112 protein-coding genes and 2 tRNA genes (2 of these 114 running past the window's edge) are annotated in these 115,343 nt (G+C 45.8%); 54 read left to right on the plus strand and 60 right to left on the minus strand.

Annotated features, from left to right (window positions below):
- Positions 1–51: the 3' portion of a Tex family protein gene (locus MYF79_RS27350; RefSeq protein ID WP_199652596.1), read on the plus strand. Its footprint begins 2,208 nt before the window's first position; the window shows 51 of its 2,259 coding nt (coding positions 2,209–2,259); its start codon lies beyond the left edge, outside the window; its stop codon occupies positions 49–51.
- A 112-nt stretch (positions 52–163) separates the two neighbouring features.
- Here MYF79_RS27350 and MYF79_RS27355 read toward each other — a convergent pair whose 3' ends face one another.
- The 3 genes from MYF79_RS27355 to MYF79_RS27365 form a co-directional block, all read right to left on the minus strand.
- The gene (locus MYF79_RS27355) at positions 164–685 is read right to left on the minus strand and encodes a hypothetical protein (protein WP_247811053.1); all 522 of its coding nucleotides are present in this window, start codon (positions 683–685) and stop codon (positions 164–166) included.
- Between the two features lie 76 nt (positions 686–761).
- Positions 762–1,541, minus strand: a complete 780-nt coding sequence (locus MYF79_RS27360) for an enoyl-CoA hydratase-related protein (protein ID WP_247811054.1) — start codon at positions 1,539–1,541, stop codon at positions 762–764.
- An 8-nt stretch (positions 1,542–1,549) separates the two neighbouring features.
- Positions 1,550–2,539: a DUF3667 domain-containing protein gene (locus tag MYF79_RS27365; protein WP_247811055.1), complete on the minus strand. Its 990-nt coding sequence runs from the start codon at positions 2,537–2,539 to the stop codon at positions 1,550–1,552.
- Between the two features lie 91 nt (positions 2,540–2,630).
- On the opposite strand from MYF79_RS27365, the gene MYF79_RS27370 reads away from it, so the two are divergent.
- A complete protein-coding gene (locus MYF79_RS27370) occupies positions 2,631–3,494 on the plus strand; it encodes a hypothetical protein (protein WP_247811056.1) in 864 nt (287 codons plus the stop codon).
- 79 nt (positions 3,495–3,573) lie between these two features.
- Here MYF79_RS27370 and MYF79_RS27375 read toward each other — a convergent pair whose 3' ends face one another.
- The 5 genes from MYF79_RS27375 to MYF79_RS27395 all read right to left on the minus strand — a co-directional run bounded on the left by MYF79_RS27375 (position 3,574) and on the right by MYF79_RS27395 (position 7,778).
- A complete protein-coding gene (locus MYF79_RS27375) occupies positions 3,574–4,302 on the minus strand; it encodes a DNA-formamidopyrimidine glycosylase family protein (RefSeq protein ID WP_247811057.1) in 729 nt (242 codons plus the stop codon).
- A gap of 141 nt (positions 4,303–4,443) precedes the next feature.
- Positions 4,444–5,268: a hypothetical protein gene (locus MYF79_RS27380; RefSeq protein ID WP_247811058.1), complete on the minus strand. Its 825-nt coding sequence runs from the start codon at positions 5,266–5,268 to the stop codon at positions 4,444–4,446.
- Positions 5,269–5,362: 94 nt separating this feature from the next.
- Positions 5,363–5,746 (minus strand): DUF3037 domain-containing protein, encoded by a 384-nt coding sequence (locus MYF79_RS27385; protein WP_199652603.1) that lies wholly within the window; start codon positions 5,744–5,746, stop codon positions 5,363–5,365.
- Positions 5,724–6,521 carry a HipA family kinase gene (locus MYF79_RS27390; RefSeq protein WP_247811059.1) on the minus strand — a complete coding sequence of 266 codons (798 nt, stop codon included), beginning with the start codon at positions 6,519–6,521 and terminating at the stop codon, positions 5,724–5,726. The genes MYF79_RS27385 and MYF79_RS27390 overlap by 23 nt, the downstream gene beginning before the upstream one ends.
- 114 nt (positions 6,522–6,635) lie before the next feature.
- Entirely contained in the window at positions 6,636–7,778 is a 1,143-nt protein-coding gene (locus tag MYF79_RS27395; protein WP_247811060.1) for a tetratricopeptide repeat protein, read from the minus strand.
- Positions 7,779–8,044: 266 nt separating this feature from the next.
- On the opposite strand from MYF79_RS27395, the gene MYF79_RS27400 reads away from it, so the two are divergent.
- Together MYF79_RS27400 and MYF79_RS27405 are read left to right on the plus strand one after the other, a co-directional pair.
- Positions 8,045–8,467, plus strand: coding sequence for a lipocalin family protein (locus MYF79_RS27400; protein ID WP_247811061.1), 423 nt, complete (start codon positions 8,045–8,047; stop codon positions 8,465–8,467).
- Positions 8,468–8,585: 118 nt separating this feature from the next.
- A complete protein-coding gene (locus tag MYF79_RS27405) occupies positions 8,586–9,509 on the plus strand; it encodes an NAD(P)H-binding protein (RefSeq protein WP_247811062.1) in 924 nt (307 codons plus the stop codon).
- Between the two features lie 63 nt (positions 9,510–9,572).
- On the opposite strand, the gene MYF79_RS27410 is transcribed toward MYF79_RS27405, so the two are convergent.
- Together MYF79_RS27410 and MYF79_RS27415 are read right to left on the minus strand one after the other, a co-directional pair.
- On the minus strand, positions 9,573–10,385 hold the full coding sequence (locus MYF79_RS27410) for a hypothetical protein (protein ID WP_247811063.1): 813 nt from the start codon (positions 10,383–10,385) through the stop codon (positions 9,573–9,575).
- Between the two features lie 168 nt (positions 10,386–10,553).
- The gene (locus MYF79_RS27415; RefSeq protein WP_247811064.1) at positions 10,554–10,709 is read right to left on the minus strand and encodes a hypothetical protein; all 156 of its coding nucleotides are present in this window, start codon (positions 10,707–10,709) and stop codon (positions 10,554–10,556) included.
- A 170-nt stretch (positions 10,710–10,879) separates the two neighbouring features.
- On the opposite strand from MYF79_RS27415, the gene MYF79_RS27420 reads away from it, so the two are divergent.
- The 5 genes from MYF79_RS27420 to MYF79_RS27440 all read left to right on the plus strand — a co-directional run bounded on the left by MYF79_RS27420 (position 10,880) and on the right by MYF79_RS27440 (position 14,166).
- A complete protein-coding gene (locus tag MYF79_RS27420; protein WP_247811065.1) occupies positions 10,880–11,368 on the plus strand; it encodes a hypothetical protein in 489 nt (162 codons plus the stop codon).
- A gap of 171 nt (positions 11,369–11,539) precedes the next feature.
- Complete coding sequence (locus MYF79_RS27425; RefSeq protein WP_247811066.1) at positions 11,540–11,989, plus strand: Hsp20/alpha crystallin family protein; 450 nt, start codon at positions 11,540–11,542, stop codon at positions 11,987–11,989.
- A 356-nt stretch (positions 11,990–12,345) separates the two neighbouring features.
- Complete coding sequence (locus MYF79_RS27430) at positions 12,346–12,876, plus strand: DinB family protein (RefSeq protein WP_247811067.1); 531 nt, start codon at positions 12,346–12,348, stop codon at positions 12,874–12,876.
- Positions 12,877–13,035: 159 nt separating this feature from the next.
- Complete coding sequence (locus tag MYF79_RS27435) at positions 13,036–13,425, plus strand: winged helix-turn-helix transcriptional regulator (protein WP_199652612.1); 390 nt, start codon at positions 13,036–13,038, stop codon at positions 13,423–13,425.
- 66 nt (positions 13,426–13,491) lie between these two features.
- Positions 13,492–14,166, plus strand: coding sequence for a DUF2306 domain-containing protein (locus MYF79_RS27440; protein ID WP_247811068.1), 675 nt, complete (start codon positions 13,492–13,494; stop codon positions 14,164–14,166).
- A gap of 106 nt (positions 14,167–14,272) precedes the next feature.
- Here the strand turns inward: MYF79_RS27440 and MYF79_RS27445 are convergent, their stop codons facing one another.
- On the minus strand, positions 14,273–14,656 hold the full coding sequence (locus MYF79_RS27445) for a hypothetical protein (RefSeq protein ID WP_247811069.1): 384 nt from the start codon (positions 14,654–14,656) through the stop codon (positions 14,273–14,275).
- Between the two features lie 176 nt (positions 14,657–14,832).
- Complete coding sequence (locus MYF79_RS27450) at positions 14,833–15,225, minus strand: winged helix-turn-helix transcriptional regulator (RefSeq protein ID WP_247811070.1); 393 nt, start codon at positions 15,223–15,225, stop codon at positions 14,833–14,835.
- Between the two features lie 82 nt (positions 15,226–15,307).
- Between MYF79_RS27450 and MYF79_RS27455 the strand changes: the two genes are divergently transcribed.
- Positions 15,308–16,192, plus strand: a complete 885-nt coding sequence (locus MYF79_RS27455; protein WP_247811071.1) for an NAD(P)H-binding protein — start codon at positions 15,308–15,310, stop codon at positions 16,190–16,192.
- A gap of 88 nt (positions 16,193–16,280) precedes the next feature.
- Here the strand turns inward: MYF79_RS27455 and MYF79_RS27460 are convergent, their stop codons facing one another.
- From MYF79_RS27460 to MYF79_RS27475, 4 genes are read right to left on the minus strand one after another with little or no spacing between them, the layout of a single operon-like run.
- Positions 16,281–16,853, minus strand: a complete 573-nt coding sequence (locus MYF79_RS27460) for a DUF6620 family protein (protein WP_247811072.1) — start codon at positions 16,851–16,853, stop codon at positions 16,281–16,283.
- 22 nt (positions 16,854–16,875) lie between these two features.
- The gene (locus tag MYF79_RS27465) at positions 16,876–17,850 is read right to left on the minus strand and encodes a hypothetical protein (RefSeq protein WP_247811073.1); all 975 of its coding nucleotides are present in this window, start codon (positions 17,848–17,850) and stop codon (positions 16,876–16,878) included.
- Between the two features lie 2 nt (positions 17,851–17,852).
- Entirely contained in the window at positions 17,853–18,101 is a 249-nt protein-coding gene (locus tag MYF79_RS27470) for a hypothetical protein (protein WP_247811074.1), read from the minus strand.
- Between the two features lie 9 nt (positions 18,102–18,110).
- Positions 18,111–19,067, minus strand: coding sequence for an SPFH domain-containing protein (locus tag MYF79_RS27475; RefSeq protein WP_247811075.1), 957 nt, complete (start codon positions 19,065–19,067; stop codon positions 18,111–18,113).
- Positions 19,068–19,336: 269 nt separating this feature from the next.
- Here MYF79_RS27475 and MYF79_RS27480 point away from each other — a divergent pair, with 269 nt between their 5' ends.
- The 13 genes from MYF79_RS27480 (at position 19,337) to MYF79_RS27540 (ending at position 36,961) form a co-directional block, all read left to right on the plus strand.
- Positions 19,337–20,821 (plus strand): FAD-dependent oxidoreductase, encoded by a 1,485-nt coding sequence (locus MYF79_RS27480; RefSeq protein WP_247811076.1) that lies wholly within the window; start codon positions 19,337–19,339, stop codon positions 20,819–20,821.
- A 108-nt stretch (positions 20,822–20,929) separates the two neighbouring features.
- On the plus strand, positions 20,930–22,651 hold the full coding sequence (locus MYF79_RS27485) for a GH39 family glycosyl hydrolase (RefSeq protein WP_247811077.1): 1,722 nt from the start codon (positions 20,930–20,932) through the stop codon (positions 22,649–22,651).
- Positions 22,652–23,401: 750 nt separating this feature from the next.
- Positions 23,402–24,712, plus strand: coding sequence for a S8 family peptidase (locus tag MYF79_RS27490; protein WP_247811078.1), 1,311 nt, complete (start codon positions 23,402–23,404; stop codon positions 24,710–24,712).
- Between the two features lie 19 nt (positions 24,713–24,731).
- The gene (locus MYF79_RS27495) at positions 24,732–26,633 is read left to right on the plus strand and encodes a hypothetical protein (protein WP_247811079.1); all 1,902 of its coding nucleotides are present in this window, start codon (positions 24,732–24,734) and stop codon (positions 26,631–26,633) included.
- 34 nt (positions 26,634–26,667) lie between these two features.
- Positions 26,668–27,705, plus strand: coding sequence for a hypothetical protein (locus MYF79_RS27500; RefSeq protein ID WP_247811080.1), 1,038 nt, complete (start codon positions 26,668–26,670; stop codon positions 27,703–27,705).
- Positions 27,706–27,721: 16 nt separating this feature from the next.
- The gene (locus MYF79_RS27505; protein ID WP_247811081.1) at positions 27,722–29,803 is read left to right on the plus strand and encodes a hypothetical protein; all 2,082 of its coding nucleotides are present in this window, start codon (positions 27,722–27,724) and stop codon (positions 29,801–29,803) included.
- Positions 29,804–29,806: 3 nt separating this feature from the next.
- On the plus strand, positions 29,807–29,971 hold the full coding sequence (locus MYF79_RS27510) for a hypothetical protein (protein ID WP_247811082.1): 165 nt from the start codon (positions 29,807–29,809) through the stop codon (positions 29,969–29,971).
- A complete protein-coding gene (locus MYF79_RS27515; protein WP_247811083.1) occupies positions 29,968–30,243 on the plus strand; it encodes a hypothetical protein in 276 nt (91 codons plus the stop codon). Before MYF79_RS27510 ends, MYF79_RS27515 begins: the two co-directional genes overlap by 4 nt.
- On the plus strand, positions 30,233–30,970 hold the full coding sequence (locus MYF79_RS27520; protein WP_247811084.1) for a hypothetical protein: 738 nt from the start codon (positions 30,233–30,235) through the stop codon (positions 30,968–30,970). Before MYF79_RS27515 ends, MYF79_RS27520 begins: the two co-directional genes overlap by 11 nt.
- A gap of 12 nt (positions 30,971–30,982) precedes the next feature.
- Complete coding sequence (locus MYF79_RS27525) at positions 30,983–32,572, plus strand: M15 family metallopeptidase (protein ID WP_247811085.1); 1,590 nt, start codon at positions 30,983–30,985, stop codon at positions 32,570–32,572.
- A gap of 29 nt (positions 32,573–32,601) precedes the next feature.
- Complete coding sequence (locus tag MYF79_RS27530; RefSeq protein WP_247811086.1) at positions 32,602–35,097, plus strand: glycoside hydrolase family protein; 2,496 nt, start codon at positions 32,602–32,604, stop codon at positions 35,095–35,097.
- Positions 35,098–35,354: 257 nt separating this feature from the next.
- Positions 35,355–36,356 (plus strand): hypothetical protein, encoded by a 1,002-nt coding sequence (locus MYF79_RS27535; RefSeq protein WP_247811087.1) that lies wholly within the window; start codon positions 35,355–35,357, stop codon positions 36,354–36,356.
- Positions 36,357–36,493: 137 nt separating this feature from the next.
- Positions 36,494–36,961 (plus strand): hypothetical protein, encoded by a 468-nt coding sequence (locus MYF79_RS27540; RefSeq protein ID WP_247811088.1) that lies wholly within the window; start codon positions 36,494–36,496, stop codon positions 36,959–36,961.
- 60 nt (positions 36,962–37,021) lie between these two features.
- On the opposite strand, the gene MYF79_RS27545 is transcribed toward MYF79_RS27540, so the two are convergent.
- The 3 genes from MYF79_RS27545 to MYF79_RS27555 all read right to left on the minus strand — a co-directional run bounded on the left by MYF79_RS27545 (position 37,022) and on the right by MYF79_RS27555 (position 39,565).
- On the minus strand, positions 37,022–37,669 hold the full coding sequence (locus MYF79_RS27545; protein ID WP_247811089.1) for a hypothetical protein: 648 nt from the start codon (positions 37,667–37,669) through the stop codon (positions 37,022–37,024).
- Between the two features lie 179 nt (positions 37,670–37,848).
- Entirely contained in the window at positions 37,849–38,946 is a 1,098-nt protein-coding gene (locus MYF79_RS27550; RefSeq protein WP_247811090.1) for a hypothetical protein, read from the minus strand.
- Between the two features lie 88 nt (positions 38,947–39,034).
- Positions 39,035–39,565 (minus strand): NAD(P)H-dependent oxidoreductase, encoded by a 531-nt coding sequence (locus MYF79_RS27555; protein WP_247811091.1) that lies wholly within the window; start codon positions 39,563–39,565, stop codon positions 39,035–39,037.
- Positions 39,566–39,657: 92 nt separating this feature from the next.
- Here MYF79_RS27555 and MYF79_RS27560 point away from each other — a divergent pair, with 92 nt between their 5' ends.
- From MYF79_RS27560 to MYF79_RS27570, 3 genes are all read left to right on the plus strand, one after another.
- Positions 39,658–40,014, plus strand: coding sequence for a winged helix-turn-helix transcriptional regulator (locus MYF79_RS27560; protein WP_247811092.1), 357 nt, complete (start codon positions 39,658–39,660; stop codon positions 40,012–40,014).
- A gap of 68 nt (positions 40,015–40,082) precedes the next feature.
- Positions 40,083–40,439 (plus strand): DUF805 domain-containing protein, encoded by a 357-nt coding sequence (locus MYF79_RS27565; RefSeq protein WP_247811093.1) that lies wholly within the window; start codon positions 40,083–40,085, stop codon positions 40,437–40,439.
- 617 nt (positions 40,440–41,056) lie between these two features.
- On the plus strand, positions 41,057–41,311 hold the full coding sequence (locus tag MYF79_RS27570) for a hypothetical protein (RefSeq protein WP_247811094.1): 255 nt from the start codon (positions 41,057–41,059) through the stop codon (positions 41,309–41,311).
- A gap of 141 nt (positions 41,312–41,452) precedes the next feature.
- Here the strand turns inward: MYF79_RS27570 and MYF79_RS27575 are convergent, their stop codons facing one another.
- On the minus strand, positions 41,453–41,779 hold the full coding sequence (locus MYF79_RS27575; RefSeq protein ID WP_247811095.1) for a hypothetical protein: 327 nt from the start codon (positions 41,777–41,779) through the stop codon (positions 41,453–41,455).
- A 936-nt stretch (positions 41,780–42,715) separates the two neighbouring features.
- Between MYF79_RS27575 and MYF79_RS27580 the strand changes: the two genes are divergently transcribed.
- Complete coding sequence (locus tag MYF79_RS27580; RefSeq protein ID WP_247811096.1) at positions 42,716–43,660, plus strand: hypothetical protein; 945 nt, start codon at positions 42,716–42,718, stop codon at positions 43,658–43,660.
- On the opposite strand, the gene MYF79_RS27585 is transcribed toward MYF79_RS27580, so the two are convergent.
- Together MYF79_RS27585 and MYF79_RS27590 are read right to left on the minus strand one after the other, a co-directional pair.
- The gene (locus MYF79_RS27585; RefSeq protein ID WP_247811097.1) at positions 43,649–44,212 is read right to left on the minus strand and encodes a hypothetical protein; all 564 of its coding nucleotides are present in this window, start codon (positions 44,210–44,212) and stop codon (positions 43,649–43,651) included. The two genes, MYF79_RS27580 and MYF79_RS27585, sit on opposite strands and share 12 nt — an antisense overlap.
- A gap of 5 nt (positions 44,213–44,217) precedes the next feature.
- Positions 44,218–45,051, minus strand: coding sequence for a hypothetical protein (locus MYF79_RS27590; protein WP_247811098.1), 834 nt, complete (start codon positions 45,049–45,051; stop codon positions 44,218–44,220).
- 181 nt (positions 45,052–45,232) lie between these two features.
- Here MYF79_RS27590 and MYF79_RS32550 point away from each other — a divergent pair, with 181 nt between their 5' ends.
- Positions 45,233–45,424 carry a DUF1016 N-terminal domain-containing protein gene (locus MYF79_RS32550; protein WP_410688424.1) on the plus strand — a complete coding sequence of 64 codons (192 nt, stop codon included), beginning with the start codon at positions 45,233–45,235 and terminating at the stop codon, positions 45,422–45,424.
- Positions 45,425–45,506: 82 nt separating this feature from the next.
- Here the strand turns inward: MYF79_RS32550 and MYF79_RS27595 are convergent, their stop codons facing one another.
- From MYF79_RS27595 to MYF79_RS27645, 11 genes are all read right to left on the minus strand, one after another.
- Positions 45,507–46,127, minus strand: a complete 621-nt coding sequence (locus tag MYF79_RS27595) for a DUF4365 domain-containing protein (protein ID WP_247811099.1) — start codon at positions 46,125–46,127, stop codon at positions 45,507–45,509.
- A 384-nt stretch (positions 46,128–46,511) separates the two neighbouring features.
- Entirely contained in the window at positions 46,512–47,300 is a 789-nt protein-coding gene (locus tag MYF79_RS27600; protein ID WP_247811100.1) for a nucleotidyl transferase AbiEii/AbiGii toxin family protein, read from the minus strand.
- Between the two features lie 3 nt (positions 47,301–47,303).
- A complete protein-coding gene (locus tag MYF79_RS27605; protein WP_247811101.1) occupies positions 47,304–47,591 on the minus strand; it encodes a DUF6922 domain-containing protein in 288 nt (95 codons plus the stop codon).
- Between the two features lie 85 nt (positions 47,592–47,676).
- Positions 47,677–47,762 (minus strand) — tRNA-Leu (locus MYF79_RS27610).
- Between the two features lie 52 nt (positions 47,763–47,814).
- Positions 47,815–47,887, minus strand: a tRNA-Gly gene (locus MYF79_RS27615).
- A 204-nt stretch (positions 47,888–48,091) separates the two neighbouring features.
- Positions 48,092–49,003, minus strand: coding sequence for an alpha/beta fold hydrolase (locus MYF79_RS27620; protein WP_247811102.1), 912 nt, complete (start codon positions 49,001–49,003; stop codon positions 48,092–48,094).
- A gap of 63 nt (positions 49,004–49,066) precedes the next feature.
- Complete coding sequence (locus tag MYF79_RS27625) at positions 49,067–49,651, minus strand: TetR/AcrR family transcriptional regulator (protein ID WP_247811103.1); 585 nt, start codon at positions 49,649–49,651, stop codon at positions 49,067–49,069.
- Between the two features lie 91 nt (positions 49,652–49,742).
- Positions 49,743–50,810, minus strand: a complete 1,068-nt coding sequence (locus tag MYF79_RS27630; RefSeq protein ID WP_247811104.1) for an NAD(P)H-dependent flavin oxidoreductase — start codon at positions 50,808–50,810, stop codon at positions 49,743–49,745.
- A gap of 95 nt (positions 50,811–50,905) precedes the next feature.
- Positions 50,906–51,619, minus strand: a complete 714-nt coding sequence (locus MYF79_RS27635) for an Atu4866 domain-containing protein (RefSeq protein ID WP_247811105.1) — start codon at positions 51,617–51,619, stop codon at positions 50,906–50,908.
- A gap of 78 nt (positions 51,620–51,697) precedes the next feature.
- Complete coding sequence (locus MYF79_RS27640; protein ID WP_247811106.1) at positions 51,698–52,540, minus strand: oxidoreductase; 843 nt, start codon at positions 52,538–52,540, stop codon at positions 51,698–51,700.
- 80 nt (positions 52,541–52,620) lie between these two features.
- Entirely contained in the window at positions 52,621–53,532 is a 912-nt protein-coding gene (locus MYF79_RS27645; RefSeq protein WP_247811107.1) for a helix-turn-helix domain-containing protein, read from the minus strand.
- A 227-nt stretch (positions 53,533–53,759) separates the two neighbouring features.
- Between MYF79_RS27645 and MYF79_RS27650 the strand changes: the two genes are divergently transcribed.
- A complete protein-coding gene (locus tag MYF79_RS27650; RefSeq protein ID WP_247811108.1) occupies positions 53,760–54,473 on the plus strand; it encodes a 2OG-Fe(II) oxygenase in 714 nt (237 codons plus the stop codon).
- 642 nt (positions 54,474–55,115) lie between these two features.
- Here the strand turns inward: MYF79_RS27650 and MYF79_RS27655 are convergent.
- On the minus strand, positions 55,116–56,111 hold the full coding sequence (locus tag MYF79_RS27655; protein WP_247811109.1) for a zinc-dependent alcohol dehydrogenase family protein: 996 nt from the start codon (positions 56,109–56,111) through the stop codon (positions 55,116–55,118).
- 291 nt (positions 56,112–56,402) lie between these two features.
- Between MYF79_RS27655 and MYF79_RS27660 the strand changes: the two genes are divergently transcribed.
- Positions 56,403–57,632, plus strand: a complete 1,230-nt coding sequence (locus tag MYF79_RS27660; protein ID WP_247811110.1) for a serine hydrolase domain-containing protein — start codon at positions 56,403–56,405, stop codon at positions 57,630–57,632.
- A gap of 6 nt (positions 57,633–57,638) precedes the next feature.
- Here the strand turns inward: MYF79_RS27660 and MYF79_RS27665 are convergent, their stop codons facing one another.
- Positions 57,639–57,887: a hypothetical protein gene (locus MYF79_RS27665; RefSeq protein ID WP_247811111.1), complete on the minus strand. Its 249-nt coding sequence runs from the start codon at positions 57,885–57,887 to the stop codon at positions 57,639–57,641.
- 175 nt (positions 57,888–58,062) lie between these two features.
- Between MYF79_RS27665 and MYF79_RS27670 the strand changes: the two genes are divergently transcribed.
- Entirely contained in the window at positions 58,063–59,307 is a 1,245-nt protein-coding gene (locus MYF79_RS27670; protein ID WP_247811112.1) for a WG repeat-containing protein, read from the plus strand.
- A gap of 410 nt (positions 59,308–59,717) precedes the next feature.
- Here the strand turns inward: MYF79_RS27670 and MYF79_RS27675 are convergent, their stop codons facing one another.
- Positions 59,718–60,332 (minus strand): hypothetical protein, encoded by a 615-nt coding sequence (locus MYF79_RS27675; protein ID WP_247811113.1) that lies wholly within the window; start codon positions 60,330–60,332, stop codon positions 59,718–59,720.
- 57 nt (positions 60,333–60,389) lie between these two features.
- Between MYF79_RS27675 and MYF79_RS27680 the strand changes: the two genes are divergently transcribed.
- Complete coding sequence (locus MYF79_RS27680; protein WP_247811114.1) at positions 60,390–61,604, plus strand: acetate/propionate family kinase; 1,215 nt, start codon at positions 60,390–60,392, stop codon at positions 61,602–61,604.
- Positions 61,585–63,951, plus strand: a complete 2,367-nt coding sequence (locus MYF79_RS27685) for a phosphoketolase (protein WP_247811115.1) — start codon at positions 61,585–61,587, stop codon at positions 63,949–63,951. Before MYF79_RS27680 ends, MYF79_RS27685 begins: the two co-directional genes overlap by 20 nt.
- A 323-nt stretch (positions 63,952–64,274) precedes the next feature.
- Here the strand turns inward: MYF79_RS27685 and MYF79_RS27690 are convergent, their stop codons facing one another.
- The 4 genes from MYF79_RS27690 to MYF79_RS27705 form a co-directional block, all read right to left on the minus strand.
- Positions 64,275–64,724, minus strand: a complete 450-nt coding sequence (locus tag MYF79_RS27690) for a MarR family winged helix-turn-helix transcriptional regulator (RefSeq protein ID WP_247811116.1) — start codon at positions 64,722–64,724, stop codon at positions 64,275–64,277.
- Between the two features lie 35 nt (positions 64,725–64,759).
- Complete coding sequence (locus MYF79_RS27695; RefSeq protein ID WP_247811117.1) at positions 64,760–65,677, minus strand: NAD(P)/FAD-dependent oxidoreductase; 918 nt, start codon at positions 65,675–65,677, stop codon at positions 64,760–64,762.
- A gap of 122 nt (positions 65,678–65,799) precedes the next feature.
- On the minus strand, positions 65,800–66,792 hold the full coding sequence (locus MYF79_RS27700; RefSeq protein ID WP_247811118.1) for a type IX secretion system membrane protein PorP/SprF: 993 nt from the start codon (positions 66,790–66,792) through the stop codon (positions 65,800–65,802).
- A gap of 4 nt (positions 66,793–66,796) precedes the next feature.
- The gene (locus MYF79_RS27705; protein WP_247811119.1) at positions 66,797–71,269 is read right to left on the minus strand and encodes a gliding motility-associated C-terminal domain-containing protein; all 4,473 of its coding nucleotides are present in this window, start codon (positions 71,267–71,269) and stop codon (positions 66,797–66,799) included.
- A gap of 333 nt (positions 71,270–71,602) precedes the next feature.
- Here MYF79_RS27705 and MYF79_RS27710 point away from each other — a divergent pair, with 333 nt between their 5' ends.
- Positions 71,603–72,034 carry a DUF2147 domain-containing protein gene (locus MYF79_RS27710; RefSeq protein ID WP_199652665.1) on the plus strand — a complete coding sequence of 144 codons (432 nt, stop codon included), beginning with the start codon at positions 71,603–71,605 and terminating at the stop codon, positions 72,032–72,034.
- Positions 72,035–72,204: 170 nt separating this feature from the next.
- Here MYF79_RS27710 and MYF79_RS27715 read toward each other — a convergent pair whose 3' ends face one another.
- The 7 genes from MYF79_RS27715 to MYF79_RS27745 form a co-directional block, all read right to left on the minus strand.
- Positions 72,205–73,095, minus strand: a complete 891-nt coding sequence (locus MYF79_RS27715; RefSeq protein WP_247811120.1) for a DUF5777 family beta-barrel protein — start codon at positions 73,093–73,095, stop codon at positions 72,205–72,207.
- 8 nt (positions 73,096–73,103) lie between these two features.
- A complete protein-coding gene (locus tag MYF79_RS27720; protein ID WP_247811121.1) occupies positions 73,104–73,643 on the minus strand; it encodes a YceI family protein in 540 nt (179 codons plus the stop codon).
- Positions 73,644–73,654: 11 nt separating this feature from the next.
- Complete coding sequence (locus tag MYF79_RS27725; protein WP_247811122.1) at positions 73,655–74,059, minus strand: c-type cytochrome; 405 nt, start codon at positions 74,057–74,059, stop codon at positions 73,655–73,657.
- 11 nt (positions 74,060–74,070) lie between these two features.
- Positions 74,071–74,493, minus strand: coding sequence for an OB-fold putative lipoprotein (locus MYF79_RS27730; RefSeq protein ID WP_247811123.1), 423 nt, complete (start codon positions 74,491–74,493; stop codon positions 74,071–74,073).
- A gap of 25 nt (positions 74,494–74,518) precedes the next feature.
- Positions 74,519–75,955: an outer membrane beta-barrel protein gene (locus tag MYF79_RS27735; protein ID WP_247811124.1), complete on the minus strand. Its 1,437-nt coding sequence runs from the start codon at positions 75,953–75,955 to the stop codon at positions 74,519–74,521.
- Positions 75,943–76,518 carry an RNA polymerase sigma factor gene (locus MYF79_RS27740; RefSeq protein ID WP_199652671.1) on the minus strand — a complete coding sequence of 192 codons (576 nt, stop codon included), beginning with the start codon at positions 76,516–76,518 and terminating at the stop codon, positions 75,943–75,945. The genes MYF79_RS27735 and MYF79_RS27740 overlap by 13 nt, the downstream gene beginning before the upstream one ends.
- A gap of 705 nt (positions 76,519–77,223) precedes the next feature.
- Positions 77,224–78,462 (minus strand): FecR domain-containing protein, encoded by a 1,239-nt coding sequence (locus tag MYF79_RS27745; protein ID WP_247811125.1) that lies wholly within the window; start codon positions 78,460–78,462, stop codon positions 77,224–77,226.
- 122 nt (positions 78,463–78,584) lie between these two features.
- Here MYF79_RS27745 and MYF79_RS27750 point away from each other — a divergent pair, with 122 nt between their 5' ends.
- The 3 genes from MYF79_RS27750 (at position 78,585) to MYF79_RS27760 (ending at position 82,068) form a co-directional block, all read left to right on the plus strand.
- Positions 78,585–79,385, plus strand: a complete 801-nt coding sequence (locus tag MYF79_RS27750) for an SDR family oxidoreductase (RefSeq protein ID WP_247811126.1) — start codon at positions 78,585–78,587, stop codon at positions 79,383–79,385.
- A gap of 213 nt (positions 79,386–79,598) precedes the next feature.
- Positions 79,599–81,608, plus strand: a complete 2,010-nt coding sequence (ligD, locus tag MYF79_RS27755) for a DNA ligase D (protein WP_247811127.1) — start codon at positions 79,599–79,601, stop codon at positions 81,606–81,608.
- Positions 81,609–81,639: 31 nt separating this feature from the next.
- Entirely contained in the window at positions 81,640–82,068 is a 429-nt protein-coding gene (locus tag MYF79_RS27760) for a DUF6496 domain-containing protein (RefSeq protein WP_247811128.1), read from the plus strand.
- A 114-nt stretch (positions 82,069–82,182) separates the two neighbouring features.
- Here the strand turns inward: MYF79_RS27760 and MYF79_RS27765 are convergent, their stop codons facing one another.
- Complete coding sequence (locus tag MYF79_RS27765) at positions 82,183–82,941, minus strand: LytR/AlgR family response regulator transcription factor (protein WP_247811129.1); 759 nt, start codon at positions 82,939–82,941, stop codon at positions 82,183–82,185.
- A complete protein-coding gene (locus MYF79_RS27770) occupies positions 82,922–83,983 on the minus strand; it encodes a sensor histidine kinase (RefSeq protein ID WP_247811130.1) in 1,062 nt (353 codons plus the stop codon). The genes MYF79_RS27765 and MYF79_RS27770 overlap by 20 nt, the downstream gene beginning before the upstream one ends.
- Positions 83,984–84,128: 145 nt before the next feature.
- Here MYF79_RS27770 and MYF79_RS27775 point away from each other — a divergent pair, with 145 nt between their 5' ends.
- The 4 genes from MYF79_RS27775 to MYF79_RS27790 all read left to right on the plus strand — a co-directional run bounded on the left by MYF79_RS27775 (position 84,129) and on the right by MYF79_RS27790 (position 89,345).
- A complete protein-coding gene (locus tag MYF79_RS27775) occupies positions 84,129–86,447 on the plus strand; it encodes a TonB-dependent receptor (RefSeq protein ID WP_247811131.1) in 2,319 nt (772 codons plus the stop codon).
- A 5-nt stretch (positions 86,448–86,452) separates the two neighbouring features.
- Positions 86,453–87,262 (plus strand): DUF4249 domain-containing protein, encoded by an 810-nt coding sequence (locus tag MYF79_RS27780; protein ID WP_247811132.1) that lies wholly within the window; start codon positions 86,453–86,455, stop codon positions 87,260–87,262.
- Between the two features lie 338 nt (positions 87,263–87,600).
- Positions 87,601–88,449, plus strand: coding sequence for an AraC family transcriptional regulator (locus MYF79_RS27785; protein ID WP_247811133.1), 849 nt, complete (start codon positions 87,601–87,603; stop codon positions 88,447–88,449).
- Positions 88,450–88,520: 71 nt separating this feature from the next.
- Entirely contained in the window at positions 88,521–89,345 is an 825-nt protein-coding gene (locus MYF79_RS27790; protein ID WP_247811134.1) for an inositol monophosphatase family protein, read from the plus strand.
- Between the two features lie 16 nt (positions 89,346–89,361).
- Here the strand turns inward: MYF79_RS27790 and MYF79_RS27795 are convergent, their stop codons facing one another.
- Positions 89,362–90,201 carry a methylated-DNA--[protein]-cysteine S-methyltransferase gene (locus MYF79_RS27795; protein ID WP_247811135.1) on the minus strand — a complete coding sequence of 280 codons (840 nt, stop codon included), beginning with the start codon at positions 90,199–90,201 and terminating at the stop codon, positions 89,362–89,364.
- Positions 90,202–90,306: 105 nt separating this feature from the next.
- On the opposite strand from MYF79_RS27795, the gene MYF79_RS27800 reads away from it, so the two are divergent.
- Entirely contained in the window at positions 90,307–91,239 is a 933-nt protein-coding gene (locus MYF79_RS27800) for a helix-turn-helix domain-containing protein (RefSeq protein WP_247811136.1), read from the plus strand.
- A 124-nt stretch (positions 91,240–91,363) separates the two neighbouring features.
- Here MYF79_RS27800 and MYF79_RS27805 read toward each other — a convergent pair whose 3' ends face one another.
- The 10 genes from MYF79_RS27805 to MYF79_RS27850 all read right to left on the minus strand — a co-directional run bounded on the left by MYF79_RS27805 (position 91,364) and on the right by MYF79_RS27850 (position 101,206).
- Complete coding sequence (locus tag MYF79_RS27805) at positions 91,364–91,933, minus strand: hypothetical protein (RefSeq protein WP_247811137.1); 570 nt, start codon at positions 91,931–91,933, stop codon at positions 91,364–91,366.
- Between the two features lie 517 nt (positions 91,934–92,450).
- Complete coding sequence (locus MYF79_RS27810) at positions 92,451–94,568, minus strand: multicopper oxidase domain-containing protein (RefSeq protein WP_247811138.1); 2,118 nt, start codon at positions 94,566–94,568, stop codon at positions 92,451–92,453.
- A gap of 24 nt (positions 94,569–94,592) precedes the next feature.
- The gene (locus MYF79_RS27815; RefSeq protein ID WP_247811139.1) at positions 94,593–95,075 is read right to left on the minus strand and encodes a DUF3347 domain-containing protein; all 483 of its coding nucleotides are present in this window, start codon (positions 95,073–95,075) and stop codon (positions 94,593–94,595) included.
- Between the two features lie 89 nt (positions 95,076–95,164).
- Entirely contained in the window at positions 95,165–95,557 is a 393-nt protein-coding gene (locus MYF79_RS27820) for a hypothetical protein (protein ID WP_247811140.1), read from the minus strand.
- 81 nt (positions 95,558–95,638) lie between these two features.
- Positions 95,639–96,076 carry a carboxypeptidase-like regulatory domain-containing protein gene (locus MYF79_RS27825; protein ID WP_247811141.1) on the minus strand — a complete coding sequence of 146 codons (438 nt, stop codon included), beginning with the start codon at positions 96,074–96,076 and terminating at the stop codon, positions 95,639–95,641.
- 318 nt (positions 96,077–96,394) lie between these two features.
- Complete coding sequence (locus tag MYF79_RS27830) at positions 96,395–96,595, minus strand: hypothetical protein (RefSeq protein WP_247811142.1); 201 nt, start codon at positions 96,593–96,595, stop codon at positions 96,395–96,397.
- Between the two features lie 332 nt (positions 96,596–96,927).
- Positions 96,928–97,893 carry an MBL fold metallo-hydrolase gene (locus MYF79_RS27835; protein WP_247811143.1) on the minus strand — a complete coding sequence of 322 codons (966 nt, stop codon included), beginning with the start codon at positions 97,891–97,893 and terminating at the stop codon, positions 96,928–96,930.
- Positions 97,894–97,967: 74 nt separating this feature from the next.
- The gene (locus tag MYF79_RS27840; protein ID WP_317233099.1) at positions 97,968–99,386 is read right to left on the minus strand and encodes an RtcB family protein; all 1,419 of its coding nucleotides are present in this window, start codon (positions 99,384–99,386) and stop codon (positions 97,968–97,970) included.
- Positions 99,387–99,492: 106 nt separating this feature from the next.
- Positions 99,493–100,293, minus strand: coding sequence for an FkbM family methyltransferase (locus MYF79_RS27845; protein ID WP_247811145.1), 801 nt, complete (start codon positions 100,291–100,293; stop codon positions 99,493–99,495).
- Between the two features lie 28 nt (positions 100,294–100,321).
- Complete coding sequence (locus MYF79_RS27850) at positions 100,322–101,206, minus strand: hypothetical protein (protein ID WP_247815098.1); 885 nt, start codon at positions 101,204–101,206, stop codon at positions 100,322–100,324.
- A gap of 341 nt (positions 101,207–101,547) precedes the next feature.
- Here MYF79_RS27850 and MYF79_RS27855 point away from each other — a divergent pair, with 341 nt between their 5' ends.
- The 12 genes from MYF79_RS27855 to MYF79_RS27910 form a co-directional block, all read left to right on the plus strand.
- Entirely contained in the window at positions 101,548–102,783 is a 1,236-nt protein-coding gene (locus MYF79_RS27855) for an acyltransferase family protein (RefSeq protein WP_247811146.1), read from the plus strand.
- Positions 102,784–102,846: 63 nt separating this feature from the next.
- Positions 102,847–103,611, plus strand: a complete 765-nt coding sequence (locus MYF79_RS27860; RefSeq protein WP_247811147.1) for a polysaccharide biosynthesis/export family protein — start codon at positions 102,847–102,849, stop codon at positions 103,609–103,611.
- Positions 103,612–103,619: 8 nt separating this feature from the next.
- Entirely contained in the window at positions 103,620–105,983 is a 2,364-nt protein-coding gene (locus MYF79_RS27865) for a GumC family protein (RefSeq protein ID WP_247811148.1), read from the plus strand.
- The gene (locus MYF79_RS27870) at positions 105,976–107,322 is read left to right on the plus strand and encodes a flippase (protein ID WP_247811149.1); all 1,347 of its coding nucleotides are present in this window, start codon (positions 105,976–105,978) and stop codon (positions 107,320–107,322) included. The genes MYF79_RS27865 and MYF79_RS27870 overlap by 8 nt, the downstream gene beginning before the upstream one ends.
- On the plus strand, positions 107,319–108,014 hold the full coding sequence (locus MYF79_RS27875) for an FkbM family methyltransferase (protein ID WP_247811150.1): 696 nt from the start codon (positions 107,319–107,321) through the stop codon (positions 108,012–108,014). The genes MYF79_RS27870 and MYF79_RS27875 overlap by 4 nt, the downstream gene beginning before the upstream one ends.
- Positions 108,007–108,648 (plus strand): class I SAM-dependent methyltransferase, encoded by a 642-nt coding sequence (locus tag MYF79_RS27880; protein ID WP_247811151.1) that lies wholly within the window; start codon positions 108,007–108,009, stop codon positions 108,646–108,648. The genes MYF79_RS27875 and MYF79_RS27880 overlap by 8 nt, the downstream gene beginning before the upstream one ends.
- 6 nt (positions 108,649–108,654) lie before the next feature.
- Positions 108,655–109,557, plus strand: a complete 903-nt coding sequence (locus MYF79_RS27885) for a glycosyltransferase family A protein (RefSeq protein WP_247811152.1) — start codon at positions 108,655–108,657, stop codon at positions 109,555–109,557.
- Positions 109,558–111,003: a hypothetical protein gene (locus tag MYF79_RS27890; protein WP_247811153.1), complete on the plus strand. Its 1,446-nt coding sequence runs from the start codon at positions 109,558–109,560 to the stop codon at positions 111,001–111,003. It begins immediately after the preceding gene.
- Positions 111,004–111,007: 4 nt separating this feature from the next.
- Positions 111,008–112,111, plus strand: coding sequence for a glycosyltransferase family 4 protein (locus MYF79_RS27895; protein WP_247811154.1), 1,104 nt, complete (start codon positions 111,008–111,010; stop codon positions 112,109–112,111).
- Positions 112,108–112,845 carry an FkbM family methyltransferase gene (locus tag MYF79_RS27900; protein ID WP_247811155.1) on the plus strand — a complete coding sequence of 246 codons (738 nt, stop codon included), beginning with the start codon at positions 112,108–112,110 and terminating at the stop codon, positions 112,843–112,845. Before MYF79_RS27895 ends, MYF79_RS27900 begins: the two co-directional genes overlap by 4 nt.
- Positions 112,846–112,974: 129 nt before the next feature.
- Positions 112,975–114,381: an undecaprenyl-phosphate glucose phosphotransferase gene (locus MYF79_RS27905; protein WP_247811156.1), complete on the plus strand. Its 1,407-nt coding sequence runs from the start codon at positions 112,975–112,977 to the stop codon at positions 114,379–114,381.
- 9 nt (positions 114,382–114,390) lie between these two features.
- Positions 114,391–115,343: the 5' portion of a WcaI family glycosyltransferase gene (locus MYF79_RS27910; protein ID WP_247811157.1), read on the plus strand. It continues 286 nt past the right edge of the window; the window shows 953 of its 1,239 coding nt (coding positions 1–953); its start codon is at positions 114,391–114,393; the stop codon falls past the right edge of the window.

The following is a 115,343-nucleotide window of genomic DNA, read 5'->3' on the forward strand; positions in this document are numbered from 1 at the left end:
CTGAATGATTTCCAGGCTAAACTGATGGAGCTGAAGAAGAAGTTCAATTAAGCGATTGAAGCATAAATAAAGCGGCCGTACCACTGTTGGTACGGCCGCTTTTTATTTTAAACCGAAGGCTCTTTTTGTGAGATGAGTTCCGGAAGGGAGTCGTGATTAACCCTTAGTTCATTGAAGGGAACTTTCGTTTCCAGCGTAACAATTTTTCAGGGAAGGCAGAATCATTCCGCTCGCTGAACAGCTTTACAGCCCCGTTTACGGCGATGCCTATGTAAATAATATCCCTGCGCATATCAATAGCCAGTGCAGCTTCATCGCCCCCACAAAAGTGCCTGAGGCAGCCCTGGTTGTAGAGGATATCATTTTCAAATTCTACCGGGGGAGTGACGTCAAAGCGTTCTGTGAAAGCAGGACTATCGGTGTCCAGTAATTCCCTGATACGCGATTTCAGCGGCTCCTTGTCCAGCATACCGCATTCTGCTACATACTTACCTTCAAACTGCTCAAAAGCTCGCCAGGAAGCTACCTGGGTGGGTTCAACGGTGTCGGCTATAGCCATCATAGTGTCTGTTGTAGGCGGAGGTGTACTTCCTTTTTCTTCCCCGTTGGTGACAGCCGGTTCTTTGCATCCTAAAATACAGGCAGCTACTACATACAGTGCTGCCAGGTGTTTGTTCATGGTCATGGTCTCTATTACGAATTGCTAATTGTGTATTACGGGTATAATGTTGTGTGTGTGATCCTGTCCCTAATACGCAATGTTATTTTCCTTTAAATACAGGTGTCCTCTTATCAACAAAAGCCTGCATGCCTTCTTTCTGATCTTCAGAGGCAAACAGGAGATAGAAGTTTTTACGTTCAAAATGCAGGCCCTCTTCCAGGCTGCTTTCAAATGATTTTAATACGGATTCTTTGGCCATTTTCACCGCCAGCGGACTGAGAGCAGCTACTTCTGAGGCCAGTTGGATGGCTTCTTTCAGGAAAAGTTCCACCGGTACTACCCGGTTGATAAGACCTGCGCGCAATGCTTCATCAGCACTGATAAAACGTCCCGTCAATACCATCTCCATAGCGAGCGCCTTACCAACTGCACGGGTAAGGCGTTGTGTACCGCCGGCTCCCGGCATAACACCTATCTTTATTTCAGGTTGTCCGAAGCGCGCTGTTTCACTGGCTACGATCATATCGCAAAGCATTACCAGCTCACATCCCCCACCCAGCGCGAAACCACTTACTGCCGCTATCAACGGCTTCTTTGTTTTTTTTATTGTATCCCAGGTACTGAATTGGTCTATGTTATACATATCCATTGCAGTCTTACCTGCCATCTGTTTGATATCTGCCCCGGCGGCGAATGCTTTTTCATTACCGCTGATAATAATGACCCGTACGTTGTCGTCCGCGTCCAATGCTTTTAATGCGTCCCTGAGTTCTGCCATCAGTTCAAGGTTCAGTGCATTCAGTTCTTTGGGGCGGTTTAACTGGATATGGGCCACATAGGGGGCCACTTCCTGGTGTATGATAAGGTATTGTGCTTGCATTCCCCAAGTTACGCAATTAATAGCGTCATCGTAAGGACAAAAGATATAAATACAACTAACAGTGTAATCAGGTAAGCGAATGTTACCAGGGCTCCCTTTGCCAGTGATTTCCCCCATGATTGTCCATAAGTATTCTTCAGCGCTATCACCAGGTATGCAAATATAACGAGAAGGCCCCAGCTGGTAAACGCCTCTATATGAAAGAGTGCGTCCAGCGCTGTACATACCAGGAAAAACAGGAAGAAAAAGACATGAATATGTACAGAGAAGATAGCATGATCTGCGTAAAACCATTTTTTCTTATCGTACATCCATCTCAGGTATAAGGCAAAAAGCGGCAGCAGTACAAATACCATTTTAGGGTAATTGTGCTGAAACAGCTCTTCCTGGGCATGATTTTTTTCCTCCTTCGTCTGGCCATCGCCGGCCTTGTTCGCGGAAAAAAAATACCGGGCCATTTTGCGTTGCATACTATTGTCACGGTATTCTTCCGGCAATGTTTCCTGGAGGGAGTCGTACTGCTCTTTGGAATCGACAGCGCTCAGCCTTCTGAACCAGTCTCCTGTAGAGAGGTTACCACTCTTAATGGAATCCGGCAGGTTCGCGAAAACCTCCTTATTTTCCCGGCGGGCGTTTTCGACCTTCTGCTTGGTCTCTTTATCCAGAGGCGCATCATTATCGTGAGCGGTCAGCGTAAAGTAAAAGAAGAAAAAGACGAAGGATGAAAAAATATACAGTTTGACAGGATGTACGAATTTCACCCTTTTCCCGGCAGTATATTCTTTGGTAATAAAGCCCGGTTTGGTAAATAAATACTTGAATGTCAGCAGCGTTTTCGAATCATAGTGTACCAGATCGGCCGCAAATTCCTTTACCAGGTGGCCGAAACTTTCATGGGGAACAATATTTTCCTGTCCGCAGTTTGTACAATATCTGCCGGGAACATCCGTTCCACAATTGAGGCAGTTTATTTCTTTCCTTAGAGGTTGTGTTTTCAAGTAACTTATAGGTTATAGAAGGTAAATATAAAAATTATCTTTACAGAAATGAACTGCTGAATGTTCCTGAATCATTATTTTTGTATCTAATATGTACACGAGAAAAACCATTTTATTGCTTTTCACAGCATTGCTTGGGTTAAAGCTGTCTGTTTCCGCCCAATACTATTACCAGGACATCGTCAATACCGCCCGTACCGAGGCTAATATGGCCCTGTTAAAAGAAAATAAGATCACCGTACAACTGGTTCAGAGCTTCGACGCCAACCAGGAATCTGATAACGATTTCCGCTGCCAGCGCGAAATACTCGCGAATTACCGGCAGATCCGGTCCACTACCGTTTCCCGTGCTACCGGCTATTCCGTAATGACCTCCTATTTTTCTGCCAAGGGTAAGCTGACCAAGACCATCGACAGTACCCGCAGCGTCATCACGACGGTCATTTACATGCGTAATACCAGCGATACCAGTGCGAAGATCAGGGAAGTATACCTGACCTCTTTTGAGCCGAAGTCGAAGTATAAATTTACCGAAACACGGCGTTACGAATACGATAGCCTGGGCCGGCTGTCAAAAATGATTCATTTTCATGGAGATAAGATAGAAGATTCCACCACAGTGCAGTTTACCCTGGATTCACTGGGCCTGGTGGCTGAAGAGATTGAAAGCGGTAAGGGCGCCAACGGCAGGCGCATCTATTACAAGTACAATGACCAGAACCTGCTGACAGATATCGTTCGCTACTCTCCTACCCGGAAGAAAATGCTGCCGGACTATATTTTCGACTATGATGCCAAGAACAGGATCGGCGCTATGACGACGGTGAACGGTGAGACGGCCAGTTATACCATCTGGCGGTATACCTATGACGATAAGGGGCTGCCTATCCAGGAAGAGTGTTACGGAAAGAAAAAAGAGCTGTTGGGAACAGTACGGTACAAGTACCGGAAATGATATAAATAAAGTAATGCGGAAAGGCGTTCTGTATGGCACAGGACGCCTTTTCTTATTAAAGGGACGGCAGACGTCTCATTCAATACAGCACCTGGCAATTCGGGCAGTAAAAGGTGCGCCGGTTGGTGGTACCCAGATACTCTTTTACGAGCGGGATATGGCAACGTGGACAGATCTTCTTTGTATGCGCCAGCCAGTGTTGCTTTAGTTTATATTCCCTTTTCCATTCGAGGAAATCAAAACTATAATTTACAGCCTCCTTCACCAGTTCCCGTTTCTTTTTCAGGGGCAGGTTCCCTATTTTACTGGCAGGGTGTACCCTGATCCGGAACAACACTTCGTTCTTGATAATATTACCAAACCCAGCGAAGATGTCCTGGTCCAGCAGGGCGTCTGCTGCGATGGTGTCCGGTATCTTCTTCAGTTTAGCCATGGCTTTGGCCGGATCCCAATGCTCATTCATCACATCGCCGCTCCAGTCGTACACCTCATCCAACGGCGTTTCGATGATCCTTACGGAGCAGGTATAAAAATTCAGTTCACCATTGTCAAACTGTAAGTGCAGTGCGGGGTTGCTGTTCTTTTTTTCATTGATACGGTAGGTACCGAACATCAGCAGGTGAATCCTGATGGTAAAGCCGGGAAAACAGATGAGAAAGTGTTTACCCCAGCTTTTGAAAGCAGTGATCTTTTTATTGCGGATCCTCTCCAGGTCAATTTTAGCATATCCGGCCACATCAATGACCTTCTTCCCGGTGAAAGGCTTTACTTCCTCTTTCAATATCACAATGGATGGTCCTTCTGGCATAATACATTCCTGTTGATAATACAGGAGGAATACAATATCTGCGCCAGCAATCAGCCGATGAAAGATGTATCCGCCAGTGCAGCTGATCATACTGTGCGGAGGCCCTCAGGGCCTTGTATAGATTGTGGATAATGATAACCGTTATGAAGCGTTCTGTTGCAGTGTATAGAGATCAAAATAGTCGTACAGGGCCGCCAGTTTTTCGAGGTGAGCGGTGTTGTGCGCATCAAAGTTCTCTTTCTGTACAATGAGGATATAACCGCCGCCGGGCAGCTTTTCTATCACTTCAAAGGCCGCCTGTCTTATCTTTTCCTCGCCGACTGTTTTCACCTGGTCTTCGTTCCAGTAATTGAACCAGTAAATGGCCGGTGGTATTTCGAGCGGATCAAAGAGCCCGGGAGCCATCACTTTGCCGATGCGGGCAGTAAGATGTTCGGGGGTTTTTACAACGATATCCGGTGTAGATATTTCCTCATCCATTTCCACTTCGCCGTAAAAGGAGGCGAAAGAGATCAATGTTTCCAGTTCTGTATCGTATACGGCGGCATAGCTGGCTTTATAGGCACCGATGGCCGCAGTAAAGAAATGATGAAATTCTTCGTAGGAAAAATGCCCTTCCGGCTGCAGCAAAGGCTGGCCGCTACGAAAGCTGAAGGCTGCATTGTCTTCATTGGTATATTCGAAAGGATCTGTATGCACCAATGAAAACAAGGGCGTATCCTTATCTGTAGACAGGATCACGTCCCTGTCAAAGTCACCCTCGCTCCAATGCTTTTGCAGCTCAGCGAAAGCCTGTTCCAATGCATCTGCCGAGACATATTCATTGAACTGAGCGCCGTCGAACACATAACGCAGTTGTGTAGCATGACTGTGATCGTTACAGGCTTGTACCAGGTCCAGGAAACGATAAAGGGAATCGGCCTCTTTGGGGCGGAACAGTTGTAAGGTGCTTGTTTGCAATAACATGGAGTATTGGGGTTGTTTGCTGTAAATCTAAATAAAAACAAGCTACAAAAAAGAGGGTATAGAAAAGTTAACATATACCCTCTTTTTCAGGTATTTATAGTACCAGTTGTTCATGTAGTCTGACCAGGGCTTTCTCCGGATCTTCGCAGAGACCGGGATGTACCTTTCCCGCCTGTACGACAGTGCTTCGCGTGGCAGTCAGCCAACGGAAGCGGGAAGCAAGATCAAGCTGTCCGATCGGACCGGCCTGCTTACCACCTTTGGCTATACAATCAAAAGCCTCGAGGTATGTCTTTACTTCACTGATATCTGTTTCCGGAGCAAATGCACGCAAGCGGTCTTCATTCAGCGTAATCATTGCCTGTAAGAACCTGTGTTTTTTGCAATAGAGAATGACACCGGCATTGAGAAACTCTTCCCGTTCCACTCTCGGCATAACGCGGATGACAGCGTACTCAAATAAGTGTTTTTCTTGCATTTTGCGCTTCATTTACAAATATTCCGGAATTGGCTATCCGGGTGATCAAAAATTCCGCATATACGGCTCTTATTTCGTCTGGCGTACCATGATGGGATAATGTAAGCAACCATTCATCGGGCACCACGGAAATGATCGCACGAATCTGTTCAGGCGTCAGGATCTCACGGAAGGCGGCATCCACTTTCTCCAGTCCGTCAGCCTGGGGCAGCAATACATGGTCTTTCACCTGTATGAAGGGGCGTTTGGCCTGTTCCTGCCAGTTATCCCATGAATGGTGGAAATACAGGGAAGCGCCATGATCGATGAGCCATAGTTCTTTATGCCACATGAGCATATTGGTATTTCGGGCGGTGCGGTCAACATTGGTGAGCAGGCAATCCAGCCATACGATACGGGAGGCCGTCAGCGGATCGATCACAGCAACTGTAGGATCGTAGGTAATGGCGCCCGACAGGTAATGCAGGGCCAGGTTCAGGCCTTCGCTGGCCTTCAGCAGGTCCTGGATCTCTTCATCCGGCTCGGTGCGACCGAAAGCATTATCGAGGTTGGCAAAAACGATCTCCGGTACTTTCATACCTAATCTGCGGGCTATCTCTCCTCCGATCACTTCAGCGATCAAAGCCTTAATTCCCTGTCCTGCGCCACGGAACTTCAGTACGTACAGGAACCCATCATCTGCCTCTGCGATGGCAGGTAAGGAGCCTCCTTCACGCAATGGAGTCACATACCTGGTCACATTGACAGTTCTCAGTTCGGGTTGTTTACTCATCATTGAATTCATATTTATGCAAATAATAACCGGCAGTTGTGACGCTGCCGGTTATAAAGCCGCATAAAATTAAGCCTATTTAAGGTGCGGAGCAAGGCATAGGGAGAAAGCCCGCTGCTATTTCTGAATGCGTGTTTTCAGATAGTTGTAAATTTCCTTTTCTTCCGGTGTTTCTCCTTTATACAGCTGGATATAGCGCCTGTAATAACGTGTGGCCATAGCATCGTTCTTCAGATGCGCATCGTAAATGCGGCCGATACTATATTGTTTCAGTGGCTGATGGAACATGTAATAGGCTGTATCCAGGTTGGCAATAGCGGGTTTGTATTGGCCCAATGCTTCATAGTTGACAGACATGCCCGTATAGTAATTATCCAGGCCGGGCGACTTTGCCATATTGATACAGGTTTGCAGCAGCTTATTGCTTTCTTCATACTGCTTTAGCTGTGTATAAGCCATAGCAGCGTAATAAATGATATTTTCAGAACTGGCATTCCGCGCAGTGAGATACTCATTTACGGCAATGCAATCCTCATATTTCTTAAGGTAAAAAGCGGCTGCCGACACATAGATGAAGGTATTGGAGGAAGAGATGTTCAATTGCTTCAGTTTCTCTCCCAATATCAGCGTGCGCTGATAATCTTTCAGCAGGTAGGCGGTCCTGGCGCCTGTCATCAGGACGATTGCGGACGACGAATCTTTAGCGAGGAAAGTGTTTATCAGGGTATCTGCTGCACCAAAGCGTTTTCTCTCTATCCATTCTTCCGCGAGTCGTGACACGACCCTGGCATCGGATGGATTCAGTGTATATGCCTTACTCAGCCAGGCGAAACCGGAATCCTGCTGAAAGGAAGAGAAGGCAGCGAAGCCCAGTTGCTTCCAGGCAACAGCGCTTTGAGGACGAAGCTGGACCACTTTTTTATAATGCGACAGGGCCGTCAGCGGACGTTCCTGCTGGAGGTTGATCACAGCAAGGCACTGGTGGGCCGTCAGGTGATTACTGTCGAGCTGCAATACCTTTTCATAATAGTTTACCGCTTCCGGTACCTTTCCTGCCTGATAATACGTATAAGCCAGCAGGGCTACCTGGCGGGCATCATTACTGTCCACCGCCGGCCGGAGATAGGCAATCGCCTCGTCATACTGCTGGTCCTGCAGGTATTCCATTACACGGTTCCTGTTCACGGAAGACTGGGCAAGGACCCTGGTTGTGTTGCATAACAGCAAAAGCAGGCATAATGTCCTGTTCAGGTTGTTCATCTTGTTGGTATTTGACCTTAAAACTAAATATATAGTTTTAAAAAGAAAAATTTAGTTGATGAATCTATTTTAAAACATAACTAATTGATATCAAACATATAGCGGGAACTATCAGCGGCTAACACCTTCACCTGGCGTCCTTCAGGGCGGACAGAAACCGGCAAAGACCTATCCGGGGAAATTTTATTACAAATTGGTAAGGGCAGGCAACCAAACACATGATCTATCCGTATTAATACAATAGATCCCCACATTAAATTTCCGTTATGAGAAGAAGCAGCTTATTACCGGCAATACTATTCTCTGCGTGTATGCTGTCATGCAGCAAGGACAATAACGATCCTGCGCCAACCGTTGACCGGGACGCACCTACAACTGGTACATGGCGGGTAACGTTGTTCACTGAGCGCGGCACAAATGAGACCAGCGATTTCGATGGCTACACTTTTACGTTTGACAGTAACGGATCGGCCCTTGCATCGAAAAACAGTACGAACAGGAACGGCACATGGAGCATTAACAGCAGTGCTACGGAATTTAACCTTGACTTTGGTGCAAAAGGTGATGCCAATAAGCCATTGGGAGAACTGACAGATGATTGGAAAATCATATCGGTCACTGCCACAGAGATCAAACTAAAAGATGACAATGATGCCAGTGATGAATTTTTGACCTTTAACCAGGATTAACCCCTGCCCTATTCCTATCCGCGGCAGGCTATCTGTGCTAAACAGGTAGCCTGTATCTTTTTTTCCACAATAACGCTGGACTAATTTTTGGAGCCTTTGATATAAAATCACAGTCATTATGCATGTCATTCTTGGAGCTTCAGGACAAGTTGGTTCTGCTATTGTTACCCAGCTTATAGAAAAAGGGGAATCGGTCAAAGGCGTTGTCAGAGATGAAAAGAAAGCCGGTAAACTGGAAAAAACAGGCGCCGCTGTTGCGGTTGCCGACGTCAGTGATCTACCCGCACTGGTGGCTGCATTCCAGGATGGCAGCACGCTCTTTGCACTCACACCCGAAAGCGGTCACGAGCGAAATGTGATCGGCGAGACAAAAGATATTCTCGAAAACTACAGGAAAGCCTTAGCCAGTTCGCCTATTAAAAAAGTAGTAGGCCTTTCTTCCATTGGCGCACAGTACGAAACAGGAACGGGGAACCTGGTGATGTCTTATCTGCTGGAACATGCATTTACGGGTATGCCGCTGAAACAGCTCTTCGTACGTCCGGCCTATTATTTCAGCAACTGGATGATGTATCTGGGTACTGTGATAGACAATGGTACATTGCCTACTTTTTTTCCGCCGGAGCTGTCTATTCCAATGGTGTCGCCAGAGGAAGTAGCGACTTTTGTAGCAAATGTGATACAGAAAGAGGAAGAAGATGGAAAAATATTTGAGCTGACTGGTCCTGCTGCTTATAGTAGTAACGATGTGGCCAAAGCCTTTTCTGATGCGCTGGGCAAGGAAGTAAAAGCAGTGCAGATCCCTAAAGAGCAGTGGGAAAGCACATTACGTGAAATAGGATTTTCGCCGGACGCCATCAGGAACTTTATAGAAATGACGGATGCTGTGATATCAGGAAAGGCTATGCCTGAAAAGAAAAATACCGTGCAGGTAAAACTGAAAACTACCCTGAAGGATTACATTCAGCAGCATGTACCTGCGGAGGAATCTACTACCACCAAAAGCAAGGCTAAAAGCAAGAGAACGAAGAGCAAAGTTTAACCTGATAAGGACAGGCAAGGGAAAGCATGCATTTCCGCTCTCTCTTGCCTGTCCCTCCAAGGCTTATTTCAGCGTAAAACTGCGCTGTTTCGCAATAGCGCTGAAGAGATTTGCTTCATCTTCCTTTGCTTCTGCCAGTATTTCTTTCTCAGCAAACAGCGATTTCGTGACGGCAGGCCGTTTCAGGATAACCGTCTGCAGACCGTAGCGTACATCCAGTGAATAGTCTTCAGAACTGGTATACAGCTGGCCATTCAGATTAACGCCAAAGGCGCCACCCTTGGCTCCGGCTGTGAACTTCGTATATTTACGCCGGATGATATATTTCTGTACAAAGCCTATCACGGCATACACGTAACATACAGCAGGATCATCGAGGATGCTTGCTTTGTTGTTGGCCATCCAGGCCTGTACACCTTTATCCCAGGACCCGCTATCACGGTTCACCAGCCCTGCCGCCTGATCGAATACCATCAGGCTGAAGGAAGATTCTCCTTCAAATTCGGCGGTCAGGTAATTGAGGAAACTTAACTCCACAGCCAGCTTCTGATCTACCAGGATAGACTGCCGTTTAATTGGCTCCTTTATCTTGGACGTTTCATCGATCTCGATACCGGGGATCTTAAATGCCGAGAATTCTATAGATGCATTTTCCGTATTGGCAATGGTAGGGCAATCGGCCTGTGTCTTCCTGATCTCAAGCACTGTTCCCAGAAGAGCATATGGATTACCAATATAAGCGTCTGCGCCTACGTAAAGCATGTTATTCTGTAAAGCCAGCATTTTCTGTGCTTCCATCACAGATGGGATCTTCTTTGATTCAGCAACTTCATTATTCATTGCTTCATTGATGTGCTCTGTGGAATTATTTCCCATGATAATTGGTTTAAGTATGTGTCAAAAGGGGGCCCGCTCAAGGGTACATGTATCTATCGGGGTACAAACTAAAGTACGGCTTTCCCCGGAGAAAACAAGGGGTGCCCCCGGGGCCTGTAACCTGTGCAGAACAATTACCCGGCGCTTAAAAGGCCGGAGGGAAAAGCCTTAAAGCTTGTCTTTCCTTCGCTGTTGCTCTTCCATTTCATCCTCTACAGGGTCATCTTTCAACAAGGTCTTCTGGTCCCTGCGGTTCTTTAAAATAAGAAAACCGATGAGTGCAATTGCCAGCAACACGACAATAACAATTGTAGTAACATTCATGACGAACCATTAAATGAGAACAATAGATAGTTTTTACAATATAAGTGTTCCCCGCTATATGCCAAGGTTAAGGTTCTATGAAGGTGCTTATCGTTAAATTCCCTGTCTCCTAAGTAAAGTTATTATCTATTAAATTAACTTCATAAGATCCCTTCATAAATGCCATTATCATGTATCCATTTGTAGTGACCCTTTATTGTTTGTTGTCCACCTCCCTTTATGCACAGCATTCGGCAGACAGTACCCGCATCCATGCAGAGAAAATGAATAAGATCTTCCAGGAAGAGGTCATCCCCTACCTTGAATCCAGGGATAGTATGCCCGACTGGGCCGTTTTCGGCAGCCGCCTCGTATCACTTTACGGAGATACGGGCGAGGAAGTCCTGCTGATGAGCCAGACCATTTACAGTATGCAACGCGATGACTGGGCCAATTTTTCCAGTGCCATTATTCCCTATGCCAGGAAATACGGCAACAACATTCCCGTCAGGCAGCGTCATGCATTCAGTCAGTATATGAGCAGGAATGCCCAACTGTTATACCAATCGGGGCGCCAGGAAGAGGGTATCCGGTGGCAGATACTGGCATTGCCCCTGGCTGATGAAACAGAACATGCCACTATGCTCGATACTATAGAAAGGATGAAAAAGGGAGATTAACGATTATCCTGACATTTGTTCCCGGCGAAGAGAAAAAATTTCAGTTCCTCTGCAAAAAATTCAGTTCAGGGCCCGGTGGCACCTCATTTGAACAGGTTTCGGCGGTAAGGTTGGCCAACCTGATCACCAAGGTTTATAATAATTGTTCACTTAATTAAAAGGAGGTTTATTATGTCACTCATCAAAAGGAATGGAAACACATTTTCCTCACTCCCTTCGCTGTTCGACGACTTCTTTAGCCGTGAACTCTTCAACTGGGGAAACAACAATTTCTCAGCAACCAGTACTACAGTTCCATCTGTAAACATCAGGGAAACTGCCGACAACTATGAAGTAGAAGTAGCGGCCCCAGGTATGGAAAAGAAAGACTTTAAAGTTACACTTGACGATAACCTGCTGACTATTTCATCCAGCAAACAGCAGCAACAGGAAAAGAAAGATGATAATTATACCAGGAGGGAATTCAGCTACCAGTCATTCCAGCGTAGTTTTGAACTACCTAAAAATGTGGTAGATGAGGATAAGATCATTGCCCGTTACGAAAACGGTCTCTTACATCTCACTATTCCAAAACGGGAAGAAGCTAAACAAAAAGCACCCCGTACTATTGAGATAGCATAAGTGAGTCAACTATGTTGAGCCTGCTGCAGGTTCCTACAAAAATCTAATAGCAGCTTATGTAAAGCCTTCAGCAAATTATCTGAAGGCTTTTTTATTTATCCCTGCTGAGATTAGTCAGATTTGTTTACAATCATCGTCATATATACAGATATTCGCATTTCCGTACATTCAGCTGTATCAGTGCGCGGAAACAGCTACCGTTCCCCATGTCGCTAAACAAATCCCTTAACTGAATTGTTGAATTTATAATACAGCCGATCGCCCCTTCAACTATGTTAAATGTATTCTTAGGATAGTTCTCTTGTGTCACATCAGGTTTGCTAAAGCTTTTTACTGTTCAAAAAAACACACATTCAATGAAAGCACTTTTATTCATTCAGGTATTCACACTGTTTATTGGATTATCCGGCATTTGCATTGCCCAGTCAACAAATGAGGAAATGGTAAAAGAATGGGAAAGGGCAAAAGCTTATACGAAAGAATATCTCGATGCCATGCCGGAGAAAGATTATGCCCTGAAGCCCAAGCCAGAAATGCGCTCTTTTGCAGACCAGATGCTGCACATTACAGATGCCAACTATGGCCTGGTAGCGGCAGCTACCGGTGAAAAAAGCCCATATGGTATGGGGGAATTTGAAAAATCAGGCAACAAGTCAAAGGCTGAAGTGATCAAAGCTGTCATGGAAGGATATGACTTCGTGATCAATGATATTAAAAATCTGCCGGCAGATAAACTGAACGAAAAAATCACCTTATTCGGCAAATTCGATATGACGAGGAGAGTTGCATTAGAAAAAGCATTTGAGCATCAAACGCATCATCGTGGACAAACTACCGTGTATCTGCGTCTTGCGGGAGTGACACCTCCTGAAGAAAAATTGTTTTGAACCATTACTATGGCTTTTTTCAGTCCTGCCCACTACTGTAAGTAATCCACTCAACGATGAACTCAGTCAGGACCGGCAGGACTGAAAAATATTTATATTGCATAACAAAGACAACGGCAGTAACATGGACTGCAATGCTAATGACCCAAATTAAATGTTATGCAGACATACGAAAGAAAGACTCCCGAAGACCTGGACTGTGGTGTCACTGTATTCATGAAAGTACTTGGTGCAAAATGGAAGCCCTGTATTGTAGATCTTATCAGCAGAGGACACACAAGGCCCAGCGAAATACATAAACAACTTGTTGCTGCGACGCCACGGGTGGTTGACATGCAACTTAAAGAGCTTGAATATTACGGTATTGTCACAAAGAAAGTACGGAAAGGATTTCCTTTACACGTAGATTATTCCCTTACTGATATGGGCAAAAGCCTTCTTCCTGTTATTGTATCGATGGATCAATGGGGAGCGGCCTATTCCGGGAAGGTGAAGAAGGTAAGTTCAGGGCCGCAATCGTCTTCCTGCCTGATTTCTGCTACCGAATAATTTTTCGGTTATTGATTTCAACAGTTCCCTCATCGAATTTTGTGTTCAATTAATGACCTATTGAACATGAAAAATTTATCTGCTGCCGCTCCTTCACGGGGGATAAGCGATGTCCTTAAAGTAATGATCTGGGCTGCCATTGTAGCCACCACCTGGTATTTCATGCATGGTGCTGATCATTTCCTGCAACTTACCCCGGAAGCACTTGGTAAATACTTTAAACTGAAATGGGTATTGCTGCTCCATATTACTGCCGGAGGAGGCGCGCTCGTTCTCGGGCCTTTGCAATTCTGGGAGCGGCTGAGAACCAACAACTGGAAGCTGCACCGCATCATCGGCACCCTTTATCTCCTGGCTATCCTGGCAAGCAGTACCTGTGCAGTGATCCTGGCTTTCACCACCGCCTATGCCATCAACTGGGCATATGCATTTTCATTACAGGTATGGGTAAGCGTATGGATATCCTCATCGTTCATTGCATGGTGGACCGTGCGTAAAAGGCAGATCAAACTGCACAAAGAGTGGATGACCAGGAGTTATATTGTGACGCTGGCTTTTGTGATATCGGGGTTGGCAATAAAACTACCTGTTGTACAATCGCTTGGGAATTTTGCTGATATTTCCCCTTCCCTTTTCTGGATGGGATGGGCTGTTCCCCTGTATGTGTATGAAGTGATATTATCACTCCGGCAGAAAAAAGCCGGCCGGGCACAAGCTACAATGAATACACATCAAAAATAAATACAAGGGACTCTTACATTGCGGGAAGCCAACACGGTGTCTATAAATGCAAGAGGGCACATCGAATTTTCGATATGCCCCTTCTTGCATGAACCAAATTTTAACATTATGATTTGTAGTAGTTCCTTTTCGCTTCAAGGACTGCCTGATCGCGTTCTCTCCTGAATTCCCTTACCTGTGCACGTCTTTCTTTACCGCTCAGATCTTTATCCAGTTTTACCGATTCGATCTTATCCGCATATTCATTTCTGATATTTGCTATCTGCATATCCAGCTTTGTTGGCTGGTAAGGCACAGCAGCTGTATATGGATACGGGTAGCCGTAATAAAAAGGAGAAAAGTAAGGGTTGTAGAAGCCGCCGCCTACCACTACGGTTGTTCTCGGGTAGAAGCCACCACCATGAATACCTCTTACGGGGCCATTGGGAACCATTGCTGAAGCGCTTTGAACCGTTACTGCAAGTAGCAGTATTGCTATTATCTTTTTCATGACCTTTAATTTTTTCTGATTCTTTGACACGGGTTTAATCGAAAAATTTAAAGGGTCGGCTATGTTTAGCAAACTCTTAACAGTTCTCTTCCATAGTAAGTTCTATACAGCTTATTGGCCTTACCTCTTTCTGTGAGGTATACCATCATGATACGCCTGCGGGGCGCTTATTGTTTTTATTTAACGGAGGTGTCTGCAGTGGCAGTAAAGCCTGTATATTTTGCATTGTCCCTTATTGCCCATTCAGCCATTGCCATCAATACCGGCCCCAGCTCCTCACCGGATGGTGTAAGGCTGTAAACAACATGCGGCGGAACAATATCCTCTGCCTTTCTGTTTATTAAATTGTCCTCCTGCAATTGTTTCAAGTGCTGTATCAGCATTTTCTCTGTAATGGCAGGAATCAGGCGCTTCAGTTCACCGTAGCGTTTAGGACCGCTAATCAGGTAGTAGAGGATAATTGGTTTCCAGTGGCCGCCGATCTTGTTCAGAACATAAGTGATGGGACAGGTCATTTCAGCAATGCCTTTATTGTAATTCCTCGTTGAGCTTTCTTTCACTTTAGTCATAGCTACTTACTTTCGGGTAGGTACTTGTAAAAAAGTTTGTACAAAGATAGTTTTGCCTCGAACACAAACAAACATTTATCGTATGAAAATAATAGTAACAGGCTCACTGGGACATATCAGCAAGCCACTTACAGGGATATTAACAGCCGCAGGCCATGATGTAACCGTCATCAGTAGTGATGCTGGCAAAGTGGAGGCCATCGGGGCCTTAGGCGCAAAAGCCGCTATTGGTTCAATAGCCGACGTTGCATTCCTGACTAAGACATTCACAGGTGCAGATGCGATTTATACAATGGTGCCGCCAAATTTTGGCGCTTCCGATTACCGTCAATATATTGGCGATATGGGCAAAAACTATGCAGCGGCCATCAGGGCATCGGGCGTAGCACGTGTGGTGAACCTGAGCAGCATTGGCGCTCATCTTGATAAGGGTACAGGACCGATAGCGGGATTACATGATGTGGAAGAGACCTTAAACGCCCTGGATAATGTGGCTGTTAAACATCTTCGCGCGGGGTTCTTTTATGTCAACTTCTTTACTAATATTGACATGATAAAGAAAAATGGTATCCTTGGCAGTAACTACAGCCAGGATGCAAGACTGGTGCTGGTGCATCCCCGGGATATTGCAGCAGCAGCTGCAAGCGACTTACAGGGCTCTTTCAGCGGTAAAAGCTACTATTATGTGATCAGTGATGATCAAAAGATAGCAGCAATCGTTAAGGCATTGGGTACTGCAATAGGAAAGCCTGATCTGCCATGGGTCGAATTCAGTGATGAAGACAGCCTGGCGGGTATGACCGGAGCGGGTTTATCGCCCGCTGTTGCAAGCGTTTTTGTAGAAATGGGTACGGCAATAAGGAACGGTATTTTGTGGGAAGATTATGATAAAAATAAACCGGCAACTTATGGCAAGACTAAGCTGGGAGATTTTGCGGAGGAATTTGCTGCCGTATATAAGGGCTGACGTTATTTACTTCAATAGGAACGCCTTCCAATTTTCTCAACTGAAAGGCGTTTCCTTATGTTATATCCTGAAAGACGGATCTGAGTAATTAAAACTCCACATCGTCAGCTATATTGCCACCATTTTCATCAGCAAATCTCTTCGCATACTCTTGTCTTTTCGCCTCCATATGATCCACATATTCCGTTATTTCCTCGCTGCTCAGGTCTTTCTGCTGTTCCATCCATTGCATAGCTACCTGCTGGAAATCGCCAAGGGAGATGCCGTAGTTATCCTGTATCCATCTCGCGCCATCGAGGCCAGCTTCATATGCGGCAGTACGTGCACCACACAATTCCTCATAGAAGTAGCGATCAGTAGCCAGTCGCTCGAGCTGCAGCGTATTTCCTGCGCCGGCTGCCGGCTGGAGATGACCCAATTTGGGATGTTGGTCGGCTTGTCCGAATAAAGTACCCATTTCAGAGATAACAACGAAGTCAGCATCTTCCTGCATACGTTGTACCCATCCCTGGCTGGCATCTTCCCAAACGGGTACTTCTACGCCAAGCGCACCACAAATAATATCGACAGCAACGCCATTTGCAATCTTTGCATTGGCGGCGGAGTAATCGTACAAACTGATGCCGTGAATAGGTTCAAATAAGGGGTTGTTTTGTCCCATGGTCTGTTGTTTTTATAGTTAACTATAGATTCGTGCTACGTTTACTTTCATATCGCTGGTAATTGGCCTGCAAAGACCTGAAGAACTTCTCGTGATGCTCTTCCAGGTCAGGCAATAACTTCGTCAGCTCGTCAAAGATGTTCCTGTAATATTTGTCAAGCAATTCAGGCGCTTCGTTTTCGGCCTGTACTCTTTGCGCATCCAGCAAGCGGAGCTTTTCATAGCCGGGACCACTTTTCGTCATCCGCTCCTGTGCGCTCAATGACAGCTGCAATTCATGCATCTGTTGATAAAGACTTTGTTCTTCATTTTTTCTCTGCTGATGCGCATCGATAAAATGTTTACTACGTTGTTCTGCCAGCTTCCTGGCAATATGCTCAATGTCGCGGCCCATTGCACCGGGTTCGAAGATGTTTTGGGTCTGACAATAATTACATGACACATAGGCGCTATAATAGTATACCTGTTTTATATCCAGGTTAGCCCCGCACTGCTTGCAATTGACCAATTTAGATTGTTGCCAGTAGGTATTCATCATCTGCTCAAAGATGGGCTCATAATCCTTTCTCTCTACCTCTTCTGTTGCCTCTTCTACACGATGGTGCAGCTGATCTTCCCATTCATCAGCTTTTCTTGCACAACGATGCCGCCAGTCACGCAGCAGCCGGTAAGCTTCACTTTCCGCAGAGAATACATCGGCATATCGTTGATATACGGGCTCAATCTGCTTTTCGAGTACCTCGCGTAATTTTTCCCGCATGCTGGATGCCTGTCCTTTCATAGCAGATGAAAAGCGATGATATGCCTGTCCGAAGCGGTCGTCTTCTGCCATTACGGAAGGCGCTTCTTCCATGAAGCCGCTAAGCAATATATTCACGCGTTCATCCAGCTTTGCCAGGAAGGTGTCCAAACGGCCTTCCAGGGTATTCAATTCACTTTTAAACGCCTCGTATTGTTGTTTGTCTTCCTGTGATTGGCCCCAATTAAATAAACCCATATTCAGCTATTAGAGTTATCTGATTTTTTGATGTAGCTACCGTCGGTAAGCGTCGTTGTGATGAAAGCGTGCCCGCAGTAGGCACAATGTGTCAATCCATCCTGTTTGGCACGGCCGGCGCCGCAATTAGGACAAGCAGATTCTCCTGTGTTGGCCTGGGTATTTTCAGCCTGTCCCCCATAGGTTTGCTGTGAAACAGCACGTTGTTTCATTCGTTCAATGAACGACAATTTTTTATTTTCTTCCTGCATTACGCGATATTATAATTTGGCTAAGATCTCTGCCTTCTTCGCTTTGTATTCTTCTGCGTCTATCAGTCCGTTGTCATGAAGCGCTTTCAGCTGTTTCAGCCTGGCTTCAAGATCATCCTGTTTTTCCGCAGGTTTACTTTCAGGTTTTGGGGCGTTCATTGCACTCATCATATAGGCCATGGCAGCACCCTGTTGTGCAGCATCATTCAGGGCAGTGCCCTGCTGACCTATAGCGGCCGCCTGGTTGAATTTAAGATATGCATCCATATCTCCTACCATGTTCATATTGGTAACGGTATCAAAATGCTTCGCTACATCATCAGGCAGTGTAACGCTGCTTACAGTAAATTCCGTTACATCAATACCAAATGCATCGAAATATGGCTGGATGAGGGGTCTTATCTTCTCATTCAGGGCACTCAGGTTACCCGCGATGTCCAATACCTGTATCTGCGCCTGCGCCAATACTTCTCCAAATTTGGGTGCAATGTAATCACGGAGTTTGTTCTGTAGTTCGTGAACGAACAGGTATGGGAATGTACCTGCATATTCTCTGAAAAACTTTGAAGGGTCTGAGATGCGTAGACTGTAGCTGCCAAAGGCTCTCAGGCGCACCTGGCCGAATTTCTTATCCGGCAGGATAACAGGCGCAGGTGTTCCCCATTTCAGGTTCACAAACTGTTTAACAGAGAAATAATAAACATCCGCTTTAAAAGGGCCCTGGAAACCATATTTCCATCCTTTTAGCTTTGTCAGGAAGGGAATATTCTCGGTAGTCAGTGTATGTGTTCCGGCATCGAATACGTCAGCCAGTTTGCCTTCATTCAGCAATACCGCTTTTTCGGATTCACGAACAACCAGCTTGGCGCCATTCTTAATGTCGGCTTCAGGCTGAGGAAACTGCCACATTAACAGATTGGGGTCTTTCTCGAACCACTCAATGATCTCAATAAATGGTAAATTCATGGTTTTCAATTGTCACTAATGATCAGGGTTACCTTTATTCATTACATCAAATATAGGTATATGCGTAACTGATAGTAAAGGAAGCCGAAAGTTAGGTATTTTCTGTTAAACCATTTAGCAAATTTTTAAGCGCCTCCCCCTCCATTTTATGATCCTGTGGAAATGGGCTTAATAATCAGGGGAGTCATTTGTGTCGAATTGACAAATTATAATATTATCTTGTTTTAAAACAACAAAGCGATTGGGCGCCATTTTTTTATATTTAGAATATGGAAAAGATCATACCCAGCGACATACGCTATTCCGACCTTGCCGGAAAAAGGTTTAACAAACGCTTTACAGGAAAACCTGAATATGTTTGTCTTCCGGAGTCTACCCGGGACGTAGTCCAGGCTGTCCAGGAGGCAGTAAACAGTAAACGGCGGCCAGTAGTACGCAGTGGCGGGCATTGCCTCGAGGGCTTTGTATCAGACCCGGCTGTACAGGTGCTTATCGACATATCACTGATGACCGGCGTTTATTATGATGCAGAGAAAGCGGCCTTTGCGGTGGAAGCCGGTGCGACAGTCGGCGAAATGTACCGCAGATTATTCCTGGGCTGGGGAGTGGTGCTTCCTGCCGGCGAACATCCTGGTATAGGCATAGGCGGACATATATTGGGAGGAGCCTTTGGGTTTCTTTGCCGGGAATATGGACTAGCGGCAGATTATCTGTATGGCATAGAGCTGGTCACTGTCGACGCTTCAGGTAAAGCCTTCAGTGTGATTGCCACGCGTGAAGCAAATGATCCTAACCGCGAACTATGGTGGGCACATACAGGAGGAGGCGGTGGCAATTTTGGCATTGTAACGCGTTACTGGTTGCGGTCGCCTGATGTGGATGGAACCGATCCTTTTACAGCATTACCGAAAGCGCCGGCATCTGTCAGCATCTTCAGACTGGCATGGGACTGGAAAGACTTTGATGAGTCATCGTTCTCCCGCCTCGTACAAAACTTTGGCAGCTGGAGCCTGCAGCACAGTGGTCCCGATTCTCCTTACACACAGTTATTCAGTACCCTCTTTTTAGGTCACCGCAACCTGGGAAAGATAGAAATAAAAGGTCTTTCCACAGCAGCTGATGCTCACAGCCTGATAGACGGGCATCTGGCGGCCGTGGCAGCACCGTTGGATTTACACTATACGTTGCAGATAGAAGAAAGTCCCTGGTTACGCTTTGCACTCAATCCCTTTCCGGAATTATTTCAGCCGGGCTTTGATAATGTACAGGCAAAGGTAAAGGACGCCTTTTTCCGGCAACCTTTCACTGACAGCCAGATAACCACGGCTTACAAATACCTTACTGCAGCAGCACCTATAGGTGGCATGTTAGGCATGGCCACCTATGGAGGAAAAGTCAACACAATATCTCCTGCCGCTACTGCGTCCGCACAACGCGATTGCATCATGGATGTGGCCTGCAACACTGGCTGGGTCGATCCCGCAGGCGCCGCGCCAAGCCTGGACTGGGTCCGTAATTTCTACAAGGATCTCTTTTCCGGTTCTGGCGGCGTACCTGTGCCCAATCAACAGACCGACGGCAGTATGATCAACCATCCGGATACAGACCATGCAAGCCCGGAATGGAATCAGTCAGGCATTCCATGGTATACGCTTTATTATAAAGAGAATTATCCACGTTTACAGCGGGTAAAAGCTGCATGGGATCCGCTGAATATATTTCATCATGCGCTGTCTATACGAGCTGCTGACTGATGAAATATTGCCGGATGAATTTGCTAATATAGACAGGCCACACTGTGGTGGTCTGGAAACATTTTGCTCCTTGTATCCAACAACAGACGATAATCTAAAAACAGCCGTATGTTCAGAAAGTATCTAATGGTTTGTCAGTTCATTGCTATTGCGTTTTTTAACCTTCATCTGTCCAGCCTTAAAAGCTATGCACAAAAAACCGCAGCTGTTGATGATGCTGTTGCAACAATCAGGATTGATCTGAACAAGACCATTGGTCCTATGTATCCGGCCTGGGCCTGGTTTGGTTACGATGAGCCCAATTACACCTACATGAAGGATGGGAAAAAACTGCTTTCAGAAATAGCCGCTTTGTCGCCTGTGCCTGTATATGTACGTGCTCATAGCCTGCTGGTCAGCGGTGACGGCCAGGCTGCACTGAAGTGGGGATCAACAAACGCCTATACCGAAGATGCCAATGGCAATCCCGTTTATAACTGGAAGATCATTGACAGTATTTTCGATACCTATATCCAACGGGGCATGAAACCACTGGCGCAAATTGGCTTTATGCCGCAGGCATTGTCCACTAAACCGGAGCCTTATCGTCATTACTGGAAACCTGGCGACCCATATTCCGATATCATTACCGGCTGGGCGTACCCTCCGAAGGATTACAATAAATGGGCAGAATTGGTGTATCAATGGGTAAAACATTCCGTACAGCGCTATGGTCAGAAAGAAGTAGAAAGCTGGTATTGGGAACTGTGGAATGAACCTAACGGATTTTACTGGAAAGCCAGCATGGAAGAATTCTTTAAGCTTTATGACTATACTGCTGACGCCGTGAAACGTGCTTTACCCAGCGCTAAGATAGGAGGCATTAACGTCGCGGGGACCGGTGGACAAGGCGCTCAGAAATGGTTACATGCCTTTGTTAAACATTGCTTTTCAGATACCAATTATGTCACTAAAAAAATAGGTGCGCCGGTAGATGCTATATTGTTTCATGCTAAGGGAGCGCCCCAGCTGGTGAATGGCCATGTACGGATGAATATGGGAACCCAGTTAAGAGATATTGAAGCAGGCTTCAAACTGGTAGCATCTTATCCGCAACTGAAGAATATCCCTGTCATTATTGGTGAATCCGATCCTGAAGGTTGCGCAGCCTGTGGCATGCACACCAATCCGGAAAATGCCTATCGTAATGGTACTATGTATTCCAGTTACACCGCTGCCTCCCTTGCCCGCGAGTATGCCCTGGCGGATCAGTACAAGGTCAACTTCAAAGGCGCCGTATCCTGGTCCTTCGAATTTGAGAATCAACCCTGGTTCTTTGGCTTTCGGGACCTGGCTACTAACGGCGTAGATAAGCCCGTTCTGAATGTGTTCCGCATGTTTGGTATGATGAAGGGTAAGAGAGTATATATTCATTCTGATCGGGGCTATGATCTGCGTACAGCACTCGATTCAAGTTTCAGAAGATCTTATCCGGACATTAACGGACTGGCTTGTAAAGATGCACATGAAGCCACTGTCATGTTGTGGAACTATCACGACGATGACGTAAAACAAGGCGGCAAACAAGTAACTGTTCAACTGAACGGTCTGCCTCAGCAAGTGTATATGCATCATTACAGGATCGATGATGAGCATAGTAATTCATATGAGGTGTGGAAGAAAATGGGCTCACCGAAAAATCCGTCCGCAGAACAAATCGCACAGTTGGAAAAGGCAGGACAACTGCAATTGCTGGGTTCTCCGGAATGGATTAAAACAGATAAGGGCGAGGCAATTGTCAGGATGACTTTACCTTCACAGGGAGTGTCTTTGCTGAAGTTTGACTGGTAGGTTCGTATGGGTTTCATGCTTCGCTGACACGCCCGATTTTTTGCCCGATAGTTAAGGTGATTGGCTAATATCTACAGGTTAAAAGGATTAAGGTGACCAGATACTACTGTGGACAGTTATCGCATTTATATTTCCTGAGAATATCCGATTCCAGCAACTGAAAGCTGGCACCGCCCCTATCGCCGGGTTGAAAGAACTGGCAAAACCGGGCCCGGTTTAAATTTGCCGCGTTTAACACAGCATTGGCGAAATCATCTCCTTCGTAATCTTCGTTGTCAAAAAAACACAAATTGATGAAATAGAAAATAATGTTCTCCCCTGCATCCAGTTGATTAACACGGGGGCGTATAATGTCCAGGGCTAAATCCAGTCGTTCATACGCGGTAAAAAACTGGGCAAGCGAATAAAGTGCCTGATCATTTAATGTAGCGGTACTCGTAGCCGGAGATTTAACAATAGACCGCCGACATTTATTTTTTTGTGAATTCCTCAATATTTCCTAGCTTCATCATCCAAAACCCCATAATTATAAACGACGCATTAAAGTTTCCTTGACCGTAGTACGGGTTTTGTATACTTCTCATCTATTTTTAAATATCATTACCGGTTGAATCTGCTGCTGCCTCGGCAACAGGTTGCATGTGCTGTAACGTAGAATGAAAAACTTATCATATTAATTACCCCAAATGCTGACGAATGGCAGCAATTAACAGTTATTGCCCCTAATCAGACAATGTTGCATATGCATTTATGAAAGAGCATATCATCATAAAAGTTGTCAGAGAAGTGCTGGATCAACTACCTGCACCTATTCCATACTGGATGGACTTTATCAACGATAAAACAATTGTTGTTGAACGTTTCCATCCTGATGTGGACAGGCTATTTGATGAAGCGAACTACAAGTTCTGGGTCACCAGGGAATACAAATCCCAATCCAGGGATAGAGTATGGAGTGCCGACGAAATGAATGCTAACCTGCATTGCACCTTCCGTCTTATCCTACAACGCGACGGAGCATTACCTGAACAGACTATCAAACGTATACAACATCTCCCTTTCATTGCAGAAGTACGAACCTTATTGCTCGGCACTACAGAGTTTCCCGGCGAAAAAATTGCCGGTGCTATGACCGTTGTCTCAGCAGATCCGGGTGAAATGATCTATCTCCCCTATGCAAAAGAATGGACCAGGGGAGTGAATAACGTACGTGTGGCGGTGCTGGACACAGGCGCCAATTTCAGTCACCCGGAACTGGAAAACAAGATCGTACTGCGCAGGAACTTTGTAGATCTCCAGGGACTTGATACTTCTTCTTTCATAGGAGACGTACTAAATATTAATGCGCTTCCCGAAGACCAGGTCGGGCATGGCACGCACGTATCGGGCATCCTGGCAGCAAAAGGCCTTCGCATGAATGAAGGCGTCTGCCCTTCCTGTTCACTGATGGTGGTCAGGGTACTGGCAGCCATGAGAAGCGGCAACAAAGTGGTGGGCGCCGGCATCGTGGACAACATCAACAATGGAATAAAATGGGCGGTAGATAATGGTGCAGACGTGATCAACATGAGCCTCGGCATCAAACATTCGGGCGGTGGACTTCCTCATGAAGATATTGTCAAATATGCCATCAGTAAGAACGTTACCATTGTTGCCGCCAGTGGTAACGACGGCAGTCCTGAAAAATATTACCCCGGCGCTCTGGAAGATGTCATAGCTGTCGGCGCTGTAGACAATTCCGGGCAGATGACCGGGTTCTCTTCCTATGGCGCTGACATCACGGTAGTAGCACCAGGCACTAACATCTACAGCTCTTATCTTAACAATGGTTACGCACTCTCGTCCGGTACATCCCAGGCATCGCCCTTCGTGAGTGGCGCCGTGGCCTTGCTAAAGTCTTATGCGTACGAAAAAGGCAAAAAACTTACAAATACGGACATCACTTATATACTTCGGAACACATCAGACAGGCTTACCAGCAAAGTAAGGGATCAGAAAGCCGGATACGGTCTGCTTAACCTGGCAGATTCATTCAAATTGTTAAACGATATGTTATCATAAATTTTTTAAACATTATGTAATGGCAACGCTAAACTTTTTCCCTTCCACAAATGGCGTTAAAATACGCAGAACTAACATTACGACTAATGGTATCACTGCTGACATTGACAGTCATGTGAAGGAGCAGCTGACATACCTGAACGATTTGCTGGGTAGCCCCATCTATATCAAAGAAGGAGGCGACTTTCAGACCGTAGATGGCACGTCAATAAGCGAACTTGTACAGCTGCCATTGAAAGCAAGAATGTATGGCAACAGCCACAAAAGAGAACAACAATGGCAGGATGACAGTCTGCTCAACGTTATATACAAAACGATCAATAATTCCAAATATGATAAGATCTACAGCATTGAGGAATATATTGATGCGGAAGATAAACTGTCATTACTGAAATTCGATTTCAAAGACCGGCTTAACAACAACTGGAATAACCTGGATCTGAACACCCGCAGCATCCTCAGTTATCCCAACATTGTCAACTACCTGCTGGCCTTTGGCTACAATGCCGGATATACAGAAATTAACGGGCTTACCAATTTCATCTTTGGTAACAAGTACGGCAACCGCAATGTGATCGTCTATACACAGATCAGTGCCTCCCGCCAGTATATCCACGAGGAAAGGGTGAGCGTAGAGTTTAATAACGAAAAGAATCCGGTTATTACCGATATACTCAAAGGCAATCCATCCTTTTCGTCTCTTTCCTTCAGCGCATTTGTAACCAAAACGCTGGAGAACTATGTAGATAACAGCAGTGAACTGGATATACTGAAAGATTCCAAGTATTATCCTGTCATCCCTCCCAGTATGATCCCGAAGCTGATCAAACAGATCAAAGCTTCCATTCTTCCTGTAACAGACAGCAATATTGATATTCTGCTGCCTATCTTCATGAATGAAATTGAAAATACCCCGGGGTGGGAAGACGATACGACAGACACGGACGGGAGCGCACCAGACTATAGTGTAACCTTCCTGGATGATGATGCAGCCACCGTACAGGTTGTTTCTGATAATATCCGCTGTGCCGCACAGATGTTCTACTCAATGACACTGGGCGAAGAACTCGACATCTTCAGTGTGGTCAATTTCTTCACACATAAGTTCATGGTGAGAGGTAATATCCAGATCTCCGATGCACAATTACGGGAAGACCTGCAGATGTATGTGTTCTCTAATAAATTCACACATCCAAAAACCGGTAAGATCATTGAACGTACCCGTCCTGCGGAGCGTCGCATGTTCTACAAACAGGTGTTCAACTATGGCAATGCGCCTGTGACAGACGATGTGGTGGTGAACAAAGAATTCCCAAAATACTGGCGCATACTGATCATGGAAGTAGCGCGCTATATACAACGTGCGCAGGACAGTCCTAATCCGGAAAGCTATGTATCCCGTCAGACGGTTATGCAGGCAGTGGAAGATCTGCAATACAACCTGTCTACCCATTGCTCGGGTATGGCAAACGTCATATCGCCGATCATCTACGATGAATTATACTTCGTTATCAAACGCATACTGAATCATCCCGAAATAGTGAAACAACTTGTTCCTGCCGGTGGCAACTGGTGGAAAGTGGTAGAAATGCTTTACGAAGGCATGAAACATCAGCGTCCGAAAACAACCATTCACTACAACAAAGCCAAGCTGGGCTACGAAATCCTCAACTCTATCGCAGATTACAACCCAAGCACCTTTGAGGATGATAAACGCTTCTCTGCATTCATCAGTAATGTGGATGCCTTTATCATCAGTCAGGCGCAATTGCAGCAGAAAGAGGAAGATGAGCATGAAGAGAGAGACAACCGGGACTACCGTCGCCGGGACAGGCATGTTGAAAAAGAAGAGGATGATGAACCCACTGACAAAGCACCTGCACCGCCTTCTTCCACAGGAAAAGATGAATGGGACTTTTAATTCAATTGCTAACTAACAAAATGTACTATCAGCTATGGCTATTAATGTAATACCTTCCAGGGCACAGATCAAAGAACTCGCCCGCGCACAGGCAAGAGAAGTGTTGGGTAGCAGTGATGTGTTTAAGACGATGTCCCTCGATGATCAGAAAAGTATATATCTGTCGCTCATAGACGACTATACTGCCAGGCAAATGCAGAAACATGGCCTCGAAGAAAGTATGGCCACAGATAGCGGCAAGCAAATGGGATACAAGGGATATGACCCGGGTTTCCAGGGCGATACCAGGTCGTTCAAGGAACTGGTGGATGCCGTCGACTTCCCGAAGTTCGTGGCCGATCTGCTGAAAGCTGTATTTGATGCGAACCTCAAGGTGATGAAACAACAGACCGACAGCTACATCAAACTAATGAAGGAAGCTACCAAGTCTACTGCAGATTTCATCAAAAAGATAAAGGATGACGATGCCTTTGCCACACTTGCTGAATCGCGCAGTGACAAATATAATGTGATCACCGAGAAACAGGCAGACGGCAGCTCGAAGCTGGCGCTCACTAATCCTGAAGGTGAAAAGCATGACATGGAAGATGCAGAGGTGAAGAAACACATACTGGAGGCAAAGATCAACATGGCGAAAGAACACCGTGCAGCATTGAGAGAAGTACTGCTCATGGGTGTAACCCGTCTTGTAGTGGAAAAAGGTGAAATTGACGCCCAGGTAGAGTTCTCCATTAAAGCTACCCGTGCCAGTTCAGCGCATCATGATGATCAGAATATCAACACTGTTAATACCCACTTTGAAGCAGATGGCGGTATACTCGGCGCCATATTTGGTGGTCCTTCCGTTACCACAGACATCACCAACACCAATATCCAGGTGAATACATCCGACAAAAAAGCGACGGACGATATGACGGCTACACTTAAAGGGCATGTCAATATCAAATTTAAAACAGACTACTTCAAACTGGACAATTTTGCCAATATGTATGCTGATGGTGGCGTAGCTGCACTGAAACCGGCGGGCAATACTCCGGGTATAGCCGCGCCGGCAGCTCCTGTTGCACGTTAATTAATAATTACCTGCTATGGCCCTGGCAATTTTACAATGGGAATCCGCAGATAGCCAGCACTATCGTTTCACGATAGATATTGGCACCAATACCTGGTATCGCTTTAAAATAGGCAGGCAGATAATAGAAAGGGCCGGTATCAAATGGGTGGATGGGATCTCTAAGGTCACTCCTTTTCAACAAAAGAAGAAGCTCACTTTCCTGGGCGACAGTCAGGAGGAAATAAGGATACCCAAAAACTATTTTGACGGCGAGCACTGTTACATACAATTGTTAAGTGCGAAAGACAGGAATGGCACCTCTCCTGCTGTGTCGAATGTGATCAGGGTCCCGGCAGGACTGCAGCATGTAAATACAGGACGCTTTAATATTTCATCTTCAGCAAGTATTGATATGCAAACTACAGCCTTCAACCCCATCAGGAATATCTCTCACGAGCAGCAATACCTCTCTCAACAGGCTTCCATAGAAGATATATTGGGTAGTCTGGTGCGGGCAGTTTTGCCTGTGGCAATCAATATGCTGACTCCCCAGGCAGGTGCAGGGAATAATACGCCTGCTTCCGGCGGCAATATCTCTTCGCAACAACCTGCCAATATGCTGACGGGACTGCTGGGCGCGATCATGCGGGCGGTAGCTCCTGCTATCTCCGGGCTTAGCGGACAACAATCTGTCAGCACGGCCCAATCGCAGGACAACAGGTTTTGTGCTGGTATTTGTGCCGACAGTAATACATCAACGGAAGCTAACCAGTTCTCAAAGCCATTCGTATTCGGCATTGACGACGCCTTGCTGGCATCCCTGGCAGGGCCCCTTATTCAGCAGGGTGTACAATTGCTGCCGCAACTCATCAACGCTGCGAATCAACACAAACTACAGACGCTACAGGCAAATAATCAGCTTATGACCACCCTTGCAGGTGATGTACAGCGACGGCTGATGCTCCAGCAATTGTTACAGAACCAGCAACCCGGGGCAGCGCCCAATGTCGACCCCGCGGCACTGGCGCAACTGATCGCACAATTGCAGAATGCACAACCGGCAGCAGCGCCTGCAGCAGCGCCTGCGAACGTGGCCACGGCACATTCGCTTATGCAGAACAACACTGCCTATACACTGAGCAATGGCGTGATACTTACCTTCGAATCATTGAAACTGTCCGCTTACAATGGCAAGCAGCTACCCTTGCTGCAGCAGGCAGATAAGCTGTTGTTTAAACTAAAACTGAACGTCGGCCAGGCCCCGAAAAATCCGCTGCCAAAGGCTATCTATACTTTCTATTTCAAAGATCCGGTGAGCCGTCAGCTTTTGCTGGAGAAAACTTTTAAAAAGAAAGATATCCAGGCCAATACAAACGTGGATTTTGAATTCATGAAGAGCGAATTATTAAGTCTGCCGCTGTATAAAGACCTCGAAATATTTGCAGAAGTGCGCTGGAGAACTTCCAGCGGAAAAGAATACAAGGCTATCGGCAATACGCCTGCCGTGTTTGTACAAAATTATTTTGTGCAACAACAGGGAAATGCGGTATCCTCAGAAAAGGAACTGACAGACATGAAGGTCTACCGTTCCTTCTGGAACAAAATATGGCAGTCGCCTTCTCTCGGTAAATCGAAATCCCTCTGGGAATTAAATGTCGATACCCGTTATACGGTGTCACTGTCTGCAGAACATACGGCAAATGGTATTACAGGCACCAAGCTGGCTGTCGATGCAAAAGATAAGGAAAGCCTGACAGATACTACCTCGGGCAAAATGAAGGCCGGCATAGAACTGAGCATTTCAGAATTAAATAAACTGCTCGACGGATGGGATGGCAATAAACCGCTGGACGATGAGCAACTGGCGGCTATCAAAAATACAGGCTTCGCAAAGTCTAATCTTTCGGAGATGATCTATAACATTAAAATGAAAGGCAGGACCTATGAACAGGGCATGGTATGGGCAGTTCCGGTATTCAAGCTGTTCGAGATCACACTTGGTAAAGTTGATTCACTTACACCGGATGGATATGTAAACGAGATCAGCAGCACGAAAGTGAAATTCCCCCTGCCTGTCAGCGTGAGAATACTCGGCATTAAATCCAATAATCAATAGTTTATGATACAACCATTCCGCTATAGCCTGTCGGAAGATGACAGCGAAGAAACACCGGCGGCAGAAACACATACAGCGCCTGACGCTGAATATGTATTTGATGGATATGATATAGAACTGAATGTGAAAGTTGTACTAAATCCTGTCAATAAAACCAATCCCTCATGATAGATGAAGTCTTTCTGCCACTGAACAGTATCATTGATAAGATACTGGATATTCCCGGCGAATTCACCGATGAGGAAAGCGGGGTACATAGTTATATATACGAAATAGAAATCGGTACCCCTGTAGAACTGGACATCAGCACAAATGACGATGGAACGGTGAGGATCGGTACTGTACCGCCCTTGTACAGGGTAGATACCAGCTTCCGTCCTTCTTATCACAGCATTACTATAAAAGCTGAAAAATATACAGCATCTGACGATGGCGAATGAAAACAAATACTGGAACCTGGAAGATTTTGTCGACTCTCTTGTAGTAGAGCTGGACAAAACGCGTGAAACACTGGCTATCAAAGCTATCAACAAACCTTTGACCTATACGGTCAAAGACCTCGCCATAGACCTCAATATCTTTCCCACTTTTGACGGAGATCAGATCAGGTTCATTACAGCACAACCTGGCCAGGAAGGAGCATCGAAGGTGAATATCCAGCTAGGGTCTATTACCGACCAGCAGGTCAGGGCTACCACCAAAATAACAGGCTTAAAAAATGATACCAAGATAGAAGAGATCGGTGTGGACACCAAGACACAGAAAAAGCTGCGCAAACTTGGTGTGAGTTCTGTAGATGATCTGCAGGCAGTAGAGAAGAAACAGGTAGATATTCAACGTGCAACTGATAATGAGATCGATTATAAAACGCTGGCCAACCAGATACAGAAGTCGAGAAGAAATCAGACACCGCCAAAAGTAACAGCTGTCAGTCTTGCGCTGGATGAAAATAAAAGGCCCTACCTGCATGTACGGGGAGAGAATCTCACATTAGACAAGCAGTATGCACCGGTAACTGTCATCAATAGTACACTTGCCGAAGTGATGGAGTTCAGTGCCAGTGAGCTGAAGATATTACTGAATAAAGAGCATATCACACAGCAGGAATCTGAACTGATCATGACCTTCGATCCCTACACCCTTGTAAAAATGAATATCAGACTTTAAACGTACAGGCATATGAAGAAGAAACAAACTCCTTACTCCTGTTATGAAGACCTGCTCCGTGATTATTACGGCGGGCATCACCGTCCAAAAAAGAAAAAACAGAAATCGCTGACGCAGAGCTTTGACAATGGAGAGGTGCTCACTGTTAAAGATAATGTTCCGTTTGAGGAATACGTTGTGGCGGCATCTGCAGACAGTAACGGGGAGATCTTCGAAGAATATGTAGTACAGGCATCTGTTGTAAATGATGAAAGCCATTTTGAAGAGTATGTATTACAATCATCTACAGAGGAAGAGAATACATATGTTCCCATGTATACGCCACCTGCTGCACCGCCGGTAAGTGAGCACCAGGAACTGCAGACGAGCGTACTGGATCCCTTCTCGATGGAAAAAGCCGTTGCAGATGAAGCAGCTGCTGCGCCAACGTATTCGCCTGTTCCGGCGCAGCACGATGATGGAAGTCCGGATACGGCCGCTTTGCTGGAAGACATCAAACAAATGCGGGGACCTAATGCCCCTGAGCCCCCGGCACAAGGCAGCGGTTCTCTCTCTTCAAGAGAAGAGGAGATCGTTAATGATCTGCAGGCCATTCTTTCAGGCAAGAAGGTATATGACCCGGCTGCAAAAAAGACCGTTAACCGGGAAGATGTAGGCAAGCAACAATCCGTTGAAGAACCGGCGGCTCCGAAAGCCAACGATCCTGGTTTCAAAAATGAACATGCCATATTTGACCGCATTGCGCAGAATATGAAGTTTGCCAACGCTTATAACCTGGGTACCATACAGGTAGATGCACAGGAACTAACCAACCGGTTCAATGACTTCGACAAGATGATGGAAGCTCCTCCTCCATCGGCACCTGCCAGGAAAACTGCGCCGGCGCCGGCGGGTAAGAAAAGTGAGGAAGAACTGAACCCGCTGGAGTTTCTGAATGACCTGGATGATATTCACAAGTATCAGCGTCAGCAACCAGTAGCGACCGTCACACCTGAGGAAGCGGCGCCCAGTATGCAGATGAGCCCTCCGGATACCAGTGGTCCCAACTGGCCGCCACGCCCTACCAGTATTCGTCCGCTGACCGCCGCTGAACGCGCCGCACAATTTGGCACCTTCACTTATGAAGCGGATCCCTCCACCTTCGGCGGAGATGGCATCCGGGTAACGAACAGCTGGGCTGCAGACAACATTGTGCGGGTAAGCATTCCCCAACTGAATGGTAAAAAGATCGGCAACCAGGTCATTCAGAATGGTGTCATCAACTTCCATAAAGCAGGGGAAGAAAGATTGAAAGCATTGTGGGCCGCATGGGAAGCGGCTGGACTGCTGGACAGGATCCTGACCTTTGAAGGCGGATATGCTGCCAGGTATATCCGCGGCACCCAGAACAGATCTCCAAGACCGCTCAGCAATCACGCCTGGGGCACCGCTTTTGATATCAATGCCGGCACAAACGGATTTGGACAGGAACCTGCCCTGATGGGGAAAAAGGGATGTGTGAGAGAGTTGGTGGCCATCGCCAATCAACAGGGTTTCTTCTGGGGCGGACATTTCAAAGGCAAGAAGGATGGGATGCATTTTGAACTAGGTAAAACACTGTAATTTTTTCACAATACTCAATCCGTTCTAAAATGGAAAATCGTTTCTTTGAAGTAAGCAACCTGCTTGGCGCCGGAAGACGCAGATCAAATGGTTATGCCAGATCTGCTTCTATTGTGGAAAGATTTGCCAATTCATTCGATGCGGTGGATTATGAGATTCCCGGTACAGTGGATGTCATTAAACAGCCTTCCGGGCTGGTATGCTGGGCTACAGTGGCCACAATGATGATTTCCTGGCGCGACCACCGTTCTACTTCTATTGAGACTGCAATAGGCGCAATCGGGGCTAATTATCTTGCCAAATACAAAGCCAATCAATGGCTGCTGGCTACAGAAAAAGTACCCTTCCTGAATAAAGCAGGCTTCGAATTCAAATATCCCCAGAGTTTAACCATTTCGGGCTGGGAACAGCTCCTGCGTACTCATGGTCCCATTTGGGTGACTACGGCAGAAGGTTCTGACGCCAAATTCGGCATCCATGCACGCATCATGACGGCCATTAAAGGCGATGGTACTCCGCAGGGCACTACACTGACCATCATAGATCCCGGCACGGGTACTACCTATCCGGAAAAGTTTTCTGACTTCCTCGTGAAATTTGAAAGGGAAGTGCGCGTCAGCGATGACTGGGATGGCAGGATACAGATCGTACACTGGCCGGCAGGCGTATCTGCAGCCCATTCTTTTTCTGCATTTAATACAGCGGTATCGTTCTCTACCATTTCTACCGGTGGTGTTGATCTGATCAAGAGACTGGAAGGTTTCCGGGCCAGGAAATACAATGATCAGGCAGGTCATTGCACTATTGGTTATGGAACATTGATACATAAGGGTAACTGTAATGGTGCACCTTCTGAACAACCTTATGAAAACGGGATCACAGATCAGCGGGCTACGGAACTGCTGATGGAAAGGATAAGTGATTTCCAGCAGACGATCAATCAACAGGTATTGGTGACGCTGAATCAAAACCAGTTTGACGCACTTGTAAGCTTTGTATATAATATCGGCTCCGCCAATTTCAGGCAATCCACCTTACGCAGGCTGCTCAATCAGGGAAATTATGGTGCGGTACCTGGGGAAATGCGAAAATGGGTAAAGATCAGGCAAAATGGAGCACTGGTGACGTCCCAGGGCCTGGTCAACCGTCGTAATGCGGAGATAGAAATGTGGAATGGCGGCGCCAGCAATGCACAGTCATTCCCCTTGGAGAACCGTGCATTCTTCTCCAACGACCTTACTGTACAGGACGACTTTATACAACAATATGCACAGAATGCAGTAGACAGCATGCGCCAGACGCGCGTACCTGCATCAGTAACGCTGGCACAGGCTGCACTGGAATCCGGCTGGGGCAGGCATGCTCCCCGTTTTAATTTCTTCGGTATCAAGGCCGGCTCTTCCTGGGGCGGAGAAAAACAGCTGCTGACTACGACTGAGATCCATAGTGATAACGATCGTAGTCGTCACCCCTATCCGGAGATCATATCCATTGAACAGTTTACAGATGGCAATGGCAACACGCGCTATCGCTGGAGGGTAAAAGATTACTTCAGGGCTTACGCCAATGCTGTAGAAAGCTTCAATGACCATGGTAATTTCCTGGTCAACAACAGCAGGTACCGCGAGGCCTTCAATCATACAGATGACGGGCGTCAGTTTGCCCGTGAGATAGCCCGTGCGGGTTATGCCACTGATCCTAATTATGCGAATGTGCTCATTTCTATCATAGAGCATAATAACCTCCTGCGTTTTGATGCCGCTACGCCTGCAGCATCAGGCGCACAAAGCTTCAATGGTTTCGCCACCGCCAAGGGGCTTACCTTGCAGGAGGTAGCGGGAGATATACTGTCTAATCCCGGTCGTGTACTGATTCCTGCTAATATCCGGCAACAGCTGGAGCAGATCAGGGCAAATGGCACTTATACATTAAACAATAACACCTTTACGCCGTCATTGAGCCTGCTGCAAAGCATTTCACAAATGCTTTATTTCTCCCTGGATCACAATAGCAGCGCGAATCCGGCGTTTGGCATACTCAGTTATATCAGACCGGCATCCTCCCATCATTCCAACGGCACTGCTGTTGACCTCACCCATATTGATGGCAAGCGAATTGATGTGCGTAATCAGCAGCAATGCCTGGATGCCGTGGTAGTGGCTATTAATAACCTGGCGCCAGGTAGTTATGCACTGGGATTACCAAGACCGCCTTATGCGGATGGCGCAGGTGCAGACCATGACTTCAATACTTATAACAGGCATATCACCGTATATGCGAATACGCAGCCTCCTACGCTCCTGCCGGAATATCAAAATCTGAACACCACCGGTAATTTATTCCTGCCTAACCGCTGGAATGAACACTCTCCTACCGGTAGTGTTAACGGAGACCTGGGGCATATTGCCAATGAAGCGTCCAGGAATACCCTGCGTACTGCGATTACCAATGCGCAGGCAAGAGGTGCAAATATCAGGTATCTGTTTGCCGATGCGCTGGATCATTTGCATATACAGGCGCTGTAGGTGTGGTAGGAATTAACAGTGTATCAGGAAGCCTGTTACGTATCAACTGTAGTAGCTAATAAAAGTTTGGGCTGGTCTTTTTGAGGCCGGCCCTTTTCGTTGCTTAAAGAGGCCTCTATTTAGAAGGCTAATATATCATTGGGTATGTGATCGATTCTTACATTAATCGAAAATTCCTAAATTCGCTACGTTTTCTTTTAAATATGAAGCAAGTCCCTTTGACTTCATGAAACATTGATAAATAAACCCTTCCCCTTATGGCGATGACCTTAAGTGATGCTATTATTAAGTGCCTGGATGAAATTAAGACCCCTGCTAACTATATGCAGGTTTATAAAAAAATTGTAGAAGATCACTTATATGATTTTAAAGAAGCTAAGACTCCTGCTTCAACAGTTTCCGCATTATTAGGCAATTTTATCCGTAACCGTGATTCCAGAGTGAAAAGGATTCCTCAAAAGGGTGGGAATTTTACTTATTTCTTGTCGAAATATGAAAGTGAGATAAGCCTCGAAGCGCTTGAAGTGGTGGATAATGAACCAAAATATAATTCAGTGCAAGAGCCCACTACGATTTATGGTTTTGAAGAACGGAGCTTGCACAAACTATTGAGTAGCTTTCTTAACTCTTCAGGGATATTGTCAAAAACAATATTCCACGAACAATCTAATTCCAAAGATAGTCATCAAAAATGGATTCATCCGGATATGATCGGCATCCGCTTTCTGGCTTTACATACAAAGACAAGTCAGTCGCTCATGAAAGCGATTAACAGGAAAGGCATATTTGAATTAATGGCATATGAAATAAAGAAAGAAATAAAAACAGATTATGAATTGAAAAAATGCTTCTTTCAGGCTGTTTCTAATTCGAGTTGGGCCAACTATGGATACCTCGTAGTATTTGAAATCAATGACATTTTAATGGATGAGATCAAACGCCTGAATCAGGCCTTTGGCATCGGCATTATACGACTAAATGCCAATCCATTTGAGAGTGAAATTATTTTTCCCGCAAAATACAAAGAACTGGATTTTATCACGATTGATAAGCTTTGTAAAATTAATGCCGACTTTGAAAAATTTGCCGAGCACGTAGAAAAATATGTAACTGCTGACAACAGGTACGTCTCTGCATTAGAAAAAGAGCTCGCAGATTTTTGTGATCCTTTCTTTTTGTCTGAAACAGCATCGAAGGCGTATTGTATAGAAAAGAATATTCCGGTGGACAATATACCTGAAGAGAGCAAAGTATCTTAGCCAAACAGTATTTAATATTCCAATCCAAAAAGGTTTTTTACATGACTGAGGCTTTCTCAAACGGTGCTGCAACTGTTACATTACCTCCAGATTCAAAACCGCGCTTTTTAAATTAGCCTCTACCCAATCAACAACTTATGACAGGCCAGGAAATGATCGCATTTAAAACAAAACTGAAAAAGGCCGGCGAGCTATTGATAACAGAACGGATCGCTATCGCCAAATCGGCCGTTGATAACGCACAGGAGGCAGCGAATAGCGAAGATAAAAGTTCGGCAGGTGATAAATACGAAACGGGAAGAGCGATGGGCCACCTGGAAAAAGATATGTATGCACGGCAACTGGCGGAAAATATCAGGGAGCTGGACAAATTACAGAAAGTAAATACAGATATTATTTATACTACAGCTCAAACGGGGGCATTGATCAGGTGTAATGCTCATTCCTTTTTTATTGCAGCCGGATTAGGCAAACAGGTGATAGATGATCAGACGATTTTCTTTCTTTCACCTGATGCCCCACTTGCAAAAGTATTGTTTCAAAAAAAAGTGAAAGATAGCTTCCTGTTTAACAAAACAGATACGGTGATCCTGGAGATTTATTAACGCTAAGCACGACATCATCTAACAAACCGGCCAGGTATGGTTCCAGGCCGGTTTGTTAAGTTATAACCGGTAAGCGAGTGATTTCTTATGCTCTGCTGGTTGTAAGAATGCAGCAGGTGCATCTTTTTCCACCTTCACGCCTTCCGTATTGATATTGCCTGCAGGAATATCGATCTTGATACCGGAGATCTTGTTGGCAGTACGCTTAAATATAACCTGTCCGCCGTATTGCTCTACATTAAAGGTATCTGCCTTCTGGCGGCTCAGATCTGCGCTTCCGGCACGGCCACTAATAGTAAGGATACCATCCTTCAAAGTCACTTTCGCATCGTCCGCATCGTCGCCTCCCGCCATTCTGTAAGTGCCAACATATTCTGTCAGATCTTCCACACGGATGCCTTCCACGTCTATGTTACCTGCAGGGATATTTATTTTGATACCTGATATCTGTTTAGCAGGGTTACGCAGGAATATTACCTCGCCGCCATATTCATCAACAGAGAAGGTATCAGGTTTCTGCATGCTGAGATTGGCACTACCCGCCCGGCCGCTGATATTTAATTTATCTTCTACCAGTTCTACTTTAGTATCTTCCGCGGCATCTCCCTTACCTATTTTATAAGTACCTGGATATTCTGTTAACGAACTTTTCTGGGCATGTACCGCGAGCGTCATGATGAGTGCAGCGAATAATAAAGCATGTTTCATAAATGAATAGTTTAAGCCGGGAAATTAGTATGGTAGCTGGAGCCATACAAGAAAACAAGTATGAAATAATTGTTATAAATGTGTTATGCAAACATAAGGTATGCAGCTGCGGTGTATCTGCGGAGAAGGGGAATAAAAAAGGCGCCAACTTTCGTCGACACCTCGATTTTTTAAACTACTTAAAACATTAGCTCTCCCGTAAATGGATCTATCGTAGTAGCAATAGGAGGATCAACCAGATAAGGGATAGCATTGACTGTATAGCCACCGCGAACATAGGCTGATGGAATCGCCAACGGAATACCGGCCGGTCCAAGAAATAATAGCCCCCCTACAATATCCACCACCCTTCCCGCGGTGCCTTTAATATCTTTATTTGTTTCAAGACCAAAGTCGACCAGGTCAAAAGACAGTCCATTGCGTTTTAAAGGGATAAAACCATTCCATTTAAACCGGTATAGTCGTCCCTGGTGGCACATGCCCCATGGCTCTTTAATAACATTGCTTGTACTATCGTCATGTAAATGGTAAGCGACTATTTTATTGTACTCCATGCTTACTCTAAATTTTCTGACAGATGGTGCATTTTTCAAGAACTCTCTGTAACTGGTATATATGCCATCCGTCAATGTATCAGCGCTATATATCGGCTGTTTATAGCGTTCCCATGCCTTATTAACTATCTCCTCTTTTGAGTGAAATGCTACAGTCAGCCTGGACTTGTCGGCGGCCTGCATCAGCAGGTCAATTGCCTGCGCAATGTTCTCGCTATGTTTACGGCTTGCACGTTTGGTATCATTGGAAAGGGTTGTGTCTATCTGGCATGAAAGCTGGAATTGCTGATTGTCTGACGAGTGAAAACCAGCTGCTTTGATACGGACATAAGACTTGTCTAATCTTCCCCGGTCACCTATGCGAAGATATTGAATGACACAAAGCAATTCCTTACCATCCTTTCTGTACTGATCACTGTATTGCCTGTTCACATACTCCTGCAGATATTCCTGTAAAGGTTTATCAGGAATAGCAAGGGCTCTGACCTTTTCCGTTCTGTATTGTAAGGCGCCCAGGACAGCATTATCGCCACAAATGGCAAGTACCTGGATATTTTTAACAGGCATTGCAAACTGATGAACGGGAATATTTACATCGAGCTTTATGATTTCGCCCGGCGGTTGTTCCGGTTCAAATGTGAGATTGCCAACATTGGTGGAGTCCTGAGCTGACACGAGGGCAAATTGGAATAAAAACAATGCGGCTGTTAAGAAACGTTTCATTTAATTTCATTGAAAGGGATAGGGGCGCAAATATACGAATATAATTAGTTGATCGTCATAGGGGTCGTTCAAATGAACAACCCTTGTTTTATAAAGAATTTAAAAATTTCAGATATAGTGGCACGCTTCTTTCAATCCATTCAGGCGATGAGTTTAGTTCAATTCCGTAGTATGCAAAAAGCGGTTGATAATCTGCCTTAACATATTCAAAACTGAGTTCGAAAGGACGCGTTAATTCTGCCAGCGTATATTTATACCTTTCTGCCGGGCTATACTCATGTTCATCGACACCCGCTGATATCGCCAGCGCAATTTTCTTTCCCGACATCTTATACCCGCTCTTACTTCCATAAGCCCAGCCGTGCGTCATAACTTCGTCTAGCCATTTCTTTAAAAGCGGAGGGCAGTTGAACCAATAATAAGGAAATTGAAATACAATCTTGTCATACTGCTCAACCAGCTTTTGTTCTGCCAGCACATCAATTCTCTCATCCGGATACACTTCATACAACCGATGAACGACATATTTGTCAGGGTATTTCTCCAGCTCATCAATCCATCTTTTGTTAACAGCCGAGTTTTTAATATCGGGGTGGGTTACGATCACCAATGTTTTCATCTGATTAAAAATTTTCTGCTGCAATATTAAAGTGCTTAGCACTAATTTTGCACATTAACAACCTATTGTACGGTACTATAAAAAATGTCAGTATGACAAAGATAAAGGAAACATCCACCAACTTTGCCAATAAACAGGCCTTAGCAGATGAATGCGCTGAAGTGTATGCCGCTAACATTATAGGCGGACAATGGTCATTGGCTATCTGTTCCTGGTTAATAAACGGGAAGCTCAGATTTGGAGAATTGAAAAGACGATTGCCCAACATTACCGAGCGTATGCTAACCTTGCAGTTGCGAAAATTAGAGGAATATAAGATTGTCAGGCGGACAGTTTTTGCAGGAGTTCCACCAAGGGTTGAATATGAACTGACGGAAATTGGGTATGAGCTGAAGGATGTTATTAAACAACTGGAAAAATGGGGGGAGAAACATAAGAATTTGATGTAAAGAAGTACCCTCCCCCGTGGCTTTTTTGGATTTATTGATGTATCATTGTCCTACTTTAAATTACCCTTATGTTTAAACATCCCTTTTCCTTTGAAGGCAGAATTGGAAGATCAGAGTATGCCATTACTTATGTTGCCTATATTGTATTTGCCGTGATTGCTCAAATACTTGCCGAATCTTCTCCATTCTTTGTAATTCTTTATATTCCAACGCTTTGGTTGCTCTTCGCGCAGGGTTCGAAGCGTTGTCATGATCTTGGCAAAGGTGGTGGCTGGCAGATCATCCCGTTTTATGTTTTTTGGTTGCTATTTCAACCGGGAGACGAGGGAGCAAATGAATATGGATTCCCAAATTCTCATCCGAAGGATAATCCAGTTAATTCGATAGAAAAAGAGATAGAATCGATTGGACAAAGTGATGTATAAGTAGTTATATTACTTAGCGTATATTGAAGGAGGCGAAAAAGCCTCCTTTTTTGTTTCGTCCTAAATCGTCCGAGCTGTGGCAGCCTGGTAGATTGAACCTGCAGCTATCCAATCAGGCTAGACAGTTGTCAAAGGACTGTCAGCTGCCCCTGTTCAGAACACGTTAAAGGAAAGTGTTAATAAGTACTACAGCTTAACTTACAGGCTAACTATGAAAGGTTTATAAATTAGCAATTCGGCTGTAACCCAGGACATAAAGCCGGCTACCGGGACGAAAAATATATTCTAAAGCATTTGCAGAACAGCACACAGACATCCTCACAATTAAATTTAGTCCAAACTGGCTAAGGATCTAAATTATCCGCATCTCCAAATTCCACATCTTCATCACTTGCTAACTTTGTCTTGCGTTATCATCTCATAGCGAAGGGATGATTTATATAAATATCCTCTATTTAAATTCGGGCCATTTAACAGGGAATGCAGATATGTTTGAATGAAACATGAGAGCAGCTTTTCAGATACTTCGAAAAAGGGCATAGTCTATCGCTCTTAGTGAGAAGTAAATTTTTTCCAAAAAACTAAAGTTTAGCTTTTGATCAAAAAGCATCTTTATTATGAAAAAATCGAGAGTTATATTATCGGTCGTATGCCTTTCCGCAATAATAGGAGCCGTACTGGCCTTTAAAGTAAAACCGGATAATAAAAGATTTATCGGGACACTGTACTGTGCTTACACGCCAACAACCAGTTGCACAGGCACAGTAACGGGAATATCCCTGAGAATAACCACAACAGGTCAGATATGGGGATATTGTACTACCGTTCCTGGCGGCATGTGTACTGCGCAGAAGTATGTAATAAACGAATAGTTGACAAAAGCGTTAATAAACAAAAAGGTTACTTCAAAGAATCCACAAAGGTGGATTCTTTGAAGTAACCTTTTTGTAATTCTATCCTTAATTTTATTTAGATATTACCAGGAGTTTAGTCCTGTATTTAATTACTATCTCTCAATTGGAAGGTCTAATTGGAACCGCAGCTTGTACATTTACATTTTGAGCAACGTCACAATATCCCTTAAAATAACTAGGGTTTGCTATCACCAAATTTTCCCACTTATCAACAGTTAGTCCTGGACCATCACTACAATAAATATGGACCCGTTTGCCCTTGCTTTCCTTAAATGCGACTCCACCTACTGCTATTGCCACTAATATAACACTAGTTAGCGCTATTTTAATCTTACCATTGAACCAAGATGGCATATTTATTTGTCTCATTTTAATAATGTCCTTTAAAATCAAAGAACTAAACTTTATGTTTAAAATTGCCTGCACATGGGGGCTTTCAAAGGTATAGCTGCAGGTTTAGCCTCCTTTGAAGCAGGGAATGAACAGATAATTAGTAAAGGCCATTTTGTATTAGCACTTATATAGCGAAGGATATCTCTCTATACCAAAGATAATAAAGCCTCCATAATGTAATTTTGGAGATAGGAGATAATTAGCTCGAAATTCATTTCAATATGCGCCGGAGTCCAATTATGATATGAACTTATTAGCTCAGATGGTACAAAAATACTGATTGATGTGATTGAAATGACAACCCGCTTTTCTCCTGAGTAGGTACGTGGGATATTCACCTATTAAAGCCAAATTATCAATATGAACGCTTCTATCTAGTTGATCGGCTTTATGGATGGCGGTTCCATACCACCAAGCGCGGGCGATATCCATCTAATTTAAGACTTGGCAATATTATATATCTTGGTCAATGAAATTACACCCTATAATCAATTACTTAGCAGAAAAAGTAATAAATTAAATTCCTTAATTTTGTATAGCTCGAATAATCATTCATGAATCAACTTGCTATAATTTCTGAGAAACTTAATGCACTGTGGACGCTATCCCGGCAAGAATCCATTTTTTTGGATGACTTGGAATTAGAGTTCAAGCAGGATCTTCAGACTTTCGTTACCGGAGAAACACTATATCTAAAAGACGGTAAAATTGTAATTGGCCGGAATCTATATAAAAGGTGGCTCCAAAAATTGCAATCAAAAGGATTTGATTACGAGATTAATTTTAAAAGCGATTGAAAGAAAAATAGAGGAATCAACATTCTGAGAAGTTCGATTCGATCGCTTAGAACCGATAAAGAAAATTGACACTTTCTGGAAGTTGTCACAGTGAGTACCACTTTATGAGTTATATTTGCTATCGACACTTTTTTCCTGAACCCCAAAAGTTTCAACCAAACTATTGTACCGCATGCGTCGCAAAGCCTTCCTTATCCCAATGCTCCTTATAATTTCGAGTTATGCATATCCACAAACTCACTGCAGCAATTGCGAAATTTTCATAAAGGACTTTGTGAATCGTTATATTCCCTCTCTCTCTAAGATCATTTGCCACGGAGATATGTCGGCAGGCTTCTTTTGTGAAGGGGATGCAGAGCCACAACTGCTTAATTGCCTTCCTGTATTAGTACACGAACAACTCCATCACTATAATAAAAGCTTGAATGAAGAATTAATTAGTGGCGCCCGTAAATATTATTTTAGTGAACGAGTGTACATTTTACAAAGAGTTCCTAATATTTTTGAGTCATCCTTAATCGCCCCCATTTTTCCAAAAAACTTAGTTGATAGTAATTTAAGGTACCAATCTTACATTATCGGAAAAAACATAACTGATCAAAACGACCCTGCTTTTAAAGGTGATTCAAGGAAAAACGGCATATATGGATTACTAGAGGAGTTATCGGCATACTACTATAGCGTATTAACCGCAGTAAAGGAATACGATTACCTTAGAACGTGTTATCCAGCTGATAGTAGTCGCGTATGGTTTGATTACATGATAAAAAGTGGCACACTAATAACTTCTTACTACGAATTCAAACTTTTCATTGCTTATTATCTTTTCGAGGCAAAAAACAATTATGGCCAAGTATATAGTCAACTGGTATCAAATAATGAATTAAAAGAATTGTATTCTAGAATTGATGAATCTTTCACTCAGATAATAAAAACTTATTGGGAAAACAGAGAAAAGATTATGAATTCTAAACAAACCATTTTAATTAAAAATAGTTATGCTTTTACAAAAGAAAATTCAAATGACCGATACCTATTACCGGATAATGATCTAAAAAAACTGCAAGCGCATTTTACTCCGGCTGTCGTTAACATGCTGAAAGCCCTACATAGGTAGAGAAGTAGCTATTTGCGAAGTTACGATCCTGTGCTTGATGTCCAGAAAAGTGAAAGTTAATGTTAAGCAAGCAAAGATCAATAGGTAATTAGTATAGATAATGACTTCGCTTATAAACAACAATCCCTTGCAGTCCTTTTTTACTATTTCATTTATGTCATCTACGCCATACTCATCATAAATATACTGGTAACCTCCAAGTTCATTTACTCTATCATTAGCCCAGAATGGAACAAAAAGCTCGGTATTCCATTTCATTGAATCAATTGTTGACATCCGAAATAAAAATCCATATAAGAAGAAACTTACTATAAATCCTATTAAAGTAATCGTCGCCAGCTTATTGGCAAATTTTACCGGCCACTTTTTTAATGTCTCTCTATTCTTCCAAGCCAAGCCTATTATGAAGAGGCAAATTGCTTCCTGCAATCCTGCAATTATCTTGAATGAAAATCCAGGAGGAAGAAATAGCCCCCCTGTTAGCAATCCAAACCCAGGAATAATCAACATCGAGTTCCGGAGCTTCTGAAACAAACTCGTCGTGCTTGCCATATAAATTATCGTTTACTAGGTTTTACAGTAATTTGATTCCTTGTTGAATCCTTCCTTGAAGGTTCCAAATATTCAAACCCGAGAAGTTTATTAGTATTGGATAATAAAATTACGTAAGAGCGCTCATTGAGACCAATGGAAAAAGGATTATTATCCCTATTAACCTTCTTGCTGAGCAATGCATTTAGAACACTTTCGGTTAATTCTGTAGGTGCTGGCGGCTCCGATAGTTTATATTTTGTTCTCCATTCTATTTTGGGAACAATATATATATCAGCTTCAGAAGGAACATACTTTATAGTACATGGGATTTGTGCGTAATTGGGTGTATTGACAGTACAGGTAACAGAAACCATCTGACTTGAAGAGGATGTAAGTTTATTGTTTCCGTCAGCAGATGCAGACTCAGATTTTTTATGTGTATATTTCCATAGATGAACTCCTGACTGCCTTAAAAGATTAATTACCTCCATTTCCTCAGTATTTATGCTGAATTCCTTTAAAATTGCTGTGTCGTCTTCTGCAATAAAATCGTAGAGATAACCTTGCAATTTAATCTGATAGCTGGCCCTTATAATACTTTTGAAATGAATGCTATCAGGTACCTTTATAATTCTGTTAAATTGATTTGTAATATCAAGTGTTACCTGTTTTGGGGCTGTCATTTTTAAGTCCAATTTGAGATAAACTGCCGTAACTATTTTCTTTAGTGAAGAATCAGGAAGAATAGATAATGCCTTAATAGTGGGATCATCCGAAGAAGTCAGCAAGAACTGTGAAAAAAGAGTCTTACTATTAACAAAGAGTAAAAAAACGGTGAGGTAGAATTTTCCAAACATAGATGACTTTTAACGTAAGCTAAATTTAGCGAATTTCTGGCTTGAACAGTAAAGGAGTAACTATTTCACATATTACTGACTGTAAATATGTATTCTGAAATTCTTTAGAACCTCCTGGAGCAATTACAGCGAGGTTAACATGCCCATTGTTAAAAATAACAAAAAATGCACCGCCTCCGCGATGCCTTTAATTCTTTCCGGGCGTTATGAGCAAAAGGGGAACGAAAAGGCTGAGTATGGCAGTCAGCTGTTTGATCGTTTGTCGAAAGACTTGACAGCAGCATATGGAAAAGGCTCCGGAAGGTATAACTTATTTTATATGAGGAAGTTATATCTTTTTTTTCAAAAAAGTGGGACACTGTCCACAAATTGACATGGAGTCATTATTACGAGATATTAAAGTCGGATTCCGATCTAAGTGTGTAAAACTTGAAGACCGGCTCGTTAAGTCCGTTTTAGGCGGATACGTGTTCTTCTTTTTGGCCCAATATCACCGTTTTGACTGGCCCGGTATGCTCCGTTACGGGTGGCCCAATGACCTCCGTTTTAGACAGCTTTATATATAGCTGGATGCTGCGTTTGCTAGATTGTTCGGCAGCTAGCATTCTCTCATCTAATTCATCATCTAACTGAACGGAATGCCAATACACCTTTTTATTAGTTATGTCACAAACAGTGAAAACTAATGCCACTGGTATGTCATATCTATAGTGTCTCAAATTCTTAATATCAATTTGATAACTAAATAACGCTTTTGTCTTTTCCTTTTTTAACGGATTTAATTTTAGAATACCTTTGTTTTGAATTTTAAACAATAGAAACGACCTTCCACCTCCCTCAAGTTCTATCTCAAAATCGACCCCCTTGTCATTTTGATCTTCTTCACTTCTTATGCGGATTCCCAAATCCGGGTCATCGAAGATGAGGTCACTAATGGTTTGACGCAGCAGAAGAGCTGATTTGTCTTGAATTTTCCTATTTCGATCAGAGAGTTGTTGGTTAGTGAGTTTTTTTTCCATATCAAAGTAGAGGGGCTTATGCATTCTTAGAACATCAACAATATCCAATGCTCTCAAAGCAAGATAAGTTTTTTGCCAGATACCACAAATCAATTTGCAAGCCCCCTTACAAGGCATCTATTGGAATATGCTGTATCAGGTTTATCATATATTCAATTTCTCTTGAAATTGATGTATTCTAAGCCTATAACACTTAATTAGATGAGACTGATCACTGACACTATACACTGGTAGTAAACTTGAAGAAAATAAGGAATTTGGGTAGCTTGATATAGGCTACAGTAGTACATCTCTTCTAAACAAAAAGGCGCCGCTCCGCGATGCCTTTACTAATTTCCGAGCGTCATGCTTTATATATACCCGGGACTTGACAATTAACGAATCAATTCGTCCAGTATCTACTAGATTTTAATGAAATAATATGATTACATAATTTTTTACCTAGTTAACCGGCTTTACAGATGGTGGTTCCATGCCGCGCAAACGCATTAAATTTATCACCTTTCTGCGCCAGCTACTCCGTGCTAATCTCCAATTTTTACCTGAAGGTAAAATATCGATCAAATCATGTGAGTGATTAGGTCTGCGAGGTAATGCAGTATAATCCACATCATCAAAGGCGAGCAACAAGTTAATATTATCAACAGGGGTATGTTCTCTATCCAAATCAAATAATGATTTAGAAGCCGCTTCCTTATATCTATTTTGTTTTTCTTCTAACATCATCATAAGATCAGGCAATTCAATTTGCTCTGTAATAAAGTCCAGATCATAGATATCTTTCTTTGCTTTTCTATTGCTTGCACTTACCAGCTTCAAAAGTCCGATATCTCTAAGCGACAGCGTTCGAATTCCTTTATAGTATTCAAAAGTATCCAGGACGGCGATATTTTGAATTATTTCAACTTTAATTATTAACTCTTTTGATTTTCGAATAAATGCCCTGAGAAAATAAAATTGGTCTCCTGCCTCCGGATCGATAATCTCAAAATGCACCAGATCCTTCTCATAAATTTCTTTAAGTTCTGAGATAATAGTTTCTAATCCTACTTTACCTACTACCTGATTTGAAAATAAGTCGATATCAACCGATCTACGATGATTAAATCGAAGTGCCAGGCTTGTACCTCCTGCCAAGGCAAATGTGGCAAGACCCGGTAGAGATTGAAGTTCAACAATGGTATCTACAAGCTCTTGTGTAAGAGCTTGTTCAAATTGATCACCTAACATATATTAATTGGAATATCTGCGGAATACGGGTATATGGTACCTATGGGCAACCATTTCACAAACCTTATTACTAATCCGTTCTTTGGTTGTTTTGAGCGTGTCAATAATCTCATCGCTTGAATAAATCAACTCTAATTTTTCGATATCCTGAACAAAGGATAGTTCATCTGTCATGAAAAGAGCTCTTGGAATAATTAAACCCTGATCTGTTTCAGCATCTAATTGCTCCATCTTTACATCCCAAAATAAGTGTTTGGGAAAAACAGATGATATTTTAATAGACTTATTCACACATTGAAATTACTAAATAAGCCCAAAACAAAAAAGGCACCGCTTCCGCGATGCCTTTAATTCTTTCCGAGCGTCATGCTCTCTGTACCCAGGAACGGAGTTGAACCGTCACTCCCCTTGCGGAGAACAGGATTTTAAGTCCGGCGTGTCTACCAATTCCACCACCTGGGTATCCCGTAAACAAAAAATCCAAACTGCCTGGCAATTTGGAAGCTTTGTACTGAGCGGAAGACCGGGCTCGAACCGGCCACCCCGACCTTGGCAAGGTCGTGCTCTACCAAATGAGCTACTTCCGCTTGTATTGAAGAACTTTCCCGCTGATCAAACCTGTTGTTTTTTCGTTGGGATTGCAAAGATAGGATTTGTTTTTAAATAACCAACGGAGCCATCCATTTTTTTTCAAATTTATTTAAAATTATAAATGTAGTGTGAGGAAAAACATCCTTCTCCCGCAAGGAAACGAAAGAAGGATGCTTGTGTACCGTTCGGTACAATATAGATTATGCAATATTATTTGCAATCAGAAAACGGTCTATCAACGCAGCGATCTTTGTTCCATCTTCTTCCAAAGCAAAGTGACCTGTATCCAGTATATGCAGCTCCGCATTGGGAAGATCTTTCAGATAAGCCTTTGCACCGCTGGCAGGAAATATTTCGTCGTTTCCTCCCCAGGTGATCAGGGTTGGCGGCTGATATGTACGGAAGTAGTTATGCCATTCAGGGTAACGGCCCAGGTTTGTCCGGTAGGAATAAAACATCGCCATTTGTATATCCGCGTTACCCGGACGGTCCAACTTACTCTGGTCATGTACCCAGGTATCAGGACTGATCCTGCTGGTGTCTCTTACACCTGTCAGGTACTGCCATTTGGTACCTTCTAAGGAAAGCATACTGGCTACCACTTTTCTCTTTTCTTCATTTTCAGGGTCGGCCCAGAACGCTTTTATTGGTTCCCAGAAAGGAGACAGACCCTCCTCGTATGCATTGCCATTCTGCACCAGCAATGCCTGTACTTTTTCGGGGTGTCTGGCCGCAATACGATAGCCAACGGGTGCACCATAGTCCATCAGGTAGATACTGTATTTTTCCAGCCCTTTGGCCACAATAAACTGATCCACTATATCGGCCATATGGTCGAAAGTATATTCAAACTCATCCACCAGCGGCATGCTGCTGTTACCAAAACCGGGATAGTCCGGCGCTACGAGGTGATACTTTTCTCCCAGGGCAATCATCAGGTTGCGGAACATAAGAGAAGAGGTCGGATATCCATGTAACAGTAAGAGCGTAGGCTTGTCCGGCGATCCTGCTTCACGGTAAAATATCTCCTGTCCTTCAATGGTCAGCGTTTTATACTGCACCTGGTTGATATCAATGCCCTTTGTAACCGGCAATGTTGTTGACTGTGTCATTGTGATAAATTTTAAGTGTTGACTATATTATGTACTAACCAGTACAAAAAAGAGTAAAAAAATTTAATGGAGCACCTGCAGACTCATCTCCAGCACTTCCCTGAGATGTGCATAATCCGGATTACTTCTCCTGGTTACATTCACGCCATTCCAGAGATTGATCAGGTATTTCCCCAGTACCTCGGGCTTCGCTTTATTCTTCATTTTCTTTTCCACCTGCGCTTTTCTGATCACATCCGTAAATATATCTTCTGCTGTTCCCAGCAGCTCCGCCGCAATCAATTTGGTGTCCGCGTCTCCATCCGATAACTGTACCAGTGCATTCCCTATATAACAGCCTTTCATCTGCTTGCTTTTAGGGTCATCTGCAAGGGCCATAAAGAAGTCTTTGATCAGCTGAACAGGATCTTTGCTGACAGATATATCGTGCAGTAATTGCCTGTTAAAACGCTCAGCATATAGCCTTAATGATTTCTCATACAGTTCCTTCTTCCCGCCCTTAAATGCCAGGTAGAAGCTTCCCTTACCAATTCCCATAGCTTCCAGCAATTCATCTGCAGAAGCAGTCTCATATCCCTTCGTCCAGAATACGTTCACCGCTTTTTCCACTACTTCCTGCTCGTCAAATATTTTCGGTCTCCCTGCCATTTTGCTATCATTTACAGTACGAAGATACATACTGTACCAATCAGTACAAAATAAATACGCTTTTTTATTTTCAAGGAATTTCCGTACTTATTTATACAATGTGTAAGGCTGCTGTTTCTGCTATCAGCCGGTCAAAGATCTCTGCTGAAGGACGGCTCTCCGCTCCTGCGGATGCCTGACCGGCCCATAAATTCGTGAACTCCTTGCGGTCTGCCTGCTGCGCTTTTTGCCTCAATCCGGTTGTCAGGATATTCTGTATCGGGTAAGGCGGTATGTTTAAACCAGACTCCTCCAGGGCATCCATAAACTGGTTTCTCAGCCCTCTCGCCCAGCGGCCCGAATATGCCCTGGTCACCGCACTGTCTGTTACCTGTGCCTTTTGCAAAGCAGTCTTATATGAAGGAAATGCCAGGCTCTCATTACTTGCAATAAAAGCAGTGCCTACCTGCACCGCCTTCGCCCCCAGCTGAAATGCTGCTTTAATAGTAACGCCACTCTTAATACCTCCCGCTGCTATCACCGGCTTACTGATACGGCTCACCATCTCAGGTACCAATACAAAAGTGCTCACCTGTGGCAAGGGCTCATCATCCAGGAAACTACCCCGATGGCCCCCTGCTTCTATGCCCTGTGCTACCACCGCGTCCACTCCGGCCTTCTCCAGTAAAACAGCCTCCTTCACTGAAGTGGCCGTTCCCACAAGCGAAATATCACGTTGCCTGAAAGCCGCCATTGTCTCTTCATCGGGTATACCAAACGTAAAACTGATCACCGGAATATTTTCTGCTATCAATACTTCAACCTGTTCACGATAATTATAAAAGCGCAATGTATCCAACGATTGCCGCTCGAATACCAGCTGGTTCTCCGCACTGAACTTCTCCAGGAAATCCTGCATTGCTTCCGCATCCTCCCGGCTATATTCCGGCACCTCATTAACAAACAGATTTACTGCGAAAGGTTTTCCGGTGATTGATTTTGTTTTTTGAATCAGCTCCCTTGTACGGTCGGGCGATAAACCACCGACGGGCAACGATCCTAATCCGCCACGTTCCGCCACAGCTGCTACCATCTCCGGGGTCGTTACGCCAAGCATCGGTGCTTGTATAACAGGATAAATGATCTTCAGTAATCCTGTCATTTCATTTTTCCATTCCATAAACAATCCTTTTGGGTATGTACAAAAGTACGCCAAAATAAAAGGCGGATACCATATTACTGATACCCGCCCCGTTCGTCGATTGTTCTATTGTGCTAAGATCTCTTTTCCTCTCTGTAAAGTACCATACCTGCATGATATAGTACCCCGTCGCGAAACTCTCCGTCTGCTGTAAAACCTGTATCGTCTTTATAATCTATATGATCGCCGGTCAACTTATAACTTCCCTGGTATGCACTCTTCCTGTTTCCTCTTGCTTCATCGTATCTTCCACCCGGCAGCAGCTCGTGACGGATGTAACCATCAGCAGTTACCCACATCCCTACGTATTTATCATTATTTTCCATCGTCCAGTTTTTTTTAAGCGCAAAATGAATTAATTCAGTAACATAATTTCTTAACAGATCATATTTGTATAAATAGTCGGAAGACAACTCATCCAGCATGCGTCCAAAGATCCCGCTCACCACATCATCCTGCTCTCCTGTCAGCATATAAACCGGCTCTCCTTCTGCCTTGAACATTGGCAGATGACCGATGTTCTCTTTCATCTTTTTCGTAAAAAAGGCGCCATCAAAAACACACAGAAAACCTGTTTGATCAGCCGACAGCGACTTCCACACATAAGACAACCGCGGTTCAAAAAACACCAGGGCCGTCCCCGAAATATTGATACTTCTGTCAGCATAACGACAAAGGCTGTTTCCTCTTATCAGGCCGATCTTATACAATCCCTGACGATCGACTTTATCATCCGGGGGTTCCAACCGTATGACGTCTTCCACTCTTAATACATTAAAATATCCCATCTCTTTCAGATTATCGGCATTGAAATCTCTCCCCGCAGATCTGCTGAAAACAAATGATAAGAGGAAAGCCCTTGCTGTTTATGCTTCAATGGCTGTTGACACCGTTACTTCTTTCCACTTTTCCAGTTCTGACTTTAAAGCTTCAATTTTTCCATAAGCCAGGTTATATGCATCTTCTCCCAGGAATAGATGTACCGGAGGCTGTTGTTCTGCTGCTATACGGATAATAGCTGCTGCCCCCTTTTCCGGATCCCCAAGCTGGTTACCATTATATGAATGCTGGTGCGTATGCTGCGATTCACGCACATTCTTATACTCCTCAATTACATTCTTTGGCGTAACCAATGAATCGCTGGTCAGGAAGCTGGTCCTGAAATATCCGGGGCCTACAATCGTTGTACGTATGCCCAGCGGTTTTACTTCTTCAGCTAATGCTTCACTCAGGCCATCCAACGCGAACTTGGTGGCGCAGTAAATGCCAAAACCAGGGAAATTACCTACCAGTCCGGCGATGGAAGAAATGTTGATGATATGACCGGATCCTTGTTTCCTCAGGTAAGGCAATGCTTTCCTGATCACATTCAGCACACCGAATACATTCACATTAAAGTTCTCACGGCTTTCTTCATCTGTCAGTTCTTCTAATGCACCCACTAAACCGTATCCTGCATTGTTCACCACTACATCTATGCGACCAAATTTCTTCACAGTGGCAGCAACAGCATCTGCTACACTTTTCTCTGAAGTAAGATCGACACCCAGTGGAAGAAAATTATTTTCACTTCCCACTGCTTTGCTAAGCGCGTCAACGCTTCTGGAAGTTGCTGCTACCGGGAAACCCTGCGCCAGTAACTGCTTCACAATAGAAAGGCCCAATCCTTTGGAGGCGCCTGTTACAAACCAAACTTTTTTCTGTTCCATGATTTTTTCTTTGTTTGATACAAAGTTACTATGACCAACAGGCGCGCTTATTATACCTTTCAATGTGATACTTGTCACTTTCAAACATTGGGAAAAAGCTCAACCGCTCTATACGCAGATGGCGTTGTTGACACCAGTCTCCTGAAGAACTTATTGAAATGCGCAGGCTCTTCAAACCCAAGACAGTAGCTGATCTCTGAGATATTCCAATCCGTATGTTTCAGTAAGGTCTTCGCTTCACTGGCCAGGCGATCAAAAATATGTTCAGTAGTGGTACGGCCGGTAGTTTCCTTCACAGCTCTGTTCAGATGATTCACATGAATAGATAACTGCTTTGCGAAATCATTGGCTGATCGTAATTCAAAACGCTGATCAGGCGACTCGATGGGGAACTGCCGCTCCAGCAACTCTGTAAACACAGAAGTAATACGGGACTTGGCATCACTCTGATGATATAATTTCTCTGAAGGAGACAACTTCAATGCATAATGAATTACTTCTGCCACGTAGTTTGTCAGCAGATCATACTTATATACATAGTCAGACCTGATCTCTTCCAGCATCTTCTTAAAAATGGCGCTTACTTCCGCGTCCTGTTTTTCGTTCAGGAAATAGGCCGGCTTACCATCCCGCGCAAACATGGGAAAATCGTTAATACTCCCGCGCATCCTTTCGGAGAAAAAGCCTTCCTTAAAAATGCAGAAAAATCCGGTGGTATCTTTAGATAAAGCATGCCATGTATAAGGTACCTGCGGATTAAAGAACGTCAGTGTAGTACCCGATACTTCCGTTGTCTTATCTGCATAATGGTAAAAACCACGCCCTCTGGAAAGGCCAATCTTATAAAAAGCCCTGCGGCTGTAACGGGGGGCATTCTCACCTAAATGATCCTCCAATGTAAATACATTAAAATGTCCCACTTCCTTTTTCAGGTTAGCAGGTACTGCTATGGTCTTACTCTGGTAAAATTCCTCCAATGTCTGTGTCTGCATGAGTTACATTATTAACGTAAGAAAATGATGTGTGTTACAGGGGGTAATGCCATGCTGCTAATTCCTCAGTCCTTCTGCAAATTTAGTACTGACCCTTTTCCCGCTAGTTACACGAAACAAAGGATTACTTGTAAAATTCAAACAATGCCCCTCACACTTCTATGGAAAAGCAAGTTCCGGGTTTTCCGGCCCCGCCACCTGCCCTACTTTTGTCAAAAAACAGGACCATGAAAACAATAGCTGAACGCCTGCAGGAAAAAGACTGGCAGCAGATCGCAGGCAATATGCATGAGCAGGGATACGCGCTCCTCGACAGCGTACTGACCCGGAATGAATGTGATGAACTGATCGGGGCATATAATGCAGATAATACCTATCGTAAGACCATCTCTATGGAACGTTATCGCTTCGGCGCAGGAGAATACAAATATTTCCGGTATCCCCTGCCTGATCTCATCACACAGGTAAGAGAGACGGTATACAGTTATCTGGCGCCCATTGCCAATAAGTGGATGGAAGTATTACAGATACAACAACGGTATCCGAACGCACATGAAGATCTGAAACAGCTTTGCCGGGAAAAAGGGCAGGATAAACCCACCATCCTGATATTAAAATATGGCGCCGGCGGCTTTAATACCTTACACCAGGACCTCTATGGCGATGTATGGTTCCCAATGCAGGCTGTACTGTTCCTCAACGAGCCGGGAGAAGATTATGCCGGTGGAGAATTTGTACTGACAGAACAGATCCCCAGGGCGCAGTCCAAAGCCAACGTACTGCAACCGAAAAGGGGAGACATCCTGCTTTTCACGACCAACTTCCGGCCGGCAAAAGGCAGTCGCGGGTACTACCGGGTTAACATGAAACATGGCGTAAGCCCTTTACATAGTGGTCACAGGCATACGCTGGGCATTATTTTTCATGATGCATTGAGCTAATACCAATAAACCCGGACACAATCCATTCCACTGGTCCGCTGTTTATAGCAAACATAATTAACAAAATATAACAGGACTCCGCCAGGAGTCCCCGTGTTTGTAGCCCGGGTTGAAAACCCCGGAACGACGTGTTGTGTCGGCGGCCCCCGGGCCAGCGAGAATATCACAACGCAATCATCCGCTCCGGTCAGCTCCGTAGGAGCAACGTGTTTGTAGCCCGGGGTGATAACCCCGGGGCGACGTGTTGTACCCGTGGCGGTCCCACCGGGGCGACGTGTTGTACCCGTGCCCCCCCCGGGGCCAGCGAGAATATCACAACGCAATCATCCGCTCCGGTCAGCTCCGTAGGAGCAACGTGTTTGTAGCCCGGGGTGATAACCCCGGGGCGACGTGTTGTACCCGTGACCCCACCGGGACGACGTGTTGTAACCCGTGCCCCCCCGGAACAACGTGTTGTACCCGTGGCGGTCCCACCGGGACGACGTGTTGTACCCGCGGCGGCCCGGGGCAATATGTTATAACCCACATACCACCGCGGGACATATTTATACCCCGCGTTACAACCAATCCGTTTCCAAAAAAAATCAGGTGCGATAGGAAAACAATCGCACCTGATCCCTTATAAATAATGCCCGAATGACTTTATATCTCCACTACGATCTTACCGGTCGCACTACGATTTACGATAAGCGTATGCGCCTGTTCTGCCGTCTGCAGATGAAAGTGACGGGGATCCAGCAATGGCAATATCTGGCCTGCTTCCGCCATCCTTGTTGCCTCTCTTAAGATCGCGGCATGGTGCTCCCTTCCCATTCCTGTCAGCATTGGCAGCAATGTGAAAACACCCGAGTAGGTAGCGCCTTTGGACGATAAGGGCGCCAGGCTGTGTGAGCCCCATCCCAGTGAGCTGATGACGTGGCCGTCCTGAGGCTTCACGGCCTCAAAGGAAGCATCCAGTGTATCGCCGCCTACTGTATCAAATACAATATCAAAACCAGCCCTGTGCGTGTACTTATCCACATATTCAGTCACACTCATGGTATCACTGTCGATATGTGTAGCGCCCAGCCATTCAATGACCGCTTTCTTACCGTCAGTGTCGGTTGCATATACGTCGGCGCCAAAGGCCACTGCGATCTGTATAGCCATTTGTCCTACACCTCCGGAACCTCCGTGTATGAGCACTTTCTGTCCGGCAACTACTTTCGCCTTGTCTACCAGTCCTTCCCATGCGGTAATGAATCCCAGTGGGATGGCCGCTGCTTCCCGCATAGTAAGATTAACCGGTTTCCTGGCAATGAGCTCTGCGTCCACAGCCACATACTCTGCCAGGGAGCCCTGTAAACCAGCTACTCCTCCGGTCATGCCATACACCTTGTCGCCGGGAGCAAAACCGGTCACACCTTCACCGACTTCCACTACTACGCCCGCCATGTCGATCCCCAAAACTGCAGGTAAGGGCTGTTTCACCAATGCTGCCTGCCCTGCTTTAATTTTCGCGTCCAGTGGATTTAAACCACTGGCCTTTACTCTTACCAATACTTCGCCATGATCTGGTCTTGGCCGGTCTATTTGCGCATATACAAATGGGTCGCCATAATTCTCCAGGATGAGCGCGTGCATGTGATCTTTTTTCATTGTCTTAGCCGGTTAATCTTTTTACTGATCTGTTGTTTAATAAACTCAAATTACGTGACACATCATCTGTAAGCTATCGTTGTTGCTGAACAGGTATGTAACTGCCAACACAGGCAAAAAGAACTGCCAGATGTCATGGACATGTCTTTATACTAAAAAGTGTTCCATACAATAACAAGCTGATTTGCAATAAGTTGAAACAATGCCAAGATGACACTGCAACCATATATCGCTAATCCTCCCGCGATTTAACGATATATAACATATCCGAAAGATCAGTATCTTACTTCTATGAAACACCTGTTGCTCTTCTTATTGCTCTTAAGTTCTACCACACTGCTTTCCGCACAATCCAAGACCGGTAAAAATACTGTCTATTTTCCCACGAAAGAGGTCTGGCAACATCGATCCCCTGCCGACATGGGACTGGATACTGCAAAACTGGCAGCTGCCATCCAGTTTGCGAAAGACAATGAAACGAAAGCGCCCCGCAATATGGAGATCGCACAGGCACTGAGTTTCGGCAAAGAGCCTTTCAGCGCCGGTATCGGGCCGTTTTCCACAAGAGGTGATGCCACCGGTGTAATTGTGTATAAAGGCTATATCGTGGCAGAATGGGGCGAACCATCACGCGTTGACATGACACACAGCGTTACCAAAAGTTTTCTTTCCGTGGTGATAGGATTGGCGGTGGATAAAGGCCTTATCCGCAGTGTGCAGGATACCGTATCACACTATGTGCCGCCCATCGAAGTATACAACCCCGCAGCTATAGGCCCAGGCGCCGAACAACTGGGACAGCCACAGTTATTATATCCGTTTGCAAGCTCGCATAACAGTGTACTGACATGGGATGTTATGTTACGGCAAACAAGCGACTGGGAAGGAACCCTGTGGGGCAAACCCGATTGGGCCGACAGGCCGGAAGGAAATACCTCAGAGTGGATGACACGAAAGCGCAACGTTCCCGGCACTGTATGGAAATATAATGATGTAAGGGTAAATGCCCTGGCCCTTGCTGCTACCAGCGTATGGCGTAAACCACTGCCCCAGGTGCTGAAAGCAAATATCATGGACGAAATAGGCGCTTCGGATACCTGGCGGTGGAATGGCTACCGCAATTCCTGGATAGTGCTGGACGGCACTGCTGTACAATCTGTCAGCGGCGGCGGCCACTGGGGCGGCGGAATGTTCATCCATGCCTATGATATGGCCCGTTTTGGCCTGCTTACATTACACAGGGGAAACTGGAACGGAAAACAGCTCATCTCCGAACAGTGGGTAAAACAATCCCTCACCCCTACTACAGCCAAACCAACATATGGATATATGAACTGGTTCCTGAATACCGGCAAAGAATTACTTCCCAGCGCCCCCGCCGATGCATTTGTACATATCGGTAACGGTACAAATCTCATCTATGTAGACCCGGGTCATGAACTTGTCGCGGTAGTAAGATGGATAGAAAATAAATCCATGGATGATATGATCAGGCATATCCTGGCTGCTTTCAGGCAATAACAGCCTTTAGGCGTTTACTGCTTCCAGCGTTGACAGCCGGCCGATGCTGATCCTGGCGATCCTGAAATTGCGCCATTGCTGACTATTGCATTCCAGGGGAGAGATGTTCTCTATGAAGGTTTCCAGCCGCTCAAAATATATTCTGTTGTTCGCTGTATTTTCCGCAAATGCAGATATGATGCTTGCTACCTCTGTATCGCTAAGGGCCTGTTTCAATTGCTCGATTACTAATAACGCCTGTTCGCTAATTCTCATTTGTACAGTTTTTATTACCTCGCTTACCCAACCCGCCTCCGGCGGATAGATATTTCATTTTGCTGTATTCGGCCGCAAATATACCGTCTAGTCTTTAACATACCAACATATTAAAGAGAAGCCGAATATATTTGAGAAATCCTTTATATTTGCTATAACACCAAACCTATACTTTATGAAAACCATATTCTTCCTGCCTGTTCTCCTGATCAGTGTATGGTGCAATGCACAGGATGGTCTGTATCCCTATGCGGAAAAAAACAAATGGGGCCTTACCAATAAAAAGCATACGGTTGTAATGGAACCTCAGTTCGATAGTATCCACCCCTTTGAAGGTGAATATGCCCGGGTTGAGAATAATAAAAAAACAGGACTGATCCATGCCTCCGGCAGAATTGTATATCCCTGCTCCTATAGTGACATTCCATTCGTTTCTCCCAACGGTATGGCCATTGCCAAAGTGCAGAAAGGATATATCCTGCTGGATCCATCTACCGGCAAACAGAAAGGAACGCTTGTATTTGAGTTGCCCGGTATGACGCCGATGTCTAAAACGGCTAATCTGTTGCTCGCAAAAAAAGAGGGTTCCGTGGGAATCGTAAATATGACCACCGGTGAACCTGTCTCTAAAAAATTCCCATATGACGATGCAGAATTCTTTGATGAAAAATCACTGAAGGATTATGTGATCGTTAACATTGACGATAAATACGGCGTAGTAGAAGCCCTGACAGGCAGAGAGATCATCCCTGCCACCTACAGCGAAATAAAGGGCGCTTCCGATGGCACACAGGACCTGATCAAAGCTACCAGCGACGATGAACGTGTGGTTTATTTTGACGCCAGTGGCAGGCCTGCATCAGCAGCAGTTGCCAAAGCAGCGAAGAAAGCGGAAGACGATATGAACAAAACCAGCTCCCTGGGAAGTCTGAAAGATGATTCCAAAAGAGACCTGCATATCTATAAACTCGCAAACGAAAAATGGAGGATCACCCTGGAAGAACGTATATTCCAGCATCCGAAAGTGCTTGACAGTATTGATCTCAGCGGATACACGCAGCTGGAATATATGTCCTATCATGCAGGTCTGGCTAAATTTCCCGGGAAGATCAAGGCGGTGAAAAATGGTAAGGCAGGTGTGATCGATATGAAAGGTAATGTGCTTATTCCCCTGATCTATGACGACGTGACCTACAGGGAAGACAACATCGGCCACTATGCCTTCGTAGAAACCAAAGTAGGCAACAGGGTGGGTGTGATCCCGGCTGAGTCGATGAAAGAACTGAAAAAGCCTGTCCTTGCCCGTGTCATTGATGAAGACGTGAACCGCCAGGCATTACTGGTACAGGTAGCCAGCGGCACAATAGGTTATATGGATAAAACAAGCGGTGAGATCTTTATACCGGGGTATAAAGAGTAGCTGTTAAACGATAATGAAAGAAAGCCGGTTCATTCAGATGAGCCGGCTTTTTTATTTCCACCAGCTTCGATCTGCCCAATGATCAGGTCTTCAACAGGCTGCTGTTATCTCCTTTCCCTAAGGTATCCCATAAAAAAGCCATCTTCTACTCACATATAACCCATATATAACCCATATCTCTATAAATATGGGTTATATATGGGTCATATATGGCTTATATATGGGTTATATATGGGTTATCTCCGGGAACGCAGCACAGTAGTAGCTTTACAATGACTGTACAGATACTTTATTATGTACATCCTTGTAAATTAATAAGCTTCAGAATAAATAAAAGTACTATATCAGAAGTTGAAGGCTATTTTTAGGGTATAGGGGCGCAAATACAGGCACTACCGGCAATCGCTATACTAATCCTCCAGCAGCGATTTTACCAGCGCCTTCCATTGTAGTTTTGAGATACCTATTGCTCCTCCGGCGCCTATCACTGCGTTACGGATCTTATCCTTTGTTTCCGTCGCATCCGTATTGGGCACCTCATTCCTGCCGTATACAGTCGCTGTTACCTCCTCTTCATCCCGGGTGATCACAAAGGAACTGGTGGCCTCCTCCTTGAGGAAATGCGCTGTGCCGGCATGTTTCTGTAAAGGGTGACCTGTGGGCCTTGCTCTTATAAAGAACACCTGTTGCCGGTCGTTCAGTCGTACATCTTCCATCTGTTCTATCAATACCCAGTCATACCCCTTCCCTACACTGTTGCCCGGACCAGGTATATCAATACGGATATATAAGCCGGCGCTGGCGGGGCCCTCTACCTCTTCTCCCATTTTATCTACGAGCTGAAATTCTGAAGATAAAGCTCCACACAATTTTCCCCACCCATTTATATGCTGCAGCCTTGTGACAGCACGCTCAAAAATTGAGATAGCAGCCTGTTCATTGCCGGCCTGCCTTTCTGCGGAGGTTTCCGTCTCCTCGCCTGTATATTGTACAGGAATGAACGGTGCTGAAATATGATCTGGCATACAATTGATTTAGAATAGATACTATTAAAATTTTATGCCAGAACAAACACAGCTGATATGGATAATACGGTACCCGTTATATTGACGATCAATTGCGGCTCTTCCAGCCTCAAGTTTGCGCTTTTCGACCTGTCCTCAATACGGTTGATCAGTCAGGGAAATATTCAGGACATTGGCCGGGATAGCAGCATCCGCCTGATGGATGCGCGTGGTCATGAAGAACGTGTTGACCAGCCTGTTGCTGACCTGGACGCCGCTATACAATTCCTTGTCCAGCTGCTGAACGAAAGTTACAGCCCATACACGATCCATGCTATCGGCCACAGGATCGTTCAGGGAGGAAAGGAACATTACCTGCCTGAGCTGATCACTACAGACCTGCTGCAGGCATTCGAAACATTGATCCCACTGGCGCCTGGTCATTTACCGGCAGAAATAAAGGCTATACAAGCATTTGAAAATGCTTATCCCGGTACGCCGCAGGTGGCCTGCTTTGATACCGCTTTTCATAAAGACATGCCTTTCGCCGCCAGGCATTTTGCGCTTCCCAGACACCTGTGGGATGACGGTTTGATCAGGTATGGATTTCATGGCTTGTCGTATGAGTATATTTATCAACAACTGAAGCAATTCGCACCACAGGAAGCCAGCGGTAGCGTTGTTATTGCTCATCTCGGCAACGGCGCCAGCATGGCGGTGGTGAAGAACGGCAGGAGCCTTGATACAACGATGGGGCTGACGCCCACGGGCGGACTGGTCATGAGTACACGCTCAGGCGATCTTGATCCTGGTGTGATACTTTACCTGCTGAAGGAAAAACACTTCATCAGTGAACGCGCGCTGAATGAACTGCTCAATAAGGAATCCGGATTGAAAGGAGTTTCCGGTAGTGCGTCGGATATTAAGACGTTACTTGAACAGGAAGCCAAAGACCAAAGGGCCGCCGAAGCCGTCCAGCTGTTCTGCTACCAGGCAAAGAAATACATCGGGGCATTAACGGCCGCTGCAGGCGGCATCAACACACTGGTATTTACCGGTGGCATCGGCGTACATGCACCGCTCATCAGGGAAAGGATCTGTGAAGGACTTGAGTACCTGGGCATTGCGGTCGACCCGTTTCTGAACGATGACAGGAACGATATTATCTCTCCCTCCGGCAGCCGTGTTACCGTTCGCGTGATGGCGACGAATGAAGAACTCATCATTGCACAGCATACCCAACAATGCCTGCAGTCACATAAAACCACACACTATGGCAACACTCACACATGACCAATTACAAGACATCCATGCCTACTGGGAAGCATCCAATTACCTCGCCGCGGCCCAGATCTACCTGCAGGCTAACCCATTACTGAAAGAACCTTTGTCACCCGACCATATTAAGCCCCGCCTGCTGGGGCATTGGGGCACTTCTCCCGGGCTTAATTTTATCTACACACATCTTAACCGGCTGATCAGGGATATGGATGCCAATGTCCTGTTTGTATGTGGCCCCGGACATGGCGCTCCCGCTGTGCTGGCACAAACATACCTGGAAGGTACCTATACAGAGACCTACCCGGACATCTCACAGGATGAGAAAGGCATGAAACAATTCTTCCGCCAGTTCTCTACTCCCGGCGGCATTCCCAGTCACGTGAGCGCACATACGCCGGGCTCGATACATGAAGGTGGGGAATTAGGCTATTCCCTGGCACATGCTGCCGGCGCGGTTATGGACAATCCTGAGCTGATAGCTGCCTGTGTGGTGGGTGATGGGGAAGCAGAAACAGGACCGCTGGCAGGCAGCTGGAAACTCAATTGTTTCCTGAATCCTGTACGTGATGGCGCGGTACTGCCGATACTGCACCTGAACGGATACAAGATATCCGGACCCACTGTAATGGGACGCATGTCAGACCAATCGCTCGCCACACTTTTTAACGGTTACGGCTATGCTACCTTATTTGTAAAGGCAGAAGGAACGGATGCCATTCACCTGGAAATGGCAGTAGCCCTGGACACTGCCTATGAACAGATCAGGGAAATACAGGATAATGCCAGAAGTGGTAAAAAACGCCCGGAAGTACTTCTCTGGCCGATCATTATATTACGCTCTCCCAAAGGGTGGACAGGCCCTGTCATGTGGAAAGGGAAACACATAGAAGGCACTTTCCGCGCTCACCAGGTACCACTGGCCGATGTGAAGGAAGACCAGGATCAGCTGGCATTGCTGGAACAGTGGCTGCGCAGCTACAGACCCGACAAACATTTTACGGATGATGGTCATCTGCTGCCATCATTGGCCAGACTGGCACCCGCGGGCCACAAACGCATGGGCGCAAACCCATATGCCAACGGTGGGAAGACTGCCCTGCCGCTGGATATGCCCGATTTCACCCTTTACGCGGTGGAAGTTACGCAGCCGGGTGTTACCATTGCAGAAGGTACAAGAGAACTGGGCAAGATGCTGAGAGACATTTTTAAACTGAACGCTGAGAGCAGGAACTTCCGCTTGTTCTGTCCTGATGAAACCAGCTCCAACCGGCTGAACGCAGTATTTGAAGCCACGGACAGATGTTTTATGGAACCAGTGCTGGACAGCGACGATCACCTGTCGCCCGACGGCAGAGTCATGGAAGTGCTCAGTGAGCATCTCTGCCAGGGCTGGCTGGAAGGTTACCTGCTCACGGGCAGGCATGGCATTTTCCCCTGTTATGAGGCCTTTATCACCATCGTGGACTCTATGTTCAACCAGCACGCGAAATGGCTGAAAATGTGCCTGGAAATACCCTGGCGGAACGATCTGCCCTCCCTCAACTACCTGCTTACTTCCCATAGCTGGCGGCAGGACCATAACGGTTACAGTCACCAGGGACCGGGATTCATTGATACCGTCGTCAATAAGAAAAGTTCCGTTGTCCGCATCTACCTGCCTCCCGATGCCAATTGCCTTTTGTCAGTGATGGATCATTGCCTGAGAAGCAAGAACTATGTCAATCTCGTGGTGGCAGGCAAGCAACCGGCTTTGCAATGGCTCAACATTGCCCAGGCCACAGCGCACTGTGCACAGGGAGCGTCTGTATGGGAATGGGCCGGCAACGACAACAATGAGCAACCCGATGTGGTGCTGGCCTGCGCCGGAGATGTACCTACACTGGAAACTGTTGCAGCGGCATGGTTACTTCGCAGGCATATTCCCGACTTAAAGGTGAGGGTAGTAAATGTGGTGGACCTGATGTCGCTTTCTCCCCGCGAATACCATCCCCATGGAATGGACGCTGCACTTTTCACGGAACTGTTCACAGATGATGCGCCCGTCATATTTGCCTTCCATGGTTATGTCAGGATCATTCATGATCTTGTACACGGTCGGCCGGATCCTGCCAGGTTCCATGTAAGAGGATTCATGGAGGAAGGGACCACCACTACCCCATTCGATATGGTGGTGCTAAACAAGATAAGCCGCTATCATCTCGCCATTGCCGCTATACAGAGAACAGAAAGAGCGCTGGAAAAAGGAGATGTGGTGATAAATCATTTTGAAGATAAACTACACATGCATAGTATATACATCCGGGAATGCCTGGAAGATATGCGTGATATTAAGAACTGGAAATGGGAAGACGTTGTATAAAATAAAAACACCGGAATAGGATTATTCCGGTGTGCTGCTTAAACCTACAACTGTTACATTATCTGTAATCAAATATTTTTCTGTTACAAAAGTAAGTGAGCATTTCTGCATAGTCGCTGTACGAAGTCTGGATTTTATTGGACAAATCGCGGTTTTTTCCTAAAACCTTTTCATTTTCACACATATCACAACTTTGTCTACATGAAAACACCGGGATAGGAATACCCCGGTGTGCTACTTAAAACCTACAACTGTTACACTGTATGTAACAAAATCCTTCAATCATTATTAGTTAAATATTCAACTATTAGGTCAAAAAAAAGCTACTCCTCTTCGAGATTGCTTTTAATGACCATCAATGACCTGGTTACGTTTTTAATATAATCTGCAGACAGCCCTTTGCTGACCTGTGCATGTAGTTCGTGTATGATGGGGATCAGCAGGTCGGTCACCCGCCGCCCTGCTTCCGTCATGTGTATGATCTTGTTCCTTCTGTCATTGGGATCTTCTACTCTCACCACCAAACCTCTTTTGGTCAGGTTATCCAGCAGGTAAGTAATGCTTGTTTTATCCTTATTCAGTAAGTTGGCTATTTCCTGTTGATTGATCTCACCACGCTCCAGTAATGTGTTGATAACCTGTAACATTTCGAAGGTCAGGTCAATATTCTGTTCCCGCAGCCGGCGCTGTACAAAATGCCGCATAGCGTCTCTTACGACTGATACAGCCTCTCCCAATGCCTTGATATGAACAATTTCTTCAGGTGATTTCACACACTAAAATAATCATTAATTAGTTAAACCTACAACTATTTTTCAAAATCCTCTCCCGCCATCTGGCCATTGCACATAGCACCCGCCTTTGTACCCGCGGCAGCAGCAGCCATTACCTGGTGCATCATTGGGTGCGCTACATCTCCGGCAGCAAAAACACCCGGTACCGTCGTTTGCTGGAACTCATCCACTTTAATGGAACCCGCTTCTTCCAGCTCACATCCCAGCTGAACAGCCAGCTCATTATGGAACTGCATACGGACAGGTCTGACATAAGCGGCCTGCCTGCGATGGTCCGTTCCATCTGCCAATATGATCCTGATGCCATCGCCCTCATCTGCTATTGCTGTCACCGGTGTTTCTATTACCCTGATATGCTGCTTCTGCAGCTTTGCCTGCTGCTCCCCGGAAAAAGCGCTCTTTCCGTTGGTGAATATGGTCAGGTCTTTATTCAGGTTATAGATCAAGCCTACCTGATGAAAGGCGATATCATCATTGCCGATCAGTGCTACAGGCGTATTCCTTACTTCGAAGCCATGGCAATAAGGACAATGGATCACTTTGTTGCCCCATAATGCCTGTACACCGGCTATCTCCGGCAAAACATCCTTCACACCTGTAGCGAGGATGAGCTTGCGGACAATGTAAGTACCCCCTCCTGCAGTCTCCAGCCTGAAACCTTCATCTACCTTTGCGGCGATTACCACTCTTTCCTGTGCAATGGTAACAGTAGGGTATGCTTTCAGTTGTTCCCTTCCGATAGCCAGGATCTCTAAGGGCGATACGCCATCCCGTGTAAATACATTGTGTGCATGTGCTGCCGGTTTGTTGCGTGGTTCACCTGTGTCGAATACTACTGTTTGGCGTATAGAACGACCAAGTATCAAAGCGGCGGCAAGTCCCGCAGATGCTCCGCCTATAATGGCGACGTCAAATTGCTGTATATTCTTCATTCAATAAAAGTACGAATGAAGGATTTTGCTGTAATAGGATTAAGTACGGATTCTATAGGACAAATCAAGGGTTATCCACAATCCCGTTCACATCGTTAGTATACATCTGCCTGCATGGAATATCAGAAATATCTCGCACAACGCGTATTGTCTACACGCTTGTTGTGTGGAAATAAGATGCCGATGGATAATTCGTGAGAACCACGCTGGTAACGTGATATTCCATTCGTGGAAAGATCATAGGAATAACCCAGCCGCATATTGTCTGATACAAATACTTCTGCCATAACGCTGATAGCTGTACCGGGATCAACTGATGAAGTCAATGCTGTTTTTCCCCACAGGTTCATACCCGCCCGGTAAGAGGCTCCCAGCCACAGGCGCTCCTGCAGCAATACAAAAACATTAAGGTCAATATTGGTCGGCCCTTTCAGATCTTCCTTGATCATCACTGAAGGCTTCAGTTTAATATCATTGTTAAGATATATCACCGTACCGCCACTGAGATAGATATGCCTGGATTTACGTAAGGTAGAATACAAAGTGCCGTTGCCAAAGTACATTTTACCACCGGTATAAGCAGAGAAGAGGTCCATAATGGAAAAACCTATAAAGGTCCTGTAAGTGTTGTAATAAATACCAAAACGGGCATCGGGCACCAGTGTACTTTGTTTGCCAAGCGTCAGGGCCGGATCATCTGCATCCACATATTTACGGGAGCTGCCATCTACTGCATATTGTGTTATACCCAGGCCCAGCCCAATGCTCAGGCGGCTGTCGTTAGCCATTGGTATACGGTAGGCATAAGAACCATATAATGCAATAGACTCCTGCGGACCAAGACGGTCCCACGTTACCTGCCCTCCCAGGCCTACTCTTTTCGTATAGACATCCGTAACGCCGTCCATCGCAACGGTGCCCGTTTGCGGCGCACCCTGGAAACCGGCCCACTGCTGGCGATAAGTACTGTGCAGGTATAACTCTTCTCTGTACCCTGCATAGGCAGGATTTACACTCAGACCATTAAACACATACTGACTGAACTGCACATCCTGCTGTGCCTGCACAATGCAGGTCAGTAAGAGGGAAATGAACAGTAAACAAGCCCTTTTCATAATGTTATTTTTGGATCAGCTCTATGTATCCCTTGTATACTTTTACGGTACGGGACATATTGATCTTCAGTACATAATAATAGATCCCTGCGGATAATCCCGCACCACTCCAGTTGTTGCTGTAGTTGCCGGACTGATACACCTGGTTGCCCCAACGGTTATATATTTCCAATACAGAACCCGGGTACTGTTCTATGCCTCTTACCATGAAATAATCATTCTTACCATCGCCATTGGCCGTTACCACATTGGGAATAAAAAGATCAGGAGAGATCTCCACCGGCTTGATGGTTGCAGTATTGTTGCCCTCATCAGGATCCTGTTCCTGGCCCGATACAATGGCTGTATTTTCCAGCAATCCGCCCCGGGTGATACGGGTAGTGAACGACAACTGCACGGGTTTGTTCACATAGACCGTATCGATAGTCCATACTACCTGCCGTGTACGGGTATTGAAGATGGTATTTCCCCTGGTCGTGGTGATGTTCACCACATCTTCCAGCATATTGGAAATATCATCTGTTACTATCACCTGTGTAGCATGGTCAAGTCCCTTATTATTTACCGTAATAGTGAAGGTAGCTTCATCTCCTATTGTGGGTGCGTCTGCAATTGTAATGGTTTTAATGATGGACAGGTCGGCCACAGTACTGTTGCTGTAATAAATGGATCTGGTACAATTGCCTTTACTGAAAGGGTCTGTTACCGTGACGGTGATCGTACCCGTACCAACTACATTCGGAGAAAGCGTACTGAAATTCCCTTTGCCATCAGTATGTGTGGTGGTAATACTTCCATCAGGATAGGTAACAAGTATATCAGCACGTGGCATGGCCTTTCCTGAAATGGTCAGCAAACCACCTTCCTGTTTCACAGGGTCGTTCACAACAAATACAGGGAATAATTCTGTCAGTGTCACCTTCAGAGATGAAGAACAGCCGTTCTTATCGGTCAGGGTCACACTGTAATCTCCCGCCGGCAGATTGATGATCTTATTGTTGGTAGCACCTGTGCTCCATGCGATGCGGTAAGGCGGCGTACCGCCAACAGCAGTCAGTGAAAGGGAACCGGTGCTTTCTCCGTGGCAGGTAACATCTTTCGGTGTTACGATCAGCCCGATAGCTGCAGGGGCAGGTACGGTGATGGTATCAGGCGCAGAGGCGCAACCCTTATCGTTCATCACCTGCACACTGTAATCGCCACCCTTCAGATTGGAAAAAGTGTTTCCTGTTGCCCAGCTGCTTCCGTTCAAGGCATACTGGTAACCGTTGCCCGGAGCCTGTATAGTAATGCTGCCATCACTGCTGTTGTTGCAGGTTGCAGCCGTGGCCGATGCGCTGAATGTTGGTAATGGCGGTACTACCATTGTAAAATCGGTTGTATTGCTGCAACCGCTTGCTGTAGTTATCTCATAAGTAACAACAGCCGTACCGGGCGCTATGCCTGTTGCATGTCCGCCCGCATCTATTGTCAGTACACTGTTGTCACTGCTGCTCCATATGCCGCCACCGGTAGCACTGCTCAGGACTGCGCCGCTATTGCCGATACAGATCATATTGTTGCCGGTAACAGGCGCCACGAAGGGTTTTCCTTCCACCGTTACGGTTGTTGTGGCACTATTGGCGCACGTGCCATTTGTGAAACTGTAGTTTACTGTGTATACGCCAGGTACGCTGGCGCCAAGATCAAGCTTTCCGGTCTGCGCATCAATTACAAGTCCGGGAGTAGTGCTGAATATTCCGCCGCTGATACCGGTCTGTATCACATCGGCAGTACCTGTGAAACAGTACACTGCACGTCCGTAAGCAATAGTAGCTGCGGGAAGCGCATTCACAGTAATGCTGGTATCTGCGCTGCCTGTACAGCCATAACTATCAGTAACAGTATAAGCAACAGACGTCGTTCCAGGTGTTATGCCGGTTACTATGCCTGCAGCACTCACAGTAGCAATAGCAGTATTATCGCTGCTCCACAAGCCCGTGGCAGTGGCATTCGTTAAGGCGATCGTTTGTCCTTCGCACACGGCATTAGCGCCGGATATAGCGGATATAAGCGGCAATGCATGAATGTTTATATCTGCTTTTACGGCAGCAGTACATTGCCCATCGCTGAACGTATAAGTGATAGTATGTAAGCCCGCCGTACTGTTCTGCAGGTCGATCGTACCAGTGGCAGCATCAATGATCAATCCGGCAGTACCGCTGTATGCACCGCCGCTGATACCGGTTTGTTTCACTGTAACGATACCTGTTGCACAGAGATCTGCGGGATAGCTGATGGTGGCAACAGGCGGCGTATTAACGTTAACCAAAGCTGTAGCTGCTGAAGAGGTACACCCGCGTCCGTCAACAGTGGTGACAATATAGGTATAGCTGCTGCCGGCAGCAGATGGCGCAGCTGTAGTGTTTTGCAACATATTACTTGTAATAGCGCCACCCGCAGCAGGTGAGGATGACCACTGGTAACTGTAAGGCGGCAGTGTATTTGCTGCTGTTGCCGACAATGTGATTGTATCTCCTGCACAAACACTGGTACTGCCTGCTGTTGCTGTGACTGTTGGCCTTGCATATACTGTCATGGTAGTAATAGCCGTGGCCTGGCATCCGGTAGCATCTGTAACTGTGTAGGTGATATCTGCATATCCTGCGCCGGTTGCCGATATTCTGCCGGTGGCGTCTACACTTGCAGTGGCAGCATTGTTGGTTGCCCATACACCTCCGGGCGTACTATTGGCAATAAGGCAGCTGGTTCCCTCGCAGATGCCAGGTGTTGCAGGCGTCAGTGTACTGGATGGCAGCACTCCTGCCATAGGAATGACTGCAATGTCATCCAGGGCGAGATCGTTCCCGTTACTGCCATTGGCATTGTTCTGCAGGAAGATGTCAGCCGTGTTGCCAGGCGCATTAAATGTAAATGTATATGCCGTCCATCCGCTACTGCTAACCGGCCCCGTACTGAAAGAAGAGATCACCACCCCATCTGTACCGCTTATTCCTGCAAGGATTTCCGGCCGGACAGGCGCCGCCGGATTCGCATTCGCCACCCAGAAACGCAGTTTGTAAGGCTGTCCGGGAAGCAGGTTGGTAAGCCTTTTCCTGTAAAAAACGTCCTTTTGTCCGCTGCCGTTAACAAGCATCATATTCCCTGTACCGGTGGTATGGTCTGTCAACGTCGCGGCATTGTCTGTTGTATGGATGGTATAATAACCATCACTGAGATCGTTGTTGTTCTGATAGTGATACGATGTGGTTACGAGAGGTGCTGTTGCCGCAGTGCCAAAATCTTCTGCCGATATCACGCCACATGCCTGTGAAATAGCTGTTGGCGACAGCAACGCTTCACGTACTACCACATGTACTATTTCTCCTGCTGCTACATTGATGCTTGTTTGCGCGGTGCTGACAGATGCAGTTGAATTGGCAGTAGGATCGTACAGCAGGATACTTTCCAGGCCCCAGCCCGCAGGTATGATTGCCGACAATGTATAAGGGCCTGCATCTACAGGCAGTATCACCACATTGCCTTTATAGGGAAGACGAGGTCTTTCATCATCTATCCAGATGCCTTGTGCAGGCGTACGTGCATAAATTGTTCCCGCCGCATTGGCGGCTGCAGAGGTACACCATGCCTGGCCCGCAACACCGGCAGTAATATGATTGAAGAATATATTGGCGCTTGCATCGGGTATCCAGGTAGTGCCTCCACCCCACTTATAACCATTGGCATAGATCGTTCCGTCATCGTCAAACGCAACATCCGTTGTACCCGGACTGCCAATGTTGGTAGCAGCTCCTCCCGCAAACGGCAATGTAAAGACTGATCCGCCACTGTTGTAATAAACGATCTGTCCTGAAGAAGGCAGCATGTCCAGCCGGGTGGCAGCGCCTGCAGGCGCCAGTATGGTCCATGTATCCGTATAAGGCGCTGACACGCCGTCATTTTTCCAGATACTGCCGTCGTCTGTCACAATTGCAATACGTCCCTCTCCATAGGTGATATCTGTTGCTTTCAGACCAGCATGTGCAGTTGCAGTATATATAAGTTGCTGACTACTCCCATCAAAAAAATATGCATTGCCGTTAGCATCGACATCGACAAATTGCCCCGGCCCGGCGCCATCCAGGGAGCTTCCGGCGAAGCCTGTAGCTGTCCACTGACTGCTGCCTGCCGTTCTGTGATAAATTTGTCCCGAAGCTTCCATAGAAGCCCACAACTCCCCGTCACCCAGCCCGTTGGCAGTGATGCCATGACTGGCGCCAATATCATAGGTACGGTCAGACACAAGCGGCTGATCATTCAGGTAAAAGTCAGGAACGGCCGTTGGCCCTCCATTTATAGCGAACTGAAAATCAGGAGATGATTCTTCATTTAGTGCGCTGACATGTACGTAGATATATCCCTTTTGCGCTATTGCTGTTGATACAAAAAAAAATACCGGCGACAAAGTTTTCAATAATCCAATGGCTATTCGATTCATAAGTAACTGGGAACTAGACGGATTCCTCAGAAGGCAATCCACTAACTATACATAACCTGGTTTCTAATATAGAGATAATTATGATATAAATATAATATGATTGGGGATCACTATATCTTCAACCTAAAGAGCACACACGAAATCATTCAGTTACGCACTTTTCCACATAGCATATACTCATAATAGCAATAAACCGTTAAAAGGTAAGAGGAACGGCCTGAATATTGCAGGCTATTCATTAAAACCGGTACAGCCCCTGACCAGTTCAATCAAGACCAGGCGGCATACCTCATGGTGACCGGATCCCTAAAACAATCTTCTAAACATTAAACGATGAAAAAGCTCACTCTTCTCCTGTTTACATTACTCATTGCCACCGGTAGTATTTTTGCACAAAGTGCGGGAGACAAAATACTTGGTACATGGCTGAACGAAGAAAAAGATGGTAAGATCGAGATCTATAAAAGCGGCAGCAAATATTTCGGTAAGCTGGTGTGGGGCAAGAATATGTATGAGCCGGATGGCAGCTCCCGGACAGATATCAAGAATCCCGATCCGAAGTTGAGAAGTCGTAAACTGCAGGACCTCGTGTTGCTAACCAATTTCACTTACGATGACGGAGAATGGGAAGGTGGAAAGATCTATGACCCAAAGAGTGGCAAGACCTACAGTTGCGTGATGAAGTTTAAGGGGAATATATTACAGATCAAGGGATACATCGGCATCACCTTGCTGGGCCGAACTACAACGTGGACTAAGGCTTAGACGCTATAAAAAACCAGGCAGGCGGGGAAGGCGGCGTCATGATAAACGACCGCTTTCCTCAACCTGCCGGTCAAACCTGTTGGCATAGGTTTGTTATCCTACCTGTCCTAAATGGTTCTCTTGGAACACGCTATGCTTTTACTGCTGCAAAGCAGTGATCAATTCCTTCCTTACTTTCTGAAGTTGAAATTCCTCGAGATATTGAACCCGAAGAAGATATCTCCTTTACCCCAGCTGCCATTTGTTTTAGACAGGTAATAAGGTCCAACCATTCCATTGGAATTCGTGAATACCAGCTGAAACACGTGTCCTCCTGTCTCGATGTCTATTCCGAGGGAAAGTGAATTATATGCTTTCGTTGACACGACCTGGTCAGGCAACAGATAATTATATTCAGCTGTAAAACTCATCCGCTTCGTGAACTTCATTCTGCCACCAGCACTGATGGCAAAGATGTCATTATTATCCTGTGGTGTAGCTACGAGATTATAATGCGTCCACGATGGCGCCACCTGCAGGGACAGGCTTGGTGAAAACTTCCTGGCTATGAGTAGCTGGGAAGTATAACTGGTACGGAAACGCGTATTCAGAAATGCTTTATCCGTATAACGCTGTGTATAGTGAGTCACGAGTTCGTAAAGACTGATGGAAACAGGTACAGCGCCTGCACCTGCGGATTGACGTAATATTTTATACTTGATATTTCCGTCGAATGCTTTGTCAACAGAACTTCTGCCTACGCCTACGGATAACCTGTCAGTTAACCCATAATCCAGGCCAAAGCGGATAGAAGCATTGTCCAGTCCGAACAGCTCATAAGCACCTTCATTCAGCTTACCGAAACGGTGCATAATGAGGAACTGCAGGTTTTGTTTACCGGGCGATTCTACAGTAGGCATATTGATCAGCTGTGTAGCTTTGAACGTCCCCGTTACGATATGCTGCTTGTCGGCAGCATTCTCGGAACTGTTCAACATATTCAGCAGACTCGTATCCTGCGCTATGGCAGCTACATTTCCAAGTAATAAACACAATATGATATAACAGGCTATCTTTTGCATATTCAAAACTATTTTGCCGGCAGACACACCGCGACGATTTGTATATTAATTTGTGACGCAATCTTATCTTTTACCAGAGACGGGATCTTGATATTAAAGTCGGAAGGTTTTACTGCAAAATTGGATTTGGCAGTCAGTTTTCCTTCCTGTACTTCCAGCTCTCCGGGTACAGTGACCTGCTGCGTAACGCCGTGCAGTGTCAGCTGTCCGCTTACCTGTACTTTATATGTACCGGGTTTAGCGGGTACATCGCCGGTGAAAGTACCGCTGAACTGTGCCTTCGGAAACTTTTCGCTTTCCACGTAGTTCTCATTATAGTGCTCCTGCATCAGCTGTTTTGGAAACAGGAAATTCCGCTGCAACAATGTAAACGCGACGGATTTCTTTGTGAGATCTACAGCGGCGAATGCCTGGCTGTTCTCAGCTTTGATGTCTTCCAGTGGTGTTTTGGAAAAAAAGCTGACATTCCCGTTCCTGGTCATATATGTCTGCGCCTGCATGGGCAGGTAAAACACACAAACCAGTACAATAAAGCATATGGTTCTCATCTTACAACAGTTTAATTGTTCAGTGCACCATGATTGATCCAGGATCTGATCTTGTTGATATTACAATCAGACAGTTTAGAGCCACCCTGTGGCATAGCAGGATAACCAGCATCGTGGTTGATCACATGCAGGAGGTTACCATTGTCAACCTGCGCCTTTACACCGGCATAGTTGCCCAGTGATACGCCACCGCTTACATTACCATTACCATGACAGCTATAACAGCTGGCAGTTATGATAGGCAATACATTGGCCGCATACTTCATGTTTGCGGTATCGCAGCTGTTGTCGCCACCACCACCACCGGGAGGATTGGGATTGTTGGTAATATCCTGTTCATTGTCTTTCGAACACGAAACGATAGTTGTTGTGAATGCAATGGCAATTGCAAATAAAGGAAACAGTAATTTTTTCATAATCAGAGTTGTTACTTGTGGTTTATAATAGTTGCGTCGACAATACTTACATCCATCAGCATTCCGGTACACATTCCTTTGATCAGCACAGACTCGCCCACCTTAGGCAGCTGTTGTTCGCCTCCCGGTACGATGCTGCAATTCACACCCCCTGCACCATTTCCTGCTCCTGCGAGCAATACCGATACAGATGTTCCTGTTTTCTGAACATCGGTAACAGTACCTTTTACTTCTACCACCTTATTCACATAATTGGTGTTGGCCTGCTGTTCATTGCTCGAAAATTCTTCATACAGCTTCTCTGCACTGATATGTTTATCCGTGCGCGATTCTGCAGCGGTAGTCCTTGGCTTGTTGTACAAATAGTATCCTGTTCCCGCCGCTATGAGGCAAAGCAATGCCCCTGCGAGAATGATCAATTTTCTTCGCGTCATGTTATAATCTTATTAAGTACGGTTCTTATTTAAGCCGCAAGGGCCGTGTCAGGCCCACGTTCATGCCCACACTGGTTACGGGTAGCTTTCCAACGCCAATGCCCTTTACAGGTATCATGGCATAGGGTTCTACCCGCAGGGTTCCCAGTACACCTACCGGTCGCTCATAACCGAGGCCCAGGTGCACGTTGGCAAACCAGTCTTTGGTGGCTTTTTTATACACCCAATCCCGGTCTCCGTAGGTTCCATAGTATTCGTAACTATAATTATATCCCTGTTTTTTCATGATGTACGACGACATCCCGCCATTCACATACCAACTGCTTTTAGGTCCTGTTGCAAAAGTATAGCGTACATTCAGCGGTATTTCATACATATTGCACCATCCATCCACTGCCAATACATTCATGTCTGTTGGCCATGTTGTTTTCTTCGGGTCGAAGTACTTACCATCTGAATAGTAGTATTTGCGTTCATATATCACACCCGTTTCCACCGCGAGCCTTTTACTTAACCTGTAACCGGCTATCAATCCTACGTTGTATCCCACATTGGAAGTACGCTGGAATTTTACGGTAGTGATATCAGGGCTGGCGATCAATCCGTAGTACAATCCCTTTTTCACGAAAGCCGGTTCCTGCCTCTCTTTCTTCAGCGGTACCGCTGCATCGTTACCTGTGACTGCGTTGGCTGGTATCCTGATCCTGTTGTTTGCATGCAGGATATGCATGTCCGGATACATATCCCTGTTAGCCGTCCCCCTGATACCGTCAAGGCTCAGCCGCGTATTATTAACAGCAGTTATCCCCGGCCTGGCAGCAGGATAACTGCTGGCGGGAACATCCGGCGTTACGCTGGCGCGTACAGCGGTATTCCCTGTCTTCCTGTTCACGGATGATTGTTCACTGTCCCTTGTCGTTGTCCGGCCGGCCGTATATTGGTCAGGTTTTACTGTAACCTCCTGCTTCACATTTCTGCCTACATGTTCATGCGTATCCTGGTGATCGTCGCTACCGGTAACAACGCTGTTCTCTTTGATGGACCGGCTTCCGTTTGTAGCGTCTTTGCCATGCTGATCTTCCTGAATTTTAGTGTCGTTCACCACATCATTGTCGTTCACCACAGTCCGGGAAGTCTGTATACCGGTGGTATTGTTATTAGCCGGTACCTGCTGTCTGTCAGGATGATGCCATGCCCTGCCCTCATCTCCTGCAAGAAGACGTTCTCCGTCGTACAAGCCTTTCACTGCTGTCACAAGAATAAGTGCAGTGATGATGGTAAAGAGACCGGGTTTAAACCACCAGCGACCGGTACGCCCGCCCGTAGCCGTCCCCTGCTGATTATTATCAGCCTGCTGCAACCTGTTCCGTACAGCTTCCCAATCTCCCCCGCCAGTGTTCAGGGGATAATCTGAGGCCGCATTGCGGAATAGTTCGTCCATATCGTCGTCTAGGAGCTGCATACGTCTATTTCAGGTATATCTGTGTTTAATTTCTTTTGTAAATACGCCCTCGCTTTTGCCAGGTTCGACTTTGAGGTACCAATACTGATATTGAGCTTATCAGCAATTTCCTGGTGGGAAAATCCATCAATTACATACATATTGAATACCACCTGGTAGGATGGTGGCAGTTCTTTGACCAGTACGATCAACTCTTTGTAATATAATTTCTGTTCGGCTGATTGTCCTACGTCCGGTACTTCCCATACCTCTTCCGGTATGCCCCCGATCTCAGGTATCATATTCTTCCGTCTCAGTTCATCAATTGCCGTATTGACCATAATCTTCCTGATCCATCCCATCAACATCTTTTCCTGGTCTTCTGATTCTTCGCAACTGAACTTGTCAAAACGGGTAAATACCTTCACAAAGCCATCGTTCACAACATCTTTGGCATTTTCATACCGGTAGATGTACCTGAACACGATCTTAAAAGCATAGCCATAGTATTGCTCATACAATAACTTCTGGCATCTGGGCTGTTTATTAATGCACCCCTGTATTATGGTAGTCAGTTGTTCCAATGCTTATCAATAGAGGCTCACATGTCCTGTATACCTTCTTAATACGGAACCCGGCAGGAAAGGTTGCCTGAGGTATAAAATAATTTCCAGATAAGAATCCCACAGCTATATAAACAACTATAAACCAATTACTTTTGGTAAAAAATTATTCCTGGCGCTGGTATTATCAATGTAAAATTACATTTATTCCGGTTCTGTTTTGATCCGGGGTTTGCCCGGGGTTGTCCGGGGTTTGCCCGGGGTTGCCCGGGGTTTCGCGGGGTTTCGCGGGGTTTCGCGGGGTTTCGCGGGGTTTGCCGGGGTTGCCCGGGGTTGCACCCCGCGCTACAAACACACGGCACCTACGGAGCCGATGGACGTTTTGTTTCCCGGTTTTATTATGATGCAGGGTGTAAACCAGGTTACAAACACATGGCAGCTATGGAGCCGACGGACGTTTTGTTTCCCGGTTTTATTATGACACAGGGTGTAAACCAGATTACAAACACGCGAATAACGTCGGCGGTGGAGCGATGGACGTTGGGTGTCCCGGTTTTATTTATGATGCAGGGTGTAAACCAGGTTACAAACACATGGCAGCTACGGAGCCGATGGACGTTTTGTTTCCCGGTTTTATTATGGCGTAGAAGTGTAAAACAGACTGCAAACACGCGAAATAGCGCCGGAGCGATTGTTGTTTGGTTCCCGGGCCGGCCTGCAAATAAATTATTGAAGGGTCTCTTTCCAGCCGGCAATAGCGGCGGTATCCGCAGGAGTGACTTTGATAGTCCCATCCTGGGCAATATCTGCCTGCTGGCCGGGAAGCAGGGTCAGGTCTTTGCCTTCCGCCTGTACCCTGACGGTACTTCCCAGGGCGGTAATGGCCATATGTGAAGGTGTGGTATAGGCATGTATATTAAAATAAGTCCCTGTTACGTCGGCATATACTTCATAGGCACGGATGTGAAATGGCTGATTGACGCTATTGCTTACCCTGAAACTGGCCTCTCCTTCCACTTCCACTACCCTGCCCGCCACACTGTAAGTGGCCGGATACCTGACGGCGCTACCCGTATTCATCCATACCTCCGTACCATCGGGCAATGTATCTTTAGACTTATGCTGGCCGGCGGATGACATTGCCCGGAAAGAAGCCGATCTTTCGGAACGCATCACGATCAGGTAAATACCCGGGCCAACTATCAGGAACAGCAATGCAGCCAGGGCATACAGGTAATTGAGGCGGTGTGAATAGATCCGTCTTATCACCGGGGTGCTGTCTGCCGGTATGGGACGGTCTATCGCCATAGCCTTCGATACCATAGGCAGCCAATGCTCGTCAAAAGGAGGAACGATCGGGGCCTGTACCTCCAGCAGCTTTGTTTTCTCTACCACCCACTGGTTGTGACGGGAACTTACACTACTATGCGCGACATCTTTCAGGCATTGCCTTACAGACTGATGCACGGCGTTGATAGCGTGTGTAACAGCATCTGCAGACAGCTTCATAGCAGTGGCTATCTGGGCCGGCGACATGCCTTTCAGGCGGTGCATTTCATAGATGAGCCGCCGTTGTTCCGGCAGTGACATGATCGTATCATGGATCAGTGACTGGTAGGCCTTATAATGTTGTATTTCGGGGGGAACATCGTCATCGTAGAATGGTACGGGAAGCAGCTCATCTGACGACGAATCCTGCAGATAACTATAACATTCCTGCAGGGCCACGGAGCGCAGATAAGCATCCAGGTCTTTTACCATTGGCAGCTTGTCCCTGTGCAGCCAGATGATAATGAACGTCTCCTGCAATACCGCGTTGATACACCGGGGATCTCCTCTGAGGATAACAGCAAGATCAGCATATACAAGGGGAGCCGCCGCCCGGAAGAAGCGGGCAAAAGAATTTTCATTGCCATCAGCAATGCTTTGCAGCAGTTCTTTCGCGTGGTAATTGATCTCCTCCATAACTACGACGATCTAAACAGGAATATACGAAATATATAGAACCTGATCAAACCTTCAACCAGCGGCGCTTCGGCGATTAAAGCAAAAGCGTAGCTTTGCGGCACCTCCAAATCATCCGTAATATGAATTTCGAGCATAAAGTTGTCTGGATCATTGGCGCCTCCTCCGGTATCGGGCTTGGTCTGGTAAAAGCATTTGCCGCACAAAAGGCGCGCCTGATCATTTCCTCCCGCGATAGCGCTGCCCTGACAGCAGTGGCAGAGCAACTGGAAGGACATACCACCTGTACAGTATTGCCGGCTGATATGACTGACCATCCAGGCCTGGCGCAGATAGCAGAACATGCCATCAGCGCCTATGGACATATTGACATTGTTATTCATTCGGCCGGTGTGGGACAACGCTCAGCCGCCATCGATACACAACTGCCTGTTTACAGGCGGCTAATGGAGCTCAACTTCTTTGGACCGCTCACCCTTACACAACACCTGCTGCCCCATTTCAGGAAGCAGGGGCACGGGCACGTAGTGGCAGTAAGTAGCATGTCGGGCCTCATGGGCTTTCCTTTACGCAGCGGCTACGTTGCCTCCAAACATGCATTAAAGGGATATTTCGAAACATTACAGGTGGAACATACGCTGGATAACTTTTATGTGACCATTGTAAGCCCTGGCAGGATCAAAACAGGACTGTCCCTGTCTGCACTTACCGGCAACGGCACCCCTTACGACAAGATGGACAAAGGCCAGCTGCACGGTATTCCCGTCAATGAATGTGCTCACAGGATACTGAAGGCCATCAGCAAGAAGAAGAAGCATGTGATCATTGCCAGAAGCGAAAGACTGCTATACTGGCTGCGTATGTTGATACCTCCCGCCTACTACCGCATTGCAAGAAAAAGAGGATTGGCTGACCAGCAATGATGCTGCTGATTGCGTATACTGAAACCTCCCGCCTATCGCCGCATCGCAGGAAAAAGAAGATTGGATGACCCGCAATGATGCTGCTGATTGCGTATACTAATGATACCTATCGCCGCATCGCAGGAGCAAGAGGATTGGATGATCCGCAATGATATACCCCGCTCATGAGATTGCTGCAACGCATACTGGTAAGATCTTTGATCTTATCTATACATGCGTAAAAAATCCTCATCTTCCAAGCCTTCGGGGCGAACAAGGGCTAAGTTCCCTGTTACGGTAGCACCCATGCTGGCTACACTGGTCAATAAACCAGTGGAAGAGCCGGGGTGGATGTACGAGGTGAAATGGGATGGTTACCGTGCTATAGCCTTATTGAATAAGGGGAATGTACAACTTATCTCACGCAACAATAAACCCTTCGATGAGAAATTCTATCCGGTTCACAATGCCTTAAAAGCATGGAACATCCAGGCAGTAACAGATGGGGAAATAGTGGTGCTCAATGAAAGCGGGTCTTCCAGCTTCGGAGACCTGCAAAACTGGAGGAGTGAAGCTGATGGAGAATTGATCTATTATGTATTCGACCTATTGTGGCTGAATGGATACGACCTTACACAATTACCGCTCGTACAACGCAGGGAACTGTTGCAGCAACTGTTTCCCGCTCCCGATATCATCAGGCTTAGCGCCAGCTTCAATACATCGCCCTCAGAGTTCCTGACGGCGGCAACATCACTGGGCCTGGAAGGTATCATTGCCAAAAAGGAAGATAGCCTTTATTATCCCGGTGTACGTAGCAACGAATGGTTAAAGATCAAGATCAATAAAAGACATGAAGTGGTCATAGGCGGTTATACCCGCAATGAAAACTCTTCAAAACCTTTCAGCTCATTGCTGGTGGGCGTTTTTGATAATGGCAAATTGCAATATACCGGCAAAATAGGCACCGGGTTTTCCACTGCCAGGCAGAAGGAGATGATGCAGTTATTCAAACCACTGACCATAAAAAAATCGCCTTTTACAACAGTCCCGGATATTAATAAGCCCTCCCGTTTCAGGCCCAATCCACCGAAGGCAGTAGCTACCTGGTTAAAGCCCGAGCTGGTATGTGAAGTAAGTTATGCAGAGATCACTTCGGATGGCGTGATGCGCCACCCCTCTTTCGAAGGTATGCGGGAAGATAAAGCAGCAAAGGACGTTAAAAGAGAAGCGCCCCAGCCTGTTACCAAAGCAACAGCGAAAACAGGTACGGCTATCTCCCAAAAGATGTTAACACCGGTGATAGGCGGCAACCGTAAAACATTGCTCAATCCATCCGAAGATACACAGGTCCGGAAGATCAATAAACATGAACTGAAATTCTCCAATCTCAACAAAATATTCTGGCCGGAAGAGAAATATACCAAACGGGACATGCTGAACTACTATTACCAGATAGCCCCGTATATAGTGCCATACCTGAAAGACCGCCCCCAGTCGCTGAACAGGTTCCCCAATGGTATAAAGGGCAAGAGCTTTTACCAGAAAGATGTGACAGGGAAAGCGCCCGACTGGATCAAGACCTTTCCTTATCATACCAGTGATGGTGAAGATAAGAACTTCATGGTAGGAACGGACGAAGCCAGCCTATTATATATGGCGAGTCTGGGCAGCATTGAAATGAACCCCTGGAACAGCAGGATACAAAAGCCGGATTATCCGGATTGGTGTATAATTGACCTGGATCCGACAGAAAAGAATACCTTTGAGCAGGTAATAGAAACAGCGCTGGTCACCAAAGAAGTGCTTGACAGTATCAAAGCCCCGGGATATTGCAAAACATCCGGTTCTACCGGCATACATATCTACATTCCTTTAAACGCTAAATATACTTACGATGAGTGCCAGTTGTTCGGCAAGTGGATCGCTACACAGGTACATGCCGCATTGCCCGCATTTACCAGTATAGAGCGTATGACACAGAACAGAAAGGGCAGGATATATGTTGATTATTTACAAAACAGGCCCAAAGCCACACTGGCAGCCCCCTACTCATTACGGCCGAAGCCAGGCGCTACCGTCTCCATGCCTTTGCATTGGGACGAAGTAAAAAAGGGACTAAAAATGAAAGACTTCAATATTACCAATGCAGTGGCCCGGGTCAATGAAATGGGCGATATATTCAAACCGGTACTCGGCAAGGGAATTGATATGAAGAAGATACTAAGTGCTATACAACCATGAAGTTTATTTATTAACCTTTAAATTCTACATTATGGCAAAGTATTCAAAAAAGAGCCAGGACAAAGTGGAAGAGAATATGCATGAAATGAAGGAAGGTAAACTGAAAAGCGGCAGAAGTGGTAAGAAGGTCTCCAATCCCAAACAGGCTATCGCTATAGGATTATCAGAAGCCAGGAAAGAAGGCGCTAAAGTACCAAAGAAGGCTGCGGCTAAGAAGAAAGCTGCGCCAAAGAAAAAAGCGGCAGCAAAGAAGGCTGCACCTAAAAAGAAAGCTGCTGCGAAGAAGAGAGCAACACCAAAGAAAAAAGCAGCCGCTAAAAAAGCTGCTCCCCGGAAAAAAGCCGCTGCTAAAAAGGCCGCGCCTAAAAAGAAAGCTGCAGCTAAAAAAGCTGCTCCAAAAAAGAAAGCTGCGGCTAAGAAACGGGCTACACCTAAGAAAAAGGCTGCTGCGAAGTCTTAAAAAATGAAATCAGAGAGACTGTAAAATGATCCCATTGCTTTCATTAGTTGCCTTACTTCATTTTACAGTCTCATTCTTATCTGACATCAGGATTGGATGATCGCATGGTATTTCTCACTTCCCCGACAACCACGCGAGGAACTGCGGTGCCTTTTCCTTGCTGATAGTGATCACCTCCCTGAAGGGCACAGACAGGTTCACACTTAACTTGCGGGATACATAGTGGGAAGCATCTTTGATAGCCTTACGGTTAACGAGGAACTGCCTGTTTACCCGGAAGAAATCACTGCCACAAAGCTGTTCGGCTTCTTCAAGTGATTTCTTGAGATAATAATGTTGCCTGTCGAAGGTCATTAAGTATAAGACCTCTTTCTCGATATAGAACAATACAATATTCTCCAGTCTGACCGGCACGATCTTGTCTTTGTAATGCACCAGTATGGCCGCAGGTTTAGGTGTATGTTGCTGTACGGTTTCAGCGATCGTATTAGCGGAAGTAGCTATGCCGGTAAACTGGCGGCGCAGATTATTATACTTCCTGATCGCATCTGCTATGGAGGCGTTGGTGAATGGCTTCAGTATATACTCGATCCCATTGGTCTTGAACGCCTGCAAGGCATATTCATCGTATGCAGTACAAAAGATAACAGGTGCTGTTACTTCTACAGTTCTGTAGATGTCAAAGCTTTCTCCGTCTCCGAGTTGTATATCACTGAAGATAAGATCTGGCATATCGTTGCGCTGGAAATAGGCTACCGCCTCCCTGACAGATTGCAGCACTGCCACAACTTCTACAGTGTTGTCCAGTTGCTGAATGCTTTCCTTGAGATCTTCCGCAGTCAACACCTCATCTTCAATGATCACCACCCGCATGCTGTAAGATTTTTATTTTTACGGTGAATGTATTTCCGTCGTCCTCTATCAAAATGTCTTCTCCTGTCAGCATCTTGTAACGTTCTGACAGGTTCATTAATCCGCTGCCGGTAGAGGCTTCCGTCTGGTGCTTTACCTGTAAGTTATTCATTACTTTCAGATAATCCCCTTCCTGGACCACATCCAGGTACAGGGGATCTTCATTGGTAAGCACATTATGCTTAATGGCATTTTCCAGCAAAGGCTGCAATGAAAAGGCCGGCAGCCAGCGGTTGTTCAATGCCTGCTGATCAATATCGATAGAGAACTTTAAGGCTTCTCCTGCACGCATTTTCTGCATCTCCAGGTAGTCTGTACTTAACTTTATTTCATCTTTCAGTGAAATGATATTCTTATGGCCCTTTGAAATACTGGCCCGCAGGAAGTCTGACAAATGGATCAGGTATTCTTCTGCCTTATCGGGATGACGGCGGATGAGCGACTTCAGGGTGTTAAGCGCGTTGAACAGAAAATGCGGATGGATCTGCTGCCGTAATAACTGGTTGATGGCTTCTGTATTGGCAAATTTCAGACGGGCATTCTCCAGCTCCGCGTCATTTCTGGCATGTATGAGGATGATATAATTGTGGATGATCAGTACAAAGATGTTAAACACAATACCATGTAACATGAATAACAGTGGCCACACCGCCCTGTTCTTCACTTCTTCATACCAGTCGGGAATGATAAAGGCACGCAGGTCTGTATATACCACCGTCCTGAACAGGAAGAAGTTCAGCAGCACAGCGCCTGAAAAGCTGGCAATCGCCCTGTACAGCTTGAACCGCGCCGAGAAATAATTCCAGCGCCGGGAAAGCCAGACCTGTATGACTACATTGTACATACTCAGGAACAGGATAGCGCTGAAGATGACGCCCGATTTGGCGAAGGCTCTGCTAAGCGAATACTCTTTGGCAGAGGAGGTCAGCGCCACCAGTATGGCAATACTAAGGGCTGCGGTAAAACTTGCGCGTACAAGACTTTTTACAGGTAATCTTTTCATGTGCTTCAGACTGCAAGTTAAGCACAAAGCCCGGGTAGAATCAATTTTTCGCTGTCCATTTCAACCGTAATTTTGTCTGTTTCGCCCCTCTTACTTTTTGCATATCAGATTATTATTATTTGTTTCGCATTAAATTTTACACCTGATGAAATCAAAATTGTTGCTCATTGCTGTTATGCTGACGGCTGGAAAAGCCATGGCACAGCAAAAACATACAATTAGCGGAACCATTAAATCCAAAGCCAAAGGAGAAACCCTCATCGGCGCTACTGTAAGGGTCAGTGGCGGCGGTGGTACTACGACGAATGAATATGGATTCTATTCCATTACCCTCACAGACGGCAGCCACAAGCTGGAATTCTCTTCTATGGGCCTGCAAACCTATCAGTCAGCGTTTGTGCTCCGGAAAGACACTGTTATCAACATCTCCCTGGAAGACGAATCTGTCAGCCTGGGAGCAGTGACCGTTACCGGCACCAGCACCAAAAGAAGCCTTAGCACTCCCCAGATGGGACTGGAGAAGCTGACTACCAAAGAGATGAAGAATGTACCTGTACTACTGGGCGAAAGGGATGCCATCAAAGTGATCCAGTTATTGCCCGGTATCAAATCGGCCGGAGATGGTAACGCGGGCATGTATGTACGTGGCGGCGCCGCCGACCAGAACCTCATACTCCTCGATGAGGCGCCTGTGTACAATGCCTCTCACCTGCTGGGTTTCTTCTCCACCTTCAACTCCGATGCCATCAAAGACATCGCCGTGTATAAAGGCGGTATGCCGGCACAATACGGCGGGCGCTTGTCATCTGTACTGGACATCAAAATGAATGATGGTAACAACCAGGACTTCGGCGTCAGTGGCGGTATTGGTCTTATTTCTGCCAAACTGAATGTAGAAGGCCCTATCCAGAAGGATAAATCCTCCTTCCTCGTTACAGGCCGCAGAACATACGCTGATATGTTCCTCAAGCTGTCCAGCGATTCCAGCCTGAATAACAATACTCTCTACTTCTATGATATCAATGCAAAGATGAACTATGAGCTGGGCGAAAAAGATAAATTGTACCTCTCCGGTTATTTTGGTAAAGATAAACTGGGTGTGGGCGACCTCTTCGGTCTGCAATGGGGGAATACCACCGCTACGCTGCGCTGGAATCACATCTTCAACAACAAATTGTTCTCCAACACCTCCCTCATCTATAGTAATTACGACTATACGATCTCTATCAACAGTGGTTCTGTGAATGCAGATATCTATTCAAAGATCAGGGATTACAACCTGAAAGAGGAATTACAATGGTATCCATCTGCCAGCCATAACATTCGTTTCGGTATCAACTCCATTTACCATACCATCACGCCCGGACAGGTCACTACATCTGAAACTTCACAGATCAATGCCAGGACACTGGAAGACCGTTATTCCTGGGAGAATGCATTGTACGCTACCGACAGCTGGAAAATGTCTGATAAACTGAGCATGACCTATGGCCTGCGTCTTTCCTCCTTCAGTGTGCTGGGCAAAGGCGATTTCTTCAACATAGACAGGGATGGTAAGATACTCGATACCCTTCACTATAAAAGCGGGGCATTCGTGAAGACCTATCTCAACCTGGAGCCCAGACTGGCGCTGAGCTATAAGCTGAACAGCTCTTCTTCACTGAAAGCTTCCTATGTACGCAATACACAAAACCTTCACCTGATATCCAACAGTACCACCAGCAGTCCTACGGATAAATGGGTGGCCAGCACCAATATCATTAAACCGGAAATATCCGACCAGTACTCCCTCGGTTTCTATAAAGACCTCTTCAATGGCGACTACGAACTGACCGTTGAAACATATTACAAGTCTTTACAAAACCAGATAGACTACCGGGACGGCGCCAATGTGAATACTGTCAGCAATGCGATAGAATCAGAACTGCTGTTCGGTAAAGGACGTGCTTATGGCATTGAGTGGCTGTTCAAAAAGAGAGTAGGCAAATTCAGCGGATGGTTAAGCTATACGCTTTCAAAAACAGAAAGACAGATAGATGGCATCAACAACAACAAATGGTACAATGCACGCCAGGACAGAACACATGATGTAGCCATAGTGGCCATGTACCAGTTAAGCAAGAAATGGACTTTATCGGCCAACTGGATCTATTATACCGGCGACGCGATAACCTACCCTTCCGGTAAATACCAGATAGATGGTCAGACGGTATACTATTTCACTGGTCGTAATACTTATCGTATGCCCGATTATCACAGACTGGACCTGGGGGCCACCCTGCAGCTGAAGAAACGTAAACGCTGGTCTTCAGAACTGGCCTTCAGCCTGTACAATGCCTATGGCAGGGAAAATGCATACACTATCACCTTCGAAGACAGCAAGGAAGATCCTAACAAAACAGTTGCCAAACAAACTGCATTGTTCAAATTCATTCCTTCTATCTCTTACAACTTTAAGTTCTAATGACCATGCGTAACAGTTTTATATACACGATACTGGGCTCGGCGCTCTTACTCGGCACCGCCTGCGAAAAGGAGATCGATCTTAACCTGAACGGCAATGACAACAAACTGGTGATCGAGGCAGTGCTGACAGATACCAAAGGCGAATGCGTTGTAAAGATCAGCCGTACCAAAGATTTTGCGGCAGACAATTCCTTTGCAGGCGTATCGGGTGCAAAGGTGCAGATCTATCACAACACCGATACCACACTGCTGACTGAAACAACAACCGGCGTGTATACCGCACCTGAATTATCCGGCAGCAGTGGTAACACCTATGGCTTGCTGGTTACCCTCGGTAATGAGCAGTATACAGCGACGTCTCGTATGCCATCCAAAGTACCAATGGATTCTTTGTCTGTCGTGGAAGAAGATCTTTTCGGCGATATGACCAAAGTGGCCAATGTCAGCTTTAAGGACCCGGCAGGAGAAACGAATTATTATCGTTTTCAGCAGTATATCAGGGGCACAAAAGTAAAACGGTATTACGTGCGTAACGACGACCTTATCAATGGCAACGATATCAATACAAGGCTGTATATCCTGGGTGAAGATGACGACGACCATGAGTATGACATCAACAGCGGAGATGAGCTTAGCGTGGAAATGCTGAATATCGATGCTTCGGTGTATAAGTACTTTTACAGCCTCAGCAACAGCGCCACCGGAGAGAATGATTCGGCTACACCGGCCAACCCTGTAAGTAATATTTCAGGGAATGCGATCGGGTATTTCAGTGCGCAGACGGTAGAGAGGAAGACGATCATAGTGCCTTGATAACTTTTTCAGGGACGCCGTGGCCACGATTTCCGGATGGGGATCGTGGCCACGTCTTTTTAGCCCATGGCCGCCTCAGTGAACAATCGGGTGGAGATATGGTGAGAACAGGGTGGGAACAGGGTGGATCCTCCTACCTACAGGCTCTCTGCTATAGCATTATAGGCACTGTTCTATAGCGAACGCTATAGAATGGTAGGTAAAACGTAGGGCTATAGCGCTTTTAGATAGGAACCGGCAGGATAGTCGAAGCGAACCGGTAGTACGGTGACAGGCAGCTGATTATTCATTGATTTATAGTTTGCTATTTGTAAATTTGTGAATTGCAACCTGTTAATGTGAAAAAGACATCGCATCCAATACCCTTGTTTTCGCTGGAACCACATGCTATCGGCGGAATGTTTATAGAAGAACTACCTATTGACGTTCCGGAGGCTACCCAACCTCACCGGGACGATCACTACCTGGTCTTGTTGCTCACTGCCGGCAGCGCCATACTGGAAATAGAAAAAGAAGTCTTTCGCTGTGAAGCGCCGGCGCTGGCTGTGATTAAACCGCTCCAGGTTCATTGCGCAACACGGACAGGCATTCCGGCAGGCTGGGCTTTTTCCTGCGCCCCTTTCATGGTTCCGGAGGCGTTTGCCGCCATTCTGCCAGGCCTGGACATCAGGCAGCAATATGTGCAGCTGACAAATGCAGAAGATCTCTTCCAGATAGCAGCAGTGTTAACCACGGCGTTCAATACTTCCCGTACTGCCGGCAGGCATAAACCCGCCATCCTGAAAGGCCTGAGCGAGGCCTTCTTTCACCGCATCCTGCCGGAACTTGAGATGGCACAGGATAAGACGATACAGCAGAAAGGCCAGCCGGCAATCATTACCCGCCAGTTCATGCAACTGCTGCAACAGCAGCCCACCGGCCAGACGCCCGCCTATTTTGCCCGGCAAATGCACATCACCACAGCGCATCTGAACGATTGCGTGCGGGAGACCACCGGCTTTCCCGTTACCTACTGGCGCCAATACGCCATGCTGCATATCGCCAAAAGGCTCTTGTACTATACCGATAAACCCGTTAAAAGCATTGCCTGGGAACTGGGTTTTGAAGATCATACCTATTTTTCCCGCCTGTTCCGCAAACTAACAGGGGAAACACCCGGCGCTTTCCGGAGCAAATTCCATGAATAGTCCAATACCTTCCTGTTTGTCTCCAATTATTGCCGTGTTTTCCGTCCTTTCTTTGCGCTAAAATCACAGATATGGAAACATTGTTCAGGCAGAGCTGTGAAGTCATAAAAGAGGCTGGAAAAGCGCTAAAAAATTCACAGGTACCATTTACAAGGGCGGAGAACAAAGAAGAGCTGATGACGCAGTTCCAGGCAGCTAACGTATTTTCAACCCATCTCATCCGGGAAGGACTGCTAACCATTGCACCCGATATTCCCTGGTCGGACGCGGAATTTGATACTACCCGGCAAAAAGATCCTGCCCTGGGCCGGATGTATTGGGTATGCGATGCCATAGACGGAGCTATCCATTTTCTGCAGGGCTTTTCTCCCTGGTGTATCAGCCTCGTGCTCATAGCGGATGGAATACCGGCTTTTTCCATCATATACGATCCTGTAAGAGATGAACTGTTCACTGCCATCAGGGGAAAAGGCGCCTGGCTCAATGGGGAAAAGCTGGCTGTAAACATCCGCAATTCCATACAGGAAGCCATCCTGGCTACAGCTCATCCTAATCAGCCACAGAAAGAGAAAAAAGAGGCCTCTCTCCTGCTATCCAGCCTCGAACGGATACTTCCCAGGGCCGGCGCGGTCAGGATGCTGGGCCCCTCTTCCCTGCAGCTGGCATATGTAGCGGCGGGCAGACTGGATGCATTCTGGGAATATGGCAATGATGTTTATGACTGGCTGGCAGGCGCACTCATGGTGGAAGAAGCTGGTGGAAAGGTACAGTCCATCGAGGGCCAGGCCTTCTCCATAGAGACAAATACCGGGGTACTGGCAGGCAACGAATGGCTGGTGGGATTACTGGAAGAAGAGCTGCCGGTAGAATGGGATATTTTCAGCTGTAAAATGTAGCAAAACTATCAAAGCCTCACCTGGTCCGGGATGCCTCCCAACCTATCATGGCCATTTTACGGGTACTTCCCCAGTGATATTCTCCAAATTCGCCATTTGATCTGATCACCCGGTGGCAGGGAATCAGGAAAGCCACCGGATTATTCCCGATCGCCGTTCCCACCGCCTGGTAAGCCCGTTCTGCATTGGCGGCAGCAGCTACATTCCCGTAGCTGGACAATTCTCCCATAGGGATCTGGAGCAATGCTTCCCAGACCTTGAGCTGAAATGGCGTACCCTTCAGGTGCAGCTTCACCTGTTCCAGTGTATTCCAGTCCCGGGTAAAAAAATACAAAGCATTCTGCTGGATCATATCGAGCAGCTGCTGAAAGCGGGCATTGGGGAATTGCTCCTGCAGATGCCGGAAGGCCTGTTCCCGGTCTTCTACGAATGCCAGGTAGCAAAGCCCCTTGGGGGTAGCGGCAAGAATAAGCGGGCCAAACGGGCTTTCGGCAAAACTGTAGTTGATGGACAGGGCCTCTCCCCCGTTTTTGTATTCGCCCGGTGTCATGCCTTCAATTTTCATAAAAAGATCATGTAACCTGCCGGTTCCTGACAAACCCGTCTCCAGGGCAATATCAAAAAGGGAAGCCTGTTTCTCTTTTAACAGTGACTTGGCATACGCTACACTGAGATATTGTGTGAATTTCTTCGGGCTGACGCCTGCCCACTCCGTAAACATACGTTGAAAATGGAAGGGGCTGAGGTATACATTTTCAGCTACTTCCTCCAGTGAGGGCTGCTTTTTAAAGTTTATTTTCAGGTATTCAATCGCCCTGGCAATCCGCTCATAATTAGTTAATTCCTGAGAAATCATATCTATTTCATTTACAATACAAAAATAGACATTCCTGTTTATGACATAAACCCGGTTCTTGCGGAGTTCTTTACACTAATTTTAACGTAATTTTGCCCCCTGATTATGAACACGAACCTGCCAATATTCGATATTCCGTCCACAATCCGTTATTACCTGTCGCTTGACAAAAAAGTGACACAGAGTTTCGGGATGGATAAGTACGATGAGCTGCTTCAACCAAACAACTTTGCTGTACTGAGCAACGAGGGAAGCGTGAAGAGTGGTCCTCCTATCAGGACTGACCATTATGCGGTTATTCTGTGCATCAGGGGCACCTGCCAGAAAACGATCGGCGCCTTTACATTTAATGTAGGCCCAAAATCACTGCACATCGTATCTCCTAAACATACCACTTCTTTCGATAATGCTTCTGACGACCTGTTGCTATACATGGTGATGTTCAAGAAGGAGTTTATCACCGACACTTTTATCAAGCAAAGCGCGCTTGATCCGCTGATAGACCTCAATCCTTCCTGTGCGCCGGTATATACATTGTCAGATCCGCATTTTCTGAAAACGAAACAACTTTTTGAAAGGATAGACCGGGAATACCGTGAAGGCAGCCCCTTCTTCCTGCAGATCGTACGTTTACAGGTGGTAGAATTACTGTATGAAGTGAATCGTGCTTTTGAAAAATGCCAGGAGAGCCGGCCTAACCATCAGCTTACGAGACAATATGCCACTTTTGTCAATTTCAGGGATCTTGTGGAGGAGCACTTCCTGCATAAACGAACGGTCCAGGAGTATGCTGATATGCTGCACATTACTGCCAAACATCTGAGTGAGATCGTTAAACAGGAAACAGGTAAAAATGCTTTGCAGATCATTCACAGCCGTTTGTACCTGGAGGCAAAACTGTTGCTGACCACATCCTCGCTCAGCGTGAAGGAAATCTCTGATCAGCTGAACTTTGATACCAGCTCGCATTTCAGCCGGTTCTTCAAAAAGTTTGCAGATGAGAACCCCTCGGATTTTAAGAAATTATCTGTAGCATAATACATTTTTCCATCGCATCATATTAAATACAATAGGGCCTTTCAGAAGAAAGGCCCTATTCCATTTGATTAAACCCCTTAACAATTATGTCCTATACTTGTCCTATGTTTCCCTATGTTTATGCTTATAATTTGAAAGTGTATGCTACTCTTAATCCTATCAGATTAGCGGCGTCGCCACCATCAACAAATTTTGAGTTACCGTCAAACTTCACACCTGCATCCAGGTAACTGCCTTTGCCAAGTGGGATCAGGTAACCGATCTGCGGGCTATAGGTGAAGGCCGCTGTTTTATAACCGGTTGGACCATTTGTTATAAAGTTCACACCGGCCTGTCCCTGTACATACAGATTATTGCTCTGGAAAGGATAATACCTTAAACCAGCTTTCACGGGAATCCACTGTAAATCATCCAGACCAGGTACATCATCAGCAAAGACATTCGCAAATCCTGCATTCAGGTTCACATATAATGTCTTCTTAATGATAGCATAATCTGCCTGTACGGAACCGCCTAAAGACCACTTGTAAAAATCGCTGAAATTCCCAACCGGTATTCCTGCATCCGGACCAACACTCAGGGAGAATGAAGGTCGCTGTGGTTCGCTGTTGCCTTTCGTTTGTGCCTTTACTCCTACTGTCACTGCCAATAATAATGCTAATGTTGCTACGCCTGTCTTAATAGTCTTTTTCATCGTCTTTCGTTTTAATCTTTATTCTGTTAATCTTTTGTTCTTCTGTTTATCGCAGCGCTGTATAAATCTGATGACACAAAATTATGCCGCAATACATTGCTCATCAATCCCAAAAAGGCGGATAAAAAAACCAATTTTTCTGATGGAAATAAAAATTTTAGGCGAGCAGAAAAATTGGTTTCTTAAACCGTGATATTGGTTTTTCATATACCCTTTTGAGGTGTTACATTTGTGACGCAAAAGACGAAAAATAATTACAGTAATAAACAGTTGTAGGTTTAGGTAGAAACGGGTGTAATCATACACCCGTTTATTTTTTACAGCCTGTCTGCTGCTACAATGTTATATCTCTTACGCAAATGTGATACAAACATTACATGCCCCATCTACGACATGGCCGATTTCCCGGGCTTTCGTGTTTTCAACGCCCTCCGGCTTTTCTTCCCTCATAACTAAACCTGGAACAATAGCAGCTCAAACACCTTTCGTAGCAAGACCTTTTAGTAGTTTACCCGTATCAATATGTAAGGGTAATACCAGCGCCTACCCCCATGTCGCTGTCATAATGTGTAGAGAGAGAAATATACTTGGACAGAATGTATCTGAAGCCTGCCATGTATTCCTTATCAGTGTTAGCCATAAAATTAAAGCGCAGGCGGCGGGTGATAGGTACATCTTCACGGCTTAACTGGAAACGCAGCCGGCCATCAGTGTCTACAGATGCATCAGCAACGATCAGCAGGGGCAGTGTATATTCCACACCTGCATGCAATACACTACGGAAGTCTTTCGTATTAGATTGACCGAACAGGTTCTTCTCACTTTTACTTCCTTCACGGTAACGTACATCCCAACCTACGTAAGGGAACAGCCATTGCGTCTGACCTAAATATCTACCGAAATGGCTTTCTGTTTCATACCCGTTTCCACCATTCAATCCTACTCTCCATTCCGTTTGTAACCTGTAGCGGGTATTGAAGAATGTCAGTTCACCGTCACTGCCATTACTTTCCAGTCCCACCCGTGCAGCGGTATGGATCTTCCGGTCATCTGCATATATCTTACGGATGGCTTTTGTTGGATCAGGTATTTCCGGGTTAGCCGGAGAGTCCTGGTAACTGAAAATGCGGCCCATGCCACTCATCATGTGATACAGGATGTGGCAATGGAAGAACCAGTCGCCGCTTTCTGTAGCAGCAAATTCTATGGTATCTGTTTCCATCGGCATAATGTCCAGTGTATTCTTGAGCGGAGAATAATCTCCCTGCCCGTTCAATACCCGGAAGAAATGTCCATGAAGGTGCATCGGGTGGCGCATCATAGTACCGTTGTACAGTATAATACGGACATTCTCGCCCTTTTTAATGAGGATCTTATCTGATTCCGATACGGTTTTGTTATTAATGCTCCATACATACCGGTTCATGTTTCCGCTGAGATTAAAACGCAACTCTTTTACGGGCGCCTCAGGCAGATTTGTTTTTACCGGCGACCGCAGCATGGCATAGTTCAACGTTACTCCCGGGTCTTCATTATACATCACTGCATTCATATCCATTTGCTGAAGGCTCATCTGCATGTCCATGTCATTCATCTGCCCGTTCATTTTCATCATACCATTCATCATCTTCATTCCTTCAAAATACTTCAGGCGGGGCAGCCTTAGGGCTTCTTTCCGCACGCCATTGCCCAGGAACAGGGAGGTGGCTTTGGTGCGGTCTTCCGCAGTAGCAAGAAATTCATAGCTACTGTCTGCCGGAATGCTTACCATCACATCGTATGTCTCTGCCACCCCGACAATCAGCCGGTCTACTTCTACCGGTTCCACGTCCATACCATCATTTGCCACTACAGTAATCTTCCCCCCTGCATAGGTCAACCAGAAATAAGTAGAAGAACTGCCGTTGATGACGCGCAATCTTACTTTATCGCCTGCTTTGAACCGTGCCTGCACATTCACCGGCTTACCGTTGCTGAACAACTGATCGTAGTATACGTCACTGACATCCATGGCCATCATGCGCTTCCATTCATTGGTCAGTTTAGTGGAGAAGTGCTTCTCTTTAATGGCCTCCCCATAGCTCTGCACACTGTTCTTCCTGACTGCATACCAGTCTGTAGCTGTATGCAGGGAACGGTCTACCTGCCGGGGATTTTCATTTGTCCAGTCGCTCAGCAACAATGTATGCTCCTTCACATCCGGCGTGTCTCTTTTCTTAATAATGAAAGCGCCATACATACCACTCTGCTCCTGGAACATGGTATGTGAATGGTACCAGTAAGTGCCATGCTGTATAAGCGGGAATTTGTACAAATGGGTCTCACCTGCTTTAACGGGTGCTGTAGTAAGATAGGACACACCGTCATAACGGTTGGGCAGCAACAGCCCGTGCCAGTGTATGGAGGTTTCCATGTCCATATTATTGTGTACGTAGATCTCGGCAGTGTCTCCCTCAGTAAAGGTTAATACAGGCGCAGGGATGCTGCCGTTAATAACCATGGCATGTCTCATCTTACCATTGCTATGCATCATGGAATCTGACACATACAGATCATAGCGGATAGTACGGGCTGCCTGTGAAAAGGCAGCCGCGTACGACAGTAATACGATCACTGTCAACAGAAAACGTTTCATCACTGATATATTATACTGTCCGGATTATTTGATTGTATCGGTCACTTTACCACAGGTCAGCATTTGCTTACCATAATATGGGTTCTTTACAGCGGCATCACCGCTTAACCAATAGCTTTTCTGCATCGGGCAGTACTGCTGGTATACCGGCGTATCTGAGAGCTTTACAGCTTTCGCCAGGGTGTATATATTGTTGGAGAATGTCTTGAATTTTTCACGTTGCGCGCTGAGGTCTGTTGACTTAGCAATAGCAGCTGCATCTGCGGCAAGCTTTTCTGATAAAGGCATAAATGCTTTGTGCTCTTCAGCAGAAAGGGCGTTCATATCGGCAGTGTTAAGCACCTTAACAAATTCAGCAGCTTTGCTACCAGCGGTACCGGCATCACTGTTCACCAATGCGTTTTTCACATCATAATACAGTGACAGTAACTGAGACAGCGACAGGTTTGCCGCTTTTGCGGAAAAAGTGGCCAGTAATATAGTGGTGGCGATGATAAGACTTTTCATGATGATCTGTTTAATTGTTTGAATAATAAATAATGGGATCATGCCTTACAGGATATAAGGCAGGTGCGTGTTTTACTTTCAAACAAAAATCAGATCTGGAAGGACTGAATAGACACACGAATGTCTACAGGAGGAGGATTCTGCTGTGGTAGTATATAACCGGGTTGTACGCTGTGATAACCCTGGTGAATACCTGGCAGGTATAATACCGGATATAAGCAGGTCTGTAAAGGTAAATGCACTGATTCGTCCAGCTGCGATTTACTCTTATCCAGCTGTTCGAATTTGACCATTGCATCACCACAGCATTTGTGGGACGCCTTTTTATGTTCATGATGCATCGCATGCATATCATGCATGTGGTGATGCCCGCCGGACCATAGATCACTTTGTACGGCACAGGCAAAACCGATACCTGTATTCAGGAAGAATACAAATAGCAGGAAGAACGCCCGGAGTGATATGATGGTCTTTTTGTTCATGTCACACAAAGATAACAGCTGCCTCCGGCATCCTTGTTATATAATTCAGGCTGTATGTTATATAATTTACGGGCGCGGGGATCAATACGCTATTTTACAGGCCGTTATCCTCGCGGTCTTTTCCATTGTACCCTTTGCCAGTACAATGTTGATCTCTGCCATTGTTTCCTTTTCCGCAAAGAACCCTTCCACCTTCAGGGGTTGGTATCCTGGCCTGGTAACTGTAAAAGTGTGGGTGTTTTTCAGGTCCAGGTATAAGGTAAAAGTGCCGGAAGTATCGCCTGAAACTGTTTTTCTCCCTTTTTCCAGGGCAATGACCACACCGGAGAGGGGCATAAGGGTATCTCTCTTTCCGGCCAGCAGTTTCTGTTCAAACACCTGTCCTTTCAGGATGGCAATAGTAGTATCCGGTTCCGGACCGCAATTGAAGAATGTTACCCTGCTTTCATACGTGCTTGAACAGGCAACGAGGGCTGTCCCAAGGAGTAAACAAGGGAGCAATGAGCGGAATAGCATCATGATAGCATAAAATTAGTATATGAGGGTTTTCCATGGCTTTCGGCCATAGCGCCCATTCTGATCATAGAAAGGTTCACGCCTCTGTGTGTTGTTAAAGATACGGTTGAAGTGTTTCTTGTCTGTGATCCCCAATCTCTGCGATATACATACTGTCGTGCAGCAGCCGGTTTTCGATCAGTTTTAAGCTTCTGGCTGATAATGTACTGCTGCCATGTCTTATTGGCATATTATACAAAATATCCCCCTGGCAGTTCAGGGAATACCGGGGGGATATTGTTATAAAGGTACATTAAAAAGGGTAACAAAGGGAGTGTCGTTCTATCTTTTCAGGCGGGAGGCTGCAAACAATATAAGAGCGATCACAAGCAGCGCCCATACGATTTCACGATAGCTGCTTTTTTGCATAATGAGCTGTTTTAATCTGGTCATTTTGATGTTGCTATTCGAGGGTGTTTTAAAAAATAAAGGTCTGGAAGAGGAGCGCTTGGCAAGCTCCTTTTCCAGACCATCAAAATACATGTAGCCACTATTTTTGTCCGCCTACGGATTATATCATAACGAAAATATCCGTACTTATACGCAGCATCTTCAGCAGTACTACGCTTATTTAACTCATTATAAGGGAGTATTTTGCATACTCATCGGACAGGAATTTCACTTTGGCAAGTTTCGCTCCGTATAAATGGGGCGGAACTTGTAAAGTGGAATTATTTACGGGATAACTCTCTTCCTAAATAAATTGTAATCCGGGCTAAGAATTAATTAACACAATATATGATTAATTCCTAATAGTACCAAGGTCATTATAGCATTATTACCTGTTACTATATACGAAATGATCATGCCTTTCCTCAGGTATATTTTTTCTTCACTGCGCCTGCAAGTAATACGCCTATCCCCACTATTGCAAGGACTGCCGCAGCTTTCCACAATGTTTTTTTATTACTTACCGCAGGCACGTACTCTACCCCGCCGATACCGGCAACAGCCGGATCTTCTGTATAACGGCCATTGGCAGGTACTGCTTTTTCTTTGAAGTTATTTGCCAGCTCCTGCAGGGCGCTCAGTGCATCCCCTTCCATAGGCATGCCATGACCGGTAGCCACAATAGACGGCTGCAGCGATGCAAGGGTCTGGACAGACTTCTCTGCCGCTGCCCAGTCGTATGTAAAGTAACGGGGAGGACCGGAGATCTTCCTTTCCTGTTTCAGGACAGACAACAGTGATTCCTGTTGTGTGGTCACGAACGCATCTCCCGCCAGCAGTACTCCGTCATGTTCCCTGAACAGGCTAATATGGCCAGGCGCATGACCGGGTGTATGGAAATATCGCCACTCCTTCAGACCAGGTATATTTCCTTCTTCCGGGAGTAACAGTAAGCGACCTTCCAGGTTAATGGGGCCTTTAGGATACAAAAAGGAGAGATAGGTAAACAATCCGCCGCCGGCAGAAGGATCTGGCGGCGGATATGCGGAACGCCCCGTCAGATAGGGCGCTTCCAGGTAATGTGCATATACCGGCACGTCCCATTCATCGGCAAGCTCTCTCACAGAGCCGGTATGATCAAAATGTCCGTGTGTAAGGATAATGGCAGCGGGCGTCACCTGTGGCCAGAAAAGCTGCTTCGCTACTCTCTTCACCCTGGCGGCGGAAGTAGAGAGGCCGCCATCCAGCAGTACCCAGTGATTGGTAGTAGCATCATGTATGAAATACATATTAACGAACTTGTCACGAATACCCCATACCCCCGGAGCCACATAAAACCACTCATGCTTTGAGCATGCTTTAATTTTAACCAGCGCTTGTTGTTTTTTCATATTTAACGGAATTAACATGAACACTGGTTATTTCATCTCAAAACTCATGCTGAGTCAGCCAGGCACAACCATAATCAGTCCTCTTTACTTCCGTCATCTGCCATTCTCACCATTTTTGGGCTGAATTTGGCAACAATATCCACCAGGTCTTTCTGCGCTTCCATCACCACATTGATATCTTTATAGGCCATAGGCGCTTCATCCAGTCCGGCGCCTATCAGGGTTACGCCATTAGCCTGCAACATTGCCTGCATCTCCTGCCGGGTAATGTGCTGCATGGCTGCGGTACGGCTCATCTGCCGTCCGGCCCCGTGTGAAGCGGAATTGATGGCTGTCTCTTCTCCTTTTCCCCGCACCAGGAATCCCGGAGCTGTCATTGATCCCGGAATGATCCCCATTACACCCTTACCTGCCGGAGTAGCCCCTTTTCTATGCACGATCACTTCTTCCCCGTTCCAGGTCTCCTTCCAGGCAAAGTTGTGGTGGTTTTCCACTTTAGCCAAAAGCGTACCCCCAATGGCTTTAGCCAGTTTATCGTGGATCACTTCATGGCAGGCGGAAGCGTAGTCGCCGGCCAGGTTCATCGCCAGCCAGTATTCCTGCCCCGCTTCGCTATTCATGTCCAGGTAGGCCAGGTTGGCGGCTTCTCTGGGCAGTTTACACAACTCTTTTGCCAGCCGGGTATAATAACCGGCAATGGTAGCGCCCATCCCCCTGGAGCCGGAGTGAGACAACAGCGCCAGGTATTTCCCCTTGGGAATATTCAATGGCTGATCATCTTCTGCAAATTCAATAATACCCCATTCCACAAAGTGATTTCCTCCGCCGGAGGTACCCAGCTGAGAATATGCTTTATCTTTCAGGGCTTTGATGAATTGTGTCAGATTGAACTCATTCCTGTCCAGTATGGCATGATCTGTTCTGTCTTTACCATGGTATCCGTGTCCGGCGCCAAAACGGGTATGTGCGATCAGTTCACGCTTGTAGGTATCGCGGTTCAGCAGGAAGTTCTCTTCCGTAATATCAAAGATAGAGAGGGCCATACGGCATCCTATATCCACCCCCACACCATAAGGTATCACTGCGTTCTTTGCAGCCAGCACGCCACCTATCGGCAGGCCATATCCCTGGTGGGCGTCCGGCATCAAAGCACCGGCTACCGTAACCGGGAGCTTCATTGCCGTTTGCATCTGTGCTACTGCACCAGCAGCAATATACTCCGATCCGTATACAGCAAACTCCCTGGATGTATTGTTCAGGAAAATGGTATTCTCTATCTCCTTTGCATCTTCGATCATCTTCGTTGCAAGGTCTTCCAGTATCTCATGATCCAGGAAAGCTTCCGGCCTTTCAAGCAGATCTTTCATTAATGTCAGCACGGCCTCATGTTCGGCTCCCTGGTAATGTTTTTCCAGTACTTCAAGCGCCAATCCAAGCATCTTACCCTGCTGATACCCGATAGCCAGCAGATCTTTACCACTAATGTTGTTCATATGCATTGTTATTAGTTTATAATAATAATGCAATATTCAGGATTATGTGCGCACTTTTTTTGCGCACTTAAAGACCCTTTCCAGATTTTTTATAAACAACTTGCTTTCAACGCTTTATAGCAACTATATTCTGGAAGGCAAAGATCTCAAAAGCCGCAACATTATATTCTCCCAGGGCTTTCAGTCCATCGGGCAGCAGACGGTAGAAGTCATATCCCGGCAATATGTCTATAATATCCTTAAAGAAAGTACGGGAGATGACATTCATCTCGTTAAACTCTATCTGGATAACATTGATCATTCCGCTTGCAATAGCCCGGCGGGCGCCTTTTAATACGTTCAGCTCATTCCCCTCCGTATCCACTTTCAGCAACGCTATTTCAGACAGCTGATGGTTCTCAATGAACTCGTCAATAGTGGTCAGGTCTATGGCTATCTCTTCCACTTCACTCTTCCGGAAGTCAGCGATCACCGCTTTATACATACTGGCATGCTCAGAGCCCCTGTTCTCCACGTAGTCATAGATGAAAGTGGTAAGGGCACTCTCCCCTGCTCCTTTTTGTACGGGAATAAACTGGTGCATGGATGCAGCTTCCTCCAGCTTATTGTAGGCAACAGGATGTGGTTCAAACGCATAAATCGGCAGGGACACTTTCCTGTTCCGCAGCATAACGGAATAGTGCCCGACATTCGCACCTACGTCCAGGATCACGCCGCTGCGGAACCTGCCGGAAGACTTCATAAATTTAACGAAGGCATGCTCGCCACTTACATGATCGTTTTCATGGTTCATAATGCCCAGCCCTCTCATACTCAATTTGTACAAGAGCAGGTTAATGGAATAAAGCGCCTTCCTGGCAAAAATGAAAACGTAAATTTTTCTCAGGGTATTGGTAAATGGATTCATTGATCAATTCAGTTTTGTTGTGGTGGTGTTATAGTTGTTCTTCCAGTCCTGTCGTTACATTATATACTGGCAATCCTTTTATGCATTCATATCTTTCAGATCCGGACAAATAGTTGAGGTTTCCTTTTTTATCACGGCTTTCACGGAAGCGGGAATAAACATATCCTTCTTCGGGACTAAGGGCCCTGAGCCCTCCCAGGCGATTTTTCTTTACGAAATAAGCATTATTACCTATGGAATTGGATCCTACAAATGCGTATCCCTTCTCTTCGGCCAATACACAGAGCGCTTTCAGCGACGCCCCAAAATAAAGGTGACTGTAATGGGCCTGCTCTCTTATAAAATCCGGTTTATACGGTACCGTTAAGGCCCTGTCAATGCCAAATACACTATTATACTCTGCTACTACTATAACCGGGTCAATTACATCGATTGCTTTCCATACCCAATAGTCGTTACCGTCAATATCGACAGACAATAACCCTATCTCTCCTTTCATGCCCTGCGATGCGATCAGCTCATTGATATTCTCCGCTGTAATAAATGCCTGTACGGCTTTCAGGTCATGCTGATAATAAATATCATCGGACATGATGTAACGGATACTCCGTTTCGATCCGTCTATCACAAGCCCCGACCAGTTATTATACTTTAACAGAAAACGTGTATTTGATTCAACATAGTTCTCCACTCCAAACTCTATGAACGTGGTTTCAGGGACGTACACCTTATTAATGAGATATTGGATAATGCCATCATCGCCCGTCTGTGAAAAGACCTTGAACTCAGCGGATGAAATATTATCAAGTACCGGCAGCTCCTTATTCTCACGGGCCAGCAGTGTACCTAATAACAGCAGGTCTGTTTGTTGTGCTTTCCTTGAGGTATACAAAAAATGGCGCAAAACATTCACCAATTTCTTCATTCGTTTCATCGGGAACATAGTATGAATTGAGTAAGCGGAGCGCTCTCCTAAAATTTATTACCCCATAAATACATAATAATTATAAATATTGTTCATTTCGTGATAATTTATAACATATGCGTTCCGGTGTCCATTTTCGCATATGCAATATGACAAAGGGATCATTCTCCCTGCCCAACTTTTTTCGCAATTTTGCCCATATGATATTTTTGATTTAACTTGCTTCAATCTGAGAATGCGATAATCAATAAACGCTGCGAATTTAAACTTGCATAATGGTGCCCCAATCATTAGAAGGTGTTTTATTGTTCCTACTTGATCGCTGTTCCATGACTTCTACCACGTCTACACCACGATATTTTTTTAGCCTGGATGCTATAAGAGGGCTTGCTGCGCTTATTGTCGTCCTGTGCCACTGGCAGTTCTATTTTTATACAGATCAGACCTTACAAACCAAACCACTGGAAGAATTGGGTCTTCCCCTATTCCCCTACCTGTCGATATTTTACAATCATGCATTTTACGCGGTAGACCTTTTCTTTCTCTTATCCGGATTCATCTTCTTCTGGTTCTATGCAGCTAAAATAGCTGACGGGCGAACATCTTTCAGTCATTTCATGTGCTACCGGCTCACCCGCCTTTACCCTGTCCATTTTATCACCCTGCTGTCGCTGATAGTACTGCAATACGTCATGGTCAGCATGAACGGTCACACTTTTATTATACAAAACAACGATATCTATCATTTCCTGTTAAACCTGCTGGTGATACACAGCTGGGGATTTGAACGCACACCTGCTCTCAATGGTTTTAACGGCCCCTCCTGGTCGGTATCAGTAGAGCTTTTGTTATACCTCCTGTTCTTCCTTATCAGCTGGAAAAAGCTACACCGCAATAAAGGCCTTCTGTTAGCTATCGTAGTGGGGGGCGCTGTTATACAACATTTTTACTCTATGATAGGTCAGGGCATCTACTCCTTCTTCCTCGGGGCACTTACCTATTACATTTACGCATGGCTTATTGAAAGCAAGCATCCGCGCAGGGTCACCACTATCGTTACCATTGCTGCTGTTGTATTATGGATGGTCGTGCTTACTGAATATGCATTCTCCTATATCAGGGATTTCTCCCTGCTGCTGATGAAAAAAGTATTCCCCGGTAAAGACGCCGCCTTCGATACTGCCCTGTTCGACCTCTCCAGGAACACTTTCTTCCGGACCATTATATCACCTCTTACTATTCTAACGCTTGCATTGTCGGAAACAATAAGAGGAGGTTTGAAAGTAAAATGGGCACTGGTATTGGGAAATGCCAGTTATGCATTGTACCTGATCCATTTTCCGTTAATGGTATTATTATTTATTACGGTCGATGCGCTGGGCATTAGCAGGTCGGTCTTTCACTCTCCCTTTACGGTCCTTCTTTTCTATGCAGTGCTGATCCCGCTAAGTATCCTTACCCATTATTATTTTGAATTACCGCTGCAGGAACTGTTCCGGAAGCGGCTACTCAGGAAGCCCGCACCGGGTTTTGTTACTGTTGTCAATAACCAGATCACCACATAGCTCAGGTTACCAGTACGGACACTTAGAAAATGTTACCTCCTTGTTTAATAATCGAAATCAGATATGATAGCTAAATTCTATTTATTGTTATTAACTACCCTGGTCCTTCTTACAAGCTGTATCAATACTAAAAAGATCACCTATTTTAATGACCTCGAAAAAGCCAGCGGAGCAGAGTCGGCCAACAGACTGCAGGCGCTTAAAGTGCAGCCTGGAGACATACTCCAGATCACCATCACCACGATCGACAAAGATATTTCCCTGATACTAAACCCTGCGGCTGTCAATTCCTCTCCAATGTCTCCGGATGGTATAGACGCCGGCTATATTGTAGATAGTGCGGGCAACGTCAACCTTCCAATGATCGGTAAGGTATACGTCAGGAATAAAACCACCGCTGAAATAAACGATATCATCACACAGGAGTTAAACAAAACCATCCGCAATCCATACGTCTCGACCCGTATTGCCAATTTCAGGATCTCTGTGCTGGGAGATGTTGCAAGACCGGGCTCTTACCGGATCTCCGGTGAAAGAGCATCGGTGCTGGATGCCTTGAGCATGGCAGGCGATCTGAATGTAACTGCCCTCAGGAATGACATCATGATCATCCGTGAAGTGAATGGAGAAAAAACATATGCTTCGCTGAACCTCAATAACAGCAAAACACTTGCTTCACCTTACTACTACCTGAATAATAATGATGTGATATATGTAAAGCCTGGCCCCAACAAACAGTTCAATACCTCAAAGATAGTACAACTGCTGCCTGCAGCCATCGGTATTCTGTCATTGATCACTACCATCGTCATAGTTTCTGTAAAATGATACCGCAAATGAACCGTAATAAAGAAATCAGTAATAAAAACGCCATCATAGATCTGGGCGATCTGTTCCAGAAACTGCTCTTCCACTGGCCCCTGTATCTCATTGTACTGCTGATAGCTGCAGGCGGCGCTTTTGCGTATCTGAAGTATGCACGGCCAAGGTATATGTCGAGCGCCAAATTGTATCTCAAAGATGAAAAAAAGAACGGCGAGGAAACAGACCTTCTTAAGTCATTATCGCTCTTCAACAGTGGCAAGAACATCGAGAATGAAATGGAAGTGCTCAAATCGCCCATCCTGGTTGAAAAGGTGATACGCGACAATCGTTTCAATGTACGCTATTATGTAAAAGGCACTTTCCGCAACGAAGAGATCTATGAACAAAACCCGCTCACACTGCATTTCCTGGGCGACAGCACACATACAGGCAATTATACTTTCGATGTCAGCGAAAATAAGAACCTCCTCCGGGTGAAGTGGGTGAACAGCCCGCATGATGACGATCGCAGCACATTCAATATACATTCCGGCGAGCCTTTTATGGTGAACAATACACAGTTCAGCATCACCTTTGACCCAACCGTTCCTGATGCGCTCAATCATACCTACCGGGTACGCATCGACTCTGTGGAAGAGCTGGCCTATAAAAAAATAGAAGATATTGGCACTGCCCTGGTCAACAGGGATGCCACCGTTGTCATGGTGACCTATGAAGACAGGATAGCTGCGCGCACCGCCCATTTCCTGAACGCGCTGCTGGACACTTACAATGAATATACACTGGACGACAAGAACCGCGTAGCCCTCAAAACCATCCGTTTCCTCAATGTGCGCATTGACTCACTCAAAGATGAACTGGGCTTTCTTGAAAAACAGGAAGAACAATTCAAGGTGCAACGGGGTATCACAGATATTGAGGGCAGCTCCAAACTGGCCCTGGAACAGGTAAAGGAAGCCGATCTGAAACTGAACGATGCTAACATGCAATTGTCTGTCTTTGACCAGGTAGAATCGTATATCAACGATCCTGGTACAGACTATCCCTTTGCACCGGTGCTGGGCAACGTAGATCAGGCACTGACAGGAATGATCAACCGGTATGAAGAACTGCTGAAGGAGAAAAAAAGGCTCTCCCTTTCCTTACAGCCGGGCAGCATGATCCTGCAGAACACAGACGCCCAGATCAATGACGCAAAGAACACGATCAAGAACTACATTTCCGGTTATAAGCGGAATGCCGGCGTGGCACAAAGCCAGATGCAGACCAAAGTGAACCAGATACAGGCGAAGATCGCCAATATACCGGCTTATGAACGGGAGTATATCAATATCAAAAGACAACAGGGCGTAAAAGAGAACTTATACCTCCACCTGCTGAAAAAGAAAGAGGAAGCAGCCATCTCCTACGCCAGTAATGTGACCGACAATAAAGTGCTGGCGCCCGCGTTTGTTCCGTCCAAACCGGAGTCGCCCAAAAAAACTTTGGTGTTTGTCAGCTTCCTGGCGGCTGCGCTTGTGCTCTGTACCGTATACGTGTACATCAAATATTTCCTGAACAACAAGGTACTCGACAAGTCAGAAATAGAACAGGCATTTGGCAGGCCTGTTATGGCAGAGATCTACCAGGACGAGACCAAAGGGAAGGACATGTCGCTGCGTAACAGGTCGGTATTGCTGGAACAGATCTTCAACCTGCGTACCAACCTGCGCTTCCTGTTGAATGAACATAACAGCTCTGCCACCATTATGATCACCTCCAGCATTTCCGGTGAAGGAAAGACTTTTATGACGGCGCACCTGGGCAATGCCCTCACCGTCAACAATAAAAAAGCGGTACTGCTGGAGCTGGACCTGCGCAAACCTAAATTATCCCGCTCCCTGGGTCTGGACAACCAGGTCGGTGTAACCAGCTACATCGTGGAAAGCAAAACGATAGATGAGATCATCAAAAAAGTACCCGGCACAGAGGGGCTGCACCTGATATCTTCCGGTCCTATTCCACCCAACCCGGTTGAGCTGATTGAAAGTAACCGGATGAAGACATTGCTGGAAACGTTGAAGCAGCGGTTCGATTATATCATTATCGACACCGCTCCTATCGGTATCGTGTCAGATTCGAAGAGCCTTGCACCATATGTAGACTGTACCCTGTTCATGGTACGCTACAACTTCACCCTGAAGTCCAAGATGACGGCTGTAGCTGAAAATATCAGGGATAGCTTCTTCCGCAAAACGGGGGTTATTTTCAATGGCATAGAACAGGACTCTTTCTATCCCTATTACTATTACGATCATTACTCTTATTCTGAGAACGGCAATAAAACCAGGATGTGGTCAACATTTGCTAAAAAAATGAAACAAAGGATTGCATAAGATATTTAAAAATAGCGGTTGGTTGCTGGCAGATAAACTGGCCAGGTTGTTCATAGGTCTCATCACCATTGCAACGATAGCCCGTCACATCGGGCCCGGGGCCTTTGGCATATGGAACTATGCTATTGCCCTGACGGCGATAGTGGGTAGTCTTGCTATACTGGGACTCGACAAGGTGGTGGTGAAAGAAGTGGTATCCGATCCGGCAAGGCAGGACAGGATCATCGCCTCTACATTGGCTATACGTTTCACAGCCGGTATTGCAGCATTCCTGCTCTGTGCGGCCATTGTGTTTGCCACGAGGCGGTATTCGCAGGTGTACCTTTATTGTACCATCATCACTGCCCTGAACATCATCCTCTCGGGCTTTGATGTATTCGACTACTATTACCAGGCGAAAAATGAGGTACAAAAAGTGATCATTCCAAAGGTCAGCTTCTTCATAGCCTTCTGCATCATCAAAATTGTATTTGTTTACTGCAATGGCACCCTGCTTCATTTCGTATGGTTATCGTTCGCTGAATTATTGCTGACGTACCTTACTATACTGATCTTTTACCTGAAAGACGGTCACCGGCTTTTTACCGTCATCAGTCTTTCAGAAATAAAACACCTGTTCCTGCATAGCTGGCCATTGATGTTCACAGGCATATTGATCCTGCTCTATGTGAAAGCAGATCAGCTGTTGCTGGATACACTCGGCACTTCTGTGCAGCTGGGCGAATATGCAGCAGCAGCAAGAATATCCGAGCTATGGTATGCACTTCCCACAGTATTGGCTACTGCTCTCCTTCCCGGGTTAATATCCAAAAGGAAGAACGATATACCCGCTTATCTGCATGCTATGGAAAGATGGTTAAGGCTGTCTTTCTGGGTAAGTGTGGCCATTGCAATCGTCATCACCTTTTCATCGGCCGGGATCACGCAGGTATTATATGGCGTTCAGTTCCCGAAATCGGGGATCATTCTTTCCATACATATCTGGGCCAATATCCCCGTTTTCCTGAGTACGGCATTAATGCAATACCAGCTGATAGAAGGCGCCTACAAAACAAATCTGTATGCCAGCTGTGCCGGGCTTGTTGTGAACATTGCCATTAACATCCTGCTCATTCCCGCCATGGGAGGTGTGGGTGCTGCCATTGCCACCGTGGCCTCTTATATGGTTGTGGTGTCTACACTGGTGATACTGGACAGATCGGGACAATTAGGATCACTCATACAAAAGATGTTATCACCGGCACTGGCACTGGCAGATACAAGATACATGGCCGACGCGCTGAAACTATTTGCAGACAATTTTCTAACAGTAATACGTGAAAAGCATTTGACGAAATGACGAGTGTAAAAAAAATAATTGCCACACTAGCCTCAAAAGTTGCACCACGGATCAGGTATCTCGCGCCCGCTTACAGTTCAGAGGGGGAAGACCTTATACTGAAGAGGATATTTGACAACAAGACCAATGGTATATATGTCGATGTAGGGGCGCATCATCCGTTCCGTGTATCGAATACCTACCTGTTCCACAAAATGAAGTGGACGGGCATCAATATAGACCCCATGCCGGGTTCGAAAGCATTGTTTGACAGGTACCGCCCGCAGGATGTCAACCTGGAAATGGGCGTATCTGCCACCAGGCAACAGCTGACCTACCATATTTTCAATGAACCGGCTTTAAATACGTTTGCTGCACATAAAGTAGAGGAATATACACAGGATCCGAAGTATCGTGTGATAAAGGAAAAAAAGATTGAGACCTGGCCACTGGCAGACATACTGGATCATTATCTGCCCCCCGGCAGGTCTATTGATTTCCTGACCATTGATGCCGAGGGACTGGACATGGACGTACTAAGATCCAACAACTGGGAAAAGTACAGACCTGCCTATATACTGGTAGAGTCTGACCCCTTCCTGCTTTCTGATATGCAGCACTGTGAACTGGGACAATTCATGCAGCAGGCCGGATATGCCATTTTCGCGAAGACCTATTATACCTATTTCTTTAAAAACATGCATCATGAGTAAGTTATATGTTCAGTATGGTTGTGGACCTTTCTCTGCCCCTAAAGGCTGGAAAAATTTTGATGCATCACCAACATTGCGCCTGCAGCAGCTACCGCTGATAGGAGGCCTGCTGAGGAACAGGATGCACGTTGCTTTCCCGGAAGATGTGCTGCTGGGAGATATCCTGAAAGAACTGCCAGGCATCGCTCCCGGTTCCTGCGACGGCATATACTGCTCTCATGTACTTGAACACCTTGCGTATGAAGATTGCCTGCTGGCCATCCGCAATACCTACCGGATGCTGAAGCCCGGCGGCTACTTCCGTTGCGTGGTGCCAGACCTGGAAAGCGCCGCGAGGGAATATGTGCAGGACCTCAGCAACAGGGACCAGGAAGCCAATACAAAGTTCCTGGAGAAAACCATGCTGGGAAAAAAACAAAGATTACGCGGATTAAAGGGATTGCTGCAAACCACCCTGGGCAACCGGGAACACCTGTACATGTGGGATACGCCGTCTCTTTCCAACATACTGCAACAGACAGGTTTTAGTCATGTGCGGCCCTGTAGTTTTAACGATTGTCCGGATGATATGTTCAGGCTTGTAGAAGAGCCCTCACGATTTGAAAATGCAGTGGCGCTGGAAGCTATAAAATAACTGAACTTGAATACTCCTATCTTATTATTGGTATTTAACCGTCCGCAGCAGGCGACACGGATACTGGAAAGTATACGGCAGCAACAACCCGCTCAGTTATTTATTGCGGCAGATGGCCCCCGTCATGACAAGCCGGGAGAAGCCACCCTGTGCAGGCAAACCAGGGACGCCATATTGCAAAGGTTAGACTGGAACTGTGAAGTACATACTTTGTTCAGAGACCGGAACCTCGGCTGTGCCCATGCGGTAAGCAGCGCTATAGACTGGTTTTTCTCACAGGTGGAGGAAGGTATTATACTGGAAGATGACTGCCTGCCCGATACAGCTTTTTACCCTTTCTGCGAGGCGCTGCTGGAACGCTACCGTCACGATACATCCATCATGCATATAGGTGGCACCAACTACCAGGCAGGCCTTAGGAGAGGAAATGCATCTTATTATTTCTCACGTTATGCTCATATATGGGGATGGGCCACCTGGAAAAGAGCATGGAAATATTATGATTTCACTTTGCGCAGGTACAAAGATGTGGTGCCGGATCATCTTCCTTTTCAGTTCAAATGGGACCTGCAATCATTTTATGAACAGAAGATGGATACATGGGACACACAATGGTTCCTGACGGTACTTTTCAACAAGGGGATTACCATAACTCCCAACACAAACCTGATCAGGAACATCGGCTATGGGAAAGCTGCCACGCACACCAGGACGGAGCCTGTATGGTTCAGGAAGATGACATATGGCACTATAAGACAGCTTACTCATCCGGATGAAATTGCCATAGACGAGGAAGCAGATGCCTATACAATGGACACGGTGTTCAAATGCAATCCACTCTTTTACATGATTAAAAAAATGATCAGGAATAACACGCTCTTGTATAACCTGTATAAACGCATATCATAAATGTTATTGGCGGATACAATCTTTGATATACTTGTCAGCGACAACATCTATGTGGAGGTTTTCAAGGAAACCATGCCACTGGTAATTGCCGGCGTACTGTTGCACCTGCACTACAATAACCGTATTACTGCACTGGAAGCAATACTTTATGCATTTGCCACCGAGGCTTATACGATGCTTAAGATCGGGCCTACTTTTACGGCTACCTTCTTTGTAAGCATTGCTTTCCTGCTTGAACAGCTACACCTGTTTATAAAAGGAGAGATCTATGTACACCGTAAATTCCTGCTACTGCTGGTCCTGCCGGCCCTGTCCAGCTTTGCCATATTCCTGATCGTACAGTTCTACAGGGATCCTTTTTATTATCCGCCGGGTAAACAAACGGCTTTCTACCTGCGACCAATCTATTTCTATATAAAAACATACCTGCCCCTCTTTGCCATCGGGGCCAAGATACTGCAGGATAAAGAGCGGATATCATTCGAATTCTTTTCTGCCATCATGAAAAGGATCGCGAAATTCTCGTTTGTTATAGCCGGGTTGCAGATATTCTGCCAGATGGTATTAGGCAATGAAACGCTTGGCGAGATACTGGGGATGCAGCGCCGGTATATGATAGAGGCCGCCACATTTGTATTTAGTATACGCGTACAGGCATTATTCGGAGAGCCTAAAGTTTACAGCGCATTTCTCTCCTTATGCATTCCCCTGTTCCTGAAGGATAAAGAATACCGGATGGCGGCACTCGCCCTGCTGATGGGTATATTAACAGTGTCCCAGACATTCTGGATCAATATGCTGTCAGCTACACTGGTCTTTTTGGTCGTATCGCGGATATCTTCTACCAGGCTTAAAATAACCGGTACACTCGGTATCATTATAGGGCTGTTCCTGGTCATTGCCGAATCCAAGGAGTACTTTATCAAGCTGTATGCTAAAAACCAGAACAACACCATGTATCAGCTGGTATTTAAAAGATCCGTATACCGGTACGATAACGAGTTCTGGCAGAAAGATAATGTCATACTGGGAATGCCCCTGCAGCGCGACATGGAGCTTCCCGTGGTGGACTTCCTCAGGGACCAGCCCTATCTTCTCCTGTCAGGATATGGCGCCGGCAACAGTACTTTCATTCCTGCACAATACTTCTTCGGACAAATGAACTACGAGAACAGGCTGAACGGGATAGGCGGTCATAATCTCAATATGCGATGGTTCTACATACTGGCGGAATTTGGCTTTTTTTCACTGCTTATCTTCTTTACAATACTTACACAGACCAAACCGGGCATCCCTCTTTTCCAGAGCAGCTACTTTGCTTTTATATGGGTGTGCTTCTTCTTCAGCCAGATAGATCTCTTCCTGATCATCACAGCGTTGCTATGCGCTTATGAAGCGGACGAATCGCCCTCATTGACGGTATATAAATCCAGGCATTCTTATTAGGTTTATGCAGATATTTCTCGACAATATCGTTTTCACAATACAGCAGGCCGGTGGCGTATCCGTCTACTGGTACGAGCTGCTGCAAGGCATGTGTAATGCCGGGCTGGCAGTTAATTTCCTCAACGCCGGACTAAACCCCTCCAACATTTTCGAGCAACAGCTCGATTACCGGCGGCATCCCTGTATCCGCGAAAGCTGGATCCCACCGAAATACCTGCGCTACCTGCCCCTCCAGTATACATTGCCTCCGAACGCTGTTTTCCATGGCGGCTACCTGCGTGTGTCACCACAAAAGGATATTGTGAATATCATGACCGTACATGACTTTGCGCACGAACGGAAACTGGCCACCCCCTTTCCACGTGGTTTGGCCAATATCAGGCAAAAGGCATATGGTATAAAACGGGCCGACGGTATCATCTGCATATCCGACAACACCCGGAAAGAACTCCTGCATTTCTACCCCGACGTCAACCCTGCGAAGCTGAAAGTGATCCATCATGGCATTGCTGATACTTTCTTTCCGCTGCAGAAAAGCGCTGATGCTGCGCCTGCATTACCTGCCGGGGTAACATCGCCCTACATCCTGTATGTAGGAGGACGGAATAATTATAAAAATTTCAGCATTGCATTGGATGCGGTTTCGTTATTACCGCCGCCATATAAACTGGTCATAGCAGGCGGCGGCACCTGGACAAAGCAGGAGCACTTACTGGCTGAAGAAAAGCTCCGTGACCGCTATGTGGTGATACCCCATGTGTGTCCTTCCACACTGAACACACTTTACAATTATGCCTGGTGCCTGCTCTACCCCTCATCTTATGAAGGATTTGGGTTTCCTCCGGGAGAAGCAATGAAAGCGGGTTGCCCGGTGGTGGCCACCAACTGTACTTCTATACCGGAAGTAACAGGCAATGCGGGCCTGCTTACCACTGCTATCACTGCAACGGCATTTGCAGAAAAAATATTACTGCTGGAGAACGGGATTTTCCGGCAGCAGATCATACAGGCTGGTCTTACACAAGCCAGGTCCCTCACCTGGCAGAAAAGTGTAAGGGAGACCATACGTTTTTATAAAGATTGCTGGAACAACAAATTTTCGTTATGAACCTCATCTTCAAGTTAGCAGAAGCAGCTAAAGTTTTCTCTCAATCCGGCAGAGGACTGACGTCACTATTGAAAAAGGGCGTGTCCATTGCATCCACACAGTTACTCCACAACTGTAAGCGCTACATTCCTGAAGTCAACACCATCCTGGATGTGGGCGCCAACAGGGGACAATTTGCCTTATCGGCCGTACATTTTTATCCCAAAGCTGGTATTCACTCTTTCGAACCTATACCTGCGGTATATGCAGCGCTAAAGCAGAATACCCGGCATGTGCCCGGTATACACACCTACAATTTTGCATTGGGCAGTACAAACGGCACCCTGGATTTTTATGCGAATCACTATTCACACGCCAGCTCAGCCCTGCATGTGTCGTCATTGCAACAACAACTCATGCCGCAAACAGCTGAAGCAGATCAGATCAGCGTGCCTGTAAAATGCATGGACGACCTGCTTCCCGGTATTGCTGTCGAACATCCGGTATTGCTAAAACTGGATGTACAGGGATTTGAAAAGGAAGTGCTCAAAGGGGCAGCGCATTGTCTTGGGGAAATAGACTATCTGCTGTTTGAAACTTCGTTTGTACAGATGTATGACGGCGAGCCCCTGTTCGACGAAATGCACAATTATGTTAAAGAGCTGGGGTTCGAATTTATAGCGCCGGTAGGATTTTTACAGACGGACGAATTACAGATCCTGCAAATGGATCTTCTATACAAAAGAAAAAAATAACCACCACCATTCATAACAGATTAAAGTCAGTGCATTGTATAACCATTATCCCCAAAGCCTATCCGCAGCAACAGGCTCACTTTTCGGCATACCCCTACTCATCCATAACGCTTCTAAACCGACATTCATATGAAACGGCGTATTCAAACAAGTCAGTTTTTAAGGCAGGCGGTCGATTATATAGTACTCACCACTGCGTTTTTATTAACAAGACAATACATAGCAGCTAAGGGAGACGTATTTTTATCAAACCTCAATATATTCTTACTGGTTGTAAGCCTGGTGACGTGGACGGTAACCGGCACCTCCCTGCACCTGTATGACGATTACCAGAAGACAACATCTTACGCCATTGAATTTGTAGCTATTCTCAAAAATGTTTTACTGCATGTCTGTGTATTTTCATTCTTATTCTTCTACTTCTTTAAACTTTACCCTTATCCACGCACCTTCACTTTGCTATATGGCGGCTACCTGTTCACCGGCATTGTTACAACGAAGTACATCGTAAAGAAATCAATGTTACGCTGGAGAGCTACCCACCACCGTAATCCCACGAATGTATTGATTGTTGGTACAGGCCAGACTGGCATGAACTTCTATCATACCATTACGGCCAATAATCATTTTGGTTATAACTGCGTAGGATTTGTAGATGATCATAGTAATGCGCAGATAAATGGCCGCTACCTGGGCAAGCTCTCAGAGCTTACACACATCCTTGAATCCAATGAGATTGACGACGTCATAGTGGCGCTGCCTGAAACTGCAAAAGAACAAACAGCAGGCATCATCATGGCCAGTGAAAGAGCGGCCAAAAGGGTAAAGATCATTGCCGATGTACACCAGTATTGTACACCTACGTCCAGTATGAACCTGTTGGGGACCATTCCCCTAGTGAACATCCGGTCCTGCGCCCTGGACGATCCGGGCCATCAGCGCATGAAACGCGCTTTTGATATTTGCCTGACGCTCTTCATTGTTGTAGCCTTCAGCTGGCTTTTTATACTGATCGCCATATTGATAAAAATGACTTCCAGGGGCCCGGTATTATTTAAACAGGAGCGATGGGGCCTTAAAAATAAAAAGATCACCTGTTATAAATTCCGCTCTATGAAAGTGCAGGCCTCAGAAGTGGACGAGAACGGGAAATTCCTGCAGGCAACACGTGACGATCAGCGTGTAACAAGCATCGGGCGCTTTCTGCGAAAAACAAACCTGGATGAGCTGCCGCAATGCATCAATGTTTTGATGGGCAACATGTCTTTTGTGGGGCCACGCCCGCATGCCACTCCCCTTCATATTGAAGCCAGGGAAACGGTAGAACATTACATGCTCAGGCAAATGGTGAAACCCGGCATCACCGGCTGGGCGCAGGTAAACGGTTGCAGAGGGGAAACCCGCTTTTCCGGACAGATGCAGAAACGGGTAGCCCTGGATATCTGGTATATAGAAAACTACAGCTTCTGGCTGGATTGCCAGATCATTTTCCAGACATTGATGAACATGATAAAAGGAGATAAAAACGCATACTGACAGCAATATATGCTCAAACGTTTACTATTGATAGGTGGCAACTTTGCACCGGAGCTCACAGGGATCGGAAAATATAACGGGGAGATGATCAAATGGCTGGCAGACAATGGTTATGACTGTACCGTTATTACATCATTTCCCCACTATCCACAGTGGAAAATACAGGCGCCTTATCAGAAAAGCAGGTATTGGTTCAGGAAAGAAATAACAGATAACAACAACGTTACCGTTTACAGATGTCCACAGTATATTCCCGCTCGTCCGTCAGGAAAGAAGCGGCTCCTGATGGATTTCTCGTTTGCCTTGTCTGTGACAGTGAAATTATTACAACAGCTATTCACACGCAGGATAGACATTGTTGTAGTAGTGGCGCCCCCCTTTCACCTGGGCCTGCTGGCTATACTGTATAAAAAAACACGTGGCGCCAGATTCCTTTATCACATACAGGATCTGCAGATCGAAGCTGCGCGCGACCTGAATATGCTCTCATCCCCTTTCCTGATAAGGTCCCTGCTCCGCCTGGAAAGATACATATTACGTCATGCCGATATTGTGAGCAGTATTTCTGACGGCATGATGAAAAAGGTACAGGAAAAAACGGGACAGCAGGTAACATTCCTTCCCAACTGGGTAGATGTAGCATTTTTCCATCCATTGGAGAACCGGGACCAGATTAAAAAAGCATACGGCTTTGCTGCTGCCGACAAAATAATATTATACGCAGGTGCTATCGGGGAAAAGCAGGGACTCGAAGCTATTCTGCAAGTAGCAGGCATGATGAAAAGTGATGTCCATGTCAAATTCCTGATATGCGGCGCGGGCCCTTACCGGGAACAACTCCGGCAGCAGGTTGCCAAACTGGAGCTACACAATATTCATTTCAGGGATCCCGAACCTTTCGACAGGTTTAATCAGCTGCTGAACATGGCAGATGTTCACCTGGTTATACAGAAAGCCGGCGC

The organism is Chitinophaga filiformis, assembly GCF_023100805.1.
Lineage (GTDB): Bacteria > Bacteroidota > Bacteroidia > Chitinophagales > Chitinophagaceae > Chitinophaga > Chitinophaga filiformis_B.

Bases quoted from the DNA above. Each gene is read 5' to 3' on its own strand.
- MYF79_RS27845 (WP_247811145.1), bottom strand. From the start codon at position 100,293: ATGAATCCATTTACCAATACCCTGAGAAAAATTTACGTTTTCATTTTT.
- MYF79_RS27510 (WP_247811082.1), top strand. From the start codon at position 29,807: ATGATACAACCATTCCGCTATAGCCTGTCGGAAGATGACAGCGAAGAA.
- MYF79_RS27405 (WP_247811062.1), top strand. From the start codon at position 8,586: ATGCATGTCATTCTTGGAGCTTCAGGACAAGTTGGTTCTGCTATTGTT.
- MYF79_RS27565 (WP_247811093.1), top strand. From the start codon at position 40,083: ATGTTTAAACATCCCTTTTCCTTTGAAGGCAGAATTGGAAGATCAGAG.
- MYF79_RS27835 (WP_247811143.1), bottom strand. From the start codon at position 97,893: ATGAAAAAACAACAAGCGCTGGTTAAAATTAAAGCATGCTCAAAGCAT.
- MYF79_RS27830 (WP_247811142.1), bottom strand. From the start codon at position 96,595: ATGTATTTTGATGGTCTGGAAAAGGAGCTTGCCAAGCGCTCCTCTTCC.
- MYF79_RS27825 (WP_247811141.1), bottom strand. From the start codon at position 96,076: ATGATGCTATTCCGCTCATTGCTCCCTTGTTTACTCCTTGGGACAGCC.
- MYF79_RS27465 (WP_247811073.1), bottom strand. From the start codon at position 17,850: ATGGGTTTATTTAATTGGGGCCAATCACAGGAAGACAAACAACAATAC.
- MYF79_RS27550 (WP_247811090.1), bottom strand. From the start codon at position 38,946: ATGAAACGTTTCTTAACAGCCGCATTGTTTTTATTCCAATTTGCCCTC.
- MYF79_RS27790 (WP_247811134.1), top strand. From the start codon at position 88,521: ATGGAAACATTGTTCAGGCAGAGCTGTGAAGTCATAAAAGAGGCTGGA.
- MYF79_RS32550 (WP_410688424.1), top strand. From the start codon at position 45,233: ATGCCTTTAATTCTTTCCGGGCGTTATGAGCAAAAGGGGAACGAAAAG.
- MYF79_RS27440 (WP_247811068.1), top strand. From the start codon at position 13,492: ATGAAAAATTTATCTGCTGCCGCTCCTTCACGGGGGATAAGCGATGTC.
- MYF79_RS27620 (WP_247811102.1), bottom strand. From the start codon at position 49,003: ATGACACAGTCAACAACATTGCCGGTTACAAAGGGCATTGATATCAAC.
- MYF79_RS27380 (WP_247811058.1), bottom strand. From the start codon at position 5,268: ATGTTATTGCAAACAAGCACCTTACAACTGTTCCGCCCCAAAGAGGCC.
- MYF79_RS27765 (WP_247811129.1), bottom strand. From the start codon at position 82,941: ATGCGGGTGGTGATCATTGAAGATGAGGTGTTGACTGCGGAAGATCTC.
- MYF79_RS27445 (WP_247811069.1), bottom strand. From the start codon at position 14,656: ATGAAAAAGATAATAGCAATACTGCTACTTGCAGTAACGGTTCAAAGC.
- MYF79_RS27395 (WP_247811060.1), bottom strand. From the start codon at position 7,778: ATGAACAACCTGAACAGGACATTATGCCTGCTTTTGCTGTTATGCAAC.
- MYF79_RS27815 (WP_247811139.1), bottom strand. From the start codon at position 95,075: ATGAAAAGTCTTATCATCGCCACCACTATATTACTGGCCACTTTTTCC.
- MYF79_RS27795 (WP_247811135.1), bottom strand. From the start codon at position 90,201: ATGATTTCTCAGGAATTAACTAATTATGAGCGGATTGCCAGGGCGATT.
- MYF79_RS27875 (WP_247811150.1), top strand. From the start codon at position 107,319: ATGACGAGTGTAAAAAAAATAATTGCCACACTAGCCTCAAAAGTTGCA.
- MYF79_RS27760 (WP_247811128.1), top strand. From the start codon at position 81,640: ATGGCAAAGTATTCAAAAAAGAGCCAGGACAAAGTGGAAGAGAATATG.
- MYF79_RS27415 (WP_247811064.1), bottom strand. From the start codon at position 10,709: ATGAATGTTACTACAATTGTTATTGTCGTGTTGCTGGCAATTGCACTC.
- MYF79_RS27385 (WP_199652603.1), bottom strand. From the start codon at position 5,746: ATGCAAGAAAAACACTTATTTGAGTACGCTGTCATCCGCGTTATGCCG.
- MYF79_RS27460 (WP_247811072.1), bottom strand. From the start codon at position 16,853: ATGGGACAAAACAACCCCTTATTTGAACCTATTCACGGCATCAGTTTG.
- MYF79_RS27490 (WP_247811078.1), top strand. From the start codon at position 23,402: ATGAAAGAGCATATCATCATAAAAGTTGTCAGAGAAGTGCTGGATCAA.
- MYF79_RS27355 (WP_247811053.1), bottom strand. From the start codon at position 685: ATGACCATGAACAAACACCTGGCAGCACTGTATGTAGTAGCTGCCTGT.
- MYF79_RS27745 (WP_247811125.1), bottom strand. From the start codon at position 78,462: ATGGAGGAGATCAATTACCACGCGAAAGAACTGCTGCAAAGCATTGCT.
- MYF79_RS27520 (WP_247811084.1), top strand. From the start codon at position 30,233: ATGGCGAATGAAAACAAATACTGGAACCTGGAAGATTTTGTCGACTCT.
- MYF79_RS27635 (WP_247811105.1), bottom strand. From the start codon at position 51,619: ATGGGATATTTTAATGTATTAAGAGTGGAAGACGTCATACGGTTGGAA.
- MYF79_RS27655 (WP_247811109.1), bottom strand. From the start codon at position 56,111: ATGAAAAAAGATCACATGCACGCGCTCATCCTGGAGAATTATGGCGAC.
- MYF79_RS27450 (WP_247811070.1), bottom strand. From the start codon at position 15,225: ATGACTAAAGTGAAAGAAAGCTCAACGAGGAATTACAATAAAGGCATT.
- MYF79_RS27680 (WP_247811114.1), top strand. From the start codon at position 60,390: ATGGATAATACGGTACCCGTTATATTGACGATCAATTGCGGCTCTTCC.
- MYF79_RS27695 (WP_247811117.1), bottom strand. From the start codon at position 65,677: ATGAAGAATATACAGCAATTTGACGTCGCCATTATAGGCGGAGCATCT.
- MYF79_RS27880 (WP_247811151.1), top strand. From the start codon at position 108,007: ATGAGTAAGTTATATGTTCAGTATGGTTGTGGACCTTTCTCTGCCCCT.
- MYF79_RS27770 (WP_247811130.1), bottom strand. From the start codon at position 83,983: ATGAAAAGATTACCTGTAAAAAGTCTTGTACGCGCAAGTTTTACCGCA.
- MYF79_RS27710 (WP_199652665.1), top strand. From the start codon at position 71,603: ATGAAAAAGCTCACTCTTCTCCTGTTTACATTACTCATTGCCACCGGT.
- MYF79_RS27505 (WP_247811081.1), top strand. From the start codon at position 27,722: ATGGCCCTGGCAATTTTACAATGGGAATCCGCAGATAGCCAGCACTAT.
- MYF79_RS27470 (WP_247811074.1), bottom strand. From the start codon at position 18,101: ATGCAGGAAGAAAATAAAAAATTGTCGTTCATTGAACGAATGAAACAA.
- ligD (WP_247811127.1), top strand. From the start codon at position 79,599: ATGCGTAAAAAATCCTCATCTTCCAAGCCTTCGGGGCGAACAAGGGCT.
- MYF79_RS27725 (WP_247811122.1), bottom strand. From the start codon at position 74,059: ATGAAAAAATTACTGTTTCCTTTATTTGCAATTGCCATTGCATTCACA.
- MYF79_RS27560 (WP_247811092.1), top strand. From the start codon at position 39,658: ATGACAAAGATAAAGGAAACATCCACCAACTTTGCCAATAAACAGGCC.
- MYF79_RS27895 (WP_247811154.1), top strand. From the start codon at position 111,008: ATGCAGATATTTCTCGACAATATCGTTTTCACAATACAGCAGGCCGGT.
- MYF79_RS27905 (WP_247811156.1), top strand. From the start codon at position 112,975: ATGAAACGGCGTATTCAAACAAGTCAGTTTTTAAGGCAGGCGGTCGAT.
- MYF79_RS27630 (WP_247811104.1), bottom strand. From the start codon at position 50,810: ATGGAATGGAAAAATGAAATGACAGGATTACTGAAGATCATTTATCCT.
- MYF79_RS27685 (WP_247811115.1), top strand. From the start codon at position 61,585: ATGGCAACACTCACACATGACCAATTACAAGACATCCATGCCTACTGG.
- MYF79_RS27500 (WP_247811080.1), top strand. From the start codon at position 26,668: ATGGCTATTAATGTAATACCTTCCAGGGCACAGATCAAAGAACTCGCC.
- MYF79_RS27555 (WP_247811091.1), bottom strand. From the start codon at position 39,565: ATGAAAACATTGGTGATCGTAACCCACCCCGATATTAAAAACTCGGCT.
- MYF79_RS27585 (WP_247811097.1), bottom strand. From the start codon at position 44,212: ATGGCAAGCACGACGAGTTTGTTTCAGAAGCTCCGGAACTCGATGTTG.
- MYF79_RS27645 (WP_247811107.1), bottom strand. From the start codon at position 53,532: ATGCAGACACAGACATTGGAGGAATTTTACCAGAGTAAGACCATAGCA.
- MYF79_RS27705 (WP_247811119.1), bottom strand. From the start codon at position 71,269: ATGAATCGAATAGCCATTGGATTATTGAAAACTTTGTCGCCGGTATTT.
- MYF79_RS27435 (WP_199652612.1), top strand. From the start codon at position 13,036: ATGCAGACATACGAAAGAAAGACTCCCGAAGACCTGGACTGTGGTGTC.
- MYF79_RS27900 (WP_247811155.1), top strand. From the start codon at position 112,108: ATGAACCTCATCTTCAAGTTAGCAGAAGCAGCTAAAGTTTTCTCTCAA.
- MYF79_RS27805 (WP_247811137.1), bottom strand. From the start codon at position 91,933: ATGAAAAAGACTATTAAGACAGGCGTAGCAACATTAGCATTATTATTG.
- MYF79_RS27375 (WP_247811057.1), bottom strand. From the start codon at position 4,302: ATGCCAGAAGGACCATCCATTGTGATATTGAAAGAGGAAGTAAAGCCT.
- MYF79_RS27425 (WP_247811066.1), top strand. From the start codon at position 11,540: ATGTCACTCATCAAAAGGAATGGAAACACATTTTCCTCACTCCCTTCG.
- MYF79_RS27675 (WP_247811113.1), bottom strand. From the start codon at position 60,332: ATGCCAGATCATATTTCAGCACCGTTCATTCCTGTACAATATACAGGC.
- MYF79_RS27855 (WP_247811146.1), top strand. From the start codon at position 101,548: ATGACTTCTACCACGTCTACACCACGATATTTTTTTAGCCTGGATGCT.
- MYF79_RS27670 (WP_247811112.1), top strand. From the start codon at position 58,063: ATGAAAACCATATTCTTCCTGCCTGTTCTCCTGATCAGTGTATGGTGC.
- MYF79_RS27750 (WP_247811126.1), top strand. From the start codon at position 78,585: ATGAATTTCGAGCATAAAGTTGTCTGGATCATTGGCGCCTCCTCCGGT.
- MYF79_RS27820 (WP_247811140.1), bottom strand. From the start codon at position 95,557: ATGAACAAAAAGACCATCATATCACTCCGGGCGTTCTTCCTGCTATTT.
- MYF79_RS27530 (WP_247811086.1), top strand. From the start codon at position 32,602: ATGGAAAATCGTTTCTTTGAAGTAAGCAACCTGCTTGGCGCCGGAAGA.
- MYF79_RS27650 (WP_247811108.1), top strand. From the start codon at position 53,760: ATGAAAACAATAGCTGAACGCCTGCAGGAAAAAGACTGGCAGCAGATC.
- MYF79_RS27890 (WP_247811153.1), top strand. From the start codon at position 109,558: ATGTTATTGGCGGATACAATCTTTGATATACTTGTCAGCGACAACATC.
- MYF79_RS27420 (WP_247811065.1), top strand. From the start codon at position 10,880: ATGTATCCATTTGTAGTGACCCTTTATTGTTTGTTGTCCACCTCCCTT.
- MYF79_RS27715 (WP_247811120.1), bottom strand. From the start codon at position 73,095: ATGCAAAAGATAGCCTGTTATATCATATTGTGTTTATTACTTGGAAAT.
- MYF79_RS27590 (WP_247811098.1), bottom strand. From the start codon at position 45,051: ATGTTTGGAAAATTCTACCTCACCGTTTTTTTACTCTTTGTTAATAGT.
- MYF79_RS27700 (WP_247811118.1), bottom strand. From the start codon at position 66,792: ATGAAAAGGGCTTGTTTACTGTTCATTTCCCTCTTACTGACCTGCATT.
- MYF79_RS27800 (WP_247811136.1), top strand. From the start codon at position 90,307: ATGAACACGAACCTGCCAATATTCGATATTCCGTCCACAATCCGTTAT.
- MYF79_RS27360 (WP_247811054.1), bottom strand. From the start codon at position 1,541: ATGCAAGCACAATACCTTATCATACACCAGGAAGTGGCCCCCTATGTG.
- MYF79_RS27485 (WP_247811077.1), top strand. From the start codon at position 20,930: ATGTTCAGAAAGTATCTAATGGTTTGTCAGTTCATTGCTATTGCGTTT.
- MYF79_RS27535 (WP_247811087.1), top strand. From the start codon at position 35,355: ATGGCGATGACCTTAAGTGATGCTATTATTAAGTGCCTGGATGAAATT.
- MYF79_RS27780 (WP_247811132.1), top strand. From the start codon at position 86,453: ATGCGTAACAGTTTTATATACACGATACTGGGCTCGGCGCTCTTACTC.
- MYF79_RS27860 (WP_247811147.1), top strand. From the start codon at position 102,847: ATGATAGCTAAATTCTATTTATTGTTATTAACTACCCTGGTCCTTCTT.
- MYF79_RS27625 (WP_247811103.1), bottom strand. From the start codon at position 49,651: ATGGCAGGGAGACCGAAAATATTTGACGAGCAGGAAGTAGTGGAAAAA.
- MYF79_RS27515 (WP_247811083.1), top strand. From the start codon at position 29,968: ATGATAGATGAAGTCTTTCTGCCACTGAACAGTATCATTGATAAGATA.
- MYF79_RS27810 (WP_247811138.1), bottom strand. From the start codon at position 94,568: ATGAAACGTTTTCTGTTGACAGTGATCGTATTACTGTCGTACGCGGCT.
- MYF79_RS27660 (WP_247811110.1), top strand. From the start codon at position 56,403: ATGAAACACCTGTTGCTCTTCTTATTGCTCTTAAGTTCTACCACACTG.
- MYF79_RS27475 (WP_247811075.1), bottom strand. From the start codon at position 19,067: ATGAATTTACCATTTATTGAGATCATTGAGTGGTTCGAGAAAGACCCC.
- MYF79_RS27840 (WP_317233099.1), bottom strand. From the start codon at position 99,386: ATGAACAACATTAGTGGTAAAGATCTGCTGGCTATCGGGTATCAGCAG.
- MYF79_RS27600 (WP_247811100.1), bottom strand. From the start codon at position 47,300: ATGTTAGGTGATCAATTTGAACAAGCTCTTACACAAGAGCTTGTAGAT.
- MYF79_RS27495 (WP_247811079.1), top strand. From the start codon at position 24,732: ATGGCAACGCTAAACTTTTTCCCTTCCACAAATGGCGTTAAAATACGC.
- MYF79_RS27570 (WP_247811094.1), top strand. From the start codon at position 41,057: ATGAAAAAATCGAGAGTTATATTATCGGTCGTATGCCTTTCCGCAATA.
- MYF79_RS27430 (WP_247811067.1), top strand. From the start codon at position 12,346: ATGAAAGCACTTTTATTCATTCAGGTATTCACACTGTTTATTGGATTA.
- MYF79_RS27370 (WP_247811056.1), top strand. From the start codon at position 2,631: ATGTACACGAGAAAAACCATTTTATTGCTTTTCACAGCATTGCTTGGG.
- MYF79_RS27455 (WP_247811071.1), top strand. From the start codon at position 15,308: ATGAAAATAATAGTAACAGGCTCACTGGGACATATCAGCAAGCCACTT.
- MYF79_RS27545 (WP_247811089.1), bottom strand. From the start codon at position 37,669: ATGAAACATGCTTTATTATTCGCTGCACTCATCATGACGCTCGCGGTA.
- MYF79_RS27540 (WP_247811088.1), top strand. From the start codon at position 36,494: ATGACAGGCCAGGAAATGATCGCATTTAAAACAAAACTGAAAAAGGCC.
- MYF79_RS27865 (WP_247811148.1), top strand. From the start codon at position 103,620: ATGAACCGTAATAAAGAAATCAGTAATAAAAACGCCATCATAGATCTG.
- MYF79_RS27775 (WP_247811131.1), top strand. From the start codon at position 84,129: ATGAAATCAAAATTGTTGCTCATTGCTGTTATGCTGACGGCTGGAAAA.
- MYF79_RS27665 (WP_247811111.1), bottom strand. From the start codon at position 57,887: ATGAGAATTAGCGAACAGGCGTTATTAGTAATCGAGCAATTGAAACAG.
- MYF79_RS27525 (WP_247811085.1), top strand. From the start codon at position 30,983: ATGAAGAAGAAACAAACTCCTTACTCCTGTTATGAAGACCTGCTCCGT.
- MYF79_RS27730 (WP_247811123.1), bottom strand. From the start codon at position 74,493: ATGACGCGAAGAAAATTGATCATTCTCGCAGGGGCATTGCTTTGCCTC.
- MYF79_RS27390 (WP_247811059.1), bottom strand. From the start codon at position 6,521: ATGATGAGTAAACAACCCGAACTGAGAACTGTCAATGTGACCAGGTAT.
- MYF79_RS27480 (WP_247811076.1), top strand. From the start codon at position 19,337: ATGGAAAAGATCATACCCAGCGACATACGCTATTCCGACCTTGCCGGA.
- MYF79_RS27735 (WP_247811124.1), bottom strand. From the start codon at position 75,955: ATGCAGCTCCTAGACGACGATATGGACGAACTATTCCGCAATGCGGCC.
- MYF79_RS27410 (WP_247811063.1), bottom strand. From the start codon at position 10,385: ATGGGAAATAATTCCACAGAGCACATCAATGAAGCAATGAATAATGAA.
- MYF79_RS27400 (WP_247811061.1), top strand. From the start codon at position 8,045: ATGAGAAGAAGCAGCTTATTACCGGCAATACTATTCTCTGCGTGTATG.
- MYF79_RS27720 (WP_247811121.1), bottom strand. From the start codon at position 73,643: ATGAGAACCATATGCTTTATTGTACTGGTTTGTGTGTTTTACCTGCCC.
- MYF79_RS27640 (WP_247811106.1), bottom strand. From the start codon at position 52,540: ATGGAACAGAAAAAAGTTTGGTTTGTAACAGGCGCCTCCAAAGGATTG.
- MYF79_RS27580 (WP_247811096.1), top strand. From the start codon at position 42,716: ATGCGTCGCAAAGCCTTCCTTATCCCAATGCTCCTTATAATTTCGAGT.